The organism is Micromonospora sp. NPDC048839 (assembly GCF_040649915.1).
Classification (GTDB): domain Bacteria; phylum Actinomycetota; class Actinomycetes; order Mycobacteriales; family Micromonosporaceae; genus Micromonospora.
In genome coordinates this window covers 226,493-337,042 of sequence record NZ_JBEZGL010000003.1, presented here as the reverse complement: position 1 = coordinate 337,042, position 110,550 = coordinate 226,493, and the positions used below count along the sequence as shown (strand labels likewise).

The window sequence follows — 110,550 nt, the reverse complement described above, 5'->3', positions numbered from 1 at the left end:
TGTTGAGCGTCGACGGGCCGGGCGCGTTGCTCGACCGGGTCCGGACGGCCGAGCGCGACCACCCGGACCGGCTGCGCCGGCACAAGCCCACCGACGACGCGTCGGTGGTGTTCTGCGAGTTCGCGCCGGCGGTTTGAGCCCCTTACACCCGGTCGGGTGACAACAGAGCGTGATGTGGAACACCCCGCCCGCCCGACCGGCCGGTACCGCTGTCCGGACCGCCAGTGGATGGCCAATGGGGTGGACTTCGGCCGATGAGCGCGGCAGACTGCGGCACGTGGCGGGTGCGGTCCGGCTGGAGCCGGTGGACGAACAGAACCTGGAGCCGTTGCTCTCCGTAGCGGCTGCCGAGGCGGAGCCCAGCGATGTGATGCCTCCGGTCGAGGCCCCCGCCGGCTGGTCGCTCGCCCGTCGCGAGGCGTTCCGGGAGTTCCATCGGGCCAGCTTCGGCGGACTGGACGGCCCCACCCGCTCGCAGATGTACGCGATCCTCGTCGGCGGCGAGGTGCTGGGCATGGTCCGGATGACGCGCTGTGACGAGCCCGGCACGGTGGAGGCCGGCATGTGGCTCGGTCGCTCGGCACGCGGGCAGGGGATCGGCGCGGCCGCCCTGCGGGAGTTGCTGAACGCCGCCGCGCGGGCGGGCATGCGGGTGGTGGTCGCCGAGACGACCCCGGACAACATCGGCGCGGTTGCCGTGCTGCACCGCTCCGGCGCCAAACTGTACGAGGAGGACGGCAAGGTGCGTGCCGAGATCTGCCTGGACTCGACCCCGCCGGCCCTCTGAACCCGCCCCGGCCGGTCGGCGGCGACCGCAGGGGCCACCGCCGACCGCCTGGATCAGGCCGGCACCCGGACGATGTCGTAGTCGGTGGTCGGCGTCGACTCCACGTCGAACCGCCCGTTCACCACGTACAGCGCCGAGCCGAGCAGGTCACCGGTGGCCGGCGAACGTAGCTGCGGACCGGTGATCTCCCGCTGCACGGTCCCGGCGGTGTGGCCGGCGTTCAGCCGGACCACCGCGATGACGTTGCTCAGGTTCCGGATCACGTAGAGGGTGCGACCGCGCAGTACCAGCCCGTCGGCCCGATCCACGGAGTAGCCGCCGAGGTTGAAGACGCGGCTGCCGCCGGTGCGTGGGTCGACGCGGACGAGTTGGCCGGTCAGCATCTGCGCGACAAGCAGGTCGCCGTCCGGAAGCGCCACGATCCCGTTGTTGAACGCGTCAGGTGTCGCGCCCGGACCGGTGAGCGGCAGCACCCGGACGGCGGCGGTGGCGGGCAGGCGGCCACCCGGACCCAGCGGCACCACGTACAGCACCGGTCGGGTGGAGTCGGTGAAGTAGACCGCCCGGTCGGTGATCACCAGGTCGTTGACCAGGGTGTCGGGGTCGGTGGTGAACGGGTAGTGGGCCAGCCTGACGCCGCTGTCCGGGTCGTACACGCTGGCACCGCCGCCGGTGAAGTCGGCGGTCCAGAGCCGGCCCCGCGAGTCGATCTTCATCCCTGCCTTGGCGGTGCCGGGTGTGCCCGGGATCAGCACCGAGCCGCGCCCGGTCCGGAGATCACCCCGCCACACCGCGCCGTCCAGCACGGACCCGACGTACACCGTCGTGCCCCGACCGATGGTCAACCCTTCCGGGGTGAACCCGTCGGGCAGGGCGATCCGGGCTGGGAACGGCTTCGCTGGATGGGCGGTCGCCGTCGTGCCGACCGTGGCCAGGGTCGCCGCCGCGGCCAGGGGGACGAGAAGAAGGGACAGTAGCTTGCGCAAGGAACACCGCCTGACGTCCAGGTGGAGGACTCCACAGAGGAATGTGACGCCCTAATAACACTCCGGATGCACCAAAAGGTTGGGTGCGGTGCTCAGTCCCGCCGGGCGGCGTACGCGGCCAGCGCGGCGACCTGGGCCGGGTCCAGCGAGGGGCGCACCCGTGCCCGTGCCGTCGAGACGTGCCCGGCGGTGACCGTGGCGGCGGTGAGAGACTCCCGCATCGCGGCCAGCGCCGCCTCCCGGACCAGCGCCGCGCAGTCCGCCGCGGAGAAGCCGGTCAGCTCGTCGCCGAGGGCGGCGAGGTCGACGTCGGGCGCCAGCGGCACCTGCCGGGACGTGGCTCGCAGGATCTCCGCGCGGGCCGGCCCGTCCGGCGGTGGCACGTAGACCAGCCGCTCCAACCGACCCGGCCGCAGCAGCGCAGGGTCGACCAGGTCGGGCCGGTTGGTCGCGCCGACCACCACCACGTTGCGCAGCGTCTCCACCCCGTCCAGTTCGGTGAGCAGCGCGGCGACCACCCGGTCCGTGGTGCCCCCGTCGGTGGCCTGCCCGCGTACCGGCGCCAGGGCGTCCACCTCGTCCAGGAAGATCAGGGTGGGGGCCGCCTCCCGGGCACGGCGGAACAGCTCGCGGACCGCGCGCTCGCTCTCGCCCACCCACTTGGAGAGCAGTTCCGCGCCCTTCACCGACAGCACATTGGCCCGCCCCGAACCGGCGAGCGCGGTGACCAGGTAGGTCTTACCGCAGCCCGGTGGCCCGTAGAGCAGCACACCGCGGGGCGGCTGCACCCCGAGCCGGGCGAAGGTGTCCGGGTAGGTCAACGGCCACAGCACCGACTCGGTGAGCGTCTGCTTGACGTCGTCCAGGCCACCCACGTCGTCGAGGGTCACCGAGGCCAGCTCCAGGGTCGAGGCCGCCATCGTGGTCGGCCGGACCACCTCCCGGGCGGCCGTGAAGTCCGCCATCGACACCGTCGGCGTCTCGGCGGACTTCTGCCGCAGTGCCGCGCGTACCCCGGCCTCCCGGACCAGCGCCGCCAGGTCCGCCGCGACGAACCCGGGGGTACGCGCGGCCACCTCGTCCAGCCGGACGTCGTCGGCCAGCGGCACCTGCCGGGTCAGCACGGTGAGCTGTTCGCGGCGCAACGCCTGGTCGGGAAGCGGAATGCTGATCCGCAGCGACAGCAGGTCGGGTGCGCGCAGCGCCGGGTCGACCGCCTCGGGTCGGCCGGTGGTGCAGACGACTGCGACGCCGGCCCGGACGCACTCCGCGAGCACCTGGCGGAACACCGTCGCCACCGGGCCGGGCTCGTCCGCCGGTGCGAGCGCCTCGACGTCGCTGACCAGCAGCACCGCCGGCCCGCCGGCTCGGGCCGCTGTCGCCGCGGCACGCAACCGGTCGGCGGCGGCCTGGTTCGTCGACGCGGCCACCTCGGGTGCCCACAACGGGTGGACGCGGGCACCCACCCGGGCGGCGACGGCCCGGACCAGCGCCGACTTCCCGGAGCCGGCCGGACCGACGAGCAGCACCCCCAGCGAGATGGTGGTGCCCAGCCGGCCCAACACCTCCCGGTGGTGGAACCCGAGGTCGAGCAGCTCGGTCAGCTCCTCGGCCTGGGTACGCAGCCCGGGAAGCTCGTCCACGTCAGGTGTGTCGTCCGGCTGGTCCACCTCCGGCGCCGCGTCGGTCGTCCGGAGCGGCCGCGCCCACCCGGCGTCGACCGGGGCGGGTCCGCCGTGGGTGGCGGGGCCGTGCTCCCAGCCGATCATCGTGTCCATGGTGACCAGCGCGCCGGCGGCCGGCTCGACCGTGCGCACGGTGAGCAGGGTGCTGGTCCAGGCGAAACCGACAGTGTTGGCGAGGCTGCGCCGAGCCGCCTCGACCAGGCTGCGCACCGAGGCGTCCGGCAGCACGTCCTGGGGCAGCAACGACACGTCGTCGCCGCCGGTGAGCACCTTGCCCAACAGGGCCAGCCGGAGCATCTCCGGGCTGACCGCCGCGACCACCTCCACCGGCCCGGCCAGGACGACCCGGGCCGCCGGCACCAGCGGCACCGGGCTGACCCGCACCTGGGCACCGTCGCGCACACCCAGGTTGCCCAGGGTCAGGTCGTCGGCGTACAGCAGGGAGCTGCTCGCGCCCGGCGCGGCGGTCGCCACGATTCCCGCCGTCTCGCGGCGGCCGGCAAGCCGGACCGGGTCGCCGGGCCGCAGTCCCAGCGCGGTCAGCGCCTCCGGATGCAGCCGTACGATGCCCCGTCGGGCGTCCAGCGCGGCCGGCCGTAGGCTCGCCGTCAGGGTCAGGTCGGGTTGCGCCACCGCCCGACCGTAGCCGCCGCAGGCCAGCCCCGCCGGTCAGCGCCGCGGATCCAACTCGTCCAACAACGACGGATCCCGCCGGATCAGCTCGGCCAACCGGGCCGCCGGGTCCGGGGTCAGCCCGTCCGGGCCGGGCGCCCACTCGGGGACCGTCCGGCCGGACAGCGGCCACGCCGGCGGGGGTTCCACCGGCGCCGGCGGGGGCACCGGCCCGACCGTGACGTCCGGCCCGTCCCAGGAGACCCGCATGGGGTACGTCCGACCCTCGTGCTGCACCTGCACGGTCACCACCAGCCCGGGATGGCCGCCGACGACCTGACGGACCGCCTCGGCCACCTCCTCGACCGGACCCCACCCGGGGACCTCGCTCGGTGAGTCCGCCCCCGCGTGCCGTGGGTCGTGCCGTCCCGGCCCGGCGCCGCGGACGTCGTCCGGACCCGGCCCGGGAAGGCCCGGCGGCGGCATGCTGTCGTCACGGTCGTTGGTCCGCCGGCGCCGCGCCTCCTCGCGCCGGGCCAGTCGGGCCAGCGTCTCGTCCAGGTCGCCCCTCACCAGATCACCTCTTCCCGCACGGCCGGAGCCGGTCGGCTCAGGCTTGCCTGTCCCGGGTGGCACGTTCCAGCGCACGGTCCAGGACGACAAGCAGGGCGTCCCGCACCGAGAGCCGGTCCCGGGCGTCGAACTGCACTAGGGGCACGTGGTCGCCGATGGCCAGTGCCCAGCGGATCTCGCCGAGTTCCAGGGCCAGCCGCCCGTCGAAGGCGTTGACCCCGACCACGAACGGCAGCCCGGCCCGTTCGAAGAAGTCGATCGCGGGGAAGCAGTCGTCCAGCCGGGCGCTGTCCACCACGACCAGCGCGCCGAGCGCCCCGCGGGCGAGGTCGTCCCACATGAAGCCGAACCGGGCCTGCCCCGGCGTGCCGAACAGGTAGAGCTTCAGACTCCGGTCGATGGTCACGCAGCCGAAGTCCATCGCCACCGTCGTGGTGGTCTTGGTGGAACGGATACCCGGATCGTCCACGCCGATCCCGGCGCTCGTCATCTCGGCCTCGGTGGTCAGGGGAGCGATCTCGGAGATCGCACCCACGGTGGTGGTCTTGCCCACCCCGAACCCACCAGCCACCAGGATCTTGACCGGGATCGGCGGTGCCGCCGGCCTACCGACCGGCGGCGCGGGCGTCCCCGCGCCGGACGGAGGCTGGTACGGCGGCGGCGGTGGGCCGGCGCGTCCGACTGCCGGCCCGGCGCCCGGCACGGCGTAACGGGCGGCGGCGCTGTTTCCGGCGGCCCCGCCGAGCGGGGCGACCGGCCATTCAGGAGATCGCACGAAGTCCATCAATCACTCGCAGGATGAGGTCGGGGTCGGCGGCGTCGTTGGTGTCGGTGACGTGCACGTCCAGGTGCCCGGCCGCCCGTAGGTCGCCGACCAGCACCCGCGTCACGCCCAGGTGCAACCGGGCGCGGGCCGAGATCTCGGCAACCGAGATCGGTGCGGCGCAGAGCGCGATGATCGCCTGGGACTCCGGTGCCAGCAGGGCGTCGGGAGCGCCGGTCGGCCAGCCGCCGTCCATCCGGGCGGTCACCTGCGTCTCCAGCCCGATCGCCGGGTCGGCACCCGCCACCCGTCCGGAGGTGAGCACGAACGGACGGGGACCGGCCGGTCCACCATCCTCCGGCTCCGGCAACACCTGCGCCACGACCTCGCCCGCGTCGGTCGGGCGAGGCGTGTGCAGGTACGGGCGGATCCGGGTCCTCGGTTCCGGGTCCGGATCCTCGCCGGCGACGTCGGGGGTCACTGCTGAACGGCGTTCTTCAACTCGACGATCAGCCGCGGGGTCAGGGCACCACCGGCCCGCCCGGCGAAGAGCGTCATCTCGTACGCGACGGTGCCCAGGTTGGCTGACCGGTCGGCGACCACACCGAGCACGGAACCGCTGCTGATCGCGCTGATCAGCAGGTAGCCGTCGGCCATGTCGACGATCACCCGGTTCAGGCCACCGAGGGCGTACCAACTGGCCGCCCCACCGGCGAGACTCGTCATCCCGGAGACCACCGCGGCCAACCGCTCCGCGTTGGACCGGTCCTTGATCGCCGACATGGCCATCAGCAGGCCGTCCGAGGAGACCGCGATCGCCTCCAGGACCCCGGCCGTGCCGGAGGTGAAGGAGTCCAGCAACCAGTTGAACGTGCGGGCCTCCGGGCTGAGGTCCCCGCTCGCGCCGGACTGGCTCTGGTCGACGTTTTCGTGCAGGAAGGGACTGGTCACCGTGATGATCCTTCTTCGTTCCGGCGGTCAGGGCCGACTTCGCGGAGCGCGCGGGCGACGCCCTCCTCGAACTCGCTGATCTGCTTGCGGACCTCGGCCGGGTCGCCGAGGTGCGTACTGGGTGGCTGACAGGCCGGGACGACAGTGAGGTTCGCCCCCGGCACCCGTCGGCTCAGTCGGGGCCGACCCGGGGTGGTGTCGGACGGACCGGCGCCACCGGCCACCGTAGGGCCGACGCCGCCCGGTGTGCTCGGCAGGTCGACGGTGTTCAGTTCGGCCCGGCGTACACCGGCCTGGAACGCCTCGACCAGGGCCCGCGCGGCGGCGGGGTCCGCACCGGTGGCGTCCACCGGCCGGGTTGGTGCGGCGGCGGCGTGCAGGCTGGCCCCGGGCACCCGCTGCCGAACCCGGGGAGTGCTCGGTGCGCCCGACGGTTCCGGCTCCGCGGCGGCGGGGACGGGCTGCTGCGATGGTTGGCCGGGGCCGAACGCGTTCCAGGACGGGCTGGCCTCCAGGCTGCGGGTGGCCCGGCTGAGCAGGTCCGAGTCGAAGCGGGTTGGCTCGTCGACGGCCGCCGTGATGGACCGCGTGGCGCGTTCGGACGCAGCCGCCGTACGCCGGTCCCGCTCCGGCACCGAGGCCCGGGCGACGGTGCTCCCGGCCGGGTCGGCTCGGCGCAGCACAAGTGACGTCGACGGGATCTCCAGGTATGCCGTCACTCCACCGCCGGTGGTCGCGGCCAGGCCCACCTCCCAGCCGTGGCGGCGGGCCAACCGGCCCACCACGAAGAGGCCGAGCACCTCGGTCGGTGCCAGGTCGAGTCGTTCCCGGCGGGTGAGCCGGGCGTTCTCCTCGGCCAGCCGTTGCTCACCCATGCCGATGCCGTGGTCCACGACGGTGATCCGCGCGCCGAGGCCGGACTTGTCGGCGGTCACCAGCACCCGGGTGTGCGGTGGGGAGAAGGCGGTGGCGTTCTCCATGAGCTCCGCCAGCGCCAGGATGAGGTCACCGACCACCGCCGGCGCGGCCGAGATGCCCGCCGGCACCCGCACCTCCACCCGGGTGTAGTCCTCGATCTCGCCGAGCCCCAACCGGACCACGTCGGCCAGCGGCACCGGCGCGGTGTGGGCATCGGCGCCGGCCGAACCGGAGAGCACCACCAGGCTGCCGGCGTTGCGCCGCAACCGGCTGGAGATGTGGTCGAGCCGGTACAGGTGCTCCAACCGGCCCGGGTCGGCCTCCTGCTTCTCCAACCGGTCGATCAGCGCGATCTGCCTGCCCACCAGGTTCTGGGTACGCCGCCCGACGTGGCCGAACATCTGCGCCACGTTGCGCCGGCCGGCGACCTGCCGCTCGACCAGCCGTGCGGCGGTGCTCTGCACCCGGTCGAAGGCCCGCGCCAGGTCGCCGATCTCGTCGTTGGCTCGGATGTCCACCGGTTCCAGCCGGATCGGCTGGGGGCTCTCCCCCTCGTCGTCGGTGACCCGGACCAGCTCCGCCTCGGCGACCCGGGCGACCCGGTCGGCCGAGCGGGTGAGTCGGGTCAGTGGTCGGGCCACCGTCCGCGCGACCGCCGCGCTGAGCAGCACCACCAACGCCAGGATCAGCGCCGTGGTGGCCCCGACCAGGTACGCGGCCGTCAGCGCGCGCCGCTGCTCGGTGGTCACCTCGGTGAGTACGTCGGCGATCAGCTTCTTCTCCACGAACTGACCGAGCCGGATCATGGTGCGGACGGCCGGGAAGAGCGCCTCCATCGGCACGTCGCGGACGGCGGTGGCCGGGTCGCGGGCGCTGGTGGCCAGGAAGTCCGAGCTGGTACGCGCGGCCACGGCCGCGTCGTTGAGCTGGGCCACCTTGAGCTGCTCGGGCGTGATCAGGCTGCGGAAGCGCTGGTTGTCGACCAGGAGCGCGGCGATGCACGCCACGTACCCGTTGATGGTGTCCGAGTTGCCGATCGCCTTGACCAGCAGGCTCAGGGTGGCGCAGGCGCCCAGCCCCTCGTCGGCGCGGAGCAGCCCGTCGAGGGCGAGCACCTGACGGCCCGGCAACGTGTCGGTGTCCACCCCGAACACCAGCCGCAACGAGTCGATCAATCCCTTGTTGACCGGGCCGAACGCATCCATGACCTGGCCCGGGTTCGCGACCCGGGCCAGCACGGACGTGCGCAGGTCGACGAGGCTGGACACGCCGTCCAGGGCGCGGTCGACCCGGTCGGTGAGCGCGCCGCTGCGCCCGGCCCGCAGGTCGGCCACCCGGTCGTCCACGTCGGCGGACTTGCGGACCACCTCGCCGCGCTCGACCCGGCCGAGCAGGAAACCGACCGAGAGGATGCGTTCCTGCTGGAGGTCCTGGACGAGGCTGCCGACCCGGCTGGCGAGCCGTACCCGCTCGGCGGTGTCGCTGGCCCGCTGGGCCGCGCCCACCCGGTCGAGCATCACGGGCACGGCCAGGCCGACCATGCTGAGCAGTGGGATCACCACGAGCAGCGCGAGCTTGCCGCGGATCCGGAGCCTACCGAGCAGCATCGAAGGCCCCCCACTGCGCGGGCTCCGCGTCGCGCGCCGCGCCGGCCGGTTGCAGTCCGCGCGGGTCGTTGGGCACGGGTTGCCACGAGTCTGCCGGCGCAGGGGTGTCGGCGCTCTCCGCGTGGGTCACCGCCAGGGCCGCCCGACGCCGCGCCCGGCCGCCGGCGGCGACCTGCAGCGCGGCGAGCCAGCTCAGCAACAGCACCGCGAGTACGCCGGCTGCGCCGATCAGCCAGCGGTCCCGGTTGAAGCCGTCGATGCGTTCGACCAGCAGGGCGTCCAGTTCGGCGAGGATGACCGGCTGAAGTTGGCGGGCCGCCCGGTGCGTGTTGAGCCCGGCGGCGCTCAGATGACCGGGGTCCACCACGCCCGTGCCGTTGGCCGGAGTGGAGTACCCGGCCAGCGCCTCCACCGAGCGTTGGTAGGTGTCCAGTGGGGTGAGGACGTTGGCACCGAGATCGGTGCTCTCCGAGCCGTCCACGGCGGAGCGCAGGTTGTCGACGACGTTACCGGCGGGTGCCAGGGCGGCCACCCGCAGACCGGCCAGCTCCATCATGCCGCGTGGTTGCTCGGCGGCCGGCCGGCGGGAGACCAGCATGCCCAGGTCGGCGAGCCGGCCGGCGGCCACCACCGCCTCGGGCAGTTCCTGACCCGCGCTGTCCTGGAGGAAGAAGGAGTCAGCGACGGGATCACGGACCAGCCCGGAACTCTCCCGGACCTTGCGGTGCAGTGCCAGCAGCAGGTCCGAGACCTCGCTGTACGCGGTGTAGGCGGCCTCCGGGTCGGCGGGGCTGCGGCCGCGCAGTGCCTCCACCTTGGCGCGTACCCCGGCCCAGCGTTCCTGGCTGAGCAGCTCGGCGCCGACGCGGGCGTCCACCGCGGCGGCCTCCTCGACCGCCCGGTTCAGCGCGTCGCCGGACACGGGTCGATTGCTGATCGCGGCGGACTGGGTCTCCACGAGGGCGTCGGTGACCGAGCCCAGCGCGGTGAGGTACTGCACGCCGAGTCGCTCCCGGACGGCGAGGTCCCGGTCGTCGGTGGTCTGCTGCCAGGCGGACGTGACGAGCAGACCCACAGGCGCCAGGAGTGCCCCGACAAGCAGCGACGGCAGCAGTCGGCCCAGGGTGGACGGACGTCGACGGGCCCGCGGCGCGGGGACTGTCATGGTTGTGTCTCCTCCGGCATGGGGCGCGGATCGGCGCGGTGTCGGGTGACCCCGACAAGTCCCGTGCACCGGACCGGAAAACTAACCGACCCCCTTGCTGGTCAGGCCTCGGTGGACGAGTCAGGTTCGCGTCAGTTCGAGCAATGTCACCATTCGCCCGCGTTCCCGACACGCTCTGTTTCGGCAGTGGGTGTGACATGGAGGGATGCAGGCCGATATCCGTGAAAGATCGGAATTCACGGGATCCGAACTCAACTCACTGTGCCGCGTCGGACATGGCGCGCTCGCTGCCGCCCGCGCACCGATCGGGGCAACCGGACGGACGTACGGCGGATCTCAGCCAACGCTCAGGCTGCGGGCCGTACCGTGTGCCGCATGACATCGCCGTCGCCGGCCGCGTGGTTCCGGCGTGCCCTGCCCACCCGCCGCCGCGCGATCGCCGCGGCGGCGGCCGTCGTGCTGCTGGCCGCCGCCGTGACCTGGGCGGTGTGGCCGCACGGACCCGGCGTACGCAGCACGAGCGAGATGCTCACCGTCCGCTCCGGACCGTCCGACGACCAGCCGGTGGACCTGGACACGACCTTCTACCTGCCCGCCGACGCCTCGTCCGCGCGGAAGGTCCCGGCGGTGCTGTTGGCGCACGGATTCGGCGGCACGAAGGAGTCGGTGCGCTCCGACGCGGAGGAGTTCGCCGGGCGCGGTTACGCCGTGCTCACCTGGACCGCGCGGGGTTTCGGCCGCAGTGGTGGCGAGATCCATCTGGACAACCCGGACTACGAGGTGCGCGACGCGTCTCGGCTGCTGGACTGGCTGGCCGCCCGACCGGAGGTCCGCACCGACGCCGCCGGTGACCCGAAGGTCGGTGTGGTCGGCGGCTCGTACGGCGGTGGGTTGGCGCTGTTGCTTGCCGCCCAGGACCGTCGGGTCGACGCGATCGTCCCCATGATCACCTGGAACGACCTGTCCCGTGCCTTCCTGCCGGAGAGCACCGGCGGGGCGCCGACCGAGGGTGTGTTCAAGAAGGGCTGGGCCGGTCTCTTCTTCGGCGGCGGCGGCAACGTGGGTTCCGGCCCGGCGGGACTCTCCGGCGGGACCGCCGCCCAGCCGCAGGGCGCACCGGCGTCGGCCGGCCCGCCCAGCCCGGAGCCGGGCGCCGGTCCGGGCAGCGGTCCCGGTGGTGCCCCGGCCGGTGCGGCCGACCCGTCCTGCGGCCGGTTCGCGGCCGACGTGTGCGCCGCGTACCTGCGGATCGCCACCACCGGGCGGGCCGATCAGGCAGCCGTGGACCTGCTGCGCCGCTCCAGCCCGGCGGCCGTACTGGACCGGATCAAGGCGCCCACCCTGCTGGTGCAGGGCGAGGCGGACACGCTCTTCGGTCTCGGCGAGGCGGACGCGAACGCGAAGGGCATCGCCGCCGCGGGCACCCCGGTACGGGTCGCCTGGTTCACCGGCGGGCACGACGGTGGCAGCGGACCCCGGTCGGACGAGGACCGGGTGAAGTTCCTGACCGTCCAGTGGCTCGACCACTACGTCAAGGGCGAGGGCGACGCTCCCGGTGACGACTTCACCTGGTCGCGGATCGCCGGTTTCGACGCGCTCGACCGGGGTCTGGTCGCCACCGGATTCCGCCGCGCCGACTACCCGGGTCTGACCGGCAACGCCCGCCGGGAGGTCACGGTCGCCGGTCCGGCCCAGCCGATCGCGAACCCGCCGAACGGCAACCCGGCCGCCATCTCCTCGATCCCGTTCGCCGGTGGACTCACCTCCCTGCTGGACGGCGTGGCCGGTGACGTGCCCGGCCAGCACGCCCGGTTCGAGTCGACGCCGCTGACCGAGGCGGTGGACGTGGCAGGTGCGCCCACCGTCACGCTCCGGGCCGCGTCGCCGACCGGTTCGGCGGTGCTCTTCGTCAAGCTCTACGACGTCGACAAGGACGGCGCGGCGACCCTGCCGAACGGGCTGGTCGCCCCGATCCGACTCACCGGCCTGCCGCAGCGTGTGCAGGACGCCACCCCGGTCACCGTGACGCTGCCCGGGATCGTCCGCCGGGTGGAGGCCGGGCACCGGCTGCGGCTGGTGGTGGCCACCTCGGACCAGGCGTACACGACGCCCGCCGAGCCGACCGTCTACACGGTGTCGGCGGACGGCGCGGTCAGCCTGCCCACGGTCGACGGCGAGCCGATCCCCACCGCCGCGACGCTGTGGCGCTGGGTGCTCGCCGGTCTGCTCGCCGCCATCGCGATCGGCCTCGTCGTGGTCGTCGCCGTGCTGCGCCGCCGGCATCGCCGCCAGGACCGGTCGGTGCATCCGGAGTACGCGGACACGCCGTTGGCCGTGCGCGCGCTGCGCAAGGAGTACGCGGACGGCTTCGTGGCGGTGTCGAACGTCGACTTCGAGGTGCACCCCGGTCAGGTGGTGGGTCTGCTCGGACCCAACGGCGCCGGTAAGACCACCACCCTGCGGGTGCTGATGGGGTTGACCCAGCCGACCGCCGGGGAGATCTACGTCTTCGGTCGCCGGCTGGTGCCCGGCTCGCCGGTGCTGTCCCGGATCGGCGCGCTGGTCGAGGGACCCGGTTTCCTGCCGCACCTGTCCGGCTTGGAGAACCTGAAGGCGTACTGGCGGGCCACCGGCCGGCCGTGGGAGGACGCCCAGTTCGACGCGGCCCTGGAGATCGCCGGGCTGGGTGACTCCGTACAGCGGAAGATCAAGAACTACAGCCACGGCATGCGCCAGCGGCTGGCCATCGCCCAGGCCATGCTCGGGCTGCCCGAGCTGCTGGTGTTGGACGAGCCGACGGACGGGCTCGACCCGCCGCAGATCGCCGAGATGCGTCGGGTGCTCCAGCGGTACGCCACGGACGGGCGGGCGGTGCTGGTCTCCAGCCACCTGTTGGCCGAGGTGGAGCAGACGTGCACCCACGCGGTGGTGGTGAACAAGGGCCGGATCGTGGCGTCCGGCCCGGTGGAGGAGATCGTGGGCGAGTCGCCGAGTGTGCTGTTCGACGTGAGCGACCCGGTGGCGGCGCGGGTGGTGCTGGACCGGCTGCACGGGGTGCGGGTGCTGCCGGAGAGCGACGGCCAGCTGGTGGTCGACACCAACGGCACGGCCCGCAGCGAGGTGGTGGCCGAGCTGGTGCGCGCCGGCATCGGGGTGGACCGGGTGGTGCCGCGACGCCGCCTGGAGGACGCGTTCCTCGCCCTGGTGGGCGACAACTCTCGGGGAAGCGGTGACCGGTGATGGCTGTTACTGGCGCGGGAGCGGCCCAGGGCTACCGGCCGTCGGCCACCATGCCGTTCGGGGCGGAGTTCCGGCGGCAGGCGTCCCGGCGGCGTACCCAGCTGGCACTCGGGTTCATGGTGCTGCTGCCGCTGATCATCCTGATCGCGTTCCAGTTCAACTCCGGTGGCGACGACGACAACGGCAACAACGAGTTCGCCAGTCTGGTGGACCTGGCCACCTCCGGCGGGCTCAACTTCACCCTCTTCTCGATCTTCGTGTCGGCGTCGTTCCTGCTCGTGGTCGTCGTCGCGCTGTTCTGTGGCGACACGGTGGCCAGTGAGGCGAGCTGGGGCAGCCTGCGGTACCTGCTGGCGATCCCGGTGCCCCGGGCCAGGTTGTTGACGGTGAAGCTGGTGGTCGCGCTCGCGTACTCGGGACTGGCTCTTGTGTTGTTGGCCGGCACCGCGTTGCTGGCCGGCACCCTGCGCTACGGCTGGTCGCCGCTGCGCAGCACGGTCGCCGCCGAACTGGAACCCACCGAGGGGCTGCTCCGGTTGCTGGCCGTGCTCGGCTACCTGGCGGTCGTACTGCTGGTGGTGGCCGGGTTGGCGTTCCTGCTGTCGGTGACCACGGACGCCGCGCTCGGTGCGGTCGGCGGCGCGGTGCTGCTCTGGATCCTGTCCAGCATCCTGGACCAGATCACCGCCCTGGGCGCGTTGCGCGACTTCCTGCCCACCCACTTCAGCACCGCCTGGCTGGGGTTGCTCTCGACCCCGGTGCAGACCGACGACGTGGTGCGCGGCTGCATCTCGGCGATCAGTTACGCGACGCTGTTCTGGGGGCTCGCGTTCTGGCGCTTCACCCGCAAGGACATCACGTCGTAGCGGCGGGGCTCACAGCCGGCCGTCGGGCGGGCTCACCGAAGTCGGCACCGCGGTGGGCGCCGGCGGCCGGCCCGGCCGGCCCGGCCGGGTCGGCACCGGCGCGGACGAGTCGGCCTTCTTCCAGGCGCTGACGCCGATCCGGCCGGTGTTGCCCAGGTCGATCGGTCCGTCCGGATCGACCTCCTCGGCCGGCTGCCCGGCCGCGGGTGCCACCGTCAGGTACTCGCCGTTGGTGGCCACCACCGTCGAGTCGGTGACGAGGTTGCGCCAGAGCAGCACTGCCGTGGCCCGTTCGTTCGGGGCGAGGGTGACCTCCCGGGGCGGTTGGTCGAAGCCCGAGGTGATCTCCCTGCCACCGTTGACCACGCGCAGCAGGACCGGCTCGCGCTGCTCGTCGAACACGTGCAGCACCGGGTATCCGTTGAGCTGGTACGGGCGGTCGCCGCAGTTGACCAACTCCAGGCCGAGGGCGCGTAGGCCCATCGCGGCGTCCCCACCGGTCGAGCGGATCCGGACGCCGGTGGCCGGGCAGCCGGCCAGCGGGTCGGTGCTCGCGGACGGGCTCGGCGCGGTCGGCGGTGGGCCTGGCGGATCCCCACCCTGGCCCCGGTGGTCGTCGGTGGTGGTGCAGCCGCCGAGCGCAAGAGCCATCGCGAACGTCGCGCCGGTGAGCCGCCGTGCTGTCGTGTCGCGCGAGACCATCCGTTGATCCTCGCCCACGTGGGCGAGCGGCCGCCGCGCGGCCCCGACAGTTGGGTGCCCTGTCGAGCCTGCTGACGCATCTGGTCCAGCTAATCTCCGCCGTGTCGGTCACGGCGCTCGATGTCCAGAAGCTCGGCGAGGTCCTGTTCCTCCTGCCGGCGCGCCTCCTCAGCCTGCACAGCGCGGCGCCGGTTGTCGTATTCGGCGTACACCTGCCCGACCCGTGCCTCGGCGGCGGCCGACGAAATCCCGCCAGCGCCGGCCAGCACCTGCCGTTCGTTGAAGGTCAGGAACGCGTCGGCGCGCTGAACCCACTCCGCCATCAGGATCTGTTGCCGACGGCGTGCCCGATCTTCGGCGAAGTCGAGGAACATCGTCGTCAGGCGGTTCAACTCGCTGATCTCGTCCGCAGTCAGATAGTTCTTGGAGATGGCGACGTCCGCCTTGCGGACCTGCTGACCGCGCCAGTTGGTCAAACCCATGGTCGGCGACCCCGAATCGGCCCGCTTCACCATCAGCTCGCCCGCGGTGTGGCCGGTGACGGCGTACAGCAGCTTGTTCTGAATCGTGGCGAAGAAAGTCTTGGCGGTGTCACTGGCTCCGGAGTAGTCGGCACTGGTGGTGGCGAAGATGTCACGAATCTTCTGGTAGAAGCGCTTCTCCGACGCCCGGATGTCGCGGATGCGTTCCAGAAGTTCGTCGAAGTAGTCCGCCGCTGCGACGTCCTTGAGCCGCTCGTCCTGCATGGCGAAACCCTTGACCAGGTACTCAGTCAGGACTGTCGTCGCCCACTGCCGGAACTGCACCGCGCGGGGCGTGGTCACCCGGTAGCCAACAGCCAGGATCATGTCCAGGTTGTAGACCTTGACCTCACGCCGCACCTGCCGGCCACCCTCGGCGCGAACTACTAACTCAGAGTTAATAGTTGCTTCGGTCACCTCCTCGTCGGTCAGTACTCGGCGCATAATCTGCACGATGTTGGGGACCGAGGTCCCGTACAGCTCGGCCATCTGAGCCTGAGTCAGCCAGACCGTCCCCTTGGCCGCCCGCAACTGGACGACGGAGCCGCCGTCGTCGGCGCGGTAGAGGATCAGCTCGCCAGCAGGATCAGTCACCCATTGCCCCCTTCGGTGAGGGCTTGGGTGATCTCGGTGGCGTCGAACCGGGCGGGCTGGAAGTCGGCGGCCGAGGCCAGCCCGAACCATTCCAGCCGGTCGCCGTGTTCGGGGTGGCTGGGATCGCTCAGCACCTCGACAAGTTCGGCGTAGCCCCAGATGCCGCCGCAGTCTTCCGGAGGGGCCGCGCGCCGCCCACCGGTGCAGCGTGGGTACGCGATGGGCTGGCGAGGCAGCACCTTCTCCACGACGATGTCGTGTGTCCAGTCGTCGCCGAAGTCGTACGTGTACGTGAACCGGTCACCGACGCTGGGCGCGACCTGTTCGAGGGCCACCGGGGCTTCGGCACGATAGCCCAACTCCCGGTTGGCGACCCCGAAGTCGCCGTACGCGGTCTCGAATACGTGCAGGTGGGAGTCGTACCAGTCGAAGGCCACCTGGATGGTGTGGTGCAGGTCGGCAAGGCTGGTGTCGGCGGGCAGTTCCAGACGCCGCCAGATCGGCGGCTTCGCCCCCCGCAAACCCACCTTGAGCTGGTATATCGGTGCGGCGGGGCCGGACTTCTTCCGCTTGGCTGGCAACTTCCGCCCGGCGGTACGCCGTACCGCGCGGCCTTGGATCTGCGGCGCCTGGCCGGCGAGCTGGGTCAGCATGTCCAGCAGTTCGAGGGGGTTTTGGGGGGCGTCGTGCTCGGCTGGCGGGCGCGTCGGCTCGGGCAGCGTACGGATCCGGGCTCGCAGCAGCACCGCCAGCATGTGGTAGCCCGGCCCGTCCTCGTCGTCGAACTCGACGTCGAATTCCGAGGGGTCACGTTCCTGGTCGTGGTCGGCACGGGCGTCGAGGGCCCGTTCGACCTGCCACCGAAACTCGGCCGGGTCCAACAACTCTTCGGCGATCTTCACGCCGGCACGACGGGTGTTCTGCTGGATGGTGCTGACAACCTCGTTCATGGCGTCAGCGGGAAAGAACACGATGTCGGCGGCCGCGTCACAGTCGAGGTGGTCGACGTTGACGACGAACCCGTACGAACGCCCGGCTCGCTCGAAGTAGCAGACGAGCATGGACGCGCTGCCCGCCGGGTCGGCGAAGCGTCGACATGCGCCGACCCGCACGGGTTGGCGCAACTCGCCGGCCCAACTCGGCGGTGTCACGCCCGCGTCCACCAGACGCTGGGCAGCCTCTGCGGCGACGGTGCCCTCCCGGACGGCGTCGATCGCGAGGAGCACCGCGAGCGCTTCGGGCGTACCGATGTCGGCGACGGACGGCAGCAGGCCCTCGTTGAGCGCCTCGGCGAAGCCCGCACCGGCCAGGTCACCGGCGGACAGGAACGTCGCGGCAAACAACTCGGCCTCGACGGGATCGTCCGCCTTGACCAGGTCGGCACCCTCGGCGACCAGGTCGCCGATGAAGTTCTCCGAATCGAAGTCAGCGTCTGAGCACGCCGGGCAGTCGCACTGCTCCACCTCGGCGGGCCGGGCGCGACGCACGACCTGCTGGCCGGACCGGCTGGACTTGGCGCGCTTACGACGGCGGCTCTCGGGACTCATCCGAGCATGTTTCCACGGCTGCTGGGGCCGGACTGACACGACCCGCCGGGGTGGTCGGTCGGCAGGGCGCAGCGCGCGCCGCCGGGGAGGCGACTGTCGCACCAGACGCGGGTACGCACGAACTGACGGTCCTCCTCGCTCAGCGTCGTCTCGCCGAAGTCGATGGCGGTGACGTGACCGAGGGAGTCACGCAGCGCCTCCACCAGCGCCCGTGCGCCATCGACGCTGGTCAGGGTGGTGGGCAGGTGCACGATCCAGCGGGGTTGTGTCTCGTACTCCGTCATGGGTTTCCTTTGTGGGGCGGCGCCGAGGCGGGCGGGGTCGGCCGGCGACTGTCCGGACCTCCGCCGGCCGGAGCCCGGCACCCGCCCCGGGCCAGCTTCAGGTGGTCGGTCCGGACAACCCCTCGGTGTACGAGGTCAGCGCCTCGACGGCGGCGGTGAGGCTCTCCGACATCAGGTCGAGCTGCTCGGCGGCCCGAGTCCACTGCCCGCTCGCCGCCTCGGTCACCGGGTCGGGCTGGCCGGCGTCGACGAGCTGCCGGCCGGCGGCGCTGATCCGCGCGGGGAAGCGCGCGACCCGCTCCGCGGTGGCACCCAACTGGTCGCGGGCGGTGTGCAACACCTCGACCAGATCACCGATGCTGGGCTGGCCCGCGTCGGTGTGCAGTCGGCGTACGCCATCGGTGAGCTGGCGCTCCGCCTCGGCGGCCAGGTCGAGCGCGTCGTCCCCGCGCCGCCGGGCCTGGCGGATCGCCGGGTGGGCGCAGCCCGCGCTGGTCCGCTCCAGCAGGACGGTCGCGGCGGCCACGGCGAGGTAGGTCTCGCGCAACTCACCGGCCACCTGCCCGACCTCCCAGGCGGCGCTCGCCTCGGACACCGTCATGTCGGCCTCCTCGTGGGTTGGTGGGGTGCCGGGGCAGCGCGGCAACCAGCCCAGATGGGGGACATCTGAGCCACCATGTGCGCTGCCCCAGCAGGGGGAACCGCCCAGTGCCTAGCTGGAAGGTCCTCTCCACAGCTTTACCGGTAATGCCGGTAAAGTCAACGATGCGCTTGAGGTGGCTCCTGTTGTCGTGATCAGATGGGCATGCCTAGCTGGGAGTACCTCGCATGCCCTCACCGCGGAAGTTCGAGCCGCACTACCGGCGGATCATCGCCGACATCAGAAGGCGCATCGCCGACGGCGAGTGGCCGCCCGGCCACAAGCTGCCCTCGACCAAGGAGCTGGCGGACCTCTACGACGTGGGCAGCCAGTCGACCGTCCGGCAGGCCATCACGATCCTGATCGAAACCGGCGAGTTGTATGGCCACCAAGGGCTCGGGGTCTTCGTGGCTGAATAGCGTCGTCCGGTGCGGGACTGCGATAATCATCGATACTCGCTACCGTCACTCCGTGTACTTCGACGGAGGACGGGTGGCCGGATGAGCATCGCCGAGCTGAAGGCGACCCTCAATGCCGCCATCGAGTCGGCCCGCCAGGGCCGCCGAACCCTCGATCGGGCGATTGCTCAGGCCGAATCAGCGACCGGTGAAGCTGCCCGAGTCCTCCGAGGCAGCCAGCATGCCGAGGCGACCCGCACTCAAAGCGCGCTCAGGTCCGCCCAATCTGAGGTCGAACCGACCCGCCGCCGCTTCGATGCCGTTGCCGAGAAGGTGGGCGACTACCGCTCCCAGCTCGGATGACCAGCGTTGGCGAGGTGGTTGCGCACCTCGTAGCGATACGAGCAAACCTCGACAGCGCTGCTGTGACCGCATCTCGTGCGCAGGCAGACGCCGAACAGGCGCTTGCGCATCTAGCCGAGGTCCGCCGGGGTGGCAACAATCAACTGCTGGCGGCTGCTGCCGCAGATGCCGAAGTCGCCAGAGACAAGGCGGGTCGTTACGCGCGACTGTTGGCGGATGCCGCCCGGCACATCAGCGCCTACGTGAACGTCATCGCCCCCGGGGCCGCACCAATTGACCCGTCCGTCGACGCGTCCGCGCCCTCGGGGGAGCGTCTGGTCACCGAGGCGGAAGCCCGCGGCAGCAAAGCCGACATCCTGTGGCGACGGCAGGTCCAGAAGGCGGACGACACCGAAGACGCCCTGAAGAGCAGTGAAAGCGGCGCGAACCAGTTCTACAAGTTCCTCAGGCAGGACAATCGCGGCGGATCAAGCACGGGCACCGCCTCGCACGAACCAGCTCAAGAGTCTCCCCAAATCGACAACCCCGTGACGGCGGTGGTGATGGCGGCGGGTGCCTTGGCGGTGATCGCCAAAGCGATGTGGAACTATGGCCACACTCGACGCACGAGGAGACGGGACAGCGATGATCAAGCCTGACCTGATCGAGTACATCCGGACGATGATCCGGAGTGACTACGCTGCCAACGAGTCCGTCGGGGCCCGCCTCGATGCCGAGGGCTGGGACGGCTTCCCCAGGTTCCTTGCCGCGCTGTTCTTCGTGGCGGTCGACCGGCGATTTGGCGAGACCGCAGACCGGGCCGGAGTGATCAAGTTTGTCGCCGACCTGCGGGCCGAGTACGAGGGTGGACCTGAAATCCGCGCCGACGACGCTGAATCGTTGATCCTCTCGACCATCGACCCCTCGCTTGACTACGCCGTCAGCCAGGAGATGATCGGGCGGGTCCAGGCCGCGACGGTCCAGAAGGTCTTCACTGACGAAGATCTTGCAGACGCCGAGCTAGAGGCCCTGCTCTCAGAGGCAGCCGACCTCGCCTCGCGAGACTGACGAGGACCTGCGGCGGAGGCCGCACACCGTGCGCGATCGGCACAGGCAATCGGGCGGAGATGCCGCAGCATTGCAACCGTCGTTCAGCCGAGGACATTCATGTAGTTGCGGGCGGCCTGTGAGCTGCCCTGGAGCAGGGCCATCGCCTCCACGAGGCGTTGCTTGCTCTGCTCAGCTCGGGAGATCGCCTCGGCGAGCATCGGGTGCCCGGTTCCGGCAGCCACAGCTCGCAGTCGCACCAGGGTCTGCTCAGTAGCCTCGACAGTCGCGCGGATCTGCTGTTGGGTGGCGTTGCCCTGCTCCGCAGCCTGCGCGAGTGCAGCCTTGACTTCCTCGATGCTCGCCATCCGTGCCCCCAGCCTCGATGCGAAGCGATCTCGCGCCCCGTGTCGGGCCGGACACTATCCGACATCCTTGCGCTGCCGCAGTCCCGCGCGTCAGATCGAGTCGGCAAGTTGACATTGCTGCTGACGTCGCGTCTGCGGGTTCCCTCCACGCCTGCCGGCGTCGTAGCCTTACCGGTTCGGACGGACGCATACACGCTGGGGGACGACGTTTCGTGATTACTGGTGAGCTGAAGAGCAGGATCGATCGGATCTGGGACGCCTTCTGGTCAGGCGGCATCTCGAACCCGCTCGAAGTGATCGAGCAGATTACCTATCTGCTGTTCATTCGGCGGCTGGACGAGCTGCACACACTGGCAGAGCGCAAGGCCAACCGCACCGGCCAGCCGATACAGCGATCGATTTACCCCGAGGGCAACGACCCCAAGGGCAAGCCGTACGGGAAGCTGCGTTGGTCGCGCTTCAAGGACGCCGAGCCGCGCGAGATGTACGAGACGGTCGGAGAGCACGTCTTTCCGTTTCTGCGCACGCTCGGTGGCGACGGCTCGACTTACGCCACCCATATGAAGGATGCCCGTTTCACCATCCCTAATCCGGCGTTGCTGTCCCGGGTAGTCGACATGCTCAACGACGTGCCGATGGAAGACCGGGACACCAAGGGCGACCTGTACGAATATCTGCTCAGCAAGATTGCGACGGCCGGCCACAACGGACAGTTCCGCACGCCCCGACACATCATCCGGCTGATGGTGGAGATGGTCGCGCCCGGTCCCGATGACGTCATCTGCGATCCGGCGTGCGGTAGCGCCGGCTTCCTCATGGAGGCTAGCGAGTATGTGCGCCGCGAGCACTCCGACCTCTTCCACGATGCCAAGCGCGACCGGCATTTCCACCGCGACATGTTTCATGGCTTCGACTTCGATAGCACGATGCTGCGAGTGGGCAGCATGAACATGCTGCTGCACGGTGTGGAGAACCCAGTCATTGAGTACCGTGACTCCCTTGCGCAGAGCGTCGCCGACGAGGCCGAAAAGTACTCGGTCATTCTGGCCAACCCACCTTTCGCCGGTAGCATCGACTACGACAGCACTGCGATGGATCTGACACAGGTCGTCAGGACCAAGAAGACCGAACTACTCTTCTTGGTGCTGTTTTTGCGGCTACTGAAGCCGGGCGGCCAGGCGGCGGTAATCGTGCCGGACGGGGTGCTCTTTGGGTCGAGTAAGGCGCACAAGGAAATTCGTCGAATGATTGTTGATGATCACAAACTCGAAGCCGTGGTCAAGCTGCCGAGCGGAGTATTCAGGCCGTACACAAACGTATCAGCCGCGATTCTATTCTTCACGAAGACTAATAGCGGCGGCACAGATAATGTGTGGTTTTACGAGGTCACCGCCGATGGCTGGAGCTTGGATGACAAGCGGACTGCGCTGCTGCCTGACGTAAAACTTGGCGCGATGCCATCGGCTAGTTTCACTGAAGCCGACCATGACAAGAACAACTTGCCTGACGTGCTGGCGCGTTGGGCGCAACGCAGCAGTGTCGAGCTAGAGCGAGGGCGGACCGATCAGAGTTTCTGTGTGCACAAAGACGAGATTATCGCCCAGGGCTATGACCTCAGTCTTAATCGCTACAAAGAAGTAGTACATGAGGATGTCGAGTACCGTCCGCCATTGGAGATTATTGCGGACCTCGAACGCCTCGAGTCTGAGATTCATCAGGGTGTGTCCGACCTGAAGGTGATGCTCGGATGAACTTGTCGAAGTTCGTTAGGCTCACCGAGGTGGCCCTTATCAACCCGGGGGTGACAAAACGCCCTGATGTAGAGGAGCTAGTTTCTTTCGTTCCCATGGCGGGCGTAAGCGCTGAAACGGCCACCGTGTCTTGCGAATCAAGAATTTTTGGTGAGGTTCGGAAGGGGTACACTCTCTTCGAGAATGGTGACCTGCTTCTTGCGAAGATTACTCCGTGTTTCGAAAATGGGAAAATAGCCCAGGCGTCAGTGGATCATCAGGTCGGTGCCGGTTCGACCGAGTTTCATGTCATCAGACCTGATCCAGATCGACTTGACGACCGGTATCTCCTTCACTTTCTGCGCCGACCGGTTATTCGGCAATTGGGTATAAGGAGAATGACCGGGAGCGGGGGGCAGCGTCGTGTTCCCGAGGCATTTATTGCAGGACTGGAGCTCCCGCTACCTGAAGTTAGTAAGCAGCGGGAAGTTGCGGCGGTACTGGATCTTGTGGGTGAGCTGCGCTCCAAGAGGGTGAGTGCCCTCGATGGTCTTAATAGTCTTGCTGCGTCAATTTTCTCGGACGTGTTCGGTGATCCGCGATCGAACCCTAACGGCTGGCGTATAGACCGGCTTGGCAGCATCGTTATGGAGTTCCGTTACGGCACGTCGAATAAGTCTGGTGCGGAGGGGCGGCCAGCCCTCCGCATACCTAATGTGGTTGGCGGTTCACTCGATCTAACGGATTTGAAGCTAGTGTCGGTACTCCCGAAAGAATTTGATCGCCTGAAACTTGTAAACGGCGATCTACTTTTCGTTCGGACGAATGGCAATCCCAACTATGTGGGGCGTTGTGCGGTATTCGAGGAGGGCCTAGTTCGTCCGGCAGGTTTCCGGGCCGACGAATATATATACGCCTCTTACTTGATTAGAGCGCGACTTCGCCGCGAGACTGCGCATCCGATTTTTATCCAAGAGTATATGCGGAGCTCGGCAGGTCGGATGGCTCTACGCGAGCGATGCAAAACATCGGCCGGGCAATATAATCTTAATGTCGAGAGTCTTGGATCGATCCCGGTGCCGATCCCACCGATGGAGCTTCAAGAGGAGTTCGCTAATCGAATTGCTCGTCTCGATCGGCTGAAGGTGGCATACCGTACGCACCTAGGCGAGTTGAACAACCTGTTCGCGTCGCTTCAGGATAAGGCCTTTCGCGGGGAGCTTTGATGTGTGATGATCGAGGGCTGTCCACGCGCCGGGAGGATCTTCGTCGATGAGCAACTTCGTGTTTCTGCGCGCCGAGTGGCCTGAGCTGTTCGCTGAGGCCGAGCAGGCGGAGCTGAACGCCGCGGTCAATCCGCGTACCGCCTGCTTCTACGCTCGTCGCTGTCTGGAACACGCAGTGCGGTGGCTCTACCGCTTCGACCCCGCCATCACCAAGCCATACAAGGGGTCGCTTTCGGCGATGATCGCCGATGAGAAGTTCAAGCACGTGATCGGGCCGGCGATCATCGCGAAGATGCAGGTTATTCGCCTACAGGGGAACAAGGCCGTACATGAGCGGGGCAACGTAGCCGCTCGAGATGCGGCGTCGGTGGTCGGTGAGCTGTTCGAACTGACGTACTGGATTGCTCGCCACTACACCCGCGACCCTGCCGCCGTACCCCCGAGCGCTCTTGCCTTTAACCCGGCTCTCGTGCCGCGCCCGGCGGACGTGCGGGCGCAGAGCCGGGCGGAGGTCCAGGCGCTGGACGCGCAGCTCGCGGCCCGTGACGCGAAGTTGGCCGAGGCGGAGGGCAAGAACGCCAGCCTGGACGCCCAGATCGCCGCCCTGCGCGAGCAGATAGCGGCGGCGAAGGCCGCCAACGCGGCCCGGCCGGACGACCACGACTACAACGAGCAGGAGACTCGCGACCGTTTCATCGACCTGCTGCTCGGCGAGGCCGGCTGGCGGCTGGACCAGGAGCGGGACCGCGAGTTCCCGGTCACCGGACTGCCGCACGGTTCCGGCAACGGTCGGGTGGATTACGTGCTGTGGGGCGACGATGACAAGCCCCTGGCCGTGGTCGAGGCCAAGCGGGCGCGGCGGGATGCGATCAGCGGTCAGCAGCAGGCGAAGCTCTATGCCGACGCGTTGGAGGCGGCCTATGGGCAGCGCCCGGTCATCTTCTACACCAACGGGTACGAGATTGCCCTCTGGGACGACGCCCAGTATCCGCCTCGGCCGGTGCAGGGTTTCTACACCAAGGACGAGCTGCAGTTGCTGGTGCATCGTCGGACCAGTCGCCAACGGCTCGCCGACCTGACCATCAACAGCGACATCGTCGAGCGGCACTACCAGCAGCGGGCCATCCGGCTGATCTCGCAGTCCTTCGAGGTCGACCACCAGCGTAAGGCGCTTGTGGTGATGGCCACCGGGGCGGGCAAGACCCGGACCGTCATCGCCCTGGTCGAGCTGCTGATGAAGGCCAACTGGGTCAAGCGGGTGCTCTTCCTGGCCGACCGCCTCGCGCTGGTCAAGCAGGCGGCGGCGGCTTTCACCGAGCACTTGCCCGACGTGGTCACCGTCAACCTCACGGGCGACAAGGTGGGTGAGGGCCGGGTGTACGTGTCGACGTACCCGACCATGCTGGGCCTGATCAACCAGACCGACGGCGACCTACGCCGGTTCGGGCCGGGCTACTTCGACCTGGTCGTCGTCGACGAGGCCCACCGGTCGGTCTACCAGAAGTACCGGACGATCTTCTCCTACTTCGACTCGCTCCTCGTCGGGCTGACCGCCACTCCCAAGGATGAGGTCGACCGCAACACCTACGGCCTGTTCGATCTGGAGGACGGCGTTCCCACCGACGCCTACACCCTCGAAGAGGCCGTTGCGGAGAAGTACCTTGTGCCACCGCGTGCCGTCGCGGTCGATCTGCGGATTCAGCGCTCCGGCCTGCGCTACAACGAGTTGACCCAGGAGCAGAAGGACGAGTGGGACGCGCTGGAGTGGGGCGACGACGGCGACATCCCCGACGAAGTCGCCCCCGAGGCGGTCAACACCTGGTTCTTCAACAGCGACACGATTGATAAGGCGCTTGAATTCCTGATGACCCGTGGCCATCGGGTCGCCGGGGGCGACCGGATCGGCAAGACGATCATCTTCGCCAAGAACAACCGCCATGCGCAGGTGATCGCTGAGCGGTTCGACGCAAACTACCCGCACTACCGCGGTGATTTCGCCCGGATCATCACCCACCGGATCGAGGGCGCCCAGGGCCTTATCGACTCGTTCTCCATCACGGAGCGACAGCCGCACATCGCCATCTCCGTCGACATGCTGGACACCGGCATCGATGTGCCCGACGTCGTCAACCTGGTTTTCTTTAAGATCGTGCGGTCCAAGACCAAGTTCGCGCAGATGCTCGGCCGGGGCACCCGCCTGCGGCCCGACCTGTTCGCTCCGGGGGTCAACAAGAAGGACTTCTTCGTCTTCGACTTCTGCGGCAACTTCGAGTACTTCGGCCAGAACCCACCCACCACCGAGGGCTCGCTCAGCCCGTCACTCACCGAGCGACTGTTCAAGGCCAAGGTCGAGTTGATCAACCAGCTCGACCAGCGCCAGGCCGCAGATGCCACCGACAGCAACGCCACCGACGGTACGCGCAGCATCGCCGGCCTGCGCTGGGACACCGCCCGCGATCTGCACAACAGGGTTAGCGGCATGCGCCTGGACAACATCGTGGTACGCCCGCACCGCCGTTGGGTCCAACACTTCGTCGAGTTCGAAAACTGGCACCGGCTCTCCCCGGAAGCCTCGGCGGAACTCGCTGCCGGGCTGGCCGGTCTGCCCAGCGAGGTGCGTGACGACGCCGAGGAAGCCAAGCGGTTCGACCTGCTGATCCTGCGATTGCAGCTTGGCCTGCTCACGCCCAGCAGCCGGTATAACCGGCACCGTACCGAGGTGCAGGAGATCGCTTCGGTTTTGCTGGAGCAGACCACCATTCCGGTGATCCGAGCCCAGGAGCAACTCCTAGAGGAGGTGGCCGGCGACGAGTGGTGGCAGGACGTCACCCTACCGATGCTGGAGCTGGCCCGGCGGCGGATCCGTGGCTTGGTCCGATTGGTGCCCAAGGCCCGACGGGCCGTGGTCTACACCAACTTCGCCGACGAGATCGACCAGATCGTCGAGATGCGATTCGCTGGGGTGACCGTCGGCACGGATCTGGACCGATTCCGCGAAAAGATGCGCGTCTACCTGCGTACGCACGAGGACCACGTCGCGGTGCAGAAGTTGCGCCGAAACCGGCAGCTCTCCGGCACAGATCTCGCCGAGTTGGAGCGGATGCTCGGCGAGAGTGGTGTCGGTGACAAGCAGGACATCGACCAGGCCCGGCGCGCCTCCGAGGGCCTGGGCCTGTTCATCCGCACCCTGGTTGGGCTGGACCGGGCGGCGGCTCAGGAGGCGTTCAGCGAGTTCCTGACCGACCGGACGCTCAACGGCGCCCAACTCGACTTCATCAACCTGATCATCAACGACCTGACGATGAACGGCGTCATGGAGCCGGCGCGTCTCTACGAGTCTCCGTTCAACGGTCTCGCCCCGCGCGGCCCGGAGGCGCTGTTCTCCAACGACGACGCCGATCGCATGGTCTCGATCCTGCGCTCGATCAAGCACAACGCCATCTCGGCGAGCGAGGTCGCGTGACCGGACGAGGTCTCACCTAGGTTCGGCCGGACGCCTCGACCGGCCCGAGTGTCCCTGTGCGTCAGTAGGCGATCTAAGGGAGTGGAAGCCGGTGTCTGCCCCGTATCTGGGGCAGCTCGACAGGCGGTACGTACCCACAGTATGGGAGCGCGCCCACATCCGGCTATTCGGCCGAAATTCGGGCGTAGTCGCAGGTCAGGAGCTCTGGCGACGCGCCTTGGGTGCTGTGGGTGCTCGACGCGGGGCTGTGGACACCGGTACATTCCGACCGGGGACTTTCCCACTAGCAAGGAATTTATAAGCTTCGATAGTTTCATGCCTCACATTGAAGAGATCCGAATCCTTCGATGGAGGTACCGATGAACGCTTCTCGGCTCGGCGGGCCGACCCTGTCCCTGTTCCGCATCGTGATCGGCCTGCTGTTCACGTTGCACGGCCTGACCTCGGTCTTCGGGTTGTTCGGCGGCAACCCGATGACCGGTACGGCGATACCCCTCGGCACCTGGCCGGGCTGGTGGGCCGCACTGATTCAACTGGTGTGCGGCGTACTGGTGCTGGCCGGGCTCTTCACCCGGCCCGCCGCACTCCTCGCATCCGGCTCGATGGCATACGCCTACTTCGTTGTGCACCAGCCGGACGATCTGCTGCCGTTGCACAACGGTGGTGAGCTGTCGGCGCTCTTCTGCTGGTCGTTCCTGCTGGTCGCGGCCCTCGGCCCGGGTTCCTGGGCGCTCGACGCGCTGCTCGCCCGTGGCCGCGACGTCCGCCCCGCGCCTGCGGTGCCGGCGACCGAGCCCAGCTCGATGGTCATCTGACCGCACCCGTACCGCGCTTCGCCGGAGCCTCGACGAGGCGGCTCCGGCGACGCGCCCGGTCCGGGTTGCGGGGCTGAAAATCTCGCGGACTCGATGCGCTGCCGACCATTGGCCGTTCAGCTGGCCAGCAAGGCCGGTGCCGGCGAGCCCACGGGGCGTTGGCGCATGACCTCCGCGATCGTCGTTCCGCCTGAGAGCCCGAGGTCCCTCAGCGGTCTGGCGGCAGCATCGAGATCCTCGGCGTTGGTGAGATGGAACGACCAGAGCAGCTCGTCAGCTACGTTGCAGACCACCACCGCCGCGTCGCCGGAGGGATGAAGCTGAGCGGAGATGTCGTGCAGTGTGTCCGAGGGCACCGCAGCGATGAAAAGGACCTCGCCCGTCCTGGTGCGCGGCGACGAAAGCAACTGCTCCCGCTGCTCCGCCACGGTGAGAGCAGCACGTAGGCGCTGTGCGGTGGCAGAACGCTCAGCCCGGTGCCCGTCCTGACTCTGGCGGATGATGTAACTCGTGCCATCCGAGTCGTACACGTCCTCCACGTGGAAACGAATCTGTGCTGGCAGTGGGACATCGGCGAAGCGGAGGATTTCCGGCAGGTCTGCGCGCAGTTGAAGCAGGCTGCTGCGCCCGCCCACCAGCCCCGTTATCTGAGGGCTGTGGAAGGTCCAGTCCTCGTCATCCGTGTTCGGGCTGATCACGATCAGATCGATGACGTTTTCACGCACTCTTCAGCACCTCCCTGGCTTCCTCGGGGGTGAGCCCGACCTGTTGTACCAGTATGACGCCGACCGCGCGTGGCGAGACCGTGGACTTGTCGTGGAAGGCAAAGGTGATCGGCGGGCGGCCGTTGGCAACGAGGCGGCGGTGAGAGCCGGACTGCCGTTCGACCCGGTAGCCGAGCTCGCCCATGAGCAATCTCAACAAGGCTCTCGCCTTCAACGATGGCCACTGGCTCCCCATGCACAGCAGTTTTCTCCATCCGAGCGTGTCTCACCCGTACCGACACTGACCGTTTGGTGATGCTGTACCCAGTGCACGCACCGCTTGTCCGTCAGGCCGAGGTGCGCGTGCTGAGCACCGCGTCCAGGAGGCCCGGGTAGAGGCGGTCCAGCTCGTCGCGGCGGAGCCGGACCAGGCGGCTGGTGCCGGCGGCCCGGGTGCGGGTCAGGCCGGCCTCGCGCAGCACCTTGAGGTGGTGGCTGCGGGTCGCCTTGGAGACGCCGAAGTCGAAGCTGCCGCAGGCCGCCTCGCCATTCTCGACAAGCGCTCGCACGATCTGTAGCCGCACGTCGTCGGCGAGTGCGGCCAGCACGGTGGTGACCGGTACGTCGGTCAGGTCGGGTTCGTGCGGCTCCATGTGACCAGTGTAACCCTTGTTCGACAACTCTCGAACAACGCCCTATGGTCGGTGTCGTTGGTTCGACGATACTCGAACATTGGAGCTGACGATGCGACCCCGTGCCGCCGCCTACCCGCTGCTCGCCGTGCTCGGTTGGGGCGTGATGTTCCCGGTCCTGGCCAGTGCGCTGACCCGGGTCGACCCGCTCAACCTCACCACCGCCCGCTACCTGCTCGCCAGCGCCATCCTGGTCGCGATCCTGCTGCTCCGCGAAGGTTCCGGCGCACTGCGGCACGGCGGCCGTACCGGCGAGATCGTGCTGCTCGGCGTGGTCGGCTTCGCCGGCTTCAACGTGCTCACCAACCTGGCGCTCGAACACGCCGCCCCGCAGCAGATCGCTCTGTTCGTGGCCACCACCCCGTTGATCACCCAGTTGGTCCGCTGGGCGCGCGACGGCGTACGGCCGAAGCCGCTCCTGCTGGCCCTCTCCCTGGTGGCGCTCCTCGGAGTCGGCCTGGTGATCACCCGCGGGAGCCTGGCCGGGCTCGGCCAGTTCGGTCTCGGTGGGCTGATGATGATCGGCGCGGTCCTCGGCTGGGGCATCTACACGCACGGTGCCAGCCGGTTCGGCGACTGGTCCCCGCTGCGCTTCACCACCCTGACGGCGCTCGCCGGCACGGCGGCCATGCTGGTCACGAGCATCGGCGCGGACGCCGTCGGCTGGCAGCACGCGCCGGCCGCCGCCGACCTCGCGGCGGTCACCCCACAGTTGGCGTACGCCGTGGTCGTCGGCGCGGTGATCGCGGTCCTGGCCTGGAACACCGGTGTGCAGCGGCTCGGCGCCGCCAACGCGGCGCTGTACATGAACCTGGTCCCGGTCACCACCTTCGCGGTGCAGATCGCCCGCGGCTACCGCCCGGAGCCCATCGAGCTGGTCGGGGCCGCCATCACGATCGGCGCTCTGGTCGCCGCGAACCTCGCCACCCGGTCTCGGATCCGGCCCTCGTCGCCGCCGCAGCCGACCGCGACCACGGATCAGATCGCCGTGGTCGACCCGGTCGCGGTGAGCGCCCGCTGACCCACCTGCCGGCGCCCCCAGGCCCAGCAGTCGGCCCACCGGCAGCGACATCCTGATCGCCGGCTGGACTCTGGTGGCCGTGCTGGCCGCCTTCGGTGCCGTGGCGATCTACCTCGGGAAGCGTCGCCGCCGGTAACTCACTGAGTTGTTCGGCTCACAGCGTGGGATCCGCGGTAGAGGCCACGGACATAGTTGCCTAGACTCGACGGCACAACTGCATACCTCATCCAGAGGGGCTGAGGGATACGGCCCGACGACGCCCCGGCAACCACCCTGCGCGCTCACCGCTGAGCGACCCGCGGGGCAGGTGCCAATTCCGTCCCCGCCGCAGGGTGCGATGTGGGGAAAGATGAGAGGACCCTCGACATGACGTCGACGCTCGCCGCCTCCGGCATCGACACCTCCGCCAGCCCTGCCCGCGCCCTGGTCTGTCGGGCCTGCTCGGCCAGTTACCCGCTCGTCGCCCAGCACGCCTGCTACGAGTGTTTCGGCCCTCTCGAAGTCGACTACGACCCCGCCGCCCTGGCCACCGTCACCCGCGAGCAGATCGAGGCCGGCCCGGAGAACATCTGGCGCTACGCCGCGCTGCTCCCCGCCGGTCAGGACCCGGCCAGTCGGGTCACCCTCGACCCGGGGCTGACCCCGCTGGTGGCGGCCCCGCACCTCGCCGCAGAGCTGGGCATCAGCGCGCCGCTGTGGGTCAAGGACGACAGCGCCAACCCGACCCACTCGTTCAAGGACCGGGTCGTCTCGGTGGCGCTCACCGCCGCGAAGGCGCTCGGCTTCACCCGGTTCGCCTGTGCGTCGACCGGCAACCTGGCCAACTCGGTGGCCGCGCACGCCGCCCGTGCCGGGGTGCCCTCGGTGGTCTTCATCCCCAGTGACCTCGAGCAGGGCAAGGTCATCACCACCGCCGTCTACGGCGGCGAGCTGGTCGCGATCGACGGCTCGTACGACGACGTCAACCGGCTCTGCGGCGAGTTGGTGGAGACCGACGAGTTCGAGGACACCGCGTTCGTCAACGTGAACGTCCGGCCGTACTACGCGGAGGGCTCCAAGACCCTCGGCTACGAGGTGGCCGAGCAGCTCGGCTGGCGCATCCCGGCGCAGGTGGTCATCCCGATGGCCAGCGGCGAGCTGCTCACCAAGATCGACAAGGCGTTCTCCGAGCTGGTGGAGATCGGCCTGGTCGAGGCGCCGGCCGGCGGCTGGAAGGTCTTCGGCGCCCAGTCCGCCGGTTGCAACCCGATCGCCACCGCGCTGCACGCGGACACCGACACGATCATCCCGGTCAAGCCCACCGGCATCGCCAAGTCGCTCAACATCGGCGACCCGGCCGCCGGCGTCTACGCCCTGGAGGCGGTCCGCCGCACCGGCGGCTGGATGGAGTACGCCGACGACGACGAGATCCGCGCCGGCATCCGCGATCTGGCCCGCACCACGGGCGTCTTCGCCGAAACCGCGGGCGGGGTGACCGTGGCGGTGCTCCGCAAGCTCGTCGAATCCGGTCGGCTCGATCCGACCGCGGAGACCGTCGTGTTCAACACCGGCGAGGGTCTGAAGACCGTCGACGCGGTGGCCGGCGAGGTCGGCCCGACCCATCACATCAAGCCCTCGATGCGCGCCGCCCGCGACGCCGGCCTCCTCGGCTGACCCCACCCGCCACCCGTTCGCGGGCCGGGCCGTGGCTGCTCGCCGGCCGCTGTCGGTCGGTCGGGATTGATCCACTCGGGTTCCCGGAAGACGCGGTGTCCGCCCGGCCCGGACACCCCGTTCTCAGGAAACCCGAGTGGATCACTCTGTGACTGAGATTTCGCTGTGAGTGTGGAAAACCCGCCGCTGCGGACTTGACGGCAGGAACCGGACGGCGCAAGATGCTCCGTGCGGGAGGGCATTTCGCCGAAGACTTTTGAAGTTCTTGCGACCCAACGCCGGAGGCGTTGTGCGAGTGTCCCTCCCGACCACGTTCGATCGGGCCAGCGATTAATTCGCTGGCCCGATCGCTTTCCCGGGGCGCACGCTCAGCGGCATGAGCATCACGATCACGTCGTTCGACGGCACCGACCGAGCCGCCGTCGACGAGGCGTACCGGATCGGCGCGGCGGCCAACGACGCCGATCTGCCGGACCTTCCACCCTTCTGCCGGCGCCGCTTCGACGCGATCTTCCACACGCCGATGCCCGGTTTCGAGTCGCTCTGGGCGCTGGCCCGGCTCGACGGGGTGCCGGCCGGTCACCTCCAACTGGACCTGCCCTACCTCGACAACACCGACAACGCCATCGCGGAGCTGACCGTGCATCCCGAGCTGCGGCGGCACGGCGTCGGTCGGGCGCTGCACGAGTACGGGGTGCGCCTGCTCCGCGAGCGCGGCCGCAAGCGGATGGTCGCGATGGCCGTCTCCGCACTGCCCGGCGGGCCGGCCCGAAGCGGGGCGGGCGACGCGTTCGCTGCCGCCACCGGTGCCCAGCCCGCCCTCGCCGAGGTGCGCCGCCGGCTCGTTGTCGACGAGATCGACCGGATCGCGCTGCGGGCGGCGCTGGCCGAGGCCCAACCGCGGGCCGAGGGCTACCGGTCGGTCTGCTGGCAGGGAGCGACCCCGCAGGAGTACGTCGCGGACATCGCCTACCTCGACGGCCGGCTGTTGATGGACGCGCCCATGGGTGACGTGCAGTGGGAGCCGGAGCAGGTGGACGCCGAGCGCATCCGCGGCAACGAGCGGGCGTTGGTCGCCCGGGGCCGGCGGCGCTACCACCTCGGGATGCGCCACGAGGCGACCGGTCGGCTGGTCGCCTGGACCCTGCTGGACGTGGGCGCCTCCGCCGACTGGCACGCGTACCAGCAGATCACCATCGTCGACCCGGCCCACCGTGGGCACCGGCTCGGCCTCATCGCCAAGGCCGAGAACCTGCACCACCTGCTGACCCACGAGCCGGCGGTCCGGGTGATCGACACCTGGAACGCGGCCAGCAACGGCTACATGGTGGCGATCAACGAGCAGTTGGGTTTCCGCCCGGTGGACTCCTGGACCGACTGGCAGCTCACGCTCTGACCCGCGACCATTGGCGCTTCTGCTGCCAAATTCGGCTCAGGCATGAGCCGCTGTCGGGCATTCGCGCTACTGCTCGCGGACCGGGCTCAGGCATGAGCCGCTGTCGGGCATTCGCGCTACTGCTCGCGGACCGGGCTCAGGCATGATGGCGGGCATGACGGAGACCCCGCAGCCCCTGTACGACAGGCACGCCGACACCCTCAACCGTGCGCTGACCGCGATCACGGAGCGGGGCTACTGGTCCGCCTATCCCGAATCTCCCAGCCCTCGGGTGTACGGCGAGACCGCCGCCGCCGACGGCAAGGCCGCCTTCGAGGCGTACCTCGGTGGTGACTTCCCGCTCGACCAGCCGGGCGCCGGCGCCCGGGTCGCCACCGAGACGAGCCCGTTCGGGGTGGAGTTGGCGGTGCGTTACCCGCACGCCGGCCCCGGCGAGCTGATCGACGCCGCTTCCGCCGCGCTGCCGGCCTGGCGCGACGCCGGCCCGCAGGCCCGCGTGGGGGTGTGCCTGGAGATCCTCGACCGGCTGCACAAGCACATCTTCGAGCTGGCCAACGCGGTGCAGTTCACCAGCGGGCAGGCGTTCGTGATGGCCTTTCAGGCCGGCGGCGCGCACGCGCTGGACCGGGCGCTGGAGGCGCTGGCGTACGCGTACGCCGAGATGACCCGGCACCCGGGCACGGCCGGCTGGGAGAAGGCCGCCGGCAAGGGCGACCCGCTGCGGATGACCAAGACGTTCCACGTGGTGCCGCGTGGGGTGGCGCTGGTGATCGGGTGCAACACCTTCCCGACCTGGAACTCGTACCCGGGGCTGTTCGCCTCGCTGGTCACCGGCAACCCGGTGGTCGTCAAGCCGCACCCGCGCGCGGTGCTGCCGCTGGCCATCACCGTGAAGTACGCCCGGGAGGTGCTCGCCGAGGCCGGGTTCGACCCGAACCTGATCATGCTGGCGGCCGAGGCGCCCGGTGAGAAGCTCGCCAGCGACCTGGCCCTGCACCGCGCCGTGAAGATCGTCGACTTCACCGGCTCCACCGAGTACGGCGACTGGCTGGAGACGCACGCCCGGCAGGCGTCGGTCTACACCGAGAAGGCCGGCCTGAACACGGTCGTCATCGACTCCACCGACGACTTCGCCGGCATGTGCCGCAACCTGGGCTTCACGCTGACCCTGTACAGCGGTCAGATGTGCACCACCTCGCAGAACATCCTCATCCCGGCCGGCGGCATCGAGACCGACCAGGGGCACAAGAGCTTCGACGAGGTGGCCGGCGGGATCGCCGCCGCGATCGGCAAGCTCACCGCCGACCCGGCCCGGGGCGTCGAGCTGACCGGCGCCATCGTCAACGACGGGGTGCTGGAACGGCTGGCCGAGGTCAGCAAGGTGGGCGAGCCGGTGCTGGAGTCACGGGCCGTGGCCCACCCGTCGTACGCCGACGCGGTGGTGCGTACCCCGACGATCGTGAAGCTGACCCCGGACGACGCGGAGACGTACGGTCGGGAGTGGTTCGGGCCGATCTCGTTCGCCATCGCCACCGACTCCACCGCGCACAGTCTGGAGTTGCTGCGCCGTACGGTCGGCGAGAAGGGCGCGCTCACCGCGGGGGTCTACTCCACCGACGAGGCCGTGCTGGACGCCACCGAGGCGGTCGCGGTCGAGGTCGGCGTGCACCTGTCCTGCAACCTCACCGGTGGGGTCTTCGTGAACCAGTCGGCGGCGTTCTCCGACTTCCACGGCAGTGGCGCCAACGCGGCGGCCAACGCCGCGCTGACCGACGGGGCGTACGTGGCCAACCGGTTCCGGATCGTGCAGTCGCGGCGTCATGTCTGATCTGTAGTTGCGGTTGGGGTTTTCGGGGCAGCCCGTTCCTCGCGGTTGGGTTTCCGGGCTGCCCGTTCCTTGCGGTTGGGGTTTCCGGGGCAGCCCGCCCCGCTCCGGGCGGTCAGGCTTGATCCCTGCGCGGGGCGGGCTGCCCCGGAAACCCGTTGTGGGCACGACGGTGGCTCGCTGCCGGCTTTTAAGGGCAGCTCAGTGGTCTTGCCTTGGGATGGGTTTCCGGTTTCCGGGTTTAGGCGGGGCGGCGCATTTGCAGCTCGGTCAGGGCTGGGATGGTGGGGTGGGGGACGCGTACCCCGGTGTCTTTGAAGCCCAGCCGTTGGTAGGCGCGGTAGGCGCGGTCGTTGCCGACCACCACCTCCAGCAGCAACTCCCGTCGGCCGCAGGCGCGCGACCAGGCGGCCACCCCGTCGATCAACTCGCCGAGCAGCCCGTGCCCCCGCCAGGCCGGCGTGACGTAGACCGCGTAGATCACGGTGAGCCCGGGTTCGCTCGGGGAGACCGTGCCACCGGCGTGTCCGACGAGCCGGCCACCCGGGTCGGCGATGAACTGCGCGTTACCGGGGCCGGTCGAGGTGTACGCGACCCGGGCGGTGAACTCGGTGTGCGGCCGGGCCGCCGCGTCCGCCAGGGTCTCCAGGAAGGCCAACGGTGCGTCGGCGAGCATCTCCAGACGCAGTGCCCGCATCCGGGCGGCGTCCTCCGGCCGGACCCGGCGGATCTCCGCCTGCCGGAGGGCGGTCGCGCCCGTATCGGTGGTCATGCCCGCATGCCTATCACAGGGTCGGTGGCCGTTACGGCCGAGCCGTGTACGGCGGTCGCCGCCCCGGATCCGGTAGCTCGAAACTCGACCGACCAGCGCAATCGGAGCGCCCCGGAGTGTGCCCGATTTGTGGCCGTGCGCGGCGCTGACTCCTCGTGTAGCGTGCGATTTCGGTCACCTTTTTCAATGGTCACCATCGATCGCTGAGGTGGTGGTCTGTCGGCGTCCGGCCGTGCCGTGCGCCAGGTCAGGCAACACCGCGCATAGTGAGGGAAGTGCACCGTGGCACAGGGCTCCGTGAAGTGGTTCAACGCCGAAAAGGGCTATGGCTTCATTGCCGTCGACGGCGGTCAGGACGTTTTCGTCCACTTCTCCGCGATCGAGATGGACGGCTACAAGGCGCTGGACGATGGCCAGCGGGTGGAGTTCGAGATCGCCCAGGGCCAGAAGGGCCCGCAGGCCGAGCACGTGCGCGTCATCGCCTGAGTTTCCCTCCTCGATCGGCCCCGCGCGTCGGAGCTGCGACGCGGGGGGCACAACCGGGAAGATCGTGGCCGTTCCAGCCGATGCTGAGGAGCGTTCATGACTGACCAGCCGCCCGCGCCCACCCCACCCTCTGGGCCGGGCGGTTCGGATCCGTCCGATCCGACCGTGCAGTACCGCAGTTCCGGCGCGGCTGGGGACACGCCATCCGAGTTGCGGCCGGGCGTACCGCCGGCTGGCCCGCCGCCCGGCTGGGATCCGGCGCAAGATGCCTGGGGTCCGCCACCGCCGGGTTGGACCTTCCCGGCCGCCGGCGGCCACCCGCCCGGGTCGGGTCCCCACGGTGCGCTGCCGTGGTATCCGGGGGCGCCGGTCGGCTGGTACCCGCCGGGTTACGGATTCGACCCGAACGACCCCCTGGTCACTCCGCCCGGCGCCGGTCTGGCCGGCTGGTTCACCAGGTGTGGGGGAGCGTTCCGCCGGGGTTGGCGGCAACTCGTGCCCATCATGCTGCTCACCCAGGTGCTGCCGGCGGCCGTGCTCTCGGTGATCGCCCTGGGCCTCACCCCGACGGCGACGTGGGACGCCCAGATCGGGGCTGATCCGACTCCCGTGCTGCGGGACACCTTCGCCGCCGATCTGGCGGGTCTTCTCGCGGTGGCGATCGGCGGCAGTCTGTTGGTCGGACTGGTGCAGGCCGTCGGGTGGGCCGCCGGCAGTTGGGTGATCGCGCAGCAGGCGTCCGGTCAGCCGGGGAGTCTGGATTCCGCGCTGCGCTACGGGGTCCGCCGGGCACTGAGGCTCTGGGGTTGGACGCTGTTGATCGGTGTGATCGCCGGGATCGGCTTCTGTTGCTGCGTGCTGCCGGGTATCTACCTGACGTTCGCGCTGAGCATGGCCGGTCCGGTCTATCTCTTCGAACGCCACAACCCGATCGGTCGGTCGTTCCGGATGTTCCACGACCGGCTTGGCCTGCTGCTCGGTCGGGTGGCCCTGGTGGCCCTGGCGGTCATCGTCGTCAACGTGCTCACCGGTGGCCTGGAGGAGGTGGGCATCGCCGCGCTCGGCACGGATCCCTTCACGTCGCCGGGCACCGCGGTCGGGGCGGTGGCGGTGATCGGGGTCACCGCCGTGCTCGCCCTGCCGGCCCACCTGGCCCAGTTGATCGGTCTGCTGGTGACGTACGTCGAGCAGCGCGCCCACGAGGCGCCGGTGAACACTGCCGGACTGGCCGCGGAACTCGGCTGAGCGGCCCCATCGTGCTTGCACTCGCCAGGGGAGAGTGCTAAACAAGTCATTGGCACTCGCATACCGCGAGTGCCAGCGGTCGGGACGGTGGGGCCAGGTTGCACCGGCGTGGAGACGCCGGGGCGACACATGGCCGGTCGTCGCGGGCTATCCGGCCCGGCCGAAGGACGTCGTCGTCGCCAGGTGGCGACGTCCCAAGGTGCGTACACCAGGCGGCCCATCCGGGGCACACAACTCGGGTGGCCCGTGAGTGTCCAGGAGGACAACGCCGTATGGCCAAGATGATCGCTTTCGACGAAGAGGCGCGCCGCGGCCTCGAGCGGGGCATGAACCAGCTCGCCGACGCCGTAAAGGTGACCCTCGGCCCGAAGGGCCGCAACGTCGTGCTCGAGAAGAAGTGGGGTGCCCCCACCATCACCAACGATGGTGTGAGCATCGCCAAGGAGATCGAGCTCGAGGACCCGTACGAGAAGATCGGCGCTGAGCTGGTCAAGGAGGTCGCCAAGAAGACCGACGACGTTGCCGGTGACGGCACGACGACGGCGACCGTCCTGGCCCAGGCCCTGGTTCGCGAGGGCCTGCGCAACGTGGCCGCTGGCGCCAACCCGATGGCCCTGAAGCGGGGCATCGAGGCCGCCGTCGCGAGCGTCTCGGAGGAGCTGTCCAAGCTCGCCAAGGACGTCGAGACCAAGGAGCAGATCGCCTCCACCGCCTCCATCTCCGCTGGCGACAGCACCGTCGGCGAGATCATCGCCGAGGCGATGGACAAGGTCGGCAAGGAAGGCGTCATCACCGTCGAGGAGAGCAACACCTTCGGGCTGGAGCTGGAGCTCACCGAGGGTATGCGCTTCGACAAGGGCTACATCTCGGCCTACTTCATGACCGACCCGGAGCGTATGGAGGCCGTCTTCGACGACCCGTACATCCTGATCGCCAACAGCAAGATCTCGTCGGTGAAGGACCTGCTCCCGATCCTGGAGAAGGTCATGCAGTCGGGCAAGCCGCTGCTGATCATCGCCGAGGACCTGGAGGGCGAGGCCCTCGCCACCCTGGTGGTCAACAAGGTCCGTGGCACCTTCAAGTCGGTCGCCGTCAAGGCGCCGGGCTTCGGTGACCGCCGCAAGGCCATGCTGACCGACATCGCCATCCTCGCCGGTGGCCAGGTCATCAGCGAGGAGGTCGGCCTCAAGCTCGACGCCGCCAGCCTCGACATGCTGGGCCGCGCCCGCAAGGTCGTGGTGACCAAGGACGAGACCACCATCGTCGACGGTGCCGGTGACGCCGAGCAGATCCAGGGCCGGGTCAACCAGATCCGGGCCGAGATCGACAAGAGCGACTCCGACTACGACCGGGAGAAGCTGCAGGAGCGGCTGGCCAAGCTGGCCGGCGGCGTTGCGGTCATCAAGGTCGGCGCGGCCACCGAGGTCGAGCTCAAGGAGCGCAAGCACCGCATCGAGGACGCCGTTCGCAACGCGAAGGCCGCCGTCGAGGAGGGCATCGTCCCGGGTGGTGGCGTCGCGCTGGTCCAGGCCGGCAAGACCGCCTTCGACAAGCTCGACCTGGTTGGCGACGAGGCCACCGGTGCGAACATCGTCAAGGTGGCGCTGGACGCCCCGCTGCGGCAGATCGCCGTCAACGCCGGCCTTGAGGGCGGCGTCGTGGTGGAGAAGGTCCGTAACCTCGAAGCGGGTCACGGCCTCAACGCCGCCAACGGCGAGTACGTCGACCTGCTGGCCGCGGGCATCATCGACCCGGCCAAGGTGACGCGCTCGGCGCTGCAGAACGCCGCGTCCATCGCGGCGCTCTTCCTCACCACCGAGGCCGTTGTCGCGGACAAGCCGGAGAAGTCCCCGGCTGCCCCGGCTGGCCCGGGTGGCGGGGACATGGACTTCTGAGTCCAGTTCCGACACCGAACGGGGCGGGCCGCTGACGCGGTCCGCCCCGTTCGTCGTCAGGTCGGCAGTGGGCGCTGATTGCGCCGCTTCTGTGCCCGGTTGTACGGCGGAAGCAGTTTGATCGGCGCGTCCACCATCTCCCGTGGCTCCTCGACGACCGCCGACTCGCCGTCGGTGGTCATCTCGGCCAGTTGCTCGGCGTCGCCGTAGTCGAGCCGATCGAACGGCACGTGACCGGGGAGCTCGTCTACCGGTTTCCAGGTGATCGGCGGGCCGTCCTCGGTCTGGTCGTCATCCGTGGTCATGGCTGCCTCCTCTACCAAAACGGTAGGGGGCGTGGATGGCCGACGCGGGCGAATGAATCAATGCCCCTTTTGCCCTGGTTATGCCGCCGACAGGGTTCGCCGGTACAGGAAGAAGACCCGCTCGATCCGGGCACCCGCGCTGCCCGAGTAGAACGGCACCGGCCCCACCCAGCCGATCTCCGCCCGGGTCAGCCCCGTCGCCTGCTGATCTCGCAGGCACCGTCGCAGCAGCACACCGCCGATGCCCGACCCCTCGGCCGCCGGCGCGGTGCCCATCGGCCCGAACCAGCTCGGCCGCGACGACCCGTACGCGGCGAAGCCGAGCACCTCGCCGTCCCGCTCCGCCAGGTGACAACCGGCGCCGTCGCGCCCCACCGACCCGGCCAGCTCACCGTCCCACGTACCGCCGAAGGTGGACCTGGCGAACGCGGTCAACGCCGGCAGGTCCGCCGGCTCCGCCCGGCGTACGGTGACGCCCTGACCGGCCAGCCGCCGCTCCGCCGCCTCGGTGGATCGCAGCGCCGGCGACCCGTCGTACGACAGGTCCGCGGTCATGTTCCAGGCGGTCCGGTCCTGCTGGTAGCCGAGCGCGAGGGCGGCGCAGACCGCAGGGGTGTAGCGGACGTCGATGCCGGGCCACGCGTAGTACGGCGGGTTCCCGGCCAGCAACACCTCGGTCGCTCCGCGCTCGGCCAGCACCTGCTCGGCCCGCCGCAGCAGCGCCCGACCGACGCCTTGGCGGCGGTGCTCCGGCAGGACCGCGACCAGGTCCACGTGCCCGGCACCCGGCTCGGTCGCCGACACCGAGCAGAGCAGCACCCCGACCAGGTCCACACCCCGGTACGCGCCCAGCCCCACCACCGGACGGTCGGCGGCGGCCCGGGGCCAGAGAACGTCCACGATTCCGGCCGCCTCGGCGGCGTCCTCGGGCAGATCGAGGGCCTGCTCGCAGAGCCGCGCCACGGCGGGGGCCAGGTCGGGGGTCAGTTCGGTGACGGTGATCTCGGCGTCCATGGTCGCCGACCCTAGATCACCGGGTGCCGGTCCGGGTACCTCATCGCCGGGCGGCCTGGACGGCCGCGTACGCGTCGACCTGGCCCGAGCCGGTGACGTTGGACGGACCCCCGCAGGCGTCGGCCGGGTGGTCGGAGCGGTAGGTGGGTGTCGCCGCCGTCGCGGTGTCCCGCAGGATCTGCCGGGTACGGTCCACGTCGCCGACCAGCGCCGGGTTCGCCGACCACATCAGCGCGACCACCCCTGCCACCTGCGGAGTCGCCATCGAGGTGCCGTCCAGCGCCGCGTATGTGCCGCCCGGCATCGCCGACACCACACGCACGCCCGGGGCCAGCACGTCCGGCTTACCCGGGCCACCCGGCGCCGGCCCGCGCGAGGAGAACTCCGCGACCCGGCGCTGCTCGTCCACCGCGCCCACGGTCAACACGTCCGCGTACGGTGCCGGCGGGTCGTCGATCGACGCGCACCACGGCCCGGTGTTACCGGCGGCGGCGACCACGAAGATCCCGGCGGCGTCCAGCGCGGCGGTGGCCGGCCGCAGCACACCCCTGTCGCAGCCCTCGATCGGCGGGCAGCCCCACGAGTTGGTGAGCACCTGCGGGGCACGCTCCGGACGGCCGTCGGTGAACGGGTCGCCGCCGACCGGGAAGGGCGCCAGCATGAACTGGAGACAGTCCAGGTAGTGCGCGGGGCTGCCGAGGTTGCGGTCCAGGTTGACGCAGCCCACCCACTGCGCGTCCGGCGCCACCCCGATGCCGTCCCGCCCGACGGCGCTGCCCACCGTGTGGGTGCCGTGCCCGCCCTGGTCGGTGGGGCTCCGGGTGCCGTCCCACGGGTCGTACCAGGAGTCGTCCCCACCGCGGAACCCGGCGCGCAGCGCCGGATGGGTGCCGTCCACGCCCGAGTCCGAGCTGCCGACCACGATGCCGGTGCCGGTCACCCCGAGCTGGGACCACACCCGGTCGGCGCCGATCTGGCGGATGTTCCACTCTGGTCCGCTGGGCTTGGGCGCGGTACCCCGACTCTGCCCCGCCGGGGCCGGCAGCGGCCGCAGGCGTTGGCTGACCAGCACCCGGGCCACCTCCGGGCGACGGGCGAGCCAGGCCCGCACCGCCGGGCCGCCGTCTACCTCGACCGCGTTCACCAGGTAGTACGAGATCGGGTCGAGTCGTAGTCGACTCAGCCCCCGGAGCAGGTCGGCCTGGCTCTGCTCTGCGGTCGCCACCAACCGCCGGTAGACCTCCGCCGCGCGGGCGTCCCGCCCGGCCCGACCCGGCTGCCCGGCCGGCAGACCCGTCAGGTCCGCCTGCGCGCGCAGCACCACGAACAGCCGCTCGCCGTACAGGCCCGGTTGGCCGGGGCCGAGGTCGACCACGCCGAACGCCACGAGCAGCACCACGGCTGCCACCGCCGCGACCCGACGGCTCGGGGTGCGTGCCGTCGGCCGGGCGAGCAGCACCGCGTACCCGATGGCGACCAGGATGGCGACGGCGAGCCCGGCAGCGGCGGCGGCCGCCACCCAGAACGGGACGTCGCGGGTGCCCACCAGCAGCAGGGTGATCTCTTCCGGGTCGGTGAAGGCCAGCGGACCGAGTGCGGCCAGGCCCACCAGCCAGCCGGTCGCCGACCGGCCGGCGCGCGCGGCGTCGGCCGGGTCGGCGGTGGGCCGCCACGTCGCCGCCCAGAGCGCGGCCAGGGCGAAACCCACGGGTGGCAGGGTCAGCAACGCGGGCAACTGCGCGCCGGACTGGCCGGTGCCGGCCGCGAGCAGCAGCAGCGCCACCCCGGCGACCAGGCCGCCGACCAGCACCAGCCGAGCCGGCCGGGGTGGCCGGCCGACCGCGAACCGCGACCAGAAGGTGGCGTCCAGCAGCGTCGCGGCAAGCACCCCGAGCGTGGCCGCCGCCAGCAGCGCGAGCGCGGTCTCCAGGAGCCCGCCGAGCGCGCCCAGCCAGGCCCACGGCAACAGCAGCGCCACCCCGGCGGCGACCGCGAGCAGCGGAATGGGGCCGGGTGGCCGCAACCGCCCGACCGGCCCCGCGCTCCCGACGGTCTCTCGCCGTGTGGCGTCGCGGTTCGCGGTGGTATCGGGCCGCGCGGCGCCGCGGTCTCCGGTGGCGTCGGGCCGCCCGGCATCGCCGTTCGCGACGGTCTCGGGCCGTGTCGTGTCGCCGTCGTCGGCGGGTGCCGGGCCGCCGACCGAGGCGGCCGGTCCGGGGTACGCCCGCCGGCGCGCCGACCAGCGCACGACGAGTGCGCTGAGCAGCGCCACACCGGCCAGCGCGGCGAGGTACGCCTCGTGGTGCACCGGCGGAACGACCCGCAGCAGCGTCAGCACCCCGAGGACGAGTGTGCCGATCAACCAGACCCGCCCGGTGGCCCGGACAGTGGCCGACCTGGGCAGCTTGGCCAGCAGCAGGGCGGGCGTGCCCGCCAGCACGACGGTGGCCAGGGCGAGCACCGGCCAGAGCCAGGCGATCCGGTCCCGTCCGAAGCCCAGCAGCACCTGATCGGTGAGCCAACCACCGGTCTGGGTGGCCACGGTGACCGCAACCGTCCAGCAGCCGACGAACACGGCCGCGACCACCGGCCACGGGGAACTGCGGTTGCTGACTCCGGGGTACGCAGGGTGACCGTGCATCCGAGAACCTTACGACCACCACGAAGGATTTCGACCCGGCCGTCGCTTTGTGGGCGGACCGAAGTCGAGCCCGGCCAGCGGGCGGCGAATGTCGACATGCCGGCGCGGCGGTTACGGTGGACGGGTGCGTGACCCCAGTATCTCCCGATCCGTCGCCGGTCAGCTCTCGCCGATCCGCCGTGCGTCCGACCTGCGGCGGCTGCGCGCCGAGCGCTTCGACGTGCTGGTCATCGGTGGCGGGGTGACCGGTGCGGGTGCCGCACTGGACGCGGCGTCCCGAGGCCTGAAGGTGGCCCTGGTCGAGGCGCGCGATCTGGCCGCCGGCACCTCCAGCAGGTCCAGCAAACTGATCCACGGTGGCCTGCGCTACCTGGAGCAGTTGGAGTTCCACCTGGTCCACGAGGCGCTCACCGAGCGTGGCCTGCTGGCCACCCGGCTCGCGCCGCATCTGGTGCGCCCGGTGCCGATCATGGTGCCGCTGCCGGCCGGGCGGGGCCTGCGGGACCTGCCGGCCCGGATCTTCCGCCGCTCGTACTACGGCGCCGGGGTGGCCGCGTACGACGTCTTCGCCGGAGTCTTCGGCGGTGGCCGAGGCATGCCGCTGCACCGGCACCTGACCCGGGAGGGTGCCCGGAGGATCTTCCCGAGCCTCCGGGCCGACGCGGTGTCCGGGGCGATCCGCTACTACGACGGGCAGGTCGACGACGCCCGGCTGGTCGTCACCCTGGCCCGCACCGCGGCCAGCCTCGGCGCCACGGTGGTGAGCAGCGCTCGCGCCGTCGGGCTGATCCGGCAGGCACGCGAGGTCACCGGCGTACGCGTCCGGGACCTGGAGGCGCCGGCCGGCTCACCCGACGCGGAGTTCGAGGTGCACGCCCGTACCGTCATCGCCGCCACCGGGGTGTGGAGCGACGACATGTCGCGGATGCTCAACGACGTGGGCCTGCGGCCCGGCGTCCGGGTGCGCGCCTCCAAGGGGGTGCACCTGGTGGTGCCCCGCTCGGCGATCACCGGTGAGACGGGGCTCATCCTGCGGACGGCGAAGTCGGTGCTCTTCGTCATCCCGTGGGGCGGGCACTGGATCATCGGTACGACGGACACCGACTGGCGACTGGACAGGTCCCACCCGGCCGCCTCGGCCCGCGACATCGACTACCTGCTGGAGCAGGTCAACACGGTGCTGGACCGGCCGTTGACCACCGCCGACATCGAGGGGGTGTACGCCGGCCTGCGGCCACTGCTGGCCGGCGAGGCCGATTCGACCTCGAAGCTCTCCCGTGAGCACGCGGTCTTCGAGCCGATGCTCGGGCTGCTGCTGGTCGCCGGTGGTAAGTACACGACGTACCGGGTGATGGCGTCCGACGTGGTCGACCGGGCCGCCCGGCGGCTCGGTGGCGCGCGCTCGTCGCGTACGGCCGATCTGCCGTTGCTCGGGGCGGACGGCTTCCCGGCGATGTGGCGGGACCGGGCCGATCTGGCGCGCCGGCACGGTGTGCCGGTGGGCGTGGTGGAGCACCTGCTGGAGCGGTACGGCACCCTGACCCTGGACCTGCTGGCGCTTGTCGACGCCGATCCACTGCTCGCGTCTCCGCTGGCCGGTGCTCCGGAGTACCTGGCGGCGGAGGTCACCTATGCGGCGCGGGCCGAGGGTGCGCTGCACCTGGAGGACGTGCTGACCCGGCGGACCCGGATCTCGTTCGAGACCAGCCACCGGGGGTTGGAGTCGGCGGAGCACGCCGCCGAGTTGATGGGCGCGGTGCTCGGCTGGGATGCGGCCACCCGGGCTCGGGAGGTCGAGCACTACCGCGCCCGGGTGGAGGCGGAGCGGCAGTCGCAGCTGATGCCGGACGACGCCGCGGCGGACGCGGCCCGGCTCGGCGCTCCGGACGTTCGGGGTTATGCGGCCGATCGGGGTGGCGGCGATGATCAGGTTGAGTTGCGGCCGTCCGCTCGGTGACGAATTGTAACGTTACCGATGGGTAACCATCGATACCGGCCCGGATGGTGGTTTCGAACGCTACCTACGGTGGGGTAGGTTTCCGCGCGTGCTTCCCCGCGCGCACCCACGTCTGCTACTACCGGTCGTCGCCGCCGTCCTCGGCGGCGCCCTGGCCGGGTGCTCGATGTTCGACCGGGAGCCACGGGGCACTCCGGTGGCACAACCGACGGCCTCGGCGGGTGGCGGCGCGCAGCTGGAGATCCCCACCACGGTCGCGGTCGGCCAGGTCAGCCTGATTCAGCGGCTCGGCGAGGACGGCCCCCTGCGGACCCTGAGCGTCGAACGCGACGGCGCGTGGCAGTGCCTCGACTGCGCCGGTGACGGGGTCACGTCCCGGGGCACCCTCGCCCCGGAGCTGACCGAACGGCTCCAGGTGCTGCTCGCCAACCCGGCACTTGCCGACGAGACCGATCAGGCCCGGAGATACCGCTCCACCTGCATCGACGCGCTCACGTCCAGCCTGCTCACCTCGACCGGGCTGGTCACCTCGCAGGACTGCCCCGGCGAGGAGCGCACGCCGGTCGCCGGGGAGATCCTGCTGCTGCTCACCCAGGCGACCCCGGCCGAGATCAAGGGCTGACCGCGGGACAGCTCAGATCAACGGCTGTTCCCCGGGCCAGCTCAGATCAACGGCTGACCCGGGCAGCTCAGAGCACCTTGCCCGGGTTGAGCAGACCGGCCGGGTCCAGTGCCGACTTGATCGCCTGGTGCACCCGGACGCCGACCGGCCCGATCTCCCGGGCCAGCCACTCCCGCTTGAGCAGCCCCACCCCGTGCTCTCCGGTGCAGGTGCCGCCCAGGTCCAGACCGAGCCGCATGATCTCGTCGAAGGCCCGCCGGCCCCGCTCCACGCTCGCCGGGTCGGCCCGGTCGACCACGATGTTCGGGTGCATGTTGCCGTCCCCGGCGTGCCCCACCACGCCGATCGGCACCTCGCACTCCACGGCGATCCGGGCCACCCCGTCCAGCAGCGCGGCGAGCGAGCCGCGCGGTACCGCCACGTCGTCGATCACCAGACCGCCGTTGCCGCCCGGGTAGGCGTCGGCCGCGAACTTCTCCATCGCCGGGTGGGCCAGTCGCCGCGCCTGCAACAGCGCCGCCGCCTCCACCGCGTCGGTGGCCGCGTAGACCTCGTCGGCGCCGGCCGCCGTGCAGACCTCGGCCAGGCTGGCCAGGTCGTCGGCGGCCCGGGGGCCGGTGTCCGCGGCGGCCAGCAGCAGGGCCTGGGCGTCGGTCCGCAGCCCCATCGGCTGGTACGCCTCGATCGCCCGCAGGTGGGTCTGGTCCAACAGTTCCAACAGGCTGGGGGTGAGCCCACGGGCCGCGATCTCGGCCACCGCCGCGCCGGCCGCTGCTGTCGATCCGAAGACCGCCACCAGGGTCAGCGAGTCGGCCGGGGCGGGCCGCAGCGCCACAGTCACCTCGGTGATCACGCCGAGGGTGCCCTCCGACCCGACGAAGAGCCGGGTCAGGTCGTAGCCGGCCACCCCCTTGGCCGTCCGCCGACCGGTGCGCAGCACCTCACCCGAGGCGAGCACCACCTCCAGGCCGAGCACGTACTCGGTGGTCACCCCGTACTTCACGCAGCACATGCCGCCGGCGTTGGTGGCCACGTTGCCGCCGATCGTGGACGACTCCCAGGAGCCGGGGTCCGGCGGGTACCAGAGCCCCTGCCTGGCCACTGCGCCGGCCAGCGCCGCGTTGACCACCCCCGGCTGGACCACCGCGATCCGGCTCACCGGGTCGATCTCCCGGATCTCGTCCATCGCGACGGTGCTCAGCACCACCGCGCCGTCCACCGCGTTCGCCGCGCCGGCCAGCCCGGTCCGCGCGCCCTGCGGCACCACAGGTACGCCGTGTCGCGCCGCCGCCCGGACCACCGCGACCACCTGTTCGGTGCTGCGCGGACGGGTCACCACGAGCGGGGTGCCGGCCGCGCACAGGTCGGCCTCGTCCCGCTGGTGCATGCGCAGCAGGTCCGGGTCGGTGAGCACGGCGTCGGCACCGAGCGCGGCGCGGAGATCGTCCAGGAGCGTGGTGGGGGCCATGCAGCCGAGGCTAGGTCGCCAGCCGGCGATCATCAACGTGATCAACTACGCGGGATAGCTTGGACGTCATGCTCTACCTGGACCGGCCGGCCTGGCCGTGGCGCGGTCGGCTCTGGTCGCACCTGATCAGTGACGTCTCGTACGCCGAGCTGCACGCCTTCGCCGAGGCCCTCGGCGCGCCCCGCCGCGGCTTCGACCGGGACCACTACGACATCCCCGCCGACCGGTTCGCGGCGGCGGTGTGGCTCGGCGCCCAGGTGGTGCCGAGCCGGGAATTGGTCCGGTTGCTCCGCGCCGCCGACCTGCGCCGCCCGAAGCACCTGGTCAGCCCGCGCCCGTCGGCGGCCCCGCAGCGGTGAGGGTGGCCAACTCCCGGCGTACGTTGCCCCGGGCGGGCTCCTCCCAGCGGGCCGCCAGCGGCGGCAGACGAAACAGCGCGGGCAGCGCCAGCAGGCCGCCGAGCACCGCCGCCCGCCCAGCCCGGAAGGCCGGCTCCGGCACGTGCGCGTACTCCCGTCGGATCGCCGTCGCGTACCTGTCGTAGGTCGCAGGGGGCGCGGCCAGCACGGCGAGGTCCGCGTCGCAGAGCAGCGCGCCGTCCCGATCGTCCGGACCCACGACGTGCCCGGCGGTGAGCAGCACCAGCCGACGTACCTCGGCCGCCGTGGGCCCCGGCATCCCGAGCCCGCCGAGCACGCTCTCGGCCAGCGCGGCGCTGTCCTGTTCGTTGGCGTCACCGCCGGCCCGCGGATCGTAGACCGCGTCGTGCCACCAGGCCGCCAGCCGGACCAGGTCGGCCCGGTCGGCCAGCCCGGCGTGCTCGTCCACCACATCGAGCACCGCCGTCAGGTGGGCCACCGTGTGGTAGTGCCGGTGCGGCTCCCGCCACCTGTCGAGCAGCCGTTCGCCGGCCCGGGTCCACCCCGCGTCCGGCGTCGTACCAGCACCCCGGGCTGCCGCCCGCCACCGCTCCAGCAGATCGACCACCGGCCGAGTCTGCCGCATCCGGGCACGGCGCGCGACGCGGAAGGATTCAGCGGGGCTGTCCCGGGTAGTCGCGCCCATGGCCGTGGCCCGGGACAAGCGACCACCAATGGTGCGACGTACCGCGCTGCGCGACGGGCTGGTGGACGTCGACGGCGCACGGATCGCCGAGGCCACCGAGCAACTGCGCGATCGCGGCCGGGCCACCCTGCACGACCGGCTGCACCGGGTACGGATGGCCGGCGGGCTGGCCGTGCAGGCGGGGCTTGCCGCCGGGCTGGCGTACCTGATCTCGCACAAGGTGCTCGGCAACCCGCAACCGGTCTTCGCGCCGATCTCCGCGGTCGGCACCCTCGCCGCGTCGGTCGGTCAGCGGTTCCGCCGGACCATCGAGCTGATCGCCGGGGTGGGGATCGGGGTGGCCATCGGCGACTTCCTGATCTACCTGCTCGGCACCGGGGCCTGGCAGCTCGGCCTGGTGGTCACCGTCGCGATCCTGTTCACGATCTTCGCCGGGGCGAGCGTCGCCATCGTCATCCAGGCGGCGGCCACGGCGGTACTGATCGTGACGCTGAGCCCATCAACCCAGAATCTGGAGATCCCTCGCTTCGTGGACGCCTTCCTCGGTGGCGGCGTCGCGCTCCTGGTGACCGCCGTGCTGCTGCCGCTGAACCCGCTCCGGGTGATCAACCGGGCCGCCCGGCCGGCGCTGGACCTGCTCGCCGCCCAGCTCGACGCCACCGCGGACGGGTTGCGCAACCGGGACCGCGCCGGCGTCCAACGGGCCCTGGACCGGCTGCGCAACAACAAGGAGGAACTGGCCACGTTGGCCGAGGCGATCGAGGGGGCGAAGGAGACCGCCACCCTCTCCCCGGCCCGCTGGCACCGCCGCAGCGAGCTGATCCACTACGCGGAGGCGGCCGACCCGATCGACCGGGCGATGCGCAACACCGGCACGCTGATCCGCCGGTCCGTCACGTTGATCGAGGACGACGAGCCGGTACCGGATCCGATGCCGGACGCGATGGGCCACCTCGCCGAGTCGGTCCGGCTGCTCAAACACGAGTTCGCCGCCGGCGAGGAACCGGAGAAGGCCCGGGAGCGGTCGCTGCGGGCGGTCAGCGAGGCGGGTCGGGCGTACGGCGCCGGCGTCGGCTTCTCCGGCAGCGTGGTCGTCGCCCAGATCCGGACCACCGCCAGCGACCTGCTGGTGGCCTCCGGAATCGAGCAGGAGGAGGCGAACCGGTGGATCCGCACCGCCTTCGGGGAGCAGGAGCGGCCGGTCGGTGAGCCGGCCGAGCCGGGCGAGGCGCCGAAACCGCCGACCGCCCCGCCCGTCGGCTGACCGCGCCGCGCTCCTCAGCCCAACTCGGCGAGCGCCGCGAGCAGCCGGTCCACCTGCTCGACGGTGCTGCCCAGGCCGAGGCTGGCGCGCAACGCCGTGGGCGGCAGGTCCCGTCGGCCGGTACGCCCCGCCGCCTCGGCGAGCAGCCGCCGGGCCAGCGGGTGGGCACAGAACAACCCGTCCCGTACGCCGATCCGGTGCGTGCTGGCCAGCCGCGCGGCCACGTCGGCGGAGTCCCAGCCGGCGACCAGGAACGAGACGATGCCGACCCGCGGCGCGTCGGGGCCGAAGGTGCGCAGCTCCACCACGTGCGGCAGCGCCTCGATGCCGGTCCGCAGTCGTGCCAGCAGCGCCTGCTCGTGGGCGGCCAGCGCGTCCCGGTCGGCCGCGCCGAGCGCCGCGCACACGGCCGCCAGCGCGACCGCGCCGAGCAGGTTCGGGGTGCCACCCTCATGCCGGGCCGGACCGGTTGCCCAGGTCACGTCGTGGGTGGCCGGGCCGACGTGGCTGGTGGCGCCCCCACCCGCCAGGTACGGCGGGGCGGCGTCCAGCCAGTCCGCCCGGCCGATCAGCACGCCCGCACCGAACGGCGCGTACAGCTTGTGGCCGGACACGGCCAGGTAGTCGACGTCGAGCGCCAACAGGTCGACCGGGGCGTGCGGGGCGAGTTGTGCGGCATCGAGCACGATCCGGGCACCGTGCCGGTGCGCCACCCGGGCCAACTCGGCGACCGGCCACCGCTCACCTGTCACGTTGCTCGCACCCGTCACCGCGACCAGCACCGGCAGCGCCGGACTGCTGCCCCGGCGCAGCTCGGTGAGGGCGGCGGCGAGGTCGCGTACCGCCCCGGCGGGATCGGCCGGCACCGGCAGCCGTACCGAACCGCGGGGCCAGGGCAGCAGGTTGGCGTGGTGCTCGGAGGCGAAGGTGACCACCGTCGTGCCGGCCGGCAGCGACCGCGCCAGCAGGTTGAGCGCGTCAGTGGTGTTGCGGGTGAAGATCACGTGATCGTCCGCCCGGACGCCGAAGAAGTCACCGATCGTCTGCCGCGCCTGCTCGTACGCGAGGGTGCAGCGCCGCGACAGCGCTCCCGCGCCGCGATGCACGCTGGCGTACCAGGGCAGCAGCTCGGCCACCGCGTCGGCGGCGGCCCGCGCGCACGGTGCGCTCGCCGCGTAGTCCAGGTTGATCTCACCGGGCACGCCGAGGACGTCCAGCGGCACCGACGCGGGCGCGATGGTGGGCAAAGTGGGCAGCGAGGGAACGAGGGTGACGGGCATGCCGGAACCTCCGGGGTCAGGGACCCCGGGTGCGGCATCGGGACGGGGTCCGCGCTTGCCCAGCACACCGATCGGGCTGGGCCCGGTCATCACCCGGGGCACCCCACCGCGAACTCGACGAGGGTTGCCGGCCAGCAAGCCGGGGCTGAACGCTGGCACTCGTGACCTGCGGGCAGCATAGCGGCAACCGATGCGACCGGACCAGCCGGCGGCGGATGGCTACGCTGACCGCATGGCCGACACCCCGCCCGGTACGCCCCTGCCGTCGCCGCCCGCGCCCGCGGCCCCGTCCGTCGGTGGAGCGCCCCGGATGCCGCTGCGCCGGCTGGGCTGGCGGCGGTTTTTGGTGTTGGCCGGGGTGGTGCTGCTCATCGCCGCCTGCGCGGTGTTCATCGTCTTCAGGCTCGGCCAGTCGCTCGGCGTGCAGGCACTGCTGATCGGGGTGGCCGCCGCCATCCTGCCGGTGCCGGTGCTGGTCGCCTGCTTCCTCTGGCTGGACCGGTACGAACCGGAGCCGTTGAAGTATCTGATCTTCTGCTTCGGCTGGGGAGCATTCGTCTCCACCGCCGCCTCGCTCACGGTCAACGAATTCGCCGCCAACCGGTTCGCCGCCTGGGGGCTGCCCGACGCGCTCACCGGCGTGCTGGTGGCGCCGTTCATCGAGGAGTTGACCAAGGCGCTGGGACCGATCCTGCTGCTGGTGTTCCGGCGACGGGAGTGGTCCGGGATCACCGACGGCCTGGTCTACTGCGGGCTGTCCGCGGTCGGCTTCGCCATGGTGGAGAACATCCTCTACCTGGGTGGGCTGGGTTACGCGTCCGGAGCCGACCGGTACGGCCCGGTGACCGGCGTCAACCAGGTCATCTCGATCTTCATCCTGCGGATCCTGCTGTTCGGGTTCGCCCATCCGCTCTTCACCTCGATGACCGGTGTGGGGCTGGGCATCGCGGCGCGGACGGCCGACCGGCGGGTCCGGGTGCTCGCCCCGATCGGCGGCCTGCTGCTGGCGATGATGTTGCACGGCACGTGGAACCTGCTGCCCACGCTGACCCAGGTCACCGGCGAGGCGTTGATCATGCTGTACGGCTTCCTGGGCCTGATGGTGCCGGTCTTCTTCGGCATGGTGGGTCTCGCGGTGTGGCTGCGCGCCTGGGAGGGGCGGCTCACCGAGCGGACCCTGCCGGACTACGTCCGCGCCGGTTGGCTGAGCCCACCCGAGGTGGCAGCGCTGAGCAGCCTCGGCCGGCGGCACGCGGCCCGCAGTTGGGCGCGGCGGGTGGCCGGCGACGCCGGGGTGCGGGCGATGCGCGGTTACCAGTCCACCGCCACCCGACTGGCCCTGCTGCGCGACGGCTCGGTGCGCGGCCTGGACCGCAAGCCCGCCGACCAGGAACGGACCGCGCGGGAGGAGCGGGAGCTGCTGGACGCGATGAACGCGTACCGGTCGTTCTTCGTCGGTCGGGACCCGCAGACCCCGACGGGGGTCTGGGACGGCAGCCGCTACCACCTGCGCTTCCCGGACGGTACGCAGCGGCCGGTGGAAGCGCCGGACGACCCGGTGGTGCCGATCCCGGTGGTGCTGGCCCCCGCGCCGCAGCCTCCGGTGGGCTACGCCCCGCCCGGTTGGCCCGGCCCGCGCCCGGCGGCGCCGTGGCCCCCGGGTCACCCCTGACGGCGGGCGCCCCCGGCCGGCGGCCTCACGTCATCAGCGAGGTGAGGAAGTCACCGAAGCCCTGGAACATCGCCATCAGCGCACCACCGATGGCCTTGAAGATCTGCGCGGCGCCGTCCGGCCGGAAGGCCATGAAGTAGATCAGGAACGCGACACTGCCCCAGGTCAACAGCTTCTTCACGAATACTGGCATCGTCCCTCCCCAGGGCCACGGTCGCCGGATGGCTTCCCGTCGTGCGGCCGGGCAAACGATGCGCGGCCCGGCCTGCTGGCCGGGGGAGGTGCGTCAGAGGTAGAGGCCGGTGGGGTCGTTCTCGATCCGCTCGGCGGCCACCGCGTGCACGTCGCGCTCCCGCAGCAGCACGTACCCGCGGCCGTGCAGCTCGACCTCGGAGCGGTCGTCGGGGTCGAAGAGCACCCGGTCGCCGGACACGATGGCGCGCACGTTCGGCCCCACCCCGACCGCCGTGGCCCAGGCGAGGCGCTTACCGACCTGGGCCGTCGCCGGGATGACGATGCCGGCGGTGGAACGGCGCTCGCCCTCGCTGCCCTCCATCCGCACCAGCACTCGATCGTGCAACAGGCGGATCGGCAGGCCGGCGTCCAGATCATTGTCGGCGGTCACGCCGCAGACGCTACCGTGTGGCCGACGGCGGGTCCGCCGGTGGTTACGCCGGTGGTGGTCGGGGCATTGTGTGGCGGAACTGCCCTACGGTGTCCGGAACGGACGTATGCTGTCCGACCTGTCGCTGTGGGCGGGCCGGTACAACTGCCAGGAGGTGCGCTTGAGCCGCTTCGAGCGGGTACGCGGGCGGCTTCGTCGCGCCTACCAGTCACGACAGGAGCCGGCGCGCGCCGACGAGGGCATTTCGCCCGACGAGTTGGGCGACGTGTCGGACGCCGCACGGGTGGCGTCGCCCGCCGTGCCGGGGCCGACCGCACCGCCGACGGCCTCGGTCTTCGGCGCGGAACCTCCGGTGGACCTGCACAGCTCGACCTCCAGCCGGGACGACGCCGACGTCCCGCACGGGCTGCGGATCGCCGCGGCCTGGTGCTGGCGGCTGATCGTGATCGGTGTGGTCGCCTGGGCCCTGCTCAGGATCGTCAGCACCGTCAAGATTGTGATCATTCCGCTGGCCATCGCGCTGCTGCTCTCCGCGCTGCTCGCGCCGGCGGTGGGCTGGCTGCTGCGGGCTCGGTTGCCCCGGTCGCTGGCGACGGCGGTGGTGCTGGTCGGCGGTCTCGCCGCGGTGATCGGCACGCTGACGCTCGTGGTGAACGAGTTCATCCGAGGTGTGCCCGAGCTGAGTGAGAAGTCCTCGGAGGGCGTCCGGCAGATCCAGAACTGGCTGAAGACGGGTCCACTGCACCTGTCCGACACCCAGCTCGACCGCTACATCGACGAGGCGCAGGCCTGGATCAACGACAACACCTCGAAGTTCACCAGCGGCGCACTGAGCACCGCCGCCACCCTGGCCGAGGTGCTGACCGGCACGCTCCTGGTGCTCTTCGCGACGTTCTTCTTCCTGCGCGACGGCAACCGGATCTGGCGCTTCCTGGTCCGGCTGCTGCCGGTGGCCGCCCGGTGGAAGGTCGACGACGCGGGCCGCGCCTCCTGGCACACGCTCGGCGCCTACGTCCGCGCGACAGTCCTGGTGGCCTTCATCGACGCGGTCGGCATCGGCATCTTCCTCGTCGTCTTCGACATCCCGTTCGCCTTCCCGCTGGCCGCGCTCGTCTTCCTCGGCGCGTTCATCCCGATCGTCGGCGCGGCGCTCTCCGGTGGCGTGGCGGTGCTGGTGGCACTCGTCGACAGCGGCCCGGGTATCGCGTTGATCATCCTCGGAGCAGTGATCCTCGTGCAGCAGGTGGAGGGCCACATCCTCCAACCGCTGATCATGGGACGAGCGGTCGCCCTCCACCCGCTCGCGGTGATCATCGGCATCGCCGCGGGTGTCGTACTCGCCGGCATCACCGGAGCGCTGGTCTCCGTGCCGCTCATCGCGGTGCTGAACACCGGGGTCCGCCGGCTCGCCGCCCGGAGGGTCCCGGACACCCCACCCGACGCGGTGGTCGTCGCCTCCCAGGCCCCCTGACCCGCCGGGCCGTCGCGCGGCGGGGCTGGGTCAGGACTTGGCGAGGCGTTGCAGGGCGCCCCGGGCCACCTCGGGGCGGGTCGTGTACCAGAACGGCGGCAGCGAGCGGCGCAGGAACGGCCCGTAGCCACGGGCCGTCTCCAGCCGGGAGTCGAGCACCGCGACCACGCCCCGGTCGCCGGTCGCCCGGATCAGCCGGCCCACACCCTGAGCCAGCCGGACCGCCGCGATCGGCACGCTGACCGCCGAGAAGCCGGAACCACCGCCCGCGTCCACGGCCGCGGCACGGGCCGCCGCCAACGGCTCGTCCGGGCGTGGGAAGGGCAGTCGGTCGATGACGACGAGCTGGCAGGCGTCACCCGGCACATCCACGCCCTGCCAGAGCGACATCACGCCGAACAGGCAGCTGGCCCGTTCCTCCCGGAATCGGCGGACCAGCAACGGCAGCGCCTCCTCGCCCTGCAACAGCACCGGCAGGTCGGTCCGCGCGCGCAGCAGCTCCGCCGCCTGCTGCGCCGCCCGCCGAGAGGAGAAAAGCCCGAGAGTACGACCACCGAGCGCCTCGACCAGCCCCAACAACTCCTCCCCGGCGGCGTCGGGAAGCCCGGAGACGCTCGGGCGGGGCAGGTGCGCGGCGACGTACAGGATGCCCTGCCGGGCGTAGTCGAACGGCGAACCAACGTCGAGTGAGCGCCAACCGGGACCCTCGCTCGCCGGTACGACAGCACTCGGGGCGGCGTCGCCGGCAAGCCGACGGCCCGGTGACTCGGCGACCGGGCGACCCGGGCCGGTGCGGGCAGCCTGTGCGGCAGCGGCGGGGGTCGGCGGGGCGGGCGGCGGCGCGTCCAACCCGAGGGCGCGGGCCACCGTGTCGAACCGACCGCCCAACGCCAGGGTCGCGGAGGTGGCGACGACGGTGCGCTCGTCGTACAGGTGGGTGGCGAGGGTGCCGGCCACCGACAGCGGCGCGACGACGAGCGCCCGACGGCTGCCGCTGTCGTTCTTCTCCACCCAGGCCACGTCGTGGTCGCCCTCCTCCAGCAGCCGCTGGGCGGTGGTGGAGAGTTCGTCCAGGGCGGCCTTGGCCTGCTGCTTGCGGACCGGGTCGGGATCGTCGGACTTGATGTCGCCGATCGCGTCCAGCGCGGAGCGGGTCGCCGCGTCGAGCAGCGTGCACGCCTCCCGCAGCGGCGTCGGCAGCCCGGCGGTGAGTCGCCCGGCCGGCGCCTCGGCCAGCCCGACCGCGAGGGCGTCACCGGCGGCGGTGAGCGCCTCGGCGGTCTCCGGCCGCAGCAGCGTACGGGCCCGCCGGGTGGTCCGGTCGATCAGCTCCGGCACCAGCTCCGCCTGGGCCGCGGAGGAGACCCGGTCGGCCAGCTCGTGCGCCTCGTCGACGATGAGCAGCTTGTGTGGCGGCACGATGTGCCGGTCGGCGAGCATGTCGACAGCGAGCAGGCTGTGGTTGGTCACCACGATGTCGGCCTCGCGGGCACGGGCGCGGGACGCCTCGGCGAAGCACTCCTGCCCGAACGGGCAACGGGTCGCGCCGACGCACTCGCGGGCCGGCATGGACACCAGCCGCCAGGCCTGGTCGTCGACGCCGGGGTCCAGCTCGTCGCGGTCGCCGGTGGCGGTCTTCTCGGCCCAGTCGCGCAGCCGCTCGACCTGCTTGCCCAACCGGCCCGCCTCACCGAGCCACTTCGTGCCGCCCCCCGGACGGGCCGCGGGGGCGTCGAAGAGGGTGTCCTCCGGTTCCTCCTCGGTGGAGTTGTCCAGTCGGGCGAGGCACAGGTAGTGGTGGCGACCCTTGAGGACCGCGAAGGTGGGCCGGCGTCCCAGCACCGGCTCGACCGCGTCGGCCAGCCGGGGCAGGTCGTGGTCGACAAGCTGCGACTGCAACGCCAGGGTGGCGGTGGAGACCACCACCGGGCCGTCCACGGTGAGCGCCGGCGCAAGGTAGGCAAGCGACTTGCCGGTGCCGGTGCCGGCCTGCACGAGCAGGTGCTCGCCGCCGGCCACGCACTCCTCGATCGCCGTGGTCATCTGCAGCTGGCCGGGGCGTTCCGCGCCGCCGGGCACCGCGCCGACCGCCGCCGCCAGCAGCTCCGTGCCGCTGGGCCGGGCACCCCGCCGCCGGCCCTTGGCGCGGGCCGACGGAGTGGCGGAACCGGTGGTGCTGCGGGGCGGAGTCACCGTGCGACGGTACCCGCCGCCGCCGACACCGGCCGTGCCCCTCCGCCGCGTGGCGCGCGACCGGCCACGCTTGTTGTCCAGGTCGCGCCGCCCGGTTACCGCCGCACTACGACGGGTGGGCAGTATCGGTTAGGGTGCGAATCATGCCGAGCGACATGGTCCGTGTGATCTACCGCAAGTACGACGGCAGCGCCCACCGCGACTACCCGGCCCGCCGGCTCACCGAGGACGACCTCGGCATCTGGCTCGGCGTGCCCCAGGGCACCGAGTCGGTCTACCACGGCCGGCCGTCGGTGGAGAAGATCCCGTTCGTTCTGCTGGTGCCACACCGCGCCTGGTGGACAGCCATGTTCAACCCCCCGCCCCGCACCAGCGAGGTCTACTGCGACATCACCACCCCGGCCCGCTGGGAGTCCGACGACACCGTCCACCTGATCGACCTGGACCTGGACGTCGTCCGGCGTCGGGCCACCGGCCTGGTGGAGCTGCTGGACGAGGACGAGTTCGCCGAGCACCGGGCGCGCTTCGGCTACCCGGACGACGTGGTGGCCGAGGCCGAGGCCGCGGCGCAACGACTCTTCGGAGCGCTCGGCGACGGCACCGAGCCGTTCGCCACCTCGTACCGCAAGTGGTTGGGCCTGGTGGTCTGACGCCGCGCGCCCGGCCGTCTACCAGCGCGGTGGCCAGCGGTCGTCGTCGCCGAGCGAGGGCAGGTCGGCCAGTTTCTCCGGGTTGATCTGGTTGTAGATGGCGGTGATCCGACCCTGGTCCACGGCGAACACGGTGACCAGGCGGATCGGCCGTCCGTCACTGTGCACGGTCTCCATCTGCAGGCCGAGCGCGCCATCGACGAGCACGAGCCGGGCCAGCACCCGTCCGGCGTAGCGACCGGTCCGGCCGAACAGGCCGAGCGTGAAGCGACCCACGGCGTCCGCGCCGACGACCGGCTGGCGGGCCGAGGGGTAGTGCCCGCCGGAGTCACCGACGAAGACCACGTCCGGCGCGAGCACCTGGAGCAGTTGGTCCAGCTCGCCGGACTCGGTGGCGGCGACGAACGCTTCGAGCACCCGGCGCTGCTCGGCCAGGTCCGCGGTGTGCCGGGGCACGTCCGGCGCGGTGACCGCCCGGCGTGCCCGGTGGGCGAGCTGCCGGGCCGCCACCTCGGTGGTGCCGAGCACGTCGGCGACCCGGGCGAACGGCACCGCGAACACGTCGTGCAGCACGAGCGCGACCCGCTGCTCCGGCGCGAGTCGCTCCAGCACGACGAGCAGCGCCGTGCCGACCTGGTCGGTGCGGACCGCCCGTTCGGCCGGGTCCGGCGCGTACCCGTCCGTGGTCGTCGCCGCGCCCAACGGGCTCACCACCGGCTCCGGCAGCCACTGCCCGGGGTACGCCTCCCGGCGGACCCGCGCCGAGCGGAGCACGTCCAGGCAGATCCGGGCGCAGGTGGTGGTCAGCCACGCGGACAGCTCGCGGATCTCGGCGCGGGCGCTCGGGTCGGCGAGAGCCCCGGCGTAGCGCAGCCAGGTCTCCTGCACGGCGTCCTCCGCCTCACTGCGGCTGCCCAGCATCCGGCGGGCCACCGAGAGCAGCCGCCCCCGCTCGGCCTCGAACTCCGTCGCCAGATCCCGCACGACCCACCACCCTCCCCGCCGGCACCGTCCAGGCGTCCATCCTCCCGCCGACCGTGCGCGCCGGCAGCCCCGCGCCCGACGGTGGGTCGGACCCGCGGACCGGCCGCGCCGCCGGTCCCGTACCCGACGGCGGGTCGGACCCGCGGACCGTGCCGACCGGTGGTGGGGCCGGGTGGGCCTCGGCGGGCGGATCGCCTGCGATTGGGCGATGATCCGTGGATGAGCGCACCCCGGCAAGGGCAGATCGTGGCACCGGACGGCGGTTCCGTGCGGGAGTTGCTGCGGGTCACCGCACCCGTGGATCTGGGCGCGGTCGACCCGCGGTCCACGCCCGGCGTGCCGGGTACGGCGGGGCGCGGCGAGCACCGGAAGGCCTGGGCACGGGAGCAGGTGGAGCTGGTCGGCGGCGAACTGGCCCGGCAGCAGGAAATGCTCTACGCGATGGCCAAGACCGGGTCGGACCGCCCGGCGCGCCGGGTGCTGCTGGTGCTCCAGGCGATGGACTGCGGTGGCAAGGACGGGACGATCAAGCGGGTGGCCGGCGCGATGAACCCGCTGGGCCTGCACATCCGCTCGTTCGGGCCGCCGACCCGCCAGGAGTTGCGGCACGACTTCCTGTGGCGGATCCGGCGGGAGTTGCCGCCGCCGGGGTACGTGGGGATGTTCAACCGCTCGCACTACGAGGACGTGTTGATCGCCCGGGTCGGCTCGCTGGTGCCGGAGGCGACCTGGCGAGCCCGCTATGACGAGATCAACTCGTTCGAGCGGGAGCTGACCGAGGGGCGGCTGACCGTGCTCAAGGTGATGTTGCACATCTCGTACGCCGAGCAGGGCAAGCGCCTGCTGGAACGGCTCACCGACCCACGCAAGCACTGGAAGTACAACCCCTCCGACGTCGACTCCCGGTCGCACTGGGACGACTACCAGGCCGCGTACGCCGAGGCCCTCAGCCGGTGCGGCACGGACGCCGCGCCCTGGTTCATGGTGCCGGCGGACCGTAAGTGGTACCGGGACTGGGCGGTGGCTCATCTGCTGCGTGAGACGTTCGACACCCTCGACCTGGGGTATCCGGCTGCCGATTTCGACGTCGATCGTGAGCGGGAGCGATTGGTTGCTGGGGGAGTGGTTGCAGGTGGGACGGCCGAGATGAACAGCAGGTGAACGAGCGGTGAATGAGGCTTGGCCAGGGGTGGGCCGGCGAATTCGCGGTTCTACCGGCTCCTAGCATTCACCGAGCGGACGTTCTTCGGGCGCCGCCACCCTTCCACCGACGCGACGAGGTCTGTGCTGTGAAGTTTTCCTTCCGCCCCACCGAGGGCGCCTTCTACGAGCTCTTCACCAGGGCCGCGCAGAACCTGGTCCGGGGCACCGCGCTGCTCAACGAGCTGGCCCTGCCGGGTGTGGACGTGCAGTCCGTCAGCGAGCGGCTGACCGAGGTCGAGCACGACAGCGACCAGATCACCCATGACCTGTACAAGAAGATCAACTCGACGTTCATCACGCCGTTCGACCGGGAGGACATCTACCGGCTCGGCTCGCTGCTCGACGACGTGATGGACCACCTGGAAGCGGTGGGCGACCTGCTCTACCTGTACGGGCTGACCGAGCTGCCGGCGCTGCCCCGCGAGCTGCACGAGATGGTCAACGTGCTCGACCAGCAGGCCAAGCTGACCGCCGACGCGATGCCCCGGCTGAAGTCGATGAAGGATCTTGAGGACTACTGGATCGAGTGCAACCGGCTGGAGAACGAGGGCGACCGGATCAACCGGCAGTTGCTCGTCCGCCTCTTCTCCGGTGAGTACGACGCGTTGACGGTGCTGAAGATGAAGGAGGTCGCCGACGAGTTGGAGGCCGCCTGCGACGCCTTCGAGCACGTGGCCAACACGGTCGAGACCATCGCGGTCAAGGAGTCCTGAGCCGGTGACCTTCACACCCGAACTCATCGCCGTCCTGGCGGTGATCGGGGTAGCCCTGGCGTTCGACTACACCAACGGCTTCCACGACGCCGCCAACGCGATCGCGACAAGCGTCTCCACCCGGGCGCTGACCCCCAGGATCGCCCTCGGCCTCGCCGCGGTCGGCAACTTCGTCGGCGCGCACTTCGGCGCCGGCGTCGCCAAGACCGTCGGCGACGGCCTGGTCACCCTCCCGACCGGGGTGAACAGTCTCGGCGTGGTCTTCGCCGGGGTGCTCGGGGCGATCGCCTGGAACCTGATCACCTGGTACTTCGGTCTGCCCTCGTCGTCCTCGCACGCGCTCTTCGGCGGCCTGGTCGGCGCGACCCTGCTGTCCACCGGCGGCATCGTGCAGTGGGGCAACATCGGCGAGAAGGTGCTGCTGCCGATGGTGCTCTCGCCGATCGTCGGCCTGACCCTCGGCTACCTGCTGATGCTTGCCATCCTCTGGCTGTTCCGGAAGGGGCAGCCGGGCAAGCTCAACCGGGGCTTCCGTTGGGCGCAGACCGCCTCGGCGGCCGCCATGTCGGTCGGTCACGGCATGCAGGACGCCGCCAAGACCATGGGCATCGTCGTGCTGGCGCTCTACACCGGCGGCTTCCAGGAGAGCAAGACGCACATCCCGGGCTGGGTGTTCTGGACCTCGGCGACGATGCTGGCCCTGGGCACGTACGCCGGTGGTTGGCGGATCATCCGCACCCTCGGTCGTAAGATCATCGACCTGGGGCCGCCGGAGGGCTTCGCCGCCGAGACGGTCGCCAGCGCGGTGCTCTACTTCAACGCCCTGGTACTGAAGGCCCCGATCTCCACCACCCACACGATCACCTCGGCGATCATGGGTGTCGGCGCGACGAAGCGGCTCTCCGCGGTCCGCTGGAACGTCGCCGGCAACATCGTGCTCGCCTGGATCATCACGTTCCCGGCCGCAGCGCTGATCGCCTGCGTCACCTACCTGCTGGTCCGGCCGCTCTTCGGCTGACCGGACCCGGCACCTCGACGGCCCCGGTCACCGCGACCGGGGCCGTTCGTGTCACTCGTACCGGACGCCGATCTGCTCGCGGACCGTGTCCAGCAGCGCCATCACCTCAAGGGTCGTGGTGTGCGGCACCACCGGGCTCTCGGTCAGCCCGGCGGCCAGGCAGCGCTGCACCTCGATCGCCTCGTACTGGTAGCCGTTGCCGGCCCCGTCGGCGACGATCGTCTCCGGCTCCGCGCCGGCCCGGTGCAGGACCACGGCACCCGGCCGGAAGAACGGCTCCGGGAGGTCGATTCGCCCGGTGGTACCCGTGATCGAGGCGGTCTGCCCGCTCAGCCCGACCATGCCGCAGCTCAGCGTTGCCAGCGCTCCGCTGTCGTAGCCGAACAGCATGCCGGTGTTCTCGTCCGTCCCCTCCGGGCCGAGCTGCGCCCAGGACCGGATGTGCTGCGGCACGCCGAGCAACAGGTGGGCCAGGCTGATCGGGTAGATCCCCAGGTCGAGCAGGGCGCCCCCGCCCAGCGCCGCGTTGCGCATCCGGTGCTCCGGCGGGAACGGCCCGGCCACCCCGAAGTCGGCCCGGACGCCGGTCACCGTGCCGATCGCGCCGTCCGCGATCAGGTCGACCACACGCAGGATCAGCGGATTCAGCCGCATCCACATGGCCTCCATCAGGAAGACTCCGGCGGCGCGGGCGGTGTCCACCAGTTCGGTGCTGGTGGCCAGATCGAGGGTGAACGGCTTCTCCAACAGCACCGCGCGGCCGGCGGTCAGGCAGGTCATCGCCGCCTCGTGGTGCGCGGAGTGCGGAGTCGCCACGTAGATCGCGTCCACCTCCGGGTCGGCGGCCAACTCCACCCAGGAGCCGTACGCGCGCTTCGCGCCGTACGTGTCGGCGAACCGTCGCGCACTCTCGACGGCGCGCGAGCCGACCGCGACCAGCTCGGCGTCCGGCACCAGCCGGAGGTCTTCGGCGAAACGGCTGGCGATGTGGCCGGTGGCCAGGATGCCCCAACGAGTCATGCCGGAACGCTAGCCGAGCCGGGTGAACCGCCCACTGCCCGGCCGCCGGCCAGTTCATCCGGCGGGACCCCGGTGCGCTCCGGACCGCTCCGCAGCGCGCGCCGAACCTCGCGGTCCGCCGGCCGACCACACGTACCCGCGCCCTTTGCTCTGCTTCAACCGACGCAACAGTGAGCGGACATTCTTGTTGCCTGGATTGAAGCAGAGCAAAGGAGGCGTGGGCGTCGCCGGCGAGCCAGCGCCAGCCGGTCGGGGAACTAGGCTCGCGGGCATGACGATCGACAGTGACGGCTTCGCCGCCCCGGCCGCCCTGGTCGAGCACGCCCGCCGGTTCCAGGCCGAGGGCGGCACCCCGGTGACGCCGCGGGTCGCCGCCACCGTGCTGCTGCTGCGTCCGACCGACGTCGACTTCGAGGTGTACGTCATCCGCCGGGTCGCCGCCATGACCTTCGGCGGGATGTACGCCTTCCCCGGCGGTGGGGTGGACCGCTCCGACTCGGAGGCGCACCTGGACTGGGCCGGCCCGACGCCGGGCGAGTGGGCGGGCCGGCTCGGGGTGGCCGCACAGGCCGCGCAGGCGGTGGTCTGTGCCGCCGCTCGGGAGGTCTTCGAGGAGGCGGGCGTGCTGCTCGCCGGTCCGGACCCGGCGACCGTGGTGGGCGACGTCAGCGGCGACGACTGGGAGGCCGCCCGGCAGGACCTGGAGGGGCGCCGGCTGGGCTTCGCCGAGCTGCTCGCCAACCGACAGCTCACCCTGCGGTCGGACCTGCTGCTGCCGTGGAGCCGGTGGATCACCCCGGAGTTCGAGCCGCGCCGCTTCGACACGTACTTCTTCGTGGCCCTGCTGCCGGCGGGCCAGCGGACCCGCGACGTCTCCGGCGAGGCCGACCACACGCTCTGGATCCGCCCGGCGGACGCGCTGGCCCGGGCTCGGGCCGGCGAGCTGACCATGCTGCCACCGACCCTGGTCACGCTGGCCCAGGTGGCGGCGGCCGGCGAGCTGGCCGGCGTGGCCCGCGCGGCGGCTCATCGGGACGCAGCGACCCCGGTCACCCCGCGCCTGGACCTGCCCCCGAACGGCGAACCCCGCTTCGTCCTGGGCTGACCCGGAGCTGACCGATGCCCGCTGGGCTCGCTCCTACCGAAAGATCGCGCTCGAACGTGGAAGTGGTGGCCTCCGTTGCGCGGTGAGGCCACCACATCCCTGATCGAGCGCGATCCTGGGTAGGGGTCGGCGGCTCAGCCGAAGCGGCCGGTGATGTAGTCCTCGGTCTTCTTCACGCTGGGGTTGCTGAAGATCTTCTGGGTGTTGTCGTACTCGATCAGCCGGCCCGGGTCGCCGGTCTTCTCGATCGAGAAGAAGGCGGTCCGGTCCGACACCCGCGCGGCCTGCTGCATGTTGTGCGTCACGATGATGATCGTGAACTTGTCCTTGAGCTGGAACATCAGGTCCTCGATCGCCAGGGTGGAGATCGGGTCCAGCGCCGAGCACGGCTCGTCCATCAGGACGACCTGCGGTTCGACGGCGATGGTCCGGGCGATGCAGAGCCGCTGCTGCTGACCGCCGGAGAGGCCCGCGCCGGGCTTGCCCAGCCGGTCCTTGACCTCGTCCCACAGGTTCGCGGCGCGCAGCGCCTTCTCGGCCGCGTCCTCCAGGATCGACTTCTTGCGGACCCCGTTGAGCTTCAGCCCGGCCACCACGTTCTCGAAGATGCTCATGGTGGGGAACGGGTTCGGTCGCTGGAAGACCATGCCGATCGTGCGCCGGACCGCGGTGACGTCCACGTCCCGGTCGTAGATGTCCTGGTCGTCGATGGTCAGGCTGCCCTCGACCCGGGCGCCCGGCAGCACCTCGTGCATGCGGTTGATCGACCGCAGGAACGTGGACTTGCCGCAACCGGACGGCCCGATCAGGGCGGTGACGGTCTTCGGCTCGACGGTCAGGTTGATGTTCTCGATCGCCTTGAAACTGCCGTAGTACGCGGTGACGTTCGAGGCGGAGACGCGCTTGGCCATGGTGGTACCTCCGGGGTTCATCGGCTGAGCCGGTTGCGACGGGCCAGCAGCTTCGCCGCGATCGTCAGGATGAGCACGAGGGCGACCAGGGTGAGTGCCGCGGTCCACGCCCGTGCCGGTGCGTACTTCGACGCGTCACCGGCCTGCTGGTAGACGAAGAGGGACAGCGACGACTGGCTGTTCTCGAAGGGGTTCGTGTTGATCGCGGCGCCGCCGCCGGCGACCAGCAGCACCGGCGCGGTCTCGCCGGCCGCACGGGCGATGGCGAGCATGACGCCGGTGACGATGCCGGGCAGCGCCGTCGGCACCACCACCCGCAGGATGGTCTTCCACTTGGGTACGCCGAGCGCGTAGGCGCCCTCGCGCAGTGGCGCCGGGACGAGGCGGAGCATCTCCTCGGTGGACCGGACGATGGTGGGCAGCATGAGCACGCTCAGCGCGAGCGCGGCGGCGAAGCCGGAGAAGCTGGGCCGGCCGTCGTTGAACCACGGCGACACGACAAGCACCCAGAACGCCAGCACGAAGAGGCCGGAGACGATCGACGGGATGCCGGTCATCACGTCCACGAAGAACCGGATCGCGAAGGCGAACTTGCCCCGGCCGTACTCGACGATGTAGATGGCGCAGAGAACGCCGAGCGGGACGGTGATCAGGGTGGCGATGCCGACCTGCTCCAGCGTGCCGACGATCGCGTGGTACGCGCCGCCGTTGGCGTCCCGGGCCCCGATGTTGTTCATCGAGGTCTGGAAGAAGTTGCCGTCCAGCCGCTCGGTGCCCTTGCTGACCAGCGTCCAGACCACCGACACCAGCGGCAGCACCGCCAACACGAACGCGGAGTGGATCAGCGCGCTCCAGGTGCGGTTGCGGGCCGACCGGCGCCCCTCGACCGCGTTGGCCGCGGCGAAGAGCCCGACCAGGTAGAGCACAGCGCCGAGGACGACCACGAGGACCGGGCCGCCGATGTCGGTGCCGTAGACGAGCACGGCGGAGAGCGCCAGGGCCGCCACGGCGATGGCCGGGGCGGCGTACCAGGGCAGTCGCTTGGCCCGCAGCGAGTCGGGCTGGGCCGGTGGCCGGGTGCGGTGGGAGGTGACGGTTGTGGTCATGCGGCCGACTCCGTGAACTCCCGGCGGCGGTAGATGATCGCCCGCGCCGTGATGTTGACGATCAGCGTGATGGCGAACAGCACCAGGCCGGAGGCGATCAACGCGCCCCGGCCGGTCTCGTTCGCCTCGCCGAACGCGTTGGCGATGTTGGCGGCGATGGTGTTGCCGCCGTTCTGGATCAGGTTGAACGAGATGTTGAAGGTGATGCCGAGGGTCAGCGCCAGGGCGATGGTCTCGCCGAGCGCCCGGCCGAGGCCGAGCATCATCGCGGCGATGATGCCGGGGCGGCCGTACGGGAGCACCGCGGTGCGGAGCATCTCCCAGCGGGTGGCGCCCAGGGCGAGGGCGGCCTCCTCGTTCGCGGTCGGCGTCTGGAGGAACACCTCACGGGAGAGCGAGGTGATGATCGGCAGCACCATGATCGCGAGCACCAGGGCGCCCAGCATGACGGACGCCCCGAAGGGGCCGTCACCGCCGAAGAGCGGGATCCAGCCGAAGTGCTGGTTCAGCCAGACCGAGAAGTCCCGCACCGGGCTGCTGAAGACGTCTCGTCCCCAGAGGCCGAAGACCACGCTCGGTACGGCGGCCAGCAGGTCGACCAGGAAGCCGAGCGCGGTGCCCAACCGGCGCGGCGCGTAGTGCGAGAGGTAGAGCGCGATACCGAGCGCCACCGGCACCGCGATGAGCAGTGCGAGCGCCGAGCTGAGCACGGTGCCGAAGGCGAGCGCGCCGATGCCGAACTTCGGCTGGGTTTCGTTGGGGGACCAGCCCTCGTAGGACCAGAAGTTCTCGGTGTTGGCGCGTAGGGCCGGCACCGCCTTGGCGACCAGGAAGATCGCGATGGCGGCGATGATGACCAGAACGGCGGTGCCGGCGGCCAGGGTGAGACCGCGGAAGGCCCGCTCGGCGCCGAACTTGCGGCTGCGCGGCAGCGCGCCGCCGCCGCCCAGCCCGGTGCCGCCCGGGGATCGGGTGCTGACTGGTGCCTCGGCCACACGCGCCGAGGCACCGGCGGACCACTCGTGACTCTGGGTCACGCGCGTCCCACCGGTGCCGGCGTCGGCCGAGCGGTGAGGGGTTTCACCCATCTGCTCGCTCGATTCGGTTGCGGAGGTGTGGAATCGGGTCAGGAGAGGTTCTTGACCGCGGTCTCGACCTTGGTACGGACCGTCTCCGGCAGCGGGGCGTAGCCCAGCTCGGTGAGAGAGGCCTGGCCCTCGGCGCTGGCAGCGTGGCCCAGCAGGCCCTTGACCAGCTTCAACTTGTCGGCCGCGAGGCCCTTGCTGCAGACGATCTCGTACGTCGCCAGGACGATCGGGTAGGCCCCGGCCTCCTTGGTGTTGTAGTCGATCTTCAGCTTGAGGTCGTCGCCCTGACCCTCGATGCCAGCGCCGGCGATGGTCTTGCCGGCCGCCTCGGCGGTCAGCGCGGCGAACTCGCCGTTGCCGTTGCCGATCTTCGACATCTTCAGACCGGCGTTGTCGGCGAACGACCACTCCATGTAGCCGATGGAGCCGTCGGCAGCCTTGACCTTGCTGGCCACGCCGTCCGAGCCCTTGGCGCCGGTGCCGCCCGGGGCCTTCCACGCCTTGGCGTTGCCCAGGGTCCAGTCGCTCTCAGCGGTCTTCGAGAGGTACTTGGTGAAGTTGTCGGTGGTGCCCGACTCGTCCGAGCGGTGGATGGTCTGGATCGTGGTCGCCGGGAGCTTGGCCTCCGGGTTGTCGGCCTTGATCGTGGCGTCGTCCCACTTGGTGACCTTGCCGGCGAAGATCTTCGCCAGGGTGGCCGGCTTGAGCTGGAGGTTGTCCACGCCGCTGACGTTGTAGGCGACGGCAACGGGGCCGATCACCATCGGCAGGTGGATGGCCTTGCCACCGACGCACTTGGCGTCCGCCTGCGGCTGCTCCTCCGGCTTGAGCGCGGAGTCGGAACCGGCGAAGTCGGCGGTCCCGGCGATGAACGCCTGGATGCCGGCGCCCGAGCCGGAAGCCTCGTAGTTGATCGTGGTGCCCTGGCACTTCTGCTGGTACGCCTTGATCCACTCGGCCATGGCGTTCTTCTGCGCCGACGAGCCCTGGGCGTTCAGCGTGCCGGTAGCGCAGTCGACCGCGGCGGCCGAGCCCGAAGCGTTCGCGCCGGAGGCGGGCTCGTTGTTGTCCGAGCCGCATGCACTGAGGCCGAGCGTCGCGGCAAGAGCGAGGCAGGCAATAGTGCCGTACCGCTGGAGCTTCACCTGAGGGGTTTCCCTTCGCGTCTGACTTGGCGCCCCGATCCCGGGGCCCGAGGACCGGCACTGACCGGCTGACACGAAAGTTAGAAGTGCCAGGTAGCCGGTTCGCCGGTCGCAAGTGAACGCGAGGTGAACACGTACGGCCGTCGAGATGACCGCTTGCTGAGGGCGAGTTGTCCGTTAAGTGAACCCGGATGCACCTGTCAGAAAGTATGGGCATATTTCCGGTTCGTCGTTATGTTGCCGACGCCCGGCCGTTACCCACCGGTGACCCGCCCACCGCGACGGTCGGGCGGTCAGCCCAGGTGGTAGTTGATGTGCGCGGACCAGCGGGCGAAGCCCAGCCGCTCGTAGAGCGCGACGGCGCCGGCGTTCGACTCGTCCACGTAGAGCATCACCCGGTCCAGGCCCCGCTTGTCCCGCAGGTACGCCAGCCCGGCGGTGGTCAGGGCCCGGCCGAGCCCGCCGCCGTGCGCGGTCGGCTCCACGCCCAGCACGTACACCTCGCCGATCCGGGCCGACCCCGGGCGTTCGTGCACCTTGGTCCAGTGGAAGCCGAGCAGCCGACCGGTGGCGGTCTCCTCGGCGAGCAGGAAGCCGGCCGGGTCGAACCACGGCTCGCCGAGGCGGACGCGCAGGTCGTCCGAGGTCCACCGCCCCTGCTCGGGGTGCTCGGCGAAGGCGTGTGAGTTGAGGATCAGCCAGGCCGCGTCGTCCGCCCCGGGCCGGAACGCGCGCAGCGCCACTCCGTCGGGCAGGCGCGGCTCACCCAGCGGAGCGGCCAGGGGGCGGCGCAACTGCCAGAGCACCCGCGCCCGGGTGAACCCGAGGTCGACGCCGAGCGCCGCGGCCGACGGGTGGTCGCCGTGCGCCCACGCCCGCAGCGGCCCGGTGGCCGAGGCGAGTACGCCCCGGGCCAACGCGCGACCGGTGCCCCGGCGTCGGTACCCGGGGTGCACCACCAACTCGACCCCGATCCCGCCGACCGGGTCGGTGGTGTCCAGGTGCGCGTACCCGGTGAGGGTGCCGTCGTCGGCGCGGGCGATCAGGTGCAGGGCCGGGGCGTCCGGGTCACGGAGGCGGAGCAGGACGTGCTCGTCCAGCGGGTCCGCGCCGTCGGTGTCGCCGGCGACGCTGGCGAGGGCCAGTATCTCGCCGATCTCCGCCGGCGCCAGTCGGTCGGTCCGGGTCACCTGGTCGCTGGTCGGCTCCGCGCTGCTCATTCCGCCACCGTATCCGCTGCGTGTCCGGACGAATCTTTAACGCGGCGGGTCGTCGTCCGGGCGCGCCGCAGGCCGGCCAGAGGCATGACCGCTCGCGGTCGCTCACGCCAGCATCGGCGCGGACCCGGACGCCGCGCCTCACGTCGGGTCGGTGGGCAGCGCTTCCAACTCGAACCTGGCGGTCAGGTCGGGCAGGATCCGGCGCAGCGCGTCAACGGTGCCCTGCCGGTTCCCGCCGGCGTCGTGCAGCAGCACCACCGAGCCCGGTTCGGCCTGCGTCAACACGGTCGCGGTGATCTTGCCGGCGCCGGGCAGTTCCCAGTCCGACGGGTCCACCGACCAGTGCAACGGGGTCATGCCGAGTTGCCGAGCCACCGACACCACGGGGTACGTCCACGCACCGCCCGGCTGGCGGTACCAGACGATCGGCGCGTTCGGTACCGCTGCCCGGATCGCCGCGTTGGTGCGCAGCAGGTCGGAGCGGATCGCGTCGGCCGAGCGGGCACCCAGGCCGACGTCGTGGTGCCACGAGTGGTTGCACAGCGTGTGTCCCTCGTTGACGATCGCCTGGATCAGGTCGGGGTGGTTCTGCGCGTTCTCGCCGACCACGCAGAACGTGGCGTGCACGTCGTACTCGCGTAGGAGGGCGAGGACCTGTGGGGTGTAGCGCGGGTCGGGGCCGTCGTCGAAGGTCAGCGCGAGACGTGGGGAGCCGGAGGTGGCGTGCGCGCCGAACAGGTTGTCGGTGCTCGCCTCCGGAGCCGACCCGTCCTGACCGGTCTCGGCGGGGCCGGTGCTGGCGCCCGGGGTGCCGCTGGGCTCGCCACCGCTGGGCTGGTCGGCGTAGTGCGGCCCGTCGGCACTTGTCGTGGCCCCGGTGGAGAGCCCCGGAACCTGGTCGGGCACGAGACTGCGGCCCAGCGCGTACGCCGAGCCGAGCAGTGCCGCCACCACCACCGTCACGATCCCGGCCGCCTTCGCGGTCGAGTTGCCCCGCGTCACGGCCTCTGCCCGCCTGGCCGGTCACGCCGGCCCGTCGCCCCCGTGGTCACTGCGCGCACAGCCGCCCCCCTTTTCCGACAAACCCGGCAGTCAGAATAGGACTGCCAAGCTGCGCAAAAGGGGCATATGGGAAATCGGTCGGGGCGACTCGCGGATCAGACCGGCAGTGGCACGTGCTCCGCCTCGGGCAGCGAACGCGACGGCGGCACGACGAACTTGTAGCCGACCTGGCGAACGGTGCCGATCATCGACTCGTACTCCGAGCCGAGCTTGGCGCGCAGCCGCCGGACGTGCACGTCCACCGTGCGGGTGCCGCCGAAGTAGTCGTAGCCCCAGACCTCGCGCAGGAGCTGGTCCCTGGTGAACACCCGACCCGGGTGCTGGGCCAGGAACTTCAACAGCTCGAACTCCTTGTAGGTGAGGTCGAGCGGCCGACCCTTGAGCTTGGCCGCGTACGTGTCCGGGTCGATGTTCAGCTCGCCGGCCCGGATCGAGCCGCCCGCGCCGGCCGTCGCGTTGCTCAGCCGGCCCACCGCCAGCCGTAACCGTGCCTCGACCTCGGCGGGCCCGGCCGAGGCGAGGATGACGTCGTCGACGCCCCAGTCCGCGTTCAGCGCGATCAGGCCGGCCTCGGTCACCACCGCGACGAGCGGCACGCCGAGCCCGGTGGCGTGCAACATGCGGCACGTCGCGCGGGCCTCGCTCAACTCCGATCGGGCGTCCACCATCACCGCGTCCGGGCTGGGGCCCGCGACCAGGGTGCGAACGTCGCGCGGCGCGGTGCGAACCGAATGCGGCAGCAGGTCGAGTGCCGGCAGCACAGCCGACGGTTCGCCTGCGCGCGCAGTCACCAGAAGCAGGATTTCCACGATCACCTCCGTCCCGGCGGCGCACGGCCGCACGCGACCAGACACACTCACGGAGGAGCGCGCTGAGAAATTGCGTGGTCCCGGCGTCGCTGACGGGCGGGGTAACGGGTTGAGCGTAACCGATCGCCTTGGCCGCGCCGTCAGGCCATTTCCCGTTTGTCTACCTTGCCCCTGATCGTGGCCCAGGTTTTAACGTTGCTGAAACCCGTGACCGCCGCTTCGGGCCGTCGGTCTGGCACGATCGGGTCGTGTTTCCCTCCACGTCGCCCGAGGCCGGCCGCGAATCGTGGCCCGCCGGGCCCCACCCGGGTCCGGCCGCCACACCGACCCGCGACCAACCGCCCGCGCCGCGTACCGGCCCGGCCACCACCACCGACGGCGGTCGCCGCGGACGGGGTGGGCCTCGTCGGGCCCGGCGGGCGGGTGAGCCGGCCCGCCGATCCGAGGACGAGGTCGACGAGCCGGAGGAGGAGGTCGTACCCCCGGTCGAGGTGCGCCGCCAGTTGGCGGTGACCATCGCCGGCTTCGCCGCGCTGCTCGGACTCGGTCTGGTGCTCGGCGCACAGACCTCGGGTCCCGGTCATCGCCTGCCGTTTGCCTTCATCATCTTCGGCGTCCAGTTGCTGTTCGTGCTGGCCTGGACCATGGCCATGCGACCGCCCGCGCTGCTGGTGGTCGCCGGGATCAGCGCTGTGGTCGCGGCGCTCGTCGACATCGCCGCGGTGCAGACCGACGTCGCCGGCCTGGCGCCGCTGGGTTACCTGGCGGCCGGCGGGTTCCTCGCCGCGGTGCTCGGCCAGCTGGTCCGTCGGGTCGACCGGGTCCGGGTCACCGACTCACTCGGCGCCACGCTGCTCATCCTGGTCGGGGTGGTGGCCTTCGGCACCCTGATCGTGCTCAGCCGGATCCCGGCCGGCACTCAGGCGATCACCGTCTGCCTGTCCGCCAGCGGCGTCGCGCTGACCGTCGCCCGGTTGACCGACGCCGTGCTGCCCTGGCCCCGACTGGCTCCGCAGGTGCCGCGGGGCGCCGCCGGCGTGGTGGCCGGCGCGATGGTCGGCACGCTCACCAGCGCACTCCTGGGCAGCTACCTGGTGGCCCCCTTCACGCCGACCCGGGCCGCCGTGATCGGCCTGGTCGCGGCGGTCACCGCCGTCCTCTCCGATCTCGCCGTGGGGTACGCGGAGGCGGGGCGGCTGATGGCCGGCGAGACGCCCACGATGTGGGTGGCCCGGCACATGCAGGGTCCGCTCGGCGGCTTCGCCCTCGCGGCGCCGGCCGCGTACGCCATGTGCATGCTCTTCCTCTGAGTCACGGTTGAGCACGGAGCCGCTCGGGTACCAACGGGTGCGCCGCCCTGCGGCGTCGGTGTGAACGACCCGTCGCGATGCGACGGGCGGAGACAGGAGGCGGCGTGGCGCAGGACTATCCGGTGGACGAGGCGCGACCCCGACGGCGTGGCCGCAAGCTGCTCATCGGGCTGTTCGTGCTGCTCCTGCTGCTGGCCGGGTTGCTGGTCGTCGCCGACCGGGTGGCCGTCGGGGTCGCCGAGCGGATGATCGGCGAGCGCGTCCAGCAGGAGGTCGCCAAGCAGGGCGGGCAGTCCACCAAGCCGGACGTGGAGGTCGCCGGAGTCCCGTTCCTCACCCAGGTGCTCGACGGCCGCTACGAGCGGATCTCGATCAAACTGCGGGACGTGCAGGCCCCGGTCGAGGGCGACACCGTGCGGTTGCCGGTGCTCAACGTGGACGCTCGCAATGTGCGGGCGTCGCTGGACACCCTGCGCACCGGCCAGGGTGATGTCGTGGCGGACACCGTCAACGGCACCGGCACGATCAGCTACGAGAGTCTGACCGCGCTGCTGAAGCGCCCGGGGCTCGTCCTCGGCGAGCAGAACGGCAAGCTCGCCGTCACGGGTCCGGCCGACATCCTCGGTCAGAAGATCACGATCAGCGGCACCGCCGACGTCACCGTCGCGGACAACGGCGCGGTCGCCCTGCGGTTCAACGACCTGGACGCCGCGGGTCTGCCGAACCTGCCGCTGGCCCGCACCTTCCTGAACAACTTCGCCAAGAGCATCTCCATCGACGTGCCCCTGCCGGAGCTGCCGTTCCAACTCGCCGTCCGGGAGGTCCGTCCGCTGCCGGAAGGCTTGGCGGTCACCGCCGACGCGAAGAACGTGCCCATCAATTCCGTCAGCTGAGTGACGACCCGGGCCGGACGACGGCCCGGGTCGTTCCCGGATGGTGGTCGGCCCAGTGGCAGCACGGTCACCGGCTGGTAGGCTCCCTGCTCATGGGGACCCACCTCACCAAACGGCGCGCGGTCGACCTGTGTCGCGTGGCCACCTGCCTGTGTCGCCCCGTCATCTGACGGCGGGGCTGTCTCCGGCCGCCTGACGGCGGCCACCGGCACAGGGTTCTCGCACCCTCCGGTGATCCCACCGAATGCCCGGCAGCGGCGCCGTCGCACGAACCCGTGATCCCGTCCTTCCGCTGGGTCCCGCGCGTGGTGCGACAGTTACACCCATCAATGCTCGCGCGTTGGCTCACCATCCATCCTCACCAGGGAGTGATTCGATGAGTCGCGACACCGCACTCGTTTCGGCCGAGTGGGCCGAGAAGAACCTCGACGCCCCGGGCGTCGTCTTCGTCGAGGTCGACGAGGACACCTCGGCCTACGACACCGGCCACATCGCCGGCGCCATCAAGATTGACTGGAAGACCGACCTGCAGGACCAGGTCCGCCGGGACTTCGTCAACAAGACGCAGTTTGAGGCGTTGCTCTCCGAGCGGGGCATCAGCAACGACGACACCGTCATCCTCTACGGCGGCAACAACAACTGGTTCGCCGCGTACGCCTACTGGTACTTCAAGCTCTACGGCCACGGCGACGTGAAGCTGCTCGACGGCGGTCGCAAGAAGTGGGAGCTGGATGCCCGCCCGCTGGTCACCGACTCGGTGACCCGCCCTGCGACGCAGTACGTCGCGCAGGAGCCGGACACCTCGATCCGGGCGTTCCGGGACGAGGTCGTGGCGGCGATCGGCACCAAGAACCTGGTCGACGTGCGCAGCCCCGACGAGTTCGCCGGCCGGCTGCTCGCCCCCGCCCACCTGCCCCAGGAGCAGGCGCAGCGGGGCGGCCACATCCCCACCGCGATCAGTGTCCCGTGGTCCAAGGCGGCCAACGAGGACGGCACCTTCCGCTCCGACGACGAGCTGCGCCGGATCTACGGCGACGCGGGCCTCGACGACGGCAGGGAGACCATCGCCTACTGCCGCATCGGTGAGCGCTCCTCGCACACCTGGTTCGTGCTGCAGGAGCTGCTGGGCCACCGCAACGTCAAGAACTACGACGGCTCCTGGACCGAGTACGGCTCGCTGGTCGGCGTGCCGGTCGCGCTCGGCGACGAACCCGGGGAGGCCTGATCATGTCCCTCCCCATCGCCGCGGGTTGCGCCGCACCCGACCAGGCCGCGCCGCTGCCGGCCAGCCTGGACCTGGAGAAGGAAACCGTCATCACCGGGATCGTCCGCTCCGCTGAGGACGAGCCGGTGCCGGGCGCGTACGTCCGGCTGCTCGACTCGACGGGCGAGTTCACCGCCGAGGTGGTGACCTCGGCGGCCGGCCAGTTCCGGTTCTTCGCCGCGCCGGGCTCCTGGACGCTGCGGGCACTGTCCCGGCACGGCAACGGCGACACCGCCGTCACCGCCGGTCGGGGCGTCAACGAGGTTGGCGTCACCGTCGCCTGACCCACTGCTCTGATCGACCGGGGCCGGACACCCACGCGGGTGGCCGGCCCCGGTCGTTCGTTGGCAGAGTCAGTAAGCTCGCATCCTGCTCTGGTTGTCGGCGGGGGCTGAGTCGGGCGGAACCACCTTGTATTGGAGTTCCTCCAAGGCCCGAGCGGCGATGCCCGGAGCGTCACGCACCGCGGCCAGTAACTGGAGCTTGCGCCACTCCTCCCGACCCTCCGCGACGGCGTTCCGCCATCCCTCGACGGTGTCGACGGAAAACTCCTCCACCACGGCCTGCAGGACGTCCTCAACGCAAGGCCGAAAGCGGTGTCCGCCGAGCGGGAAGTGGAACTTGGCAAGCCGTGGGACCTCGTGCCTGCGCTTACGGGCTCTTGGGCGCCCGCTCGGCCCGTCCTGCATGACAAAGGCGAATTCGTCACGGTGGCCGTGTACGTGGAGGTGGGCGCAAGGCACGCCGGGTTGGAACTCCCGGACGTACTCGTAGCGGAACAAGGGTGCCTTTTCGCCCTTGGGTGTGACATGGAGCCAGGAGGCGTCCGTGGCCAGGTGCCTGCCGCTCGAATCCATGCAGCAGTTGAACTTGATTAGCAGGTCAAGGCGGTGCTTGTTGTCGATGTACAGCGGAAACGTTCCGAAATCGTCTCCCTCGACGATGCCCACCATGACGCGACCGCCGTTCCTGCCGGGCATCAGCAGCGCGGACAGGTGCTTGTCTGTCCGCACGACTCGTTGCACCCGGCTGGTGATGTCGTCGGCGAAGGCGCTGGCTCGGGCGATCAGGTCCGGAGAGACGGGAGTCCCGTCAGTCGTCATCGCCGAGCAGGTAGTCGATCGAGCGGACCATCTCGTAGACGCTGCGTTCGTCGGCGCGGAGCTCGAAGTCGCGCCCCAGGTCGTACAGCGTCTCTTTGCTCATGTGGACGCGCTCCAGGAGCCGAACTCGCCACTCGCGCAGCTCCTGCGGGGTCTTGACGATGGCGGTGCCCATTGCTGGTCCTCTCGCCGTCGACGACGTCGCTGTTGGCGTCACCCTAGTGCCTCCCTCCGACGACGCGGACCGCGTTGCGGATTCTCGCGTCACTAGTCCACTACCCACCGTCAATCGATGGCACCGGCTCTTTGGTCGCGTTGGTGTCGGCTTCACGACAGTGCTTGCGAGTGGTGCGGTTGGGCGGGGCGCGAGCAGGTGGGCGATGTGGTGGTTGGGGGAATTCAGTGGCGCCAGGAGTGTGGATGGCCAATCAAGCTCATAGGCGTACGTCACTATCTACTGGTGGAAATCACGATTGGTGCGCAGGGTGGCGGCGAGTCCGGCGCGGAGGTTCCGATCGTCGTCTGCGTCAGCGCGGACGCCGGGGTGCTCGGTCGGGTGCTGCGCCGGCTCGACGGGGTCGGCTCGGTGGTGAACTGCGCCGACCTGACCCAGCTGCGGGCGCTGCTGTCCCCGTCGCCGGGTGGCTCGACGTCGGTCGTCGGGCCGGTCACCGCGCCGGCGACGCCGCAGGGACCCGTCCGCTGGGGTGAGCTGGTCGTCGACCAGACTGCACACCTGGTGACCTGGCGGGGCGACCCGCTGCCGCTCTCCCGCACCGAACGGGAACTGCTGGCCCGGCTCATCGGCCCGCCGCTGGTGGTGTGGAGCTACGAACAGCTCTGCGCCTTCGCGCTGGGCGGCGCCGACACCGCGGCGCTGCAGTCCACGATCAAGCGGCTCCGGCGCAGGTTACGAGGCCTGCCGGGCGGACCGCAGGTGCACGCCGTGCGCGGGGTCGGCTATCGACTCGACCCGCCGCCCCGGCTGAACGACCACTGACCGTACCGCCAACCGCCTCCGCCGCCGGGCCGGCGGCGGGCGCGTGACACCATGACCGGGTGAGCGGTGCTGTCCAGACGGGTTGGGCCTCTTCGGCCGGTTCCACCGTGCCGGCACCCGCCCGGCGGCGGCGTTGGTTGCTGGCCGCGACCGTGGTGTGGGCCGTGTTGCTGGCCGTGCTCACCAACATGTCGGTCCGCACCGACCCGCCGACCGTTCGCGAGCAGCGTTCCCTCGACCAGGCCGGGCCGGTGGTCGATCGGGCGATCGGTGAGCTGGCGCGGGCCGCCGGTGCCGCCGGCCTGCTGGAGCTGAGCCCGCCGCGGATCGCGGCCGGCTGCCGGGTCACCCCGTTCGCGGAGGGGGCGAGGCTGCGACGTGAGGTCGGCGTACTCGCGCCCGTCGGCACCGGGAAGGCCGTGTTGGACGGCATCGCCGATCGGCTGCCGGCGACCTGGCGGGCCGGTGTCGGCTCCGGGCTGGACGGCCCCGAGCTGCACGCCGACGCGGGTGAGTTCGTGGCCGTCGAGGGGCGGCCGACCGTGGACGGCCGGGTGCTGTTGCTCGTCGACACCGGTTGCCGGCCGGTCGGCTCCGGCTACCGACCAGCCCAGCCGACCGCCGCCGGTCCGGAAGCCGCCGCACTGACCGCCGCGCTGGCGGCCCTCGGCCGGCCCGGTGACACCGCGCCGGAGCTGGTCACCGCACCCTGCCCGGGCGGCGGGTCGGCTCGCACCGCACGGTCCGCGGGCGGTCCCGGCCCGGCGGCGTCGCCGGCCGCCCTCGCCCCGCTGGCCGACGCCGCCCCACTGCTGGACAACCCCCCGGTGTACGCGTACCGCACCGGCCCGGTCACGGTGCTCGCCGAGCTCGTTCCGGACGACACCCGGCTGGCCGCCACCGTCGGCTGCCCGAGCTGAACCGGGCAGGTCCTCGGGTCAGCCCTCACCCGGTGGATCCGACTGTTCCCGGCTGCGCCCCAACGCGTCGACCATGCCCCACCGGCCCGGGATGTCCAGCAGCTCGACCCGGCCCATCCCCGGTGGCACGGCCGGGTCGATGATCAGGTGCTCGCCCTGCGGCTCCAACCCCAGCATCACCCGCAGCAGCAGCAGCGGGGTGCCTGTCGACCAGGCCTGCGGGCTGCACGCCGTCGGATACTCCACCGGGTAGTCGGTGAGATCCCGGTCGTAGCCGGCGAACGCCTCCGGGAGTCGCCCCTCGAAGTACCGGGACGCTGCCAGCATCGTGTCGCAGAGCAGCCCGGCCTCCTCCCGGAAGCCGTACCGCCACAACCCCCAGGCGATGATCGAGTTGTCGAACGGCCAGACCGTACCCACGTGGTAGCCGATCGGGTTGTACCGTCCCTCGTCGGCGGCGAGCGTCCGCACCCCCCAGCCGGAGAACAGCCGCGGCCCCAGCAGGTGCTCGACCACCTTGCCGGCGCGGGACTCGTCCACGATGCCGCTCCACAGCAGGTGCCCGATGTTCGAGGTCAGCGCGTCCACCTGCCGGCCGTCGGCGTCCAACGCGAGCGCGTAGTGCTCGCGGTCGGCGATCCAGAAGTCGCGGTCGAACCGCCGCTTGAGGTCGGCGGCCTCCCCCTCCAGTCGGTCGGCGAACTCCGGGTCGTTCCAGAAGGTCCGGGCCAGCCGCGCGGCCCGGATCTTCGCGTCGTACGCGTACCCCTGCAGTTCGCAGGTGGCCCGGGGAAAGCCGGGGAACTGACCGTCGGCGTACGAGATGGCGTCCCACGAGTCCTTCCAGCACTGGTTCTGCAGGCCGGTCTCCGGGTTGCGGGTCTGGTACCAGAGGTAGCCGGTGCCGAGCAGGTCGCCGTACGTGTCGATCCACTCCAACGCCGCGCGGACCTGCGGCTCCAGCCGACGCACCAGCGCGGAGTCGCCCGTCCAACGCTCGTACTCGTCGATCAGGATGATGAACAGTGGTGTCGAGTCGGCCGACCCGTAGTACGGCGAGTGCGGCTGCTCCTCGAAGCCGGCGGTCTCCCCGTACCGCAGTTCGTGCAGGATCTTGCCGGGCTCCTCGTCCCGGAAGTCGTCCACCCGGTGCCCCTGGAGGCCGGCCAGCATCAGGATGGTCGGTGGGACCAGCTCCGGCAGGAACGGCAGCACCTGCAGTGAGGTGATGATGCTGTCCCGGCCGAACAGGGTCATGAACCAGGGCAGTCCCGCGGCGATCAGCCGCACGCCCAGGGCGATCGACTCGTAGCGCAGGGCGGCCAGGTCGTTGAGGCTGCGCCGGTACGCCCCGGCCAGTGGTTCGCAGTCGCACCCGAGCTTCGGCGCCCGGTCGATCAGTTCCTGCTGCTCCGCCCGGATGACGTCCGCGCTGCGGCTGCCCCCGTACGGCAGGGTGGCCCGGATGTCCTCGCCACGGGCGCCGTAGACGACGCTTGACACGTGCAGCCGGGTGGTCCAACTGCTGTTCCGGGCGATCCGGATCCGGAAGGTCATCCCGCTGGCATCGACCTGCGCCGGCGCACTGCTGCTGACCACCATCTCCCGGTGGAACGCCTCCCGCCGGTAGGTCAGCCGCAGCTCGTTCTCGGCGACCGAGACGGTGGTGCGGCCCCGTTTCTGCCGCGAGTTCTTGATCTCGAACAGGTCGGCGAAGTCGGCCCCGATCTCGATCCGGACGGTGCACTCGACCTCCGCGCCGAGGTGGTTCAGCACGGTCAGCTCCTCCTCGAAGCTGCCCACGATCGCCCGGCTGCGGATCACCGATGCCTTCGCGTCCAGATAGTGCGTGGGTTCCCCGGGGGCGAGGAAGAACTTGGTGCGGTACGAGTCGGTGTCGTCGACGGAGAGGGCGTGCAGCCGTTCGCCGTCCAGGGTGAGCACCCACGTGGACAGGAATCGGGTGTCGAAGGAGAACAGCCCGGTGGGGAAGTCGAGGGACGGCTCGATGTCCCCCCGCCGGTCGCTGACCAGGAAGGTGTTGCCGTCCAGGATGCTGACGAGTTCCTTCACGCCGGCCGTCCGGCTGTCCTGCGCGCCGTTTCCCGGGGGTCGCGGGTGCCGGGCGGGTCCGGGAAGAACCGGCGGAAGGCGAGGAAGAGCACCACGTTGCCGCTGAACGTGCTCTCGTTGCGCAGCACCGCCGCGACGCCCTGGGCCTCGCCGACGATCAGTCGGTCGAAGAGGGCGGCGCTGCTGTACCAGATGGCGTCGGCCGGCCCGCGCCCTCGGCTGACCTCTACCGACCCGGGCCGCATCCGGACCAGCCAGTGCTCGGTCTGGCGGTCGTCGCCGAGGTCGATCTGAAGGGTTCCGTCGGCCAGGCCGCCCAGGATGTCGGGGGCGCGGGACGGCAGCGCTTCGAAGAACCTCTCCGTCGCCTGGGTCACATCCGAATCGTAGGCAGCTGTCCGGGATGTCGGGCCGGTATCCGCACTCCGCTCGAACCGACGAACCGCGTGGGGCGGTCGGTCAGTAGACGAGCGCCTGCGCGCCCTCGGTCATCGCCTCCTCGACGAAGACGGCGGCGCCCGCGATCCGGACCCCGGGCAGTACGTCGTCCGGGCCGATCTCACGTCGGGCCGCGCACTGGGTGCACGCGGTCACCCGGCCACTGGTCAGGATGACGTGCAGCAACTCGGCCAGCGGCGCGGAGTGTGGCAGCTCGAACTGCTGGGCGCGACCGGGCAGGGCGAACCAGGTTGACTCACCGGTCAGCCAGAGCGATACGTCCACCCCGGCCGCGACTGCCGTCGCGGCGACGGTGAATGCCTGTGCGCACCGCTCCGGGGCGTCCGCCCCAGCGGTGGCCTTGACGACGAGAGTGCGGGCCATGTGGCCCAGCATAGGATGGTCGGGATGGTTACCGAGATCGGGTTTGTCAGCCTGTTGGTCGCTGGCCTGGGCGGGCTTGCCGGCGGCCTGGTCTACCTTGCCGTACGGATTTCGAGAGGACGCTGGTGAGCGCGAGGAGTGAGCCGGGTCTGCGAGCCCCGCAGTCGCGAACGAAGGTGGCACTGTGAGCGCGAGGAGTGAGCCGGGTCTGCGAGCCCCGCAGTCGCGAACGAAGGTGGCACTGTGAGCGAGAACCCCCTGCAGCCGCCGTGGCTGAACGCGCCGCCGGTCGAGGAGTACCCCTTCGAGGAGAGTCACGACCTGCGGGTCGGGCCGAAGCTGCACCCGGCGTTGGATGGCCTGCTGCCCTACATCGGCCTCTGGCGTGGCCGGGGCAAGGGTGGTTTCCCCACCATCGAGGATTTCGACTACGCGCAGGAGATCCGGATCAGCCACGACGGCCGGCCGTTCCTGCACTACGAGTCCCGTGCCTGGATCCTTGACGAGCAGAGCAAGCCGGTCCGTCCGGCCGGTCGTGAGGTCGGTTGGTGGCGGCCGGTGCTGGTGGATGGTCGGGCGACCGATGACCTGGAGGCGCTGCTGACCACCCCGACCGGGATAATGGAGCTGCACCTGGGCAAGCGCACCGGCACCCAGGTGGAGTTCGCCACCGACGCGGTGATCCGGACTCCGACCGCCAAGGAGGTCACCGGCGGGCACCGACTCTTCGGCATCGTCGAGGGTGCGTTGCTCTACGCCCAGGAGTTGGCCGCCGTGGGGCACGGGCTCAGTCCGCACCTCTCCGCCCGGCTCGTCCGGGTCGGTGGCTGATCAGCTCGGAAAACCCAGCAGGGTCTGTAGGGCGGGGGTGCGCGGGCAACGGTCCCGACGCACCCCGTCCAGCGTGTGGACCTCGACTGCCCCGCGGACCGAGGAGGTGAACCACACGCCGTCCGCCGCGTGCAGCTCGGCGGGGGTGACCATCCGCTCGGCGGCGCGCAGGCCCAGCTCGGCGGCGTGGGCGAGCAGCCAGGCCACGGTCGTGCCGGCGAGGATTCCGGTGGTGGCGGCCGGCACCGTGCAGAGCGTGTCGTCGGTGAGCCACACCACATTCGCGGTGGGACCCTCCAGCGCGTACCCGTCGGAGGAGATCCAGAGCGCGTCGTCCACGCCGGCCCGGCGGGCCCAGCGGCGGGCGGCGCTACTGAGCGCGTACGACGTCGATTTGATCCCGGCGGGCAGCCAGCTCAGTGCGCTGCGGGCGTCGGCGGGCACCCCCAGCGGCAGGGTGGCCACACTGATCCCGGCCCGCCGGGCGGCTCGGGAGGCCGCCGGTACCGGGGCCAGCGTGGCGTACACCGTGGGCGGGCCGCCGGTCTCGGGGCCTCGGGTGCAGACCAACCGCAGTGCCCCTTCCACAGCCGCTGGCCAGCCCGCACACACCTCGTCGAGCAGGTCGATCAGCGCCGCGGTGGGCGGCACGGCCAGTTCGACGGCGTCGGCCCCGGCGACCAGCCGGGCGAGGTGTTCGTCGCGCAGCCACGGCCGGCCCTGACGCAGGTGCATGGTCTCGAAGAGGCCGTCGCCGTGCAGTACGCCGAGGTCGTCACCGCGGAGCATCGGGTCACCGGTCGGCACCGGGCCGCGCCCGAGGACGACAGTCCGCGCGGTCGGATCGGCCCCGATCTCTCCGGCGGGGGACATCACCATGACCATCGAGCGTAGCGGCGGTCGATCGCGGTGCCCGGACCGGCACGGTGGCCGAACTATGATCGGACGGTGTCCGAATCCTCCCTCGCGGAAATGCTGCGAGCCCGTGGGCTGCGGCTGACGCCCCAGCGACAGCTCGTCCTCCAGGCGGTGCTCGATCTGGGGCACGCCAGCCCGGAGCAGGTGCACACCGCCGTCCGGGAGGTCGCCGCCGGCGTCAACATCACCACCATCTATCGCACGCTTGAGCTGCTGGAACGGCTCGGCCTGGTTACCCACACGCACCTGTCGCACGGCTCACCGACCTATCACGCCGCAGGTGAGCACCAACACGTCCACCTGGTCTGCCGGGAGTGCGGGGCGATCGACGAGATCGATCCGGGGCTGCTCCGGCCGCTCTCCGACGAGTTGGCCGCGCAGCGGGGGTTCCGGGTGGATATCGGGCACGTGTCACTCTTCGGCGTCTGCGTACGCTGCGAGAACGGGGACAACAAATGATCGACATCGCGGGTGCGGTGGCCGTCGAGAGCATCGACGAGGCGAGCCGCGACCAGCCGGATCCGGCGCACGTCGCGGCCGGGGTGCGGGGAGTGGCCGCGCACTACGGGGACCCACTGCGCGAGCAGCGCACCCTCGACACCGAGGTCGGCCTGGTCGACAGGTCGCACCGGGGGGTCATCGCGGTGCCCGGGGAGGAGCGCGCCGGCTGGTTGCACACGATCACCTCGCAGCACCTGACGACGCTGGCCGCCGGTGAGGGCACCGAGCTGCTGGTGCTCTCCCCGCACGGCCACGTCGAGCAGCACGCGCTTGTTGCGGAGGACGGCGAGACCGCCTGGCTGGACACCGAGCCGGGGGCGACCGAGGGTCTCCTGACCTACCTGGAGAAGATGCGGTTCTTCAGCCGGGTCGACCCGCGCGACGCGACCGCCGAACGGGCGTTGCTGTCGTTGGTCGGGCCGGCGGCGACCGAGGCGCTGGCCACGCTCGGCGTGACCGGGCTGGCCGCACCGGACCTGGTCGCGGTGCCGGGTCCGAAGTTCGCCGCCGGTGCCGTGCCACCGCGGGCGAGTGTCCGGTACGACGTCAAACCCCTGCCGATCGGCGGCTGGGCGCGGCGCGGCCTGCTCGGGGTGGACCTGCTGGTGCCCCGCTCGGCAATGGACCAGGTGGTGGCGGAACTGCGCGGCGCCGGCGTGCCGGTCGCGGGGCTGTGGGCGTACGAGGCGATCCGGGTGGCCGCCCGGCAGCCCCGGGTCGGAGTGGACACCGACCACCGGACCATCCCGGCGGAGGTGGATCTGATCGGCCCGGCGGTGCATCTCGACAAGGGTTGTTACCGGGGGCAGGAGACGGTGGCCCGGGTGCACAACATGGGACGACCGCCGCGTCGCCTCGTACTGCTGCACCTGGACGGGGTGACCACCGACCAGCCGCCGGCGGCCGGTACGCCGGTGACCCTCGACGGCCGGGCGGTGGGCTTCGTCGGCAGCGCCGTGCTGCACCACGAGCTGGGGCAGGTCGCTCTTGCGGTGCTGAAGCGGAACGTCCCGGACGACGCCGCGCTGCGGATCGGGGAGACGGCGGCGGCGATCGACCCGTCCTGAGCGGGGCGTCTAGGATCGCCGGCATGACGACAGGGACGTTGATCACGGTGGCCCCGACCGGCGCGGAGTCGGCCAAGGCGGAGGTGCCGGCACTGCCGGTGACCCTCGACGAGCTGCTGCTCACCGCGAAGGAGTGCGAGGCGCTCGGCGCCGCCGTGATCCACGTCCACATCCGCGACGACGAGGCCCGGCCGACCCTCGACCCGGTGCGGCTGGCCGACACGGTGGCGGCGCTGCGGGACAGCACCGATCTGATCGTGCAGCTCTCCTCCGGCGGCGCGGTGACCGACCCGGAGGCGGCCCGGCTCGCCGTGCTCGACGCCCGACCGGACATGGCCTCCTGCACCATGGGCACTGTCAACTTCGGCGACGACGTCTTCCTCAACCGCTGGGAGTTCATCGTCGACCTGCACACCCGGATGCAGGAGCGCGGGATCGTGCCGGAGTACGAGATCTTCGACCTGGGTCACCTGTCCGCGTTGCAGCGACTGCTCGGCAGGTACGGGCTGCCGGCCGGCGGGCACGTGCACGTCGACTTCGTGATGGGCGTGCCCGGCGGCATGCCGGGCACCACCGAGACCCTTGTCGCCGCTCACCGGATGCTGCGCGACCTGCCCGAGGGCACCACCTTCTCGGCCACCGGCGTCGGCCGCAGCACCCTTCCAGTGCTGTTGGCCGCGCTGTCGACGGGCGGGCACCTGCGGGTCGGCATGGAGGACACCGTGACGTACGCGAAGGGGCGTCCGGTGGAGTCCAACATGCAACTGGTCGCCCGCGCGGTGGGTTTCGCCCAGCTCGCCCAGCGCCCGCCGCTGACCACCACCGAGGCCCGCGAGCTGCTCGGGCTGTAAGGCCAGGTCTGTCCCGCGCTCCTGTCACCCGGGTGGAGGACCACCTGGTCACCCCGCCGACGGGCACCCCGGGGCCGTCGGTACCGTCCAGCGCGTGACGAAGACGTACGAGGGCGGCGCGCCGCTCGCCGAGGTGGTCCGGTCCGGGTTCGTGGAGGGTGCGCACCGCGGCTCGGTGGTGGTGCTGGACTCCACCGGGGCGCCGGTGGCCGCCGCCGGGGACGTGACGTCGCCGATCTTCCCCCGCTCGGCCAGCAAGCCGATGCAGGCGATCGGGATGCTTCGGGCCGGTCTGTCGTTGACCGACCCGGCCGACCTGGCCCTGGTGTCGGCGAGCCACGCGGGTGAGGACTTCCACCTGGCCCGGGTCGGTGCGCTGCTGGAGCGCGCCGGGCTCGATGCCTCGGCCCTGCACTGCCCACCCGACCTGCCGGTGGGCGCGGCGGCCCGGGAGGCCGTGCTGCGCGCCGGTGGCGGACCCAACCGGGTGCAGATGAACTGCTCCGGCAAGCACAGCGGGATGCTGCTGACCTGCGAGGCCGCCGGTTGGCCACTGGATGGCTACTGGCGGCCGGAGCACCCGTTGCAGCAGCGGCTGCGGGCGGCCATCGAGGAGTTCACCGGGGAGCAGGCGGCGGCGGTGGGCGTGGACGGCTGCGGCGCCCCGGTGCTCGCCGTGTCACTGACCGGTCTGGCCGGGGCGTTCCTCCGGCTTGTCGACTCCGAGCCCGGCTCGGTGCCCCGCGCCGTGGCCGACGCCATGCGCGCGTACCCGGAGATCGTCGGTGGCACCCGGGCCGACGACACCCGGCTCATGCGTGGGGTCCCGGGCCTGCTGGCCAAGGTCGGTGCCGAGGGTGTGATCGCGGTGGCCCTGCCGGGCGTCGGCGCCGTCGCACTGAAGATCGACGACGGCGCCGACCGGGCCCGGATGCCGGTGCTGGTCTCCGCGCTGCGCCGGCTAGGTGTGGACGCCCCGGTGCTGACCCAGTACGCGGAGGTGCCGCTCTTCGGCGGCGGCGTCCCGGTCGGCGCGGTCCGCCCGCTCTGGTGACGCCACCGTCGTCGGGGCGGCTCGCCGCGCGTGCTGCTAACTCAGGAAGTCGAGCAGGGCGGCGTTGACCGGCTCCGGACGCTCCAGCGGCAGCAGGTGCGCGGCGTCCGGCACGTCGGGCAGTCGTACCGCGCCGGGGACCTCGGCGGCGATCCGGTCAGCGAGTCGACTGATGTCCGGCACGTCCGCGGCGCCGGCGGTGACCAGGACGGGGATCTTCAACTCGCCGAGGCGGCCGATCGCCGGTGGCATCAGTTCGCCCACCTCGACCGCGCCGAGCGCCAGTTCGGCGGCGAGGGCACGCTGGTCCATCTCCTGCGCGAACGCGAGCAGTTCCGGGTCGACGTGCTCCGGCTGGCGGGCCGGGCCGACCACCCAGAACCGCACCTCGCCAGCCGCCCCGGCGACGAAGTCGTCCGGGTCGACCTCTCCGACCAGGTCGTCCCAGAGGTCGTTCGCCTCCTCGGACCACTCGTTGCCGGAGACCGCGGTGTCGAACAGCGCGAGCGCGCTCACCCGGTCGGGGTGGGCCAGTGCGGTGTCGATGGCGACCGACCCGCCGAAGGAGCAGCCGACCAGGGCGGCCCGGGGCAGGTCGAGCGCGTCCAGCAGCCCGGCCACGTCGTCGTGGTGCGTGAACGGGGTGGGGGGCAACTCCGAGTCTCCGTAGCCGCGCAGGTCCGGAACGATCACCCGGTGTCGAGTGGCGAGCGCGGGCACCTGCCCCCGCCACATCCGCCGGTCGGCGATGCCGGCGTGCAGCAGCACGACCGGCGAACCGGTGCCGGCCTCGTCGTACGCGATGCTTGCTCCGTTGACTGTGATCTTGTGCACGAACGGACCGTACGGATCGGCGAAGCGGTGCGCAAACGGGTGCTGAGACGTTGCTAACTATGGCTAGCGTTTTGCTTGCAACAGCTAGCGCGATTGGTTAGCGTCGCTGGCATGGCCACACCCAAGGACCTTCCCGACGTCGGCGGGTTCATCCGCGATCTGCGGCGCAACGCCAAGATCTCGCTGCGGCAACTCGCCGAGCAGGCAGGGGTCAGCAACCCGTACCTGAGCCAGATCGAGCGCGGGCTGCGCAAGCCGAGCGCCGAGGTGCTTCAGCAACTGGCGAGCGCGCTGCGGGTCTCCACCCCGGCGATGTACCTGCGCGCCGGGCTGCTCGACGACAAGGAAGGCCACGGTGTGCTGGCCGCCATCGCGGTGGACGCCGACCTGACGATGGCCCAGAAGCAGTCGCTCAGCCAGATCTACGAGACGTTCCGCCGGGAGAACACCCGGCTGGCCGAGGCCACGGCCGAGGCCGAGGGCGCCGGCACGACCGGAGCGACCACTCCGACCGACGTCGCCGACCAGCCCGCCGACGTGGCCAACCTGGCCGCCACCGGCCCCACCACCGCAGGCGGCACCCCGACCGAGGCCGTGCTCGAGTCGGTCGCCGTCACCGAGGCGGGCACCGCACCCGCCCCGGGCAGCACCAGCACCCCCGAGAAGAAGGCCGCCGGTCCGGCGGCCCGCGAGGCCGCCACGGTGGCCGAAGAGGAGACCTCATGAGCGAGCCGAAGACCAACCGCATCCCCGCCCCGATCTACGCCGCCGCCGGCGCCGGTGAGTTGGCCATCGAGCACCTGCGCAAGCTGCCGGCCGTGGTCGGCGTCCTCGGCACCCGGGTCGTCGCCGACCTGGGCGGCCGGGCCGTGCTGACCGGCTTCGAGTTGCGGCAGAAGGCCACCGAGACGCTGCGTACCGCCAACGAGACCGCCGGCACGCTGCGCGAACTGGACCTGGCCAAGCTCCGCGAGTCGGCCGACCTGGCCAAGCTGCGCGAGGCCGCCGACCTCGACAAGCTGCGGGCTGCCGCGACCCGCAACGCCATCATGGTCTTCGCGGGCGCGCAGGCCGCCCAGGAACGGGCCTACGCGGCGTACGGCGCGCTTGTCGCCCGCGGCGAGCGGGTCGTCGGCGCCGGCGTGGTGGAGGCCGCCGAGACGGTCAACGCCGACATCGAGGCGACCGAGGCAGTGACGCCCGTCACCGCCACCCCGACCCCCGTCGACGTGTCGACCCCGGCCGAGGTGTCGACCGCCGACGTGCCGACCCCGGCCGACGTGGCCGAGATCGTCGAGGCCAAGCCGGCCGCCGCCAAGAAGGCCGCCCGTGCGCCGAAGGCTGCCAAGCCGGCCGCGACCCCGTCGGCGAAGCTTCCCGGGGCCACCAAGCGGACCCGCCCGGCGGCCGAATAGTTCGTCAGGTCGACGACCCCGGCGGCGTCCTTGTCGGACGTAGCCGGGGTCCTCGACATAAGCTTGCCGGCATGGCCAACGCCGCGCCGATCTTCGCGTTCGAAGTCCGCTACGTGATCGAGCTGATCCTGCTCGTCTTCGCACTGATCGTCCAGGGCGTCGCTCTGGTGCACGCGATCACCCAGCGCTCCGACGCCTTCCCCGCCATTGGCACCCTCCCGAAGGGCGGCTGGATCGCCATCCTCGCCGTCTGCCTCGTGCTGACCCTGCTGGGCTTCGGCCCGATCAGCCTCTTCGGTCTGATCGGCATCGCCGCCGGCCTGATCTACCTCCTCGACGTTCGGGTCGGTCTGCGCGACCTGAGCGACGGCAAAGGGTTCTGGTGAGAGGTTTTCGCTGGCCACCCCCACCGGACAGTGGACCCCGCACCTGGGGTCCCGGCCCGGGTGGGCCGCGTACCGGCCGACCGGCGCTGCCGGAGCCGGAGACCGAGCTGGTCGCCACCCCGCACGGCGTACGCCTGGAACGGCTGGTCACCGGCACCGGTGATCCGGTCACCGTCTTCGCCCACGGGCTGGGCAACGGCATCGCCACCACCCGCCCGTTCGGCAGTGGGGTGACCGGCCGCAAGGTGTTCTTCCAGTTCCGCGGGCACGGCCGTTCCGACGCCCCGGACGGGCCGTGGGACTACCTGGACCTGGCCCGGGATCTACGCGCGATCGCGGACCTCGGCGGGGCCAGCCGGGCGTTCGGCGCGAGCCTCGGCGCCGGTGCCCTCTGCCGGCTGCTCGCGGAGAGCCCGGAGCGGTTCGAGAAGCTGGTCTTCTTCCTGCCGGCGGTGCTCGACGAGCCGCGCGGGCCGGTCGCCCACGAACGGATCACGGATCTGCTGGCGGCGGTGCAGAGCGGGGAGGCCTCGGCGGTCGCCGACGTCGTCGCACTGGAGCTGCCCGCGGCGGTGCGCAACACACCGGCCGGCTGGGCGTACCTGCGGCAGCGGCTCGACCAGCTGCTGCGCGACGGTCTGGCCGACGGGCTGGGCACGCTGGCGGAGCAGACGTCGCTGCGCCAGATCGGCGACCTGGCGGCGGTCACCGCGCCGGCGCTTGTCATCGGCTGCGCGGGCGACGACCTGCACCCGGTCGAGGTCGCCGAGCGGCTCGCCGTCGCGCTGCCCCAGGCCACCCTGCACGTGTACGACAGGCCCGGCGTCCTCTGGACGGAACGCGCAGACCTGCGGGACCGCATCGCCGGCTTCCTGAACGAGTAACCTGCCCTGTCATGGGCGTCACACAACATGGCCGCACGCACCGGCTCGACCTCGCCGACCCGACCCTGCGGGAGTGGACGTGCACGGTCCTGCACGCCGACGCCGAGCAGGGCATCGTGCTGGACCGCTCGGCGTTCTACCCGGGCGGCGGCGGCCAACCACCGGACCACGGAGTGCTGCTGTGGCAGGGGGTGCAGACCCGGATCGTCGGCACCCGCAAGGGCGACGACCCGTACCTGATTCCCGCCGAGGGTGACCCGCTGCCGCCGGTCGGCACCGAGGTCGTCGGCGCGGTCGAGGACGAACGCCGTACCCGGCTGATGCGTACCCACTCGGGCCTGCACGTGCTCTGCGGTGTGGTGTTCCGCGACTTCGGCGCGCTGGTGACCGGCAACTCCATGGAGCCGGGTGAGGCCCGGATGGACTTCAACCTCCCCGAGGTGCCCCCGGACTTCAAGAGCCGCATCGAGGAGCTGGTCAACGCCGAGGTGGCCGCCGACCGCTCGGTCGCCACCCGGGTGCTGCCGCGTACCGAGGCGCTGGCCCTGCCGGACATCATCCGTACCCAGTCCAACCTCATCCCGCCGGACGAGCAGGAGGTCCGGATCGTCGACATCGTCGGGCTGGACGTGCAGGCCGACGGCGGCACCCACGTCGCGTCCACCGCGCAGATCGGCAAGGTGCAGGTCGTGAAGGTGGAGAGCAAGGGCCGGGCCAATCGCCGGGTCCGCGTCCGGTTGGTGGACTGAGACGGGTGGAGAAGCTCCTCGCCGTGATGCGGTAGAGGTCGCCGGGTGGCGAGATGCCCGCAGTGGCCCTGTAGAGCTGCCCCAGATATGGGGCGCGGTGCGGACGGCGGGTGCTGCCGCAGATTCGGCGAGAGCCGCCCCATTTGTGGGGCAGCTCTACAGGGAGCGCCGAGGTCTCCCGCGGTTCGCCAGAGCGGTCCGGGAATTCGGACGCCGGTTGTCAGGTATCGCTGGCAACGTCGCAGGCATGACACAACCGCTCGCAGGAAAGATCGCGCTCGTCGCCGGCGCCACCCGGGGGGCCGGCCGGCAGATCGCGATCCAGCTCGGTGCCGCTGGCGCCACCGTCTACGCCACCGGCCGCAGCAGCAGTGCCGGCCGCTCGGAGATGAATCGGCCGGAGACCATCGAGGAGACCGCCGAGGCGGTCACCGCGGCCGGTGGCACCGGCATCGCCGTTCGGGTCGACCATCTGGTGCCGGAGCAGGTCCGCGACCTGGTCGCCCGGATCGACGCCGAGCAGGGCCAACTCGACGTGCTGGTCAACGACATCTGGGGTGGCGACCCGTTGGTCACCTGGGACAAGCCGGTCTGGGAGCAGCCCCTGGACGCCGGCTTCCGCACCCTGCGGCTGGCCATCGACACGCACATCATCACCAGCCACTTCGCCCTGCCGCTGCTGATCCGCAAGCCCGGCGGCCTGGTGGTGGAGATGGGCGACGGCACGAAGGCGTACAACGACGAGAACTACCGGCTCTCGGTCTTCTACGACCTGGCCAAGGTGTCGGTCACCCGGCTCGCCTTCAGTCAGGCGCACGAGCTGAAGCCGCACGGCTGCACGGCCGTGGCGCTCACCCCCGGTTGGATCCGTTCCGAGGCGATGCTCGAGCACTTCGGCGTGACCGAGGACAACTGGCGTGACGGCGCCGCCACCGACCCGAACTTCCTCATCTCGGAGACGCCGGCCTTCGTCGGCCGCGCGGTGGCCGCGCTCGCCGCCGACGAGGACAAGGCCCGCTGGAACGGCCAGTCCGTCGACGCCGGCACGCTGTCCAAGGTGTACGGCTTCACCGACCTCGACGGCAGCCAACCCGAGGGGTTCCGCTACATCACCGAGGTGGTCGACGCGGGCAAGCCGGCGGACGTGACCGGCTACCGGTAGAGCGCGCCGAGGCGGTCGGCCGCGTCGGCCAACAACTGCCGCAACTCGGGGGGGTCGAGCACCTCCACCTCGGGGCCGAGCCCCAGCAGTTGGCGGTACGCCACCGGGACCGACTCGACCGGCAGCCGGGCCACCACCCAGCCCTGCCCGTCGGGCGGACCGGCGGCGGCGACCACCTCGTCGTACACGAAGGGGGCGTCGACCAGGTGCCGGAGCTGGCGCAGGCCGGCGGGGCTCAGCCGGACGACGACCTCGGCCCGCAGCATGGTCCGCAGGAACGACCCGGCCTGCTCACGCCAGTGCCCGGCCAGGTCGAAGCCCTCGTCACGGTCGAACTGCTCGTCGCCCACCTCGACCCCGGTGACCCGGTCCACCCGGTAGGTGCGCACGTCGTCGCCGGCCCAACCGACCAGATACCAGACCGCACTCTTCAGCACCAGGCCGTACGGCTGGACCCGGCGGGTCACCTCCCGGTCGCCGCGCCGGTAGCGCAGCTCCACCACCCGGTCCGCCCAGACCGCCCGGGCCAGCTCGGGAAGCCAGAGCGGTGGCGGGGTCTCCCGAAACCAGCCCGGTACGTCCAGGTGGAACCGCTGCCCGGCACGGGCCGGGGCGTCGCGCAGGGCGGGTGGCAGCGCGGCGAGCACCTTCAGCTCGGCGGACGCGACCGCGTCGGCGAGCCCCATCTCACCGGCCGGCCCGGGCAGACCGCTGAGGAAGAGCGCCTCCGCCTCGTCCCGGGTCAGCCCGGTCAGTCGGGTGCGGTAGCCGCCGAGCAGCCGGTAACCGCCGGCCCGACCCCGGTCGGCGTAGACCGGCACCCCGGCGGCGGAGAGGGCCAGCACGTCCCGGTAGACGGTCCGCTCGGAGACCTCCAACTCCCGCGCCAGCTCGCTCGCGGTCATCGACCCGCGCGCCTGCAACAGCAACAGCAACGAGATCAGTCGGGACGCGCGCACCCGCCCATCCTGCCCGGTGCCCGCTCACCGCCCGCCGGGCGTCAGCAACCCCCGGTCGTACGCGGTGGCCACCGCGGCGGCGCGGTCGTTGACCCCGAGCTTGGCGTACACGTGCAGCAGGTGCGTCTTGACGGTGGCCTCGCTGATGAACAGGCGGGTCGCCGCCTCCCGGTTGGAGGCACCCCGGGCCACCAGGGTGAGCACCTCCAGCTCCCGTTGACTCAGCGGCTCCTCGGCGGGAGCGCGCAGCCGACCCATCAGCCGCCCGGCGACGCTCGGCGCGAGCACCGGCTCACCACGGGCCGCCGCCCGGACCGCGCGCACCAGGTCTTCCCGAGGGGTGTCCTTGAGCAGGTAACCGGTCGCACCGGCCTCGATCGCCGGCAGCACGTCCGCGTCCGTGTCGTAGGTGGTGAGCACCAGCACCCGGGCGGTGCTCCCGGCGCGAGCCAGCCGGCCGATGGCGGTCACCCCGTCCATCCCGGGCATCCGTAGGTCCATCAGCACCACGTCCGGCCGCAGCGTCGCGATCAGGGCCAGCGCCTCCGAACCGTCCGCGGCCTCGCCGACCACCTCGAAATCGGGGTCGCCGGTGAACATCCCCCGCAGGCCGTCCCGCACGACCGGATGGTCGTCGACGATCAGCAGTCGTATCGGGGCGGTCAACCGGCACCTCCGGGTAGCGCGGGGACGGACGCCGAGATCGCGGTGCCGCCGCCCGGCTCGGATTCGACGGCCAACTCGCCACCGACCCGGGTCACCCGTTGCCGCATGGCGGTCAGCCCGTACCCGCCGCCCGGCTCGCGGGGCGCCGGCCGGTCGGTGACGTCGAAGCCGGCCCCGTCGTCCCCGGACATCGAGCGTGACCACGTCCGCCATGTACGACAGGGTCAGCCCGACCCGCGACGCGTCGGCGTGTCGGGCCACGTTGGACAGCGCCTCCTGGGCGGCCCGCAGCAGGGTCACCTCCACCTCCGGGTGCAGCGGGCGGGGCGTGCCGGTGGTGGCCACGTCGGCCCGTACCCCGTTCCGAGCCGACCAGCGTCCGCCCAGCTCGACGAGGGCGTCCGGCAGCCGGGCCGTCTCCAACGGTTCCGGGCGCACCGCCTGTACCGAGCGGCGGGCCTCGGTGAGGCTCTCCCGGGCCAGCGCGAGCGCGTTGTCGACGTGCCGGCGCCAGTCGGCGGACCGGTCGCGGCCCTGCTCGGCCGCCTCCAGTTGGGTGATGATGCCGGTCAACCCCTGCGCCAGGGTGTCGTGGATCTCCCGCGCCATCCGTTGCCGCTCGTCCAGCACCCCGGCCTCCCGGGCCTGGGTGAGCAGTTGGGCGTGCAGCCCGGCGTTCTCCCGGACCGTCTCGGTGAGTTGGCGGTTGGTCTCGCCGAGTTCCGCCACCAACCGCCTCCGTTTGGCGTCCTCCTGCTCGGCGACAATCGCGAACCAGCTCGCCGAACCGGCCACCACCAGGTTGAAGAGCACCAGCAACAGCCAGAGCGGCAGGCGCGATGTCACCACCGACAGGCCACCGCCCTGCGACGTGGCGACGAGGATTGCCGTGGTGACCACGCCGGCGACCCGCCAGCGCCCGGGCAGCACCGGAAAGGCATGGATGTAACCGACCCAGGCGAAAAAGCCGTACCACGGACTGGCGGCCACCAGCACGGCGGCGAACGCGAGCAGCCCGGCGTAGTAGACCGCCATCAGCGTGCGCCGGCTCTGCCAGCCGGGATGCAGGGTGACGAACCAGGCGACCCAGCATCCGGCCGCCACGGCGATGGCGAGGGTGGGCGCGGGGGCGAGGGCCCGGGGTGCCGGCGCGACGAGGGCCAGCAGGGTGCCCAGAGTCAGCCCGCCGAAGGGGAACACGCGATAGAGGCTCGCTTCGCGCTCCCGCCAACTGGTCAGACGGTCGTGCTCACCGCTGCAGGTCATCGCATCTTCGCTCACTCCCAGCGGAACAGTTTCGCCGCACCGGCGCCGGCCACCACGGCGATCACCGCCATTATCCCCAGGTGCAGCGGCTGCGGCGGCGTGCCGGTCCAGGCGTCGAAGAGCGCCTGCACACCGGGCGGCGTGTAGTCGCCGATCCGCGCCACGACGTCCGGGAGCAGGAATCGGGGGAGATAGACGCCGCCGAAGAACATGGTGACCAGGAACAGCGGCACGGCCAGGGCCTGGGCCGCCTTCGTCGTCCGGGCCACGGCGGCGACCAGCAGGCCGAGAGCCAGCAGCGCCGCCGTACCGAGCACGAACGCCAGCGCGAAGCCGAGCGGGTGCCGGGGCAGCGGCACCCCGAAGGCCAACCGGGCGACGACGATGAGAAGCAGCGCGCTGGCCAGGATTCCGGCCAGGGCCAGCACCAGTTGGGCGGCGAGCAGAGCCGCCGGGTGCGCGGGGGTGGTCGCCAGCCGGCGCAGCACGCCGCGTTCCCGGTAGGTGGCCAACACGGCGGGCAGGGTGTTCACCCCCACCATGGCGAGGGTGACCACCAGCAGCGACGGCGCGAAGTAGCTGACGAAGGTCTGGCCGTCGAAGTTCGGATCCGGCTCGCGGAGCGCCGGGATCAGCCCCAACACCGTCAGGATCAGGGTGGGCAGCCCGACGGTGGTGAGCAGCGTCGGCCGGTCCCGCAGGTAGAGCCGTGCCTCGATCCTCAGGATCTGGCGAAAGGCGTGCATGGTGGCTCCCTTCTCAGTTGGTGGACCGGTGCCCGGTCAGCTCCACGAAGGCGTCGTCGAGGGTGGACTGCTCCAACCGCAGGTCCGCGGCGACGATCTGGTGACGGGCGAGCACCGAGGTGACCGCGTGCAGCAACTCCCCGGTGCCGGTCACCACCACCTGGCTGCCGGTGCGGTGCACGTCGGTGACCTCGGGCAGGTCGGTGAGGAGCCGGTCGTCGACCGGGACCGACGGCCGGAACCGGATCCGCTGCTCCGGCGCCACCGTCGACACCAGGCCCGCCGGGCTGTCCAGCGCGACGACCCGGCCCCGGTCGATCACCGCGACCCGGTCGCAGAGCCGCTCGGCCTCCTCCATGAAGTGGGTGACCAGCACGATCGTCACCCCGCTGTCGCGGACCTGTTCGATGAGGCCCCAGGTGTCCCGGCGGGCCTGCGGGTCCAGCCCGGTGGTCAGCTCGTCGAGGATGGCGATCTCCGGATTGCCCACCAGGGCCAGCGCGATGGAGAGGCGCTGCTTCTGACCACCGGAGAGCTTCTTGTACGCGGTGTCCCGCTTCTCGCCGAGACCCAGCTTGTCGATCAACGCGGCCGGGTCGGCCGGGTTGCGGTAGAACGAGGCGTACAACTCCAGTGCCTCGGCCACCCGCAGCCGGTCCGGCAGTTGACTCTCCTGGAGTTGCACCCCGACCCGCTGGCGTAGCTGGGCCGCGTCCCGGCGAGGGTCGAGCCCGAGGACCGACACCTCGCCCCCGTCCGGGACACGCAGCCCGGCGACGCATTCCACGGTGGTGGTCTTGCCGGCGCCGTTCGGGCCGAGCACGCCGAAGATCTCGCCGGGCTCCACCGCGAACGACACGTCCTCCACGGCCACCAGATCGCCGTACCGCTTCCTCAGGTGGGTCACCTGGATGACCGACATCGTGCCGCCTCCCGCCGCTGGCCTCGTACCCCTCAAGGGTCGTCGGGGTGACCCGGCGGCGAATCGACCGGTCGGCGATGATCGCCGGTGTCCCCGGTTGATCGCTCCCGTCCGTCAACCGGTTGATGCGTGCGGTGCGGGTCGTTGCTAGCGCGCTGCCCGGCGGATTCGATCACCGCTCGCTAGGCTGCTCGATCGTGGACGTCAGCAGAGTCGCCAGCCCGGTCACCGGGGTCGTCGGACGCTTCTTCGCCGGAGCGGGGCTACTCCTGCGCGGGCTGGGTCTCTACGTCCGCAGCCCGGGGCTGATGCTGCTCGGCGTCGTGCCGGCGTTGATCTCCGGCGCGCTCTTCCTGGCCGCGCTCGCCACCCTGGTGTACTTCGTGGACGACCTCGCCGCGCTTGTCACCCCGTTCGCCGACGACTGGTCGACCACGTCCCGCAGCCTGGTCCGGGTGATCGCCGGGCTGGCCTTCCTGGGCGTTGGCGGCCTGCTCGGAGTGCTCACCTTCACCGCGGTGACCCTGGTCATCGGCGACCCGTTCTACGAGAAGATCTCCGAGCGGGTCGAGCAGCGGTACGGCGGCACGCCCGGAGCGGTCGACGTGCCGTTCTGGTCGTCGCTGCGGCGCAGCCTCGCCGACTCGGTACGGCTGGTGGCACTCACGGTGCTGGTGGGGATTCCGCTGTTCGTCGCCGGCTTCATCCCGGTGGTTGGTCAGACGGTCGTCCCGGTAATCGGGGCGGCGGTGGGCGGGTGGTTCCTCGCCGTGGAGCTGGTCGGCGCGCCGTTCTACCGGCGCGGGATGCGGCTGCCGCAGCGCCGGACGATCCTGAAGGCCGACCGGGCCACCTCGCTCGGCTTCGGGGTGGCGGTCTTCCTCTGCTTCCTCATCCCACTCGGCGCGGTGCTGATCATGCCGGCGGCGGTCGCCGGTGCCACCCTGCTGGCCCGCCGCTCGATGGGCCAGTCGATCGAGAAGGACTGACATGGAGATCACCCTGGTCGAGGGGGACATCACCACCCAACGGGTGGACGCCATCGTGAACGCCGCCAACTCGTCGCTGCTCGGCGGCGGTGGCGTCGACGGCGCGATCCACCGGCGCGGTGGACCGGCCATCCTGGCCGAGTGCCGGGCGCTGCGGGCGTCCCACTACGGCAAGGGCCTGCGCACCGGTCAGGCGGTGGCGACGACCGCCGGAGAGCTACCGGCTCGCTGGGTGATCCACACCGTCGGCCCGGTCTGGTCGGCGAGCGAGGACCGGTCGGCGTTGCTGCGCGACTGTTACGCCAACAGCCTGCGGGTGGCCGACGAGTTGGCCGCGTCCACTGTGGCGTTCCCACTGATTTCCGCCGGCATCTACGGCTGGCCGATCGACGACGCGGTCCGGCAGGCACTGTCGGTGCTGCGCTCGGCCACGCCGGTCGCCGTCACCGAGGCACGCCTGGTGCTCTTCGGCGCCGACACCCACGCCATCGCCCGCCAGGTCTTCGACACCGCCTGACGTCGGCGCGCCACCGCCTCCGCCTCGATCAGGTCGGACAGGCGTCAATCAAGCGGCTTGACGTGATCACTCGCGTCCGGAGTACTCCGCGAGGAAGGCGCGCCATGCTGCCGGCCCAAAGGTCAGGGTCCCGCCATCACGGACCTTGGAATCCCGGACCAGCACGACGCCGGGCAGGTTGTCAGCGACCTCGACACAGTTGCCGCCGTTCGTCCCGGACTTCGTTGACGTGCGCCAACGGGCGTCGGTCATGTCCATGTCTTCGCCGCTTCCTTGATCAGATCTAGAGAGGGTCGGCGGGGGAGTGCGTCTCGCAGGACGGCCTCCCACGTCTTTTGGAGAGTAGCAATCTCGGCCGCGCCGCTGACGGTCTGCGATCGCACCTGGTAGTCCGTATGCCCGACGACTGTGTCGTCGGGCATCGTGGCGAGGATGAACCCTCCTTGAAGGCCAGGGTAGAGCCCGGCATCATCCGGCACGACATGAATTTGCACGTGCGGCAGCTCGGCGACGACTGCGAGGTGTTCGAGCTGTTCACGTATTAGTGTGCGGTCGTCGTTCACGGTTCGACGGAGCACTGCCGCATCAAGCACGATCACCACGTGAGGCGGTTCCTCGCGATTGAGTATCGCCTGCCGGTCCATCCGCGACCGTACCCGTCGCCTGATCTGTTCAACGGTGAGAAGCCCACCGGCTTGAAGTATCGCCCGTGCGTATGTCTCGGTCTGTAGAAGCCCCGGCACGAAGGCGGGCTCGTACCACCTAAGGGCCTTCGCCTGATCTTCGAAGGTGATCCACTCCCGAAGCCACACGGGAGCCATGTCGAGTGCGACGAGCCGTTCGAGCAGCCGCACGAAGATTCCGCCCGTCTTCAGGGCCTTGTCGATGGCTGCTACGTAGTCGCTGGTAGGCGGGCGGGTGCCGGTCTCGACGGCGCTGACATGAGTGCCTGAGTAGCTGATGAACCTGCCGAATTCGTCTTGGTTCATTCCCCGTGCGGTCCGCGCATGGCGCAGCTCGTCGAGCAGGATTTCCGCTGCAGTGATGCTCACGTTCCCCAACCCTCCCCCAACATGTCAACCCGTCCCCTCAGCGACCCTCGTCAACGGCAACGCGTCCCGCCGATGTCGCTCCACCATGGCCGATTCGCTATCGAGGTTAGGCGGTTACCGAGAAGAGTTCCATGAACAGGACCGCCTCCGGCGAATCGGCCAGAAAGGTCCCTCTGGATCTGGGGATAAGGGGGAACGGGTGCCCAACAACAAGCCCGGGTCCGCGCGGAAGGTGAAATCGGGCGATGTCCTGCACCTGACCCGCGCGGCGAGTGTGCAGTTCTGCGGCCGATCTTCGTCCGCGTGATCCGGCTTCCCGACTGGGTGACGTATGACGGCTGGCTCTGGATCGAGGGCTACGAGCTGGGTCCGAGGGGCGAGGCGGTCGTACGGCGGTCGCTCTTCGTGCAGACGGCTGGGCTGATCTGGCGGGACGCTCCGGTGCCAGCCGTCCGGCCTACGACCCGTCGACCGGTCCGCCGTGGACCGGTGAGGGTTGCATGAAGGCCCAACCTCGGCCGCACCTGCCGATGCGCCCGGCATGGCTGTGTCGCAACTGCGCTGCGCCTTGGCCCTGCGGTCCGGCTCAACTCGACCTTGTTGCCGAGTTCTACGGTCACTCGATCGCTCTGGCGTTCTACCTGGCCTCGTCGATGCAAGAAGCTGTCGACGACATGTACGGCCTGGGCGGGTGCCCGGATCTTGCCGTGATGCACAGCCGCTTTCTGGGGTGGCTGTCCCTGGCCCGTCGATCACGTCGAGACAATCGCCGCTGAGGCGAGAACGGGCTCGACCTCGCCTCAAGGCTGATTGGTCAGGTCAGGTCAGGTCGGCCAGGCAGGACCACTGGGACGCCACCGGCCGGTAGCCCAGTCGGGCGTTGATCGCCAGCATCGAGGCATTGGTCTCGTCGTTCGAGGTGTACGCGATCCGTACGCCGTTGGCGGCGGCCCGGTGCAGCGCCGCCGTCTTGGCCAGCCGGGCCAGCCCCTGCCCCCGGTACGCCGGGACGCTGCCCGTGTAGTCCGACCACATCCGGTCCCCGTCCCGCTTCACGAGGCTGAAGGCGACCACTTCACCGTCGATCTCGGCGGCGGTGCTGGCCGTCTTGTCCAGCCCGAGGTTGTTCCACACGTCGTACTGCCAGCTCTCGTAGCTGATCGCGTCGACCGGCACGTCGCCCGGTTCGTCCGCTGCCGAGGCCACGTTGGCCACGTACAGCAGGTGGGGGTCCAGGTCGGCGATCGGGCGCAGCCGTACGCCCGGGGGCGGCTCGGGCAGCGCTGGCGCCGGATTCAGGTCGAGTGCCGAGTAGCGCACCTCTCGGCTCGGCTCGTAACCGTGTCGGCGGGCGAACGGCAGCGCCTCCGGCTGTGCCATGGCACGCACCCGGCGGATCCCCAACGGGCGGAGGTGGTCGGTCGCGGCGGTCAGCAGGGCCGTCCCGACGCCGCTCCGCCGGTGCTCCGGGTGCACGTGCAGCAGGTTGATGCCGCCGACGTTCGCCATCGATGTCGAGGTGATCCGTTCGGCGGACACCCAGCCGACCACCCGCGCGTCGACCTCGGCCACGAAGGCGGTCCAGTCCTCCTCGGGCGGCGGCTCGGCGATCATCTTCCGGGTCGACTCGACACCGCGCACCAGGTACGGAACGACCGTCGCCCGCAGGGCCACCACGGCCGGGGCGTCGTCCGGCGTTGCCACCCGAATCCGCATGTCAGGCCCCCGTCCGTACGGCGGCGACGGCCTCGACCTCGACGAGTTGGTCGGAGTAGCCGAGCACGGCAACACCGAGCAGGGTGCTGGGCGGATCATGGTCGCCGAAGAAGTCCCGCACCACCTCCCAGACGGTCACCAGGTCGGCCTGCCGGGAGGACGCCACATACACGGTGGTCTTGACGACGTCGGTGGGGGTGGCGCCGGCCGCGGCGAGGGCGGTCTTGAGGTTCGCCAGCACCTGCCGGGCCTGTGCGGCGTGATCGCCCGGCGCGACGGTGCGTCCCTCGGCGTCGAGCGGGCAGGCACCAGCGGTGAAGACCAGTCGCGTGCCTGGTTCGACGGTGGCCGCGTAGGCGTATTCGGCGACGTCGGAGAGTGCGGGAACGTGCAGCAGCGCGACATGATCCGGCATGCCGGCGAGGCTAACCACGATCGCCCGCCGAAGCGAGGAATTAACCTCGCGCCCGTACGGCGAGGAGGCAGCAACTTCAGGGTTGTTGGTGCCTCGGGACGCCGTGAGGCACCAACAACCCTGAAGTTGTGCGGATCTTGCCGCGGCGTGCGGGCGTGGGGCGTGCGGGCGTGCGGGCGCGCCCGCGCGGTCAGGCGGAGGCGCGGCGGATCAGTTCGGTGGGGAGCATGACCGACTGTTCGATCGTTTCGCCGGCGGCGAGGCGGAGCAGTTGCTGGGTCATCCGCCGGCCGAGTTCCACGATCGGCTGCCGGACGGTGGTCAGCGGTGGCTCGGTGTAGGCGGCGGTTTCGATGTCGTCGAAGCCGATGACCGCGACGTCCTCCGGCACCCGCCGGCCGGCTTCGCGCAGCGTCCGCAGGGCGGCGTGCGCCATCAGGTCGGAGGCGGCGAAGACACCGTCCAGGTCGGGGTGTTCGGTGAGCAGCCGGTGCATCGCCGCCGACCCGGACTCCCTGGTGAAGTCGCCGACGGCGACCAACTCGGGCAGCCCCGCGTCGTGGACCGCGCTGCGGTAACCGGTGAGTCGTTCGATTCCGGCGATCATGTCCTGCGGGCCGGCGATGGTGGCGATCCGCCGCCGACCGCTGGCGACGAGGTGTCGGACGGCTGCGGTCACCCCGCCCACGTGGTCGACGTCGACGTACGGCACGGGTCCGTCGCCGAGCGGCCGGCCGCTGACCACGACCGGGATGCCGAGCCGGGCAAGTGTGCCGGGCAGCGGGTCGGCACCGTGCAGCGAGGCGAAGAGCACCCCGTCGACGTGCCGGCCGGTGGTGTACCGCTCGACCCGGTGGTGTCCGGCCGGTGAACCGGCGAGCATCAGCACCAGTTGCTTGTCGGCGGCCTCCAGTTCCTGGCTGACGCCACGGATGATGCCGGGGAAGACCTGGTCGTCGGAGAAGACCCGGGTGGCCGCCTCCGGCATGACCAGGGCGATCGAGTCGGTGCGTTGGGTGACCAGGCTGCGGGCGGCGAGGTTCGGCACGTAGCCCAGCTCGGCGACCGCCCGGGTGACCGCCTCCCGGATCGGCTCGGCGACGGTTGTGGAGCCGTTGACAACCCGGGACACGGTGGCCCGGGACACCCCGGCCCGCGCCGCCACCGCTTCGAGCGTCGGCCGTTGCACCGTCGTCATCGCGCCTTCCTCACGCTCGTCACCGCCCGTACCGGGCGCTCAACGCCGGCACCTGGCCTTCAGTGTGCGCCGCTGCGTCACGACAGCGTGACCGGCGCTTTCCACCCTGTCAAGAGAGCGCTCTCTCGGCATCCCGGGGTTGCCCCGGTAACGGGCGAGGGCGCCACCCGTCGGGGTGACGCCCTCGTCGATCCGAACAATCACTTGGCCCGCAGGCCGTCCAGCAGGGCGCGGTCGCCAGCCACGTCAAGCGTCTCGAAGCTCACCCGACCCCAGAGCGCCAGCAGCAGGTCGCTCGCCGTGCCGCTGACCTGCGCCCGCGCGTGATGATCGTCGTGGTCGAGAATGGTCGCCGTGTCCAGCAGCGCCACGCCCTCGCCGCGCAGCCGCAAATACCACTCCTGCGCCGCGTCGGTCGCGGTGAGCTGCACCACCCCGCGCCAGTCGCCCGGCGTCCGCCGCCGCCCCGCCGGCAGCCAGGTGTCCAGCACCTCACTCACCCCGTCGGCCGCGAGCTTCGCCTCCACCGGCTCGCCGGCCGCGATGGCGAGTTGGGCGTCCCAACGGTGCACAGCCGTCTCGTGCGCCATCCGACGCGGCCAGAAGCCGGCCTTCTTCGGCTGCGGAGCCCAGTTCCACGCCGGCGCCTCCGGGTCGAGCCCGTCGAAGACCGTCATCAGCTGGTCGTACCCCTGCTGCCACAGCTGCAGCGGGGGCACCCCCGGGGACGCCTCAAGCGGCTCCCGGCGGGCCGGCTGAGTGGTCTGGCCGGCACCGGCGAACGACGAAACCCACTGGTAGATGCCCGCCAGGTGCAGTGTGAGGTCGCCGACCGTCCAGCCCGGACAGGACAGAACCGGTGTCTCCGGCGGCGCCTCGGCCACCGCCGCCGCGAACGCGGGACCCTCCGTTCGGAGCGCCCCGACCCAGAAATCCTTGCTGCCCTGCAGTCTGCTCATCGCCATCCTCCCGGGGGTGCCGGACGACCAGTGGGTGCCACGGCTATCGGTCAGCCTAAGGTGAAGGGCGTGCCAGACGCCTCCGCCCAGCCGACAACCGAAGCCGATCGTGCCATCCCTGGTCCACTGGCCAGCTACACCACCCTACGAATGGGTGGGGCGGCCCAGCGGATCGTGGTCGCCGACAGTGCCGACGAGATCATCCGCGCCGTCCGCGCCGCGGACGAGTCGGTCCTGGTCCTGGCCGGTGGCAGCAACGTGGTGATCGGCGACTCCGGCTTCCCCGGCACCGTCGTGCTGGTGCGCTCCCGTGGGCTGCGCGTCCTCGGCGAGGACGCCGGATCGGTCACCGTGCGGGTCGACGCCGGCGAGCCGTGGGACGACCTGGTCGCCGCCACGGTGGCCAACGGCTGGGCCGGGCTGGAGTGTCTCTCCGGCATCCCCGGCTCGACCGGCGCCACCCCGATCCAGAACGTCGGCGCGTACGGCCAGGAGGTCGCCGAGACGATCAGCGCCGTCGAGGTGTACGACCGGGCCGAGGGCACCCGCCACAGCATCCCCGCCGCCGACTGCGGGTTCGCCTACCGAGGCAGCATCTTCAAGTACCGGGACCGGTGGGTGGTCCTCTCCGTCGACTTCCGGCTCACCCGGTCGCCGCTCTCCGGCCCGGTGCGCTACGCCGAGCTGGCTCGTGCGCTCGGTGTCGAGGTGGGTGACCAGGTGCCGTTGGCCGACGCCCGCGCGGCGGTGCTGCGGCTGCGCGCGGGCAAGGGCATGGTGCTCGACGCCACCGACCCGGACACTCGCTCGGTCGGCTCCTTCTTCACCAACCCGGTGCTGGACCAGGCGACGTACGAGCTGCTCCTGGAGCGCGCCGCCGAGCTGGGCGACCCGCCCGCCTGGCCGGGAGCCGACGGCCTGGTCAAGGTGAGCGCGGCCTGGCTGATCGACAAGGCCGGCTTCACCAAGGGCCACCCCGGCGAGGGCGGAGTGTCGATCTCCAGCAAGCACACTCTGGCCCTGACCAACCACAGCGGCACCGCCAGCACCGGTGACCTGCTCACCCTGGCCCGCGACATCCGTGACACGGTGCACGACCGCTTCGGCGTGACTCTGCACCCCGAACCAGTCCTCATCAACTGCGCCCTCTGACCCCCGCACTAAGGGAGGGGCCAGGGGAGGGTCACCTCGCCCTGGCGCCAGCGCGTGCGGCCGCCCAGGACGGGCCAGCCGACCTCGCGGAGCCGGGTCACCGCTCTCAGCCAGCGCTGGCGGGGGCCGAAGGTGGCGTACGGGGCGGCGGCCTGCCAGGCGTCGTCCAGGGCGCGGATCAGCTCGTGCACCGGCTCACCGGGAACGTTGCGGTGGATCAGCGCCTTGGGCAGCCGCTCGGCAAACTCGGCGGGGCTGCCCAGCGTGGTGAGCTTCGCGGCCAGGGTCAGCGTCCGAGGGCCGTCGGCGTCGACCAACAGCCAGCTGGCGAGCCGACCCAACTCGTCGCACGTGCCCTCGATGAGCACCCCACCCGGGGCGAGCGCGGCGGTCATCGTCCGCCAGGCGTCCGGGACCTCGCTCTCGTCGTACTGTCGCAGCACGTTGAACGCACGGACCAGCACCGGCCGGAGCCCGGCCAACTCGAACCCACCCCGGGCGAACGTCAGCCCGGGTGGGTCGGCGGCCGGGGCCGCGGCCGCCACCCGGGCCGCGTCGATCTCCAACCCGACCAGCCGTACGTCCGGACGGACCCCGGCCGCCAGTCGAGCGCGCAGCTCCACCGCGGTCACCGGGGTGGCGCCGTAGCCGAGGTCGACCACCAGAGGGTCCACCGCCGCCAGGAGCCGGTCGGCACAGGTGGCGACGATCCAGTTGTCCACCCGACGGAGTCGGTTCGGGTTCGTCGTCCCGCGGGTGACCACGCCGAGCGGCCGGCGCCGCGCCACAGGGCTCATGTCGACCTCCGGGCCAATCTCGGTTCGCGACCGCGGGGCTCGAAGACCCGGCGCACTTCTCGCTAGACCCGGTGCACCTTGTGCTGGGCGGCCTGTGCCCGGGGCCGGACCACCAGCCGGTCGATGTTGACGTGCTCCGGGCGGGTGGCGCACCAGGCGATGCAGTCGGCGACGTCCTCGGCGACAAGCGGCCCCGGCACCCCGGCGTAGACGGCGGCCGCCCGTTCCGCGTCGCCCTCGAACCGGACCAGCCCGAACTCGTCGGTCTTCACCATGCCCGGGTCGATCTCGATCACCCGCAGCGGTCGGCCGCACAGCTCCAGGCGGAGCGTGCCGGCGATCGCGGTCTGCGCGTGCTTCGCGGCGGTGTAGCCGCCCCCGCCCTCGTAGACGGTCAGGCCGGCGGTGGAGGAGACCACCACGATGGTGCCGGAGCCGGACGCCTCCAGCGCCGGCAGCAGCGCCTGGGTGACCCGCAGGGTGCCGAGCACGTTGACGTCGTACATCCACTGCCAGTCGGCGACCGAGCCGGACTCCACCGGGTCCAGCCCACGCGCTCCGCCGGCGTTGTTGACCAGCAGAGTGACCGGTCCGGGTGCCTGGGCGGCGGCCTCGGCCAGCCCGGCCACCGACTCGTCCGAGGTGATGTCGCAGGTCACCGCGGTGGCGTGCCCACCAGCGGCGGTGATCTCGGCGACCAGGTCGGCGAGCCGCTCGGCGCGGCGGGCGGCGGCGAGAACGTGGAAGCCTTCGGCGGCGAGCCGGCGGGCGGTGGCCGCGCCGATCCCGCTGGACGCTCCGGTGACGATGGCGACTGAGGTCATCCCGACATTGTCACCCCGGGCGGACGACCCGCCCCGACCGGGCGTACGGCGACCGTGGGTGGGCGTCGGGTGATGAGGTCCGTCACGCCGAGGGGCCGCGCCGGGGAATTTCCGAAGCCCGATGGGGAAGATGACATCCGGCGTACAGGTTGACCGAGAAGCGCCGGTCGTGCGAGACGGCATCAACCGTGACAAAGGAGCGGATGTGGCGGAAATGCACACCGGTGTCGGGCGTCAGCGAGGTGCCCAGCCGTGGCCCCGGCCTCGCCGTATCGCCACCCTGTCGGTCCACACCTCCCCCCTGCACCAGCCCGGCACGGGTGACGCCGGCGGCATGAACGTCTACATCCTCGAAGTCGCCCGGCGTCTCGCCGAGGCCAACGTGGAGGTGGAGATCTTCACCCGGGCCACCTCCGGCGACCTCCCCCCGCTGGTCGAGATGGCGCCCGGCGTGCAGGTCCGGCACATCACCTCCGGCCCCCTGGAGGGCCTCACCAAGGAAGAGTTGCCCGGCCAGCTCTGCGCGTTCACCGCCGGGGTGCTGCGCGCCGAGGCGTCCCGCCCACCCGGCCACTACGACCTGATCCACTCCCACTACTGGCTCTCCGGCCAGGTCGGCTGGCTGGCCAAGGAACGCTGGGGCGTGCCGCTGGTGCACACCGCGCACACCCTCGCGAAGGTCAAGAACGCCCAGCTCGCGGCCGGCGACCGACCCGAGCCCAAGGCCCGGGTGATCGGCGAGGAGCAGGTCGTCGCCGAGGCGGACCGGCTGGTCGCCAACACCCGGGTCGAGGCCAACGACCTCCTCACCCGCTACGACGCCGACCCGGACCGGGTCAGCGTGGTGCAGCCGGGTGTCGACCTGGGTCGGTTCCGGCCCGCGCCGGGCAACCGGCTCGCGGCCACCCGTGAGGCTCGCCGCCGGCTGGGGCTGCCGTCCGACGGGTACGTCGTCGCCTTCGTCGGTCGGATCCAGCCGCTGAAGGCCCCCGACGTGCTGATCCGCGCGATCGCCGCGCTGCGCGAACGCGACCCGGCGCTGGCCGACCAGGTGACAGTGGTGATCTGCGGCGGACCCAGCGGCAGCGGGCTGGATCGGCCCACCGCGCTCATCGAACTGGCCAGCACCCTCGGTGTCACCGACGGGGTGCGGTTCCTGCCGCCGCTCACCGGAGACGACCTCCCCGCCCTGTACCGGGCGGCGGATCTGGTCGCGGTGCCGTCCCACAACGAATCGTTCGGGCTGGTCGCCCTGGAGGCACAGGCCTGCGGTACGCCGGTGCTGGCCGCCGCCGTCGGAGGACTGGTCACCGCCGTGCGGGATCAGGTCAGCGGCGTACTGATCGACGGCCACGACCCGGTCGACTGGGCCAGGGCGCTGGGCCGCCTCCTGCCGGACCGAGCCCTCCGGGCGGCCCTTGGCCGAGGAGCCGAGCAGCACGCCCGGCACTTCTCCTGGGACCGTACGGTCGCCGGTCTGCTCGGCGTCTACGGCGAGGCCATCGCCGCACACCGCGCCCGGCTCGCGGCCGATCTGGCGGCCAACCCGGCGCTCTCCTGCTCCTGGTGACCGAGGGGCGAAGTCGTCAACGGGTGCGCCGGGCGGGTCGGTCGTAGAGTGGGTCCAGTGAGCCCGAAGAGCGATCTTGCGACCCTGATCGAGTCGGTCTGCGCCGAGCGGGAGTTGGCCTGGGAGTCGACCGGCCCCGACTCGTACGCGGTGACCCTGCCGGGCACGCACAAACTCAAGACGGTCTGCAACCTGATCATCGGGGAGCACGCACTGCGGGTCGAGGCGTTCGTGATGCGCCAACCGGACGAGCGCCGCGAGGAGCTGTGGGCCTGGCTGTTGCAGCGCAACGCCCGGATGTACGGCGTCTCCTTCTCCACCGACGCCGTCGGGGACGTGTACCTCACCGGACGGGTCAACCCGGCCGGCGTGGACGCCGACGAGTTGGACCGGCTGTTCGGCTCCGTGCTCACGTACGCCGACGAGTCGTTCGACACGATGCTGGAGATCGGTTTCGGCAGTTCGATCCGCCGCGAGTACGAGTGGCGGGTCAAGCGCGGCGAGTCGACCGCCAACCTGGCCGCTTTCGCCCACCTCTTCGAGCCCTCCGGCTCCGGCCCAGACCACTCCTGACCCTGCGCCCCGCGAGCGCCCTGCGTCCCCCGCGCGCCCTGCGCTCGCGTGCGTGCCCTGCGCTCGCGTGCGCCCTGCGTCCCCCGCGCGCCCTGCGCTCGCGTGCGCCCTGCGTCCCCCGCGCGCCCTGCGCTCGCGTGCGCCCTGCGTCCTCTCTCGCAAGATCGTGCTCGAACCAGGATGTAGTGGTGTCGTCGACGTGGCGAGGCCACTCGATCCTGGATCGAGCACGATCATGGCGAGCCGACTGTGGTTCGGACTGCTCCTGACGGGTATGCCGCTCCGCGCGGTGCGGCGAGGGACCCCCGCGCGCCGAGGACGGAGTGTCAAGGAGCGGAGCGTCCCATGGCTCAGCGGAACAGCTCAGGTCGCGGCGCGACTGCGACCAGGACGAAGCGACAGGCCGGCAACCAGACGCCGGGTACCCCGGGAGTCTCCGAGTCGGAGATCTCCCGGATGCGGGTGGATGACATCCGCGGGCAACTGCGCAAACGCGGGGTCTCCGGGATCTCCGCGCTGCGTAAGCCCGACCTGGTGAAACAGCTGGTGCGCTCGATGCGGGCCGGCGCGGGTCGGAGCAGCACCGGCCCGACGGGCCGGGCCACCGGCACCCGGGCGTCGGCGGGTCGTGCCGCCGCCACGAAGAAGTCGGCGGCCAGGCCGGCATCGAGCCGCGCGAAGGCCGCACCGGCGAACAAGAGCGCTCCCGCGAAGCGGGCCGCCGCAACGAAGGCCACCGCCACGCGGAAGTCGACGGCGGCGGCGAAGAGGGCGCCGGCGAAGAAGGCCACCGCCGCAACGAAGGCCACCGCAGCGAATAAGGCCACCGCCGCGAAGCGGACCACAGCGGCGGCGTCGACGGCCGCCCGCAAGACCACGGCCGCCCGCAAGACCACCGCCGCGAGCCGGACCACGGCCGCCCGCAAGACCACGGCCGCCCGCAAGACCACGGCCGCCCGCAAGACAGCGACGGCGCGTACGGCGCCCGCGCGGAAGGCACCGGCGAAGAAGGCGCCGGCCCGGCCGGCGGCGAAGCGCACGGCACCGGCCAAGAGCGCGACAGCCAAGCGCGCGACAGCCAAGCGCACGGCACCGGCCAAGCGCGCGACAGCCAAGCGCGCGACAGCCAAGCGCACGGCACCGGCCAAGCGCACGACAGCCAAGCGCACGGCACCGGCCAAGAGCGCGGCGGCGAAGCGCACACTGACGCCGTCGAGCGGTGGCGGGACGACGGCCGGTGGGATCCGGACCGGGCGGGGTACCGGGCGGTCGGTTCGCAGCTCGCAGGTGATCTCGTCGGTGCTGGACCGGCCAGAGCGGCCAGGGCGGAGTCTGATCACCACGAATCACGAGGTGATCCAGCGGTGGGCCCGGGAGCGTGGGGCCAAGCCGGCGACCATCGCGGGCACCGAGCGCGATGGTCGGGCGGGCGTTCTGACCTTCAACATCCCCGGTTACCGGGAAAGTAGCCGAATTCGCGAGATCACCTGGGATGAGTGGTTCTATACCTTTGATCTGCGACGACTGAACCTGATTTATCAGGAACAGTTGCGCAACGGTCGGCAGAGCAGCTTCTTCCGGACCGAGTCACCCGATCGGGAGGACGGTTGAGGCGTTTGCGGGAATGGCTGACGGGTACGCGGCTGTTGCCAGAGATTGAGGCCCGAGCAGCGGATACTCGTCAGTTGTGACCGGCGAGACAGGCGTTCTGGGTTGAATCCAGAATCCGGGCGAACTAACTTTATTGCACCGCGCCACGCTTGGAAACGTTCGGGGGAGCGGCGGATCGATCAGATCCGCGCACCAGGCGAGGCGCGAGGGGACGGGTGGATTTACCGTTGGGGGACGGTGGCCCACCTGTTTGGACCGGCGGCTGAGCGGGCGATGCTTACGGGGGTGAGTGTCTGCCCGCCGCCGCCGGCCCCACCGGCGGGCGCCCGTCACGACTTCAGGGTCGTGGTGGGCGCTTTGCCGTGTCGAGGGTCATGCGGCGGGCACCCGGTCGGCGGACGATGCCTGCTCCCGCCGTAGCGCGGCGACGTGCCGTTCCCGGGGTGGTCCGGCGACCAGGTGCCCGACCGCCGCGGCCATGCCCAGCCCACCCACGAGCAGCCAGTGCCGGTCGCCGAGGTGTTGCAGGCTCACCCCGCCGAGGGTGGGAGCGACGAACGCCGCCGCCGGGAACGTCAGGTAGAAGACCGCCTGATATCGGGCACGGAGCTGCGGCGGCGCCAGGTCGGCGTTGATCTGCGCGTTGGGCGGGGCGGCGAGCATCGAGCCGATCGTCCAGACCGCCGCGGCACCCAGGTAGACGGCCAGTTCGTCGGCGACGACGAGCGCCCCGAAGCCGAGCGCGAGCAGCGCGGTGGACGCGGCCAGTACGACGTCCTTCCGGTGTCTGTCGATCAGCCTTGGCACGAACAGTTGCCCGATCACGATCAGCGCGCCGCCGAGCGCCACCACCAGCCCGTACGCCGATGGACCCAGACCGTCCGCGCGCATGGCCAGCGGCATGATCGTGGACGTCTGCATGGTGAGGACGGCCAGCACGAAGGTGAGCCCGACGAAGATCAGAAAGGTGCGGTCGGTGAGCGCGGTGTGCAGGCCCTGCCGACGGGGCTGGGCCGACGCGCGGGTGGCCGACGCAGGGTCGGCGGGCGGAGCGGCCAGCCGCAGGGTCTCCGGCACCTTCCAGGCGATCACGGCGGCCGCCGTCAGGGTGGCACCGGCGTCGACGAGGAACAGCGCCGTGAAGCTCGCCTCGGCCAGCACCCCGGCGAGCAGCGAGGCGACCGCCATGCCCAGGTTGAACGCCCAGAACTGAAGGTTGAACGCGCGGGAGCGACGCTCGGCGGGCACCACGTCGACGATCGCCGCGACGAACGCCGGACTGGGCATCGAGTGGACGACGCCGACGAGCGCGGAGAGCACCGCGATCAGAAGCAGGTGCTGGCTGAAGGCGAGTGCCACCATCAGGGCGGCCGTGCTCAGGTGCGCGGCGAGCAGGGTCGCCCGGCGGCCCCACCGGTCGGCGAGGACGCCACCGAGCAGCACGCCGGCCG

At 71.2% G+C, this 110,550-nt stretch carries 112 protein-coding genes, 4 pseudogenes and 2 riboswitches (2 of these 118 only partly in view); of the genes and pseudogenes, 58 read left to right on the top strand and 58 right to left on the bottom strand.

Annotated features, from left to right (window positions below; translation table 11 throughout):
* Together AB0C25_RS07635 and AB0C25_RS07630 are read left to right on the top strand one after the other, a co-directional pair.
* Positions 1 to 137, top strand: partial view of a hypothetical protein gene (locus AB0C25_RS07635; RefSeq protein WP_357370628.1) — the 3' end only. It extends 697 nt beyond the left edge of the window; the window shows 137 of its 834 coding nt (coding positions 698-834); its start codon lies off the left edge, out of view; its stop codon occupies positions 135 to 137.
* Positions 138 to 277: 140 nt separating this feature from the next.
* Positions 278 to 787, top strand: a complete 510-nt coding sequence (locus tag AB0C25_RS07630) for a GNAT family N-acetyltransferase (RefSeq protein WP_357370626.1) — start codon at positions 278 to 280, stop codon at positions 785 to 787.
* Positions 788 to 840: 53 nt separating this feature from the next.
* On the opposite strand, the gene AB0C25_RS07625 is transcribed toward AB0C25_RS07630, so the two are convergent.
* The 8 genes from AB0C25_RS07625 to AB0C25_RS07590 all read right to left on the bottom strand — a co-directional run bounded on the left by AB0C25_RS07625 (position 841) and on the right by AB0C25_RS07590 (position 10,047).
* Positions 841 to 1,773: a superoxide dismutase gene (locus AB0C25_RS07625; protein ID WP_357370624.1), complete on the bottom strand. Its 933-nt coding sequence runs from the start codon at positions 1,771 to 1,773 to the stop codon at positions 841 to 843.
* 92 nt (positions 1,774 to 1,865) lie between these two features.
* Positions 1,866 to 4,091, bottom strand: a complete 2,226-nt coding sequence (locus AB0C25_RS07620) for an AAA family ATPase (RefSeq protein ID WP_357370621.1) — start codon at positions 4,089 to 4,091, stop codon at positions 1,866 to 1,868.
* Between the two features lie 36 nt (positions 4,092 to 4,127).
* The gene (locus AB0C25_RS07615) at positions 4,128 to 4,643 is read right to left on the bottom strand and encodes a hypothetical protein (RefSeq protein WP_357370619.1); all 516 of its coding nucleotides are present in this window, start codon (positions 4,641 to 4,643) and stop codon (positions 4,128 to 4,130) included.
* Between the two features lie 37 nt (positions 4,644 to 4,680).
* On the bottom strand, positions 4,681 to 5,427 hold the full coding sequence (locus AB0C25_RS07610; RefSeq protein WP_357370617.1) for an ATP/GTP-binding protein: 747 nt from the start codon (positions 5,425 to 5,427) through the stop codon (positions 4,681 to 4,683).
* Positions 5,405 to 5,887, bottom strand: a complete 483-nt coding sequence (locus AB0C25_RS07605; protein WP_357370615.1) for a DUF742 domain-containing protein — start codon at positions 5,885 to 5,887, stop codon at positions 5,405 to 5,407. The genes AB0C25_RS07610 and AB0C25_RS07605 overlap by 23 nt, the downstream gene beginning before the upstream one ends.
* The gene (locus AB0C25_RS07600; RefSeq protein WP_357370613.1) at positions 5,884 to 6,357 is read right to left on the bottom strand and encodes a roadblock/LC7 domain-containing protein; all 474 of its coding nucleotides are present in this window, start codon (positions 6,355 to 6,357) and stop codon (positions 5,884 to 5,886) included. The genes AB0C25_RS07605 and AB0C25_RS07600 overlap by 4 nt, the downstream gene beginning before the upstream one ends.
* Positions 6,354 to 8,882, bottom strand: coding sequence for a nitrate- and nitrite sensing domain-containing protein (locus AB0C25_RS07595; RefSeq protein WP_357370611.1), 2,529 nt, complete (start codon positions 8,880 to 8,882; stop codon positions 6,354 to 6,356). The genes AB0C25_RS07600 and AB0C25_RS07595 overlap by 4 nt, the downstream gene beginning before the upstream one ends.
* Positions 8,869 to 10,047, bottom strand: a complete 1,179-nt coding sequence (locus AB0C25_RS07590; protein WP_357370609.1) for a hypothetical protein — start codon at positions 10,045 to 10,047, stop codon at positions 8,869 to 8,871. The genes AB0C25_RS07595 and AB0C25_RS07590 overlap by 14 nt, the downstream gene beginning before the upstream one ends.
* Before the next feature lie 375 nt (positions 10,048 to 10,422).
* On the opposite strand from AB0C25_RS07590, the gene AB0C25_RS07585 reads away from it, so the two are divergent.
* Entirely contained in the window at positions 10,423 to 13,287 is a 2,865-nt protein-coding gene (locus AB0C25_RS07585) for an alpha/beta fold hydrolase (RefSeq protein WP_357370607.1), read from the top strand.
* Positions 13,287 to 14,153, top strand: a complete 867-nt coding sequence (locus AB0C25_RS07580; protein ID WP_357252575.1) for an ABC transporter permease subunit — start codon at positions 13,287 to 13,289, stop codon at positions 14,151 to 14,153. Before AB0C25_RS07585 ends, AB0C25_RS07580 begins: the two co-directional genes overlap by 1 nt.
* A gap of 9 nt (positions 14,154 to 14,162) precedes the next feature.
* Here AB0C25_RS07580 and AB0C25_RS07575 read toward each other — a convergent pair whose 3' ends face one another.
* From AB0C25_RS07575 to AB0C25_RS07555, 5 genes are all read right to left on the bottom strand, one after another.
* Positions 14,163 to 14,855: a DUF4232 domain-containing protein gene (locus tag AB0C25_RS07575; protein ID WP_357370605.1), complete on the bottom strand. Its 693-nt coding sequence runs from the start codon at positions 14,853 to 14,855 to the stop codon at positions 14,163 to 14,165.
* 89 nt (positions 14,856 to 14,944) lie between these two features.
* Positions 14,945 to 15,970, bottom strand: coding sequence for a virulence RhuM family protein (locus AB0C25_RS07570; protein ID WP_357370603.1), 1,026 nt, complete (start codon positions 15,968 to 15,970; stop codon positions 14,945 to 14,947).
* Complete coding sequence (locus AB0C25_RS07565; RefSeq protein ID WP_357370601.1) at positions 15,967 to 17,517, bottom strand: plasmid pRiA4b ORF-3 family protein; 1,551 nt, start codon at positions 17,515 to 17,517, stop codon at positions 15,967 to 15,969. Before AB0C25_RS07565 ends, AB0C25_RS07570 begins: the two co-directional genes overlap by 4 nt.
* Positions 17,514 to 17,801: a hypothetical protein gene (locus tag AB0C25_RS07560; protein WP_357370599.1), complete on the bottom strand. Its 288-nt coding sequence runs from the start codon at positions 17,799 to 17,801 to the stop codon at positions 17,514 to 17,516. Before AB0C25_RS07560 ends, AB0C25_RS07565 begins: the two co-directional genes overlap by 4 nt.
* A gap of 97 nt (positions 17,802 to 17,898) precedes the next feature.
* The gene (locus tag AB0C25_RS07555; protein WP_357370597.1) at positions 17,899 to 18,402 is read right to left on the bottom strand and encodes a hypothetical protein; all 504 of its coding nucleotides are present in this window, start codon (positions 18,400 to 18,402) and stop codon (positions 17,899 to 17,901) included.
* A 227-nt stretch (positions 18,403 to 18,629) separates the two neighbouring features.
* Here AB0C25_RS07555 and AB0C25_RS07550 point away from each other — a divergent pair, with 227 nt between their 5' ends.
* The 4 genes from AB0C25_RS07550 (at position 18,630) to AB0C25_RS07535 (ending at position 20,249) form a co-directional block, all read left to right on the top strand.
* Entirely contained in the window at positions 18,630 to 18,860 is a 231-nt protein-coding gene (locus AB0C25_RS07550; RefSeq protein WP_357370595.1) for a winged helix-turn-helix domain-containing protein, read from the top strand.
* A gap of 81 nt (positions 18,861 to 18,941) precedes the next feature.
* On the top strand, positions 18,942 to 19,202 hold the full coding sequence (locus tag AB0C25_RS07545; RefSeq protein ID WP_357370593.1) for a hypothetical protein: 261 nt from the start codon (positions 18,942 to 18,944) through the stop codon (positions 19,200 to 19,202).
* Positions 19,199 to 19,840 (top strand): hypothetical protein, encoded by a 642-nt coding sequence (locus tag AB0C25_RS07540; RefSeq protein ID WP_357370591.1) that lies wholly within the window; start codon positions 19,199 to 19,201, stop codon positions 19,838 to 19,840. Before AB0C25_RS07545 ends, AB0C25_RS07540 begins: the two co-directional genes overlap by 4 nt.
* The gene (locus AB0C25_RS07535) at positions 19,827 to 20,249 is read left to right on the top strand and encodes a hypothetical protein (RefSeq protein ID WP_357370589.1); all 423 of its coding nucleotides are present in this window, start codon (positions 19,827 to 19,829) and stop codon (positions 20,247 to 20,249) included. The genes AB0C25_RS07540 and AB0C25_RS07535 overlap by 14 nt, the downstream gene beginning before the upstream one ends.
* Before the next feature lie 83 nt (positions 20,250 to 20,332).
* Here the strand turns inward: AB0C25_RS07535 and AB0C25_RS07530 are convergent, their stop codons facing one another.
* Complete coding sequence (locus AB0C25_RS07530) at positions 20,333 to 20,596, bottom strand: hypothetical protein (RefSeq protein ID WP_357370587.1); 264 nt, start codon at positions 20,594 to 20,596, stop codon at positions 20,333 to 20,335.
* Between the two features lie 212 nt (positions 20,597 to 20,808).
* On the opposite strand from AB0C25_RS07530, the gene AB0C25_RS07525 reads away from it, so the two are divergent.
* The 4 genes from AB0C25_RS07525 to AB0C25_RS07510 all read left to right on the top strand — a co-directional run bounded on the left by AB0C25_RS07525 (position 20,809) and on the right by AB0C25_RS07510 (position 27,830).
* Positions 20,809 to 22,347 (top strand): class I SAM-dependent DNA methyltransferase, encoded by a 1,539-nt coding sequence (locus AB0C25_RS07525; protein ID WP_357370585.1) that lies wholly within the window; start codon positions 20,809 to 20,811, stop codon positions 22,345 to 22,347.
* Entirely contained in the window at positions 22,344 to 23,552 is a 1,209-nt protein-coding gene (locus AB0C25_RS07520) for a restriction endonuclease subunit S (protein WP_357370583.1), read from the top strand. The genes AB0C25_RS07525 and AB0C25_RS07520 overlap by 4 nt, the downstream gene beginning before the upstream one ends.
* A gap of 46 nt (positions 23,553 to 23,598) precedes the next feature.
* Positions 23,599 to 27,015: a DEAD/DEAH box helicase family protein gene (locus tag AB0C25_RS07515; protein WP_357370581.1), complete on the top strand. Its 3,417-nt coding sequence runs from the start codon at positions 23,599 to 23,601 to the stop codon at positions 27,013 to 27,015.
* A 359-nt stretch (positions 27,016 to 27,374) separates the two neighbouring features.
* Positions 27,375 to 27,830 (top strand): DoxX family protein, encoded by a 456-nt coding sequence (locus AB0C25_RS07510; protein ID WP_357370579.1) that lies wholly within the window; start codon positions 27,375 to 27,377, stop codon positions 27,828 to 27,830.
* A gap of 116 nt (positions 27,831 to 27,946) precedes the next feature.
* Here AB0C25_RS07510 and AB0C25_RS07505 read toward each other — a convergent pair whose 3' ends face one another.
* From AB0C25_RS07505 to AB0C25_RS07495, 3 genes are all read right to left on the bottom strand, one after another.
* On the bottom strand, positions 27,947 to 28,555 hold the full coding sequence (locus tag AB0C25_RS07505) for a hypothetical protein (RefSeq protein WP_357370576.1): 609 nt from the start codon (positions 28,553 to 28,555) through the stop codon (positions 27,947 to 27,949).
* Positions 28,548 to 28,739 carry a type II toxin-antitoxin system HicA family toxin gene (locus AB0C25_RS07500; protein ID WP_357370574.1) on the bottom strand — a complete coding sequence of 64 codons (192 nt, stop codon included), beginning with the start codon at positions 28,737 to 28,739 and terminating at the stop codon, positions 28,548 to 28,550. The genes AB0C25_RS07505 and AB0C25_RS07500 overlap by 8 nt, the downstream gene beginning before the upstream one ends.
* A 142-nt stretch (positions 28,740 to 28,881) precedes the next feature.
* Positions 28,882 to 29,187: a metalloregulator ArsR/SmtB family transcription factor gene (locus AB0C25_RS07495; protein WP_357370572.1), complete on the bottom strand. Its 306-nt coding sequence runs from the start codon at positions 29,185 to 29,187 to the stop codon at positions 28,882 to 28,884.
* 91 nt (positions 29,188 to 29,278) lie between these two features.
* Here AB0C25_RS07495 and AB0C25_RS07490 point away from each other — a divergent pair, with 91 nt between their 5' ends.
* The 4 genes from AB0C25_RS07490 (at position 29,279) to paaN (ending at position 35,124) form a co-directional block, all read left to right on the top strand.
* Complete coding sequence (locus AB0C25_RS07490) at positions 29,279 to 30,247, top strand: DMT family transporter (RefSeq protein ID WP_357370570.1); 969 nt, start codon at positions 29,279 to 29,281, stop codon at positions 30,245 to 30,247.
* Between the two features lie 220 nt (positions 30,248 to 30,467).
* A riboswitch (SAM riboswitch) is annotated at positions 30,468 to 30,603 on the top strand.
* Positions 30,604 to 30,613: 10 nt separating this feature from the next.
* Positions 30,614 to 31,900, top strand: coding sequence for a threonine synthase (gene thrC / locus AB0C25_RS07485; RefSeq protein WP_357370569.1), 1,287 nt, complete (start codon positions 30,614 to 30,616; stop codon positions 31,898 to 31,900).
* A 376-nt stretch (positions 31,901 to 32,276) separates the two neighbouring features.
* A complete protein-coding gene (locus tag AB0C25_RS07480) occupies positions 32,277 to 33,296 on the top strand; it encodes a GNAT family N-acetyltransferase (RefSeq protein WP_357370567.1) in 1,020 nt (339 codons plus the stop codon).
* A gap of 154 nt (positions 33,297 to 33,450) precedes the next feature.
* A complete protein-coding gene (gene paaN / locus AB0C25_RS07475) occupies positions 33,451 to 35,124 on the top strand; it encodes a phenylacetic acid degradation protein PaaN (protein WP_357370564.1) in 1,674 nt (557 codons plus the stop codon).
* A gap of 238 nt (positions 35,125 to 35,362) precedes the next feature.
* On the opposite strand, the gene AB0C25_RS07470 is transcribed toward paaN, so the two are convergent.
* Entirely contained in the window at positions 35,363 to 35,893 is a 531-nt protein-coding gene (locus AB0C25_RS07470) for a GNAT family N-acetyltransferase (protein WP_357370562.1), read from the bottom strand.
* A 282-nt stretch (positions 35,894 to 36,175) separates the two neighbouring features.
* Between AB0C25_RS07470 and AB0C25_RS07465 the strand changes: the two genes are divergently transcribed.
* The 3 genes from AB0C25_RS07465 (at position 36,176) to groL (ending at position 39,519) form a co-directional block, all read left to right on the top strand.
* A complete protein-coding gene (locus AB0C25_RS07465; protein WP_088950422.1) occupies positions 36,176 to 36,379 on the top strand; it encodes a cold-shock protein in 204 nt (67 codons plus the stop codon).
* Positions 36,380 to 36,475: 96 nt separating this feature from the next.
* Positions 36,476 to 37,624, top strand: a complete 1,149-nt coding sequence (locus tag AB0C25_RS07460; protein ID WP_357370560.1) for a hypothetical protein — start codon at positions 36,476 to 36,478, stop codon at positions 37,622 to 37,624.
* 272 nt (positions 37,625 to 37,896) lie between these two features.
* Positions 37,897 to 39,519, top strand: coding sequence for a chaperonin GroEL (gene groL, locus AB0C25_RS07455; protein WP_238648162.1), 1,623 nt, complete (start codon positions 37,897 to 37,899; stop codon positions 39,517 to 39,519).
* 56 nt (positions 39,520 to 39,575) lie between these two features.
* Here the strand turns inward: groL and AB0C25_RS07450 are convergent, their stop codons facing one another.
* From AB0C25_RS07450 to AB0C25_RS07440, 3 genes are all read right to left on the bottom strand, one after another.
* Positions 39,576 to 39,824: a hypothetical protein gene (locus AB0C25_RS07450; RefSeq protein WP_357370557.1), complete on the bottom strand. Its 249-nt coding sequence runs from the start codon at positions 39,822 to 39,824 to the stop codon at positions 39,576 to 39,578.
* Between the two features lie 78 nt (positions 39,825 to 39,902).
* Positions 39,903 to 40,838 carry a GNAT family N-acetyltransferase gene (locus tag AB0C25_RS07445; RefSeq protein WP_357370556.1) on the bottom strand — a complete coding sequence of 312 codons (936 nt, stop codon included), beginning with the start codon at positions 40,836 to 40,838 and terminating at the stop codon, positions 39,903 to 39,905.
* Positions 40,839 to 40,878: 40 nt separating this feature from the next.
* Positions 40,879 to 43,479, bottom strand: coding sequence for a S8 family serine peptidase (locus tag AB0C25_RS07440; protein WP_357370553.1), 2,601 nt, complete (start codon positions 43,477 to 43,479; stop codon positions 40,879 to 40,881).
* Between the two features lie 139 nt (positions 43,480 to 43,618).
* On the opposite strand from AB0C25_RS07440, the gene AB0C25_RS07435 reads away from it, so the two are divergent.
* Together AB0C25_RS07435 and AB0C25_RS07430 are read left to right on the top strand one after the other, a co-directional pair.
* A complete protein-coding gene (locus AB0C25_RS07435; protein ID WP_357371066.1) occupies positions 43,619 to 45,436 on the top strand; it encodes a glycerol-3-phosphate dehydrogenase/oxidase in 1,818 nt (605 codons plus the stop codon).
* 88 nt (positions 45,437 to 45,524) lie between these two features.
* Complete coding sequence (locus tag AB0C25_RS07430) at positions 45,525 to 46,058, top strand: hypothetical protein (protein ID WP_357370551.1); 534 nt, start codon at positions 45,525 to 45,527, stop codon at positions 46,056 to 46,058.
* Between the two features lie 67 nt (positions 46,059 to 46,125).
* Here the strand turns inward: AB0C25_RS07430 and AB0C25_RS07425 are convergent, their stop codons facing one another.
* Positions 46,126 to 47,526, bottom strand: a complete 1,401-nt coding sequence (locus tag AB0C25_RS07425; protein WP_357370549.1) for an FAD-linked oxidase C-terminal domain-containing protein — start codon at positions 47,524 to 47,526, stop codon at positions 46,126 to 46,128.
* Positions 47,527 to 47,594: 68 nt separating this feature from the next.
* Here AB0C25_RS07425 and AB0C25_RS07420 point away from each other — a divergent pair, with 68 nt between their 5' ends.
* Complete coding sequence (locus tag AB0C25_RS07420; protein WP_357253734.1) at positions 47,595 to 47,885, top strand: DUF4031 domain-containing protein; 291 nt, start codon at positions 47,595 to 47,597, stop codon at positions 47,883 to 47,885.
* Here AB0C25_RS07420 and AB0C25_RS07415 read toward each other — a convergent pair.
* Entirely contained in the window at positions 47,851 to 48,513 is a 663-nt protein-coding gene (locus tag AB0C25_RS07415; RefSeq protein ID WP_357370547.1) for a metal-dependent phosphohydrolase, read from the bottom strand. The genes AB0C25_RS07420 and AB0C25_RS07415 overlap by 35 nt on opposite strands.
* Before the next feature lie 139 nt (positions 48,514 to 48,652).
* Here AB0C25_RS07415 and AB0C25_RS07410 point away from each other — a divergent pair, with 139 nt between their 5' ends.
* The gene (locus AB0C25_RS07410) at positions 48,653 to 49,855 is read left to right on the top strand and encodes an FUSC family protein (RefSeq protein WP_357371064.1); all 1,203 of its coding nucleotides are present in this window, start codon (positions 48,653 to 48,655) and stop codon (positions 49,853 to 49,855) included.
* 14 nt (positions 49,856 to 49,869) lie between these two features.
* On the opposite strand, the gene AB0C25_RS07405 is transcribed toward AB0C25_RS07410, so the two are convergent.
* Positions 49,870 to 51,135, bottom strand: coding sequence for an aminotransferase class V-fold PLP-dependent enzyme (locus AB0C25_RS07405; protein ID WP_357370545.1), 1,266 nt, complete (start codon positions 51,133 to 51,135; stop codon positions 49,870 to 49,872).
* 46 nt (positions 51,136 to 51,181) lie between these two features.
* Positions 51,182 to 51,302, bottom strand: a riboswitch (SAM riboswitch).
* A 23-nt stretch (positions 51,303 to 51,325) separates the two neighbouring features.
* On the opposite strand from AB0C25_RS07405, the gene AB0C25_RS07400 reads away from it, so the two are divergent.
* Positions 51,326 to 52,807 carry a PrsW family glutamic-type intramembrane protease gene (locus tag AB0C25_RS07400; protein ID WP_357370543.1) on the top strand — a complete coding sequence of 494 codons (1,482 nt, stop codon included), beginning with the start codon at positions 51,326 to 51,328 and terminating at the stop codon, positions 52,805 to 52,807.
* A gap of 25 nt (positions 52,808 to 52,832) precedes the next feature.
* Here the strand turns inward: AB0C25_RS07400 and AB0C25_RS07395 are convergent, their stop codons facing one another.
* The gene (locus AB0C25_RS07395) at positions 52,833 to 53,000 is read right to left on the bottom strand and encodes a hypothetical protein (protein ID WP_357253742.1); all 168 of its coding nucleotides are present in this window, start codon (positions 52,998 to 53,000) and stop codon (positions 52,833 to 52,835) included.
* A gap of 93 nt (positions 53,001 to 53,093) precedes the next feature.
* On the bottom strand, positions 53,094 to 53,432 hold the full coding sequence (locus tag AB0C25_RS07390; protein ID WP_355027574.1) for a co-chaperone GroES: 339 nt from the start codon (positions 53,430 to 53,432) through the stop codon (positions 53,094 to 53,096).
* Positions 53,433 to 53,538: 106 nt separating this feature from the next.
* Between AB0C25_RS07390 and AB0C25_RS07385 the strand changes: the two genes are divergently transcribed.
* Positions 53,539 to 54,903 (top strand): AI-2E family transporter, encoded by a 1,365-nt coding sequence (locus AB0C25_RS07385; protein ID WP_357370541.1) that lies wholly within the window; start codon positions 53,539 to 53,541, stop codon positions 54,901 to 54,903.
* A 30-nt stretch (positions 54,904 to 54,933) separates the two neighbouring features.
* On the opposite strand, the gene AB0C25_RS07380 is transcribed toward AB0C25_RS07385, so the two are convergent.
* On the bottom strand, positions 54,934 to 57,096 hold the full coding sequence (locus AB0C25_RS07380; protein WP_357370539.1) for an ATP-dependent DNA helicase: 2,163 nt from the start codon (positions 57,094 to 57,096) through the stop codon (positions 54,934 to 54,936).
* A gap of 143 nt (positions 57,097 to 57,239) precedes the next feature.
* Between AB0C25_RS07380 and AB0C25_RS07375 the strand changes: the two genes are divergently transcribed.
* Positions 57,240 to 57,746: a DUF402 domain-containing protein gene (locus AB0C25_RS07375; RefSeq protein ID WP_357253747.1), complete on the top strand. Its 507-nt coding sequence runs from the start codon at positions 57,240 to 57,242 to the stop codon at positions 57,744 to 57,746.
* A gap of 18 nt (positions 57,747 to 57,764) precedes the next feature.
* On the opposite strand, the gene sigJ is transcribed toward AB0C25_RS07375, so the two are convergent.
* Positions 57,765 to 58,730, bottom strand: coding sequence for an RNA polymerase sigma factor SigJ (gene sigJ, locus AB0C25_RS07370; RefSeq protein ID WP_357370537.1), 966 nt, complete (start codon positions 58,728 to 58,730; stop codon positions 57,765 to 57,767).
* Between the two features lie 219 nt (positions 58,731 to 58,949).
* Between sigJ and AB0C25_RS07365 the strand changes: the two genes are divergently transcribed.
* The 3 genes from AB0C25_RS07365 (at position 58,950) to AB0C25_RS07355 (ending at position 61,664) form a co-directional block, all read left to right on the top strand.
* A complete protein-coding gene (locus AB0C25_RS07365; protein ID WP_357370535.1) occupies positions 58,950 to 59,891 on the top strand; it encodes a PPK2 family polyphosphate kinase in 942 nt (313 codons plus the stop codon).
* A gap of 128 nt (positions 59,892 to 60,019) precedes the next feature.
* Complete coding sequence (locus AB0C25_RS07360) at positions 60,020 to 60,646, top strand: DUF47 family protein (RefSeq protein WP_053655020.1); 627 nt, start codon at positions 60,020 to 60,022, stop codon at positions 60,644 to 60,646.
* A gap of 4 nt (positions 60,647 to 60,650) precedes the next feature.
* Entirely contained in the window at positions 60,651 to 61,664 is a 1,014-nt protein-coding gene (locus tag AB0C25_RS07355) for an inorganic phosphate transporter (RefSeq protein WP_357370533.1), read from the top strand.
* Positions 61,665 to 61,715: 51 nt separating this feature from the next.
* On the opposite strand, the gene AB0C25_RS07350 is transcribed toward AB0C25_RS07355, so the two are convergent.
* Entirely contained in the window at positions 61,716 to 62,684 is a 969-nt protein-coding gene (locus AB0C25_RS07350) for a Gfo/Idh/MocA family oxidoreductase (protein ID WP_357370531.1), read from the bottom strand.
* A gap of 271 nt (positions 62,685 to 62,955) precedes the next feature.
* Between AB0C25_RS07350 and AB0C25_RS07345 the strand changes: the two genes are divergently transcribed.
* A complete protein-coding gene (locus AB0C25_RS07345; RefSeq protein WP_357370529.1) occupies positions 62,956 to 63,789 on the top strand; it encodes an NUDIX hydrolase in 834 nt (277 codons plus the stop codon).
* 134 nt (positions 63,790 to 63,923) lie between these two features.
* Here AB0C25_RS07345 and pstB read toward each other — a convergent pair whose 3' ends face one another.
* The 7 genes from pstB to AB0C25_RS07310 all read right to left on the bottom strand — a co-directional run bounded on the left by pstB (position 63,924) and on the right by AB0C25_RS07310 (position 71,136).
* Positions 63,924 to 64,700 carry a phosphate ABC transporter ATP-binding protein PstB gene (gene pstB / locus AB0C25_RS07340; RefSeq protein WP_357370527.1) on the bottom strand — a complete coding sequence of 259 codons (777 nt, stop codon included), beginning with the start codon at positions 64,698 to 64,700 and terminating at the stop codon, positions 63,924 to 63,926.
* A 17-nt stretch (positions 64,701 to 64,717) separates the two neighbouring features.
* Entirely contained in the window at positions 64,718 to 65,806 is a 1,089-nt protein-coding gene (gene pstA, locus AB0C25_RS07335; RefSeq protein WP_357370525.1) for a phosphate ABC transporter permease PstA, read from the bottom strand.
* Complete coding sequence (gene pstC / locus AB0C25_RS07330) at positions 65,803 to 66,894, bottom strand: phosphate ABC transporter permease subunit PstC (protein WP_357370523.1); 1,092 nt, start codon at positions 66,892 to 66,894, stop codon at positions 65,803 to 65,805. Before pstC ends, pstA begins: the two co-directional genes overlap by 4 nt.
* 38 nt (positions 66,895 to 66,932) lie before the next feature.
* Positions 66,933 to 68,039, bottom strand: a complete 1,107-nt coding sequence (gene pstS, locus AB0C25_RS07325; RefSeq protein WP_357370521.1) for a phosphate ABC transporter substrate-binding protein PstS — start codon at positions 68,037 to 68,039, stop codon at positions 66,933 to 66,935.
* Positions 68,040 to 68,332: 293 nt separating this feature from the next.
* Entirely contained in the window at positions 68,333 to 69,259 is a 927-nt protein-coding gene (gene mshD, locus AB0C25_RS07320; protein WP_357370519.1) for a mycothiol synthase, read from the bottom strand.
* A gap of 138 nt (positions 69,260 to 69,397) precedes the next feature.
* On the bottom strand, positions 69,398 to 70,261 hold the full coding sequence (locus tag AB0C25_RS07315) for a polysaccharide deacetylase family protein (protein ID WP_357370517.1): 864 nt from the start codon (positions 70,259 to 70,261) through the stop codon (positions 69,398 to 69,400).
* 155 nt (positions 70,262 to 70,416) lie between these two features.
* Entirely contained in the window at positions 70,417 to 71,136 is a 720-nt protein-coding gene (locus AB0C25_RS07310) for a response regulator transcription factor (protein WP_357253767.1), read from the bottom strand.
* A 242-nt stretch (positions 71,137 to 71,378) separates the two neighbouring features.
* Here AB0C25_RS07310 and AB0C25_RS07305 point away from each other — a divergent pair, with 242 nt between their 5' ends.
* The 5 genes from AB0C25_RS07305 to AB0C25_RS07285 all read left to right on the top strand — a co-directional run bounded on the left by AB0C25_RS07305 (position 71,379) and on the right by AB0C25_RS07285 (position 74,881).
* Positions 71,379 to 72,440 carry a hypothetical protein gene (locus AB0C25_RS07305; RefSeq protein ID WP_357370515.1) on the top strand — a complete coding sequence of 354 codons (1,062 nt, stop codon included), beginning with the start codon at positions 71,379 to 71,381 and terminating at the stop codon, positions 72,438 to 72,440.
* A 104-nt stretch (positions 72,441 to 72,544) separates the two neighbouring features.
* Complete coding sequence (locus tag AB0C25_RS07300; protein ID WP_357370513.1) at positions 72,545 to 73,333, top strand: DUF2993 domain-containing protein; 789 nt, start codon at positions 72,545 to 72,547, stop codon at positions 73,331 to 73,333.
* A gap of 92 nt (positions 73,334 to 73,425) precedes the next feature.
* The gene (locus AB0C25_RS07295; protein ID WP_310503780.1) at positions 73,426 to 73,503 is read left to right on the top strand and encodes an Ms5788A family Cys-rich leader peptide; all 78 of its coding nucleotides are present in this window, start codon (positions 73,426 to 73,428) and stop codon (positions 73,501 to 73,503) included.
* 206 nt (positions 73,504 to 73,709) lie between these two features.
* Entirely contained in the window at positions 73,710 to 74,558 is an 849-nt protein-coding gene (locus tag AB0C25_RS07290) for a sulfurtransferase (protein WP_357253771.1), read from the top strand.
* A 2-nt stretch (positions 74,559 to 74,560) separates the two neighbouring features.
* Positions 74,561 to 74,881 (top strand): DUF1416 domain-containing protein, encoded by a 321-nt coding sequence (locus tag AB0C25_RS07285; RefSeq protein WP_357370511.1) that lies wholly within the window; start codon positions 74,561 to 74,563, stop codon positions 74,879 to 74,881.
* 69 nt (positions 74,882 to 74,950) lie between these two features.
* Here AB0C25_RS07285 and AB0C25_RS07280 read toward each other — a convergent pair whose 3' ends face one another.
* Complete coding sequence (locus AB0C25_RS07280; RefSeq protein ID WP_357370509.1) at positions 74,951 to 75,700, bottom strand: hypothetical protein; 750 nt, start codon at positions 75,698 to 75,700, stop codon at positions 74,951 to 74,953.
* Positions 75,690 to 75,875 carry a hypothetical protein gene (locus tag AB0C25_RS07275; RefSeq protein ID WP_357370507.1) on the bottom strand — a complete coding sequence of 62 codons (186 nt, stop codon included), beginning with the start codon at positions 75,873 to 75,875 and terminating at the stop codon, positions 75,690 to 75,692. Before AB0C25_RS07275 ends, AB0C25_RS07280 begins: the two co-directional genes overlap by 11 nt.
* Positions 75,876 to 76,214: 339 nt before the next feature.
* Here AB0C25_RS07275 and AB0C25_RS07270 point away from each other — a divergent pair, with 339 nt between their 5' ends.
* A complete protein-coding gene (locus AB0C25_RS07270) occupies positions 76,215 to 76,700 on the top strand; it encodes a winged helix-turn-helix domain-containing protein (protein WP_357371062.1) in 486 nt (161 codons plus the stop codon).
* 152 nt (positions 76,701 to 76,852) lie between these two features.
* Positions 76,853 to 77,620 (top strand): hypothetical protein, encoded by a 768-nt coding sequence (locus tag AB0C25_RS07265; protein WP_357371060.1) that lies wholly within the window; start codon positions 76,853 to 76,855, stop codon positions 77,618 to 77,620.
* An 18-nt stretch (positions 77,621 to 77,638) separates the two neighbouring features.
* Here AB0C25_RS07265 and AB0C25_RS07260 read toward each other — a convergent pair whose 3' ends face one another.
* From AB0C25_RS07260 to AB0C25_RS07250, 3 genes are all read right to left on the bottom strand, one after another.
* Positions 77,639 to 79,693 (bottom strand): glycogen debranching N-terminal domain-containing protein, encoded by a 2,055-nt coding sequence (locus tag AB0C25_RS07260; RefSeq protein WP_357370505.1) that lies wholly within the window; start codon positions 79,691 to 79,693, stop codon positions 77,639 to 77,641.
* Positions 79,690 to 80,070 (bottom strand): SCP2 sterol-binding domain-containing protein, encoded by a 381-nt coding sequence (locus AB0C25_RS07255; protein ID WP_357370503.1) that lies wholly within the window; start codon positions 80,068 to 80,070, stop codon positions 79,690 to 79,692. The genes AB0C25_RS07260 and AB0C25_RS07255 overlap by 4 nt, the downstream gene beginning before the upstream one ends.
* 82 nt (positions 80,071 to 80,152) lie before the next feature.
* Entirely contained in the window at positions 80,153 to 80,527 is a 375-nt protein-coding gene (locus AB0C25_RS07250) for a DsrE family protein (protein WP_357370501.1), read from the bottom strand.
* A 12-nt stretch (positions 80,528 to 80,539) separates the two neighbouring features.
* On the opposite strand from AB0C25_RS07250, the gene mtfM reads away from it, so the two are divergent.
* Together mtfM and AB0C25_RS07240 are read left to right on the top strand one after the other, a co-directional pair.
* A complete protein-coding gene (gene mtfM, locus AB0C25_RS07245; RefSeq protein WP_030327764.1) occupies positions 80,540 to 80,644 on the top strand; it encodes a small membrane protein MtfM in 105 nt (34 codons plus the stop codon).
* Positions 80,645 to 80,758: 114 nt separating this feature from the next.
* A complete protein-coding gene (locus AB0C25_RS07240; RefSeq protein WP_357370499.1) occupies positions 80,759 to 81,346 on the top strand; it encodes an FABP family protein in 588 nt (195 codons plus the stop codon).
* On the opposite strand, the gene AB0C25_RS07235 is transcribed toward AB0C25_RS07240, so the two are convergent.
* A complete protein-coding gene (locus tag AB0C25_RS07235) occupies positions 81,347 to 82,225 on the bottom strand; it encodes an aminotransferase class IV (protein WP_357370497.1) in 879 nt (292 codons plus the stop codon).
* A 69-nt stretch (positions 82,226 to 82,294) separates the two neighbouring features.
* On the opposite strand from AB0C25_RS07235, the gene AB0C25_RS07230 reads away from it, so the two are divergent.
* The 4 genes from AB0C25_RS07230 (at position 82,295) to AB0C25_RS07215 (ending at position 85,737) form a co-directional block, all read left to right on the top strand.
* On the top strand, positions 82,295 to 82,723 hold the full coding sequence (locus AB0C25_RS07230; RefSeq protein ID WP_357370495.1) for a Fur family transcriptional regulator: 429 nt from the start codon (positions 82,295 to 82,297) through the stop codon (positions 82,721 to 82,723).
* Complete coding sequence (locus AB0C25_RS07225) at positions 82,720 to 83,832, top strand: folate-binding protein (protein WP_357370493.1); 1,113 nt, start codon at positions 82,720 to 82,722, stop codon at positions 83,830 to 83,832. The genes AB0C25_RS07230 and AB0C25_RS07225 overlap by 4 nt, the downstream gene beginning before the upstream one ends.
* A 23-nt stretch (positions 83,833 to 83,855) precedes the next feature.
* Positions 83,856 to 84,683 carry a 3-keto-5-aminohexanoate cleavage protein gene (locus AB0C25_RS07220; RefSeq protein ID WP_355027604.1) on the top strand — a complete coding sequence of 276 codons (828 nt, stop codon included), beginning with the start codon at positions 83,856 to 83,858 and terminating at the stop codon, positions 84,681 to 84,683.
* Positions 84,684 to 84,777: 94 nt separating this feature from the next.
* A complete protein-coding gene (locus AB0C25_RS07215) occupies positions 84,778 to 85,737 on the top strand; it encodes an asparaginase (RefSeq protein WP_357370490.1) in 960 nt (319 codons plus the stop codon).
* A 36-nt stretch (positions 85,738 to 85,773) separates the two neighbouring features.
* Here AB0C25_RS07215 and AB0C25_RS07210 read toward each other — a convergent pair whose 3' ends face one another.
* The gene (locus AB0C25_RS07210) at positions 85,774 to 86,571 is read right to left on the bottom strand and encodes an alpha/beta hydrolase (protein ID WP_357370488.1); all 798 of its coding nucleotides are present in this window, start codon (positions 86,569 to 86,571) and stop codon (positions 85,774 to 85,776) included.
* A gap of 111 nt (positions 86,572 to 86,682) precedes the next feature.
* Here AB0C25_RS07210 and AB0C25_RS07205 point away from each other — a divergent pair, with 111 nt between their 5' ends.
* The 6 genes from AB0C25_RS07205 to AB0C25_RS07180 all read left to right on the top strand — a co-directional run bounded on the left by AB0C25_RS07205 (position 86,683) and on the right by AB0C25_RS07180 (position 91,167).
* Positions 86,683 to 87,297 carry a helix-turn-helix transcriptional regulator gene (locus AB0C25_RS07205; RefSeq protein ID WP_357370486.1) on the top strand — a complete coding sequence of 205 codons (615 nt, stop codon included), beginning with the start codon at positions 86,683 to 86,685 and terminating at the stop codon, positions 87,295 to 87,297.
* Positions 87,294 to 87,986 (top strand): hypothetical protein, encoded by a 693-nt coding sequence (locus AB0C25_RS07200; RefSeq protein WP_357370484.1) that lies wholly within the window; start codon positions 87,294 to 87,296, stop codon positions 87,984 to 87,986. Before AB0C25_RS07205 ends, AB0C25_RS07200 begins: the two co-directional genes overlap by 4 nt.
* A 71-nt stretch (positions 87,987 to 88,057) precedes the next feature.
* Positions 88,058 to 88,372 (top strand): DUF2516 family protein, encoded by a 315-nt coding sequence (locus AB0C25_RS07195; RefSeq protein WP_088950380.1) that lies wholly within the window; start codon positions 88,058 to 88,060, stop codon positions 88,370 to 88,372.
* Positions 88,369 to 89,256, top strand: a complete 888-nt coding sequence (locus AB0C25_RS07190) for an alpha/beta hydrolase (RefSeq protein WP_357370482.1) — start codon at positions 88,369 to 88,371, stop codon at positions 89,254 to 89,256. Before AB0C25_RS07195 ends, AB0C25_RS07190 begins: the two co-directional genes overlap by 4 nt.
* 11 nt (positions 89,257 to 89,267) lie before the next feature.
* Positions 89,268 to 90,005, top strand: coding sequence for an alanyl-tRNA editing protein (locus tag AB0C25_RS07185; protein ID WP_238660113.1), 738 nt, complete (start codon positions 89,268 to 89,270; stop codon positions 90,003 to 90,005).
* A 247-nt stretch (positions 90,006 to 90,252) separates the two neighbouring features.
* Positions 90,253 to 91,167, top strand: coding sequence for an SDR family oxidoreductase (locus tag AB0C25_RS07180; RefSeq protein ID WP_357370480.1), 915 nt, complete (start codon positions 90,253 to 90,255; stop codon positions 91,165 to 91,167).
* Here AB0C25_RS07180 and AB0C25_RS07175 read toward each other — a convergent pair.
* The 6 genes and pseudogenes from AB0C25_RS07175 to AB0C25_RS07150 form a co-directional block, all read right to left on the bottom strand.
* Positions 91,158 to 92,126: a YafY family protein gene (locus AB0C25_RS07175; protein WP_357370478.1), complete on the bottom strand. Its 969-nt coding sequence runs from the start codon at positions 92,124 to 92,126 to the stop codon at positions 91,158 to 91,160. The two genes, AB0C25_RS07180 and AB0C25_RS07175, sit on opposite strands and share 10 nt — an antisense overlap.
* 24 nt (positions 92,127 to 92,150) lie before the next feature.
* Positions 92,151 to 92,792: a response regulator transcription factor gene (locus AB0C25_RS07170; RefSeq protein WP_357371058.1), complete on the bottom strand. Its 642-nt coding sequence runs from the start codon at positions 92,790 to 92,792 to the stop codon at positions 92,151 to 92,153.
* Positions 92,789 to 92,983: an ATP-binding protein gene (locus AB0C25_RS07165; protein WP_357371056.1), complete on the bottom strand. Its 195-nt coding sequence runs from the start codon at positions 92,981 to 92,983 to the stop codon at positions 92,789 to 92,791. The genes AB0C25_RS07170 and AB0C25_RS07165 overlap by 4 nt, the downstream gene beginning before the upstream one ends.
* A 292-nt stretch (positions 92,984 to 93,275) precedes the next feature.
* Positions 93,276 to 93,401 (bottom strand): annotated as a pseudogene (locus AB0C25_RS07160) (histidine kinase); the annotation flags it as partial.
* Positions 93,402 to 94,069: 668 nt separating this feature from the next.
* Complete coding sequence (locus AB0C25_RS07155) at positions 94,070 to 94,804, bottom strand: ABC transporter permease (protein ID WP_357370477.1); 735 nt, start codon at positions 94,802 to 94,804, stop codon at positions 94,070 to 94,072.
* A 13-nt stretch (positions 94,805 to 94,817) separates the two neighbouring features.
* The gene (locus tag AB0C25_RS07150) at positions 94,818 to 95,726 is read right to left on the bottom strand and encodes an ABC transporter ATP-binding protein (protein WP_357370475.1); all 909 of its coding nucleotides are present in this window, start codon (positions 95,724 to 95,726) and stop codon (positions 94,818 to 94,820) included.
* Positions 95,727 to 95,923: 197 nt separating this feature from the next.
* Between AB0C25_RS07150 and AB0C25_RS07145 the strand changes: the two genes are divergently transcribed.
* Positions 95,924 to 96,715: an EI24 domain-containing protein gene (locus tag AB0C25_RS07145; RefSeq protein ID WP_357370473.1), complete on the top strand. Its 792-nt coding sequence runs from the start codon at positions 95,924 to 95,926 to the stop codon at positions 96,713 to 96,715.
* A gap of 1 nt (position 96,716) precedes the next feature.
* Complete coding sequence (locus AB0C25_RS07140) at positions 96,717 to 97,232, top strand: O-acetyl-ADP-ribose deacetylase (RefSeq protein WP_357370471.1); 516 nt, start codon at positions 96,717 to 96,719, stop codon at positions 97,230 to 97,232.
* A gap of 66 nt (positions 97,233 to 97,298) precedes the next feature.
* On the opposite strand, the gene AB0C25_RS07135 is transcribed toward AB0C25_RS07140, so the two are convergent.
* The gene (locus AB0C25_RS07135; RefSeq protein WP_357370469.1) at positions 97,299 to 97,490 is read right to left on the bottom strand and encodes a DUF397 domain-containing protein; all 192 of its coding nucleotides are present in this window, start codon (positions 97,488 to 97,490) and stop codon (positions 97,299 to 97,301) included.
* Positions 97,481 to 98,284 (bottom strand): helix-turn-helix transcriptional regulator, encoded by an 804-nt coding sequence (locus AB0C25_RS07130; RefSeq protein ID WP_357370467.1) that lies wholly within the window; start codon positions 98,282 to 98,284, stop codon positions 97,481 to 97,483. The genes AB0C25_RS07135 and AB0C25_RS07130 overlap by 10 nt, the downstream gene beginning before the upstream one ends.
* 232 nt (positions 98,285 to 98,516) lie before the next feature.
* On the opposite strand from AB0C25_RS07130, the pseudogene AB0C25_RS07125 reads away from it, so the two are divergent.
* Positions 98,517 to 98,788 (top strand): annotated as a pseudogene (locus tag AB0C25_RS07125) (hypothetical protein).
* On the top strand, positions 98,785 to 99,060 hold the full coding sequence (locus AB0C25_RS07120; protein ID WP_357370465.1) for a hypothetical protein: 276 nt from the start codon (positions 98,785 to 98,787) through the stop codon (positions 99,058 to 99,060). The pseudogene AB0C25_RS07125 and the gene AB0C25_RS07120 overlap by 4 nt, the downstream one beginning before the upstream one ends.
* 43 nt (positions 99,061 to 99,103) lie before the next feature.
* On the opposite strand, the gene AB0C25_RS07115 is transcribed toward AB0C25_RS07120, so the two are convergent.
* From AB0C25_RS07115 to AB0C25_RS07100, 4 genes are all read right to left on the bottom strand, one after another.
* Complete coding sequence (locus AB0C25_RS07115) at positions 99,104 to 100,000, bottom strand: GNAT family N-acetyltransferase (protein WP_357370463.1); 897 nt, start codon at positions 99,998 to 100,000, stop codon at positions 99,104 to 99,106.
* Between the two features lies 1 nt (position 100,001).
* Positions 100,002 to 100,415 (bottom strand): RidA family protein, encoded by a 414-nt coding sequence (locus AB0C25_RS07110; protein WP_357370460.1) that lies wholly within the window; start codon positions 100,413 to 100,415, stop codon positions 100,002 to 100,004.
* Positions 100,416 to 100,605: 190 nt separating this feature from the next.
* A complete protein-coding gene (locus AB0C25_RS07105) occupies positions 100,606 to 101,613 on the bottom strand; it encodes a LacI family DNA-binding transcriptional regulator (RefSeq protein WP_357370458.1) in 1,008 nt (335 codons plus the stop codon).
* 200 nt (positions 101,614 to 101,813) lie between these two features.
* Positions 101,814 to 102,572, bottom strand: coding sequence for a maleylpyruvate isomerase family mycothiol-dependent enzyme (locus AB0C25_RS07100; RefSeq protein WP_357370456.1), 759 nt, complete (start codon positions 102,570 to 102,572; stop codon positions 101,814 to 101,816).
* Positions 102,573 to 102,641: 69 nt separating this feature from the next.
* On the opposite strand from AB0C25_RS07100, the gene AB0C25_RS07095 reads away from it, so the two are divergent.
* On the top strand, positions 102,642 to 103,724 hold the full coding sequence (locus AB0C25_RS07095) for a UDP-N-acetylmuramate dehydrogenase (protein WP_357370454.1): 1,083 nt from the start codon (positions 102,642 to 102,644) through the stop codon (positions 103,722 to 103,724).
* 8 nt (positions 103,725 to 103,732) lie between these two features.
* Here AB0C25_RS07095 and AB0C25_RS07090 read toward each other — a convergent pair whose 3' ends face one another.
* Positions 103,733 to 104,521, bottom strand: a complete 789-nt coding sequence (locus tag AB0C25_RS07090) for a class I SAM-dependent methyltransferase (RefSeq protein ID WP_357370452.1) — start codon at positions 104,519 to 104,521, stop codon at positions 103,733 to 103,735.
* A gap of 62 nt (positions 104,522 to 104,583) precedes the next feature.
* Positions 104,584 to 105,345, bottom strand: a complete 762-nt coding sequence (locus tag AB0C25_RS07085; protein ID WP_357370449.1) for an SDR family oxidoreductase — start codon at positions 105,343 to 105,345, stop codon at positions 104,584 to 104,586.
* A 205-nt stretch (positions 105,346 to 105,550) separates the two neighbouring features.
* On the opposite strand from AB0C25_RS07085, the gene mshA reads away from it, so the two are divergent.
* From mshA to AB0C25_RS07065, 4 genes and pseudogenes are all read left to right on the top strand, one after another.
* Entirely contained in the window at positions 105,551 to 106,915 is a 1,365-nt protein-coding gene (mshA, locus tag AB0C25_RS07080) for a D-inositol-3-phosphate glycosyltransferase (protein ID WP_357370447.1), read from the top strand.
* 57 nt (positions 106,916 to 106,972) lie between these two features.
* Positions 106,973 to 107,488: a YbjN domain-containing protein gene (locus AB0C25_RS07075; RefSeq protein ID WP_357370445.1), complete on the top strand. Its 516-nt coding sequence runs from the start codon at positions 106,973 to 106,975 to the stop codon at positions 107,486 to 107,488.
* 345 nt (positions 107,489 to 107,833) lie between these two features.
* Positions 107,834 to 108,136, top strand: a pseudogene (locus AB0C25_RS07070) (hypothetical protein); the annotation flags it as partial.
* Between the two features lie 594 nt (positions 108,137 to 108,730).
* Positions 108,731 to 109,099: pseudogene (locus AB0C25_RS07065) on the top strand (hypothetical protein); the annotation flags it as partial.
* Between the two features lie 372 nt (positions 109,100 to 109,471).
* On the opposite strand, the gene AB0C25_RS07060 reads toward AB0C25_RS07065, so the two are convergent.
* Positions 109,472 to 110,550, bottom strand: the 3' portion of a protein-coding gene (locus AB0C25_RS07060; RefSeq protein WP_357370443.1) for an MFS transporter. It continues 196 nt past the right edge of the window; only the last 1,079 of its 1,275 coding nucleotides appear in the window; its start codon lies beyond the right edge, outside the window; its stop codon occupies positions 109,472 to 109,474.

Excerpts from the sequence above, each read along its gene's own strand:
- AB0C25_RS07180 (WP_357370480.1), top strand. The coding sequence starts at position 90,253 with ATGACACAACCGCTCGCAGGAAAGATCGCGCTCGTCGCCGGCGCCACC.
- AB0C25_RS07405 (WP_357370545.1), bottom strand. The coding sequence starts at position 51,135 with ATGCCCGTCACCCTCGTTCCCTCGCTGCCCACTTTGCCCACCATCGCG.
- pstA (WP_357370525.1), bottom strand. The coding sequence starts at position 65,806 with ATGACCACAACCGTCACCTCCCACCGCACCCGGCCACCGGCCCAGCCC.
- AB0C25_RS07565 (WP_357370601.1), bottom strand. The coding sequence starts at position 17,517 with ATGAGTCCCGAGAGCCGCCGTCGTAAGCGCGCCAAGTCCAGCCGGTCC.
- AB0C25_RS07105 (WP_357370458.1), bottom strand. The coding sequence starts at position 101,613 with ATGACGACGGTGCAACGGCCGACGCTCGAAGCGGTGGCGGCGCGGGCC.
- AB0C25_RS07350 (WP_357370531.1), bottom strand. The coding sequence starts at position 62,684 with ATGACTCGTTGGGGCATCCTGGCCACCGGCCACATCGCCAGCCGTTTC.
- AB0C25_RS07250 (WP_357370501.1), bottom strand. The coding sequence starts at position 80,527 with ATGCTGGGCCACATGGCCCGCACTCTCGTCGTCAAGGCCACCGCTGGG.
- AB0C25_RS07345 (WP_357370529.1), top strand. The coding sequence starts at position 62,956 with ATGACGATCGACAGTGACGGCTTCGCCGCCCCGGCCGCCCTGGTCGAG.
- AB0C25_RS07385 (WP_357370541.1), top strand. The coding sequence starts at position 53,539 with ATGCTGTCCGACCTGTCGCTGTGGGCGGGCCGGTACAACTGCCAGGAG.
- AB0C25_RS07090 (WP_357370452.1), bottom strand. The coding sequence starts at position 104,521 with ATGAGCCCTGTGGCGCGGCGCCGGCCGCTCGGCGTGGTCACCCGCGGG.
- AB0C25_RS07085 (WP_357370449.1), bottom strand. The coding sequence starts at position 105,345 with ATGACCTCAGTCGCCATCGTCACCGGAGCGTCCAGCGGGATCGGCGCG.
- AB0C25_RS07195 (WP_088950380.1), top strand. The coding sequence starts at position 88,058 with ATGGCCAACGCCGCGCCGATCTTCGCGTTCGAAGTCCGCTACGTGATC.
- AB0C25_RS07545 (WP_357370593.1), top strand. The coding sequence starts at position 18,942 with ATGAGCATCGCCGAGCTGAAGGCGACCCTCAATGCCGCCATCGAGTCG.
- AB0C25_RS07550 (WP_357370595.1), top strand. The coding sequence starts at position 18,630 with ATGCCCTCACCGCGGAAGTTCGAGCCGCACTACCGGCGGATCATCGCC.
- AB0C25_RS07490 (WP_357370570.1), top strand. The coding sequence starts at position 29,279 with ATGCGACCCCGTGCCGCCGCCTACCCGCTGCTCGCCGTGCTCGGTTGG.
- AB0C25_RS07225 (WP_357370493.1), top strand. The coding sequence starts at position 82,720 with ATGATCGACATCGCGGGTGCGGTGGCCGTCGAGAGCATCGACGAGGCG.
- mshD (WP_357370519.1), bottom strand. The coding sequence starts at position 69,259 with ATGAGCAGCGCGGAGCCGACCAGCGACCAGGTGACCCGGACCGACCGA.
- AB0C25_RS07580 (WP_357252575.1), top strand. The coding sequence starts at position 13,287 with ATGGCTGTTACTGGCGCGGGAGCGGCCCAGGGCTACCGGCCGTCGGCC.
- mtfM (WP_030327764.1), top strand. The coding sequence starts at position 80,540 with ATGGTTACCGAGATCGGGTTTGTCAGCCTGTTGGTCGCTGGCCTGGGC.
- AB0C25_RS07480 (WP_357370567.1), top strand. The coding sequence starts at position 32,277 with ATGAGCATCACGATCACGTCGTTCGACGGCACCGACCGAGCCGCCGTC.
- AB0C25_RS07120 (WP_357370465.1), top strand. The coding sequence starts at position 98,785 with ATGAAGGCCCAACCTCGGCCGCACCTGCCGATGCGCCCGGCATGGCTG.
- pstB (WP_357370527.1), bottom strand. The coding sequence starts at position 64,700 with ATGGCCAAGCGCGTCTCCGCCTCGAACGTCACCGCGTACTACGGCAGT.
- AB0C25_RS07420 (WP_357253734.1), top strand. The coding sequence starts at position 47,595 with ATGCTCTACCTGGACCGGCCGGCCTGGCCGTGGCGCGGTCGGCTCTGG.
- AB0C25_RS07220 (WP_355027604.1), top strand. The coding sequence starts at position 83,856 with ATGACGACAGGGACGTTGATCACGGTGGCCCCGACCGGCGCGGAGTCG.
- AB0C25_RS07285 (WP_357370511.1), top strand. The coding sequence starts at position 74,561 with ATGTCCCTCCCCATCGCCGCGGGTTGCGCCGCACCCGACCAGGCCGCG.
- AB0C25_RS07275 (WP_357370507.1), bottom strand. The coding sequence starts at position 75,875 with ATGGGCACCGCCATCGTCAAGACCCCGCAGGAGCTGCGCGAGTGGCGA.
- AB0C25_RS07185 (WP_238660113.1), top strand. The coding sequence starts at position 89,268 with ATGGGCGTCACACAACATGGCCGCACGCACCGGCTCGACCTCGCCGAC.
- AB0C25_RS07515 (WP_357370581.1), top strand. The coding sequence starts at position 23,599 with ATGAGCAACTTCGTGTTTCTGCGCGCCGAGTGGCCTGAGCTGTTCGCT.
- AB0C25_RS07530 (WP_357370587.1), bottom strand. The coding sequence starts at position 20,596 with ATGGCGAGCATCGAGGAAGTCAAGGCTGCACTCGCGCAGGCTGCGGAG.
- AB0C25_RS07375 (WP_357253747.1), top strand. The coding sequence starts at position 57,240 with ATGCCGAGCGACATGGTCCGTGTGATCTACCGCAAGTACGACGGCAGC.
- AB0C25_RS07205 (WP_357370486.1), top strand. The coding sequence starts at position 86,683 with ATGGCCACACCCAAGGACCTTCCCGACGTCGGCGGGTTCATCCGCGAT.
- AB0C25_RS07510 (WP_357370579.1), top strand. The coding sequence starts at position 27,375 with ATGAACGCTTCTCGGCTCGGCGGGCCGACCCTGTCCCTGTTCCGCATC.
- groL (WP_238648162.1), top strand. The coding sequence starts at position 37,897 with ATGGCCAAGATGATCGCTTTCGACGAAGAGGCGCGCCGCGGCCTCGAG.
- AB0C25_RS07165 (WP_357371056.1), bottom strand. The coding sequence starts at position 92,983 with ATGTCCGGGGACGACGGGGCCGGCTTCGACGTCACCGACCGGCCGGCG.
- AB0C25_RS07590 (WP_357370609.1), bottom strand. The coding sequence starts at position 10,047 with ATGACAGTCCCCGCGCCGCGGGCCCGTCGACGTCCGTCCACCCTGGGC.
- AB0C25_RS07460 (WP_357370560.1), top strand. The coding sequence starts at position 36,476 with ATGACTGACCAGCCGCCCGCGCCCACCCCACCCTCTGGGCCGGGCGGT.
- AB0C25_RS07150 (WP_357370475.1), bottom strand. The coding sequence starts at position 95,726 with ATGTCGGTCATCCAGGTGACCCACCTGAGGAAGCGGTACGGCGATCTG.
- AB0C25_RS07470 (WP_357370562.1), bottom strand. The coding sequence starts at position 35,893 with ATGACCACCGATACGGGCGCGACCGCCCTCCGGCAGGCGGAGATCCGC.
- AB0C25_RS07115 (WP_357370463.1), bottom strand. The coding sequence starts at position 100,000 with ATGCGGATTCGGGTGGCAACGCCGGACGACGCCCCGGCCGTGGTGGCC.
- AB0C25_RS07395 (WP_357253742.1), bottom strand. The coding sequence starts at position 53,000 with ATGCCAGTATTCGTGAAGAAGCTGTTGACCTGGGGCAGTGTCGCGTTC.
- AB0C25_RS07535 (WP_357370589.1), top strand. The coding sequence starts at position 19,827 with ATGATCAAGCCTGACCTGATCGAGTACATCCGGACGATGATCCGGAGT.
- AB0C25_RS07110 (WP_357370460.1), bottom strand. The coding sequence starts at position 100,415 with ATGCCGGATCATGTCGCGCTGCTGCACGTTCCCGCACTCTCCGACGTC.
- thrC (WP_357370569.1), top strand. The coding sequence starts at position 30,614 with ATGACGTCGACGCTCGCCGCCTCCGGCATCGACACCTCCGCCAGCCCT.
- AB0C25_RS07560 (WP_357370599.1), bottom strand. The coding sequence starts at position 17,801 with ATGACGGAGTACGAGACACAACCCCGCTGGATCGTGCACCTGCCCACC.
- paaN (WP_357370564.1), top strand. The coding sequence starts at position 33,451 with ATGACGGAGACCCCGCAGCCCCTGTACGACAGGCACGCCGACACCCTC.
- AB0C25_RS07575 (WP_357370605.1), bottom strand. The coding sequence starts at position 14,855 with ATGGTCTCGCGCGACACGACAGCACGGCGGCTCACCGGCGCGACGTTC.
- AB0C25_RS07520 (WP_357370583.1), top strand. The coding sequence starts at position 22,344 with ATGAACTTGTCGAAGTTCGTTAGGCTCACCGAGGTGGCCCTTATCAAC.
- AB0C25_RS07450 (WP_357370557.1), bottom strand. The coding sequence starts at position 39,824 with ATGACCACGGATGACGACCAGACCGAGGACGGCCCGCCGATCACCTGG.
- AB0C25_RS07290 (WP_357253771.1), top strand. The coding sequence starts at position 73,710 with ATGAGTCGCGACACCGCACTCGTTTCGGCCGAGTGGGCCGAGAAGAAC.
- AB0C25_RS07595 (WP_357370611.1), bottom strand. The coding sequence starts at position 8,882 with ATGCTGCTCGGTAGGCTCCGGATCCGCGGCAAGCTCGCGCTGCTCGTG.
- AB0C25_RS07585 (WP_357370607.1), top strand. The coding sequence starts at position 10,423 with ATGACATCGCCGTCGCCGGCCGCGTGGTTCCGGCGTGCCCTGCCCACC.
- AB0C25_RS07440 (WP_357370553.1), bottom strand. The coding sequence starts at position 43,479 with ATGCACGGTCACCCTGCGTACCCCGGAGTCAGCAACCGCAGTTCCCCG.
- AB0C25_RS07500 (WP_357370574.1), bottom strand. The coding sequence starts at position 28,739 with ATGGGCGAGCTCGGCTACCGGGTCGAACGGCAGTCCGGCTCTCACCGC.
- AB0C25_RS07280 (WP_357370509.1), bottom strand. The coding sequence starts at position 75,700 with ATGACGACTGACGGGACTCCCGTCTCTCCGGACCTGATCGCCCGAGCC.
- AB0C25_RS07365 (WP_357370535.1), top strand. The coding sequence starts at position 58,950 with ATGAGCGCACCCCGGCAAGGGCAGATCGTGGCACCGGACGGCGGTTCC.
- AB0C25_RS07555 (WP_357370597.1), bottom strand. The coding sequence starts at position 18,402 with ATGACGGTGTCCGAGGCGAGCGCCGCCTGGGAGGTCGGGCAGGTGGCC.
- pstC (WP_357370523.1), bottom strand. The coding sequence starts at position 66,894 with ATGGGTGAAACCCCTCACCGCTCGGCCGACGCCGGCACCGGTGGGACG.
- AB0C25_RS07135 (WP_357370469.1), bottom strand. The coding sequence starts at position 97,490 with ATGGACATGACCGACGCCCGTTGGCGCACGTCAACGAAGTCCGGGACG.
- AB0C25_RS07445 (WP_357370556.1), bottom strand. The coding sequence starts at position 40,838 with ATGGACGCCGAGATCACCGTCACCGAACTGACCCCCGACCTGGCCCCC.
- AB0C25_RS07100 (WP_357370456.1), bottom strand. The coding sequence starts at position 102,572 with ATGAGCAGACTGCAGGGCAGCAAGGATTTCTGGGTCGGGGCGCTCCGA.
- AB0C25_RS07400 (WP_357370543.1), top strand. The coding sequence starts at position 51,326 with ATGCGACCGGACCAGCCGGCGGCGGATGGCTACGCTGACCGCATGGCC.
- AB0C25_RS07235 (WP_357370497.1), bottom strand. The coding sequence starts at position 82,225 with ATGGTGATGTCCCCCGCCGGAGAGATCGGGGCCGATCCGACCGCGCGG.
- AB0C25_RS07200 (WP_357370484.1), top strand. The coding sequence starts at position 87,294 with ATGAGCGAGCCGAAGACCAACCGCATCCCCGCCCCGATCTACGCCGCC.
- AB0C25_RS07425 (WP_357370549.1), bottom strand. The coding sequence starts at position 47,526 with ATGGCCCCCACCACGCTCCTGGACGATCTCCGCGCCGCGCTCGGTGCC.
- AB0C25_RS07140 (WP_357370471.1), top strand. The coding sequence starts at position 96,717 with ATGGAGATCACCCTGGTCGAGGGGGACATCACCACCCAACGGGTGGAC.
- AB0C25_RS07610 (WP_357370617.1), bottom strand. The coding sequence starts at position 5,427 with ATGGACTTCGTGCGATCTCCTGAATGGCCGGTCGCCCCGCTCGGCGGG.
- AB0C25_RS07295 (WP_310503780.1), top strand. The coding sequence starts at position 73,426 with ATGGGGACCCACCTCACCAAACGGCGCGCGGTCGACCTGTGTCGCGTG.
- AB0C25_RS07495 (WP_357370572.1), bottom strand. The coding sequence starts at position 29,187 with ATGGAGCCGCACGAACCCGACCTGACCGACGTACCGGTCACCACCGTG.
- AB0C25_RS07155 (WP_357370477.1), bottom strand. The coding sequence starts at position 94,804 with ATGCACGCCTTTCGCCAGATCCTGAGGATCGAGGCACGGCTCTACCTG.
- AB0C25_RS07540 (WP_357370591.1), top strand. The coding sequence starts at position 19,199 with ATGACCAGCGTTGGCGAGGTGGTTGCGCACCTCGTAGCGATACGAGCA.